The following is a 112,827-nucleotide window of genomic DNA, read 5'->3' on the forward strand; positions in this document are numbered from 1 at the left end:
CCGCACCGCCGACCCGGCCCGCCTGGACAAGGTGGTCAACCTCTGCAAGCGCCGGGGCCTCGTCTTCCCGTCCGGTGAGATCTACGGCGGCACCCGATCGGCCTGGGACTACGGCCCGCTGGGCGTCGAGCTCAAGGAGAACATCAAGAAGCAGTGGTGGCGCACGGTCGTGCAGAGCCGGGACGACGTCGTCGGCCTGGACTCCTCGGTCATCCTGCCGCGGCAGGTGTGGGTCGCGTCCGGTCACGTCGGGGTCTTCACCGACCCGCTGACCGAGTGCCAGAACTGCCACAAGCGGTTCCGCGCCGACCACCTCGAGGAGGCCTACGAGGAGAAGAAGGGCCGGGCGCCGGCGAACGGCCTGGCCGACGTCACCTGCCCCAACTGCGGCGTCACCGGGTCCTGGACCGAGCCGCGGGACTTCAACATGATGCTGAAGACCCACCTCGGCCCCGTCGAGGACGAGTCCGGCCTGCACTACCTGCGCCCGGAGACCGCGCAGGGCATCTTCGTCAGCTTCGCCAACGTGATGGGTGCCTCCCGGAAGAAGCCGCCGTTCGGCATCGGCCAGATCGGCAAGTCCTTTCGCAACGAGATCACCCCCGGGAACTTCATCTTCCGCACGCGTGAGTTCGAGCAGATGGAGATGGAGTTCTTCGTCCAGCCCGGCACGGACGAGGAGTGGCACCAGTACTGGATCGACGAGCGCACTCGCTGGTACACCGACCTGGGCATCTCGGAGGAGAACCTGCGGCACTTCGAGCACCCGAAGGAGAAGCTGTCCCACTACTCGACGCGCACCGTCGACATCGAGTACCGGTTCGGCTTCCAGGGGTCGGAGTGGGGCGAGCTCGAGGGCATCGCCAACCGCACCGACTTCGACCTGAAGACGCACTCGGAGCACTCCGGCACCGACCTGTCCTACTTCGACCAGGCCTCCGGTGAGCGCTGGACGCCGTACGTCATCGAGCCGGCGGCCGGACTCACCCGGTCGCTGATGGCGTTCCTCGTCGAGGCCTACACCGAGGACGAGGCCCCCAACGCCAAGGGCGGCGTCGACACCCGCACGCTGCTCAAGCTCGACCCGCGGCTGTCGCCGGTGAAGGCCGCCGTCCTGCCGCTGTCGCGCAACGCCGACCTCTCGCCCAAGGCCCGGGACCTGGCCGCGGAGCTGCGGAAGAACTGGAACGTCGACTTCGATGACGCCGGTGCCATCGGTCGCCGCTACCGCCGGCAGGACGAGGTCGGCACGCCCTTCTGCCTGACCGTCGACTTCGACACCCTCGACGACGACGCGGTGACCGTGCGGGAGCGGGACTCGATGTCGCAGGAGCGCATCGGGCTCGGCCAGGTCGTCTCCTACCTCGCCGGCCGCCTCCCCGGCTGCTGAGCAGGTCGCTCCAGCGACGCTTGTGCTCTGCTCACCCTGGTGAGCAGAGCACAAGCGTCGTCGAGGTCCCTCACAGCGCGGCGGTGTCGAGCACCCGGACCGTGCCGTCGCCGAGGTTGGTGACGTAGGCCCGCCGGCCGTCGGGGGTGACCGAGACGCTCGACGGGCTGTCGCCGGTCGGGATCCGGGCCGTCACCCGGCCGGTGGCGGTCTCGACGACCTCCACCAGGCCGGCCTCGACGTCGGCGGTGTACAGGTGCACGCCGTCGGGGGCGTAGGTGACGTCCTGCGGGTTGAGGCCGAGGTCGACCGTCCGGACGACGGTGTGCGTGGCGGTGTCGATCATCGACAGCGTGTTGCTGTCGTAGTTGACGACGGAGAGCTGGCTGCCGTCCGGTGACAGCGCCAGGCTGTGCGGGGAGACCCCGACCGGGATGGTCGCCAGCAGGTCGTGGCTGGCGGTGTCGAACGCCGTCACCACCCCCGACTCGTGGTCGGCGGTGTAGAACGTGCCGCCGTCCCGGCTGAAGACCACCCAGTGCGGGTTCGGCGGGGTGGTCAGCCGGTCGACGACCTCGCCGGTGGCGGTGTCGATGACGTCCACCCGGCCCTCGTCGTGGATCGGCACGTAGAGCAGCCGGCCGTCCAGCGTGGTGGCGGGGGCGAACGGCCGCTTCCCGACCGGCACGGTCGTGCGCACCCGGTTGGTCGCGGTGTCGAGGACGACGACCTCGTTGACGGTCCTGTCGTCGGTGTAGACGGTCACGTACGCGGTGCGCCCGTCGGGGGAGAAGGTGACGAACCGCGGCGGACCGGCCTCGATCGGGATCTTCCCGGTCACCTCGTCCAACGTGGTGTCCAGGACCGTCACGACCTGCTCGCCCCGGTCGGCGATGTAGGCGTACCGCCCGTTGGGCGCCACCTGCACGTAGCCGGGTGCCGATCCCACGTCGATCGCCGCGCCGGCCGCCGGGATCGGCACGCTCGGCGACACGACCGGGGCCGTCGGCGTCGGGCTGGGAGCCGCGGACGACGACGGCGGGGTGCTGGCCGCGGCCGTCGCGCCGTCCCGGGGGTCGTCGCCCCGCGAGGTCAGCACCCAGGTGACCGCGAGGAAGACGGCCAGCACCGCCGCGACCGCGCCGGCGACCGCGAGTGCCCGCCCGCGCCCGGGCCGCCCGCCCGCCGCCCCGGCGGGACCTGCGGTGGGCGCCGCAGTCGTCCGTTCCGCGGCCCGGTCCCCGGGACGCGGGTCGGCCGGGATGACCCGGGGGGGTGGGCGGTACGGGCGGCGCCTGCGGCAGCGGCTCGGTGGGCCGCAGCGCCTCGCGGGCCGCGGCGGCCAGCTCGAGCGGCCCGGGGTACCGGTCCTCCCGGTCCTTGGCCAGCCCGCGGGCGACCACGGCGTCCAGCGCCGGCGGGATGCCCGGCACCAGCGTGCTCACCCGGGCCGGTGTCCCGTAGAGGTGGGCGTGCATCAGGGCGGGCAGGTCGTCGCCGCGGAACGGCCGGGTGTCGGTGAGGCACTCGTGCAGCAGGCAGGCCAGCGAGTAGACGTCGGCCCGCGCGTCGACCGGCAGGTTGGTGAACCGCTCCGGGGCCATGTAGTCCAGCGTCCCGACGGTCGCCCCGCTCACCGTCAGAGCCGTGCTGGTCGTGCCGATCTTGCGCGCGATGCCGAAGTCGACGACGTAGACGAAGTCGCTCGGGGTGACCAGCACGTTGGTCGGCTTGACGTCGCGGTGCACCAGACCGTCGGCGTGCGCAGCGGCGAGCGCCTCGGCGACCTGGCCGACCAGGTGGACCGCCCGCGCCGGGGGCAGCGGACCGGTCCGCTCCAGCAGCCTGCCGACGTGCTCGCCGTCGACCAGCCGCATGTCGATGAACAGCCGGCCGTCGATCTCCCCGAAGTCGTGGATCGGGATGACGTGCGGCTCGCGCAGGCGGGCGGCGACCAGCTGCTCGCGGCGGAACCGGGACAGGTACTCCGCGTCGTCGGTGTACAGGTCGGGCAGCAGCTTGAGCGCCACCAGCCGTCCGCGCCGGGTGTCACGCGCGCGGTGGACGTCGCCCATGCCGCCGCGGCCCAGCAGGTCCAGCAGCTCGTACGGCCCGAACATCCGCGGCGCCATGCCGTCTCCCCGTCGTCGGCACATCCGCCGTCGCGCTGCTCCCGGCGCGGGGTCCCCGCAGCGGCCGGGCGAGCGTAGGTCGGGAGCTCCTACGGCGACCACCCCCGCGCCCGCTGACCGGGGAGCGCCACCGCTGACTGCAGTCACCCGGCTCTCCGGCGTCACCGGACCGGGACGGGGCGGGCCGGCCGACGTGAGCCCGGTCGCACAGCCGGGCCACCTACCCTGGATGCGTGACCAGCACCCTCGAGCGCGCGACGGCGCTGCCGCCGCTGCAGCTCGGCGGGCTGACCGTCGACCCGGCCGTCGTCCTCGCGCCGATGGCCGGCATCACCAACCCGGCGTTCCGCACGCTGTGCCGGGAGTTCGGTGCCGGTCTCTACGTCTGCGAGATGATCACGACGCGGGCACTGGTCGAGCGCAACGCCAAGACCCTGCAGATGGTCCAGGCCGCCCCCGGTGAGGCCGACGCGTTCAGCGTGCAGCTCTACGGCGTCGACCCGGCCACGGTCGGGCGCGCGGTGCAGATGCTGGTCGACGAGAACGTGGCGGGCACCCGGCCGGCGCACATCGACCTGAACTTCGGCTGCCCGGTGCCCAAGGTGACCCGCAAGGGCGGCGGGTCGGCGCTGCCGTGGCGCCGGGTGCTGTTCGGCAACATCGTGCGGGCCGCGGTCCGGGCGGCCGGCGACGTCCCGGTGACGGTGAAGACCCGCATCGGCATCGACCCCGAGCACGTCACCTACCTCGACGCCGGCCGGATCGCCCAGGACGAGGGCGCCGCCGCGATCACCCTGCACGGCCGCACCGCCGACCAGCTCTACAGCGGCACCGCCGACTGGGCGCCCATCGCGCGGCTGGTGGACACCGTCGACATCCCGGTCCTCGGCAACGGCGACCTGTGGGAGGCCGACGACGCGCTGCGGATGGTGGCGGAGACCGGCTGCGCGGGCGTCGTCGTCGGCCGGGGCTGCCTGGGCCGCCCGTGGCTGTTCGGCGACCTCGCCGCCGCCTTCGCCGGGTCCCCGCGCCGCACGCTGCCCAGCTTCCGCGAGGTGGCCGCGGTGATGCACCGGCACGCCACCCTGCTGGCCGCCGACCAGGGCGAGCTGCACGGCTGCACCGACTTCCGCAAGCACGTCGCCTGGTACCTCAAGGGCTTCTCGGTCGGCTCGGACGTGCGGCGGGCGCTGGCGATGGTGTCCGGGCTCGACGAGCTCGCCGAGCTGCTGGACCGGATCCCCGACCAGCCCTATCCCGAGGCCGTGCTCGGCGCCCCGCGCGGGCGCACCAGCCCGCCGCGGCCGGTCGCGCTGCCCGAGGGCTGGCTTGCCGACCGCGACGACCCACGCCCGCCGGCGGGTGCCGAGATGCTGGTGGGTGGCGGATGACAGCCGGAGTCGAGCCATGACGCAGGGCCCGTTCCTCTACGACGACGACCCGATGCCGCTGCACACCGGCACCCCGCGGAACCGCAACGGCACGCTGATCGCGCTGCTCAGCGCCACGGTGCTCATCGCGGTGCTGATGGTCGGCGGCATGGTGCTGTTCAAGGGCACCGCCAGCGACCAGGCCGAGGAGGTGGCCGGGGTGTTCACCAAGGCGCTTGCCGCGGACGACATCGAGACCGCCTACGGGCTGATCTGCGACTCCGAGCGCGGCCGGATCACCCCCGACCAGCTCGCGGGTGACTACCTGCACCCCGGCACGCCGACCGTCACCGGCTCCCGCGGGGAGCGCATCGACGACGAGCCGGTGCGCTACGTCCAGGTCCGCTGGGACGACGGCGGGAGCACCACGACGACCGAGCTCACCGTCGTCCCCGAGGGCGGCACCAAGGTCTGTGGCACCACCGCCGGGGGCTGACGGCTCGCCGTCCCCAGGGGCCACACCGGCGTCGGTGCCGCGTGGTACCCATGACGCGTGGCAGTGGGGGCGGGGCGGTTGGTCGTCCGGGTGATCGGGGCAGCGGTGGCCGCGGTGCTGCTGATGACCGTCGCCACGGCACTGGCCATCTGGTGGACGGCGCGGCAGGACTCCCGGCCCTCCTCCGACGCGATCGTGGTGCTCGGGTCGGCGCAGTACAACGGCGTCCCGTCGTCGATCTTCGAAGCCCGGCTCGAGCACGCGTTGGACCTCTACGAGGACGGCGTCGCGCCGGTGATCGTCACCGTCGGCGGCAAGGCGACCGGTGACCAGTTCTCCGAGGCCGAGGCGGGCCGTGAGTACCTGGCCGACGCCGACGTGCCCGAGGACGCACTGCTGGCGGTGCAGGAGGGCGCGGACACCCTGGAGAGCATGCGGGCGGTCGCGACGCAGTTCGACGACCGGGGCTGGGACACCGCCGTCCTGGTCACCGACCCCTGGCACGCGATGCGCGCGGAGCGGATGGCCGAGGACGCCGGCATGGACGCCAGCAGCTCGCCGACCCGGCAGGGCCCCGCGGTGCAGACGCGCACCACACAGTTCAGGTACATCCTGCGGGAGACGGCTGCCTACCTGCTCTACCGCGGAACCGGCGAGAGCGTCGCCGGCGCCCCGGGCATCGGCTGAGGCTGAGGAAGGACATCGTGCTGGAGCTGGGCAAGAGCGGGTCGCAGGGCACCGGGAAGGGCACCATCCCGGTGCTCTCCGACGGTGCCGTCGTGGCCACGTTGCACGCCTCGAACTGGAAGGAGGCGGCCACGGCCGAGGTGGGGGAGCGGTCGTGGGTGTTCCGTCGCCGGGGTGGGCGCGAGCTGACCGGCCGGTGGGCGGCCGACCCTGAGGACGCCGTCCGGCTGCGGGCGCGGCAGACGTCCTCCTGGCGGGGCACCTGGACGATGGAGCTGGACGGCGTCGCCGTCACCGTCACGTGGGCCTCCCGCTGGAAGGGCACCCACAGCTACGTCGTCGACGGCCGGCAGGTGGCCGAGAGCGGCAGACGGTCCACGCGGCCGACGCTGACCACCGATCCGGGGCTCCCGCTCGACCACGCCGTCTTCATGCTGTGGGTCGAGCTCGTCCTCGGTCGGCGCTCGGCCACGGCTGCGGCTGCGGCGGCGGTCTGATGGCCGGGCGGGGACGCATCAGGGCCGCGGACATCGCGCTGGTCCGCGAGCGGTCCAAGATCGACGAGATCATCGGCGAGCACCTGCAGCTCAAGCGCGCCGGCGGCGGCAGCCTCAAGGGGCTGTGCCCGTTCCACGACGAGAAGTCGCCGTCGTTCAACGTCACCCCCTCGCGGAACCTGTTCCACTGCCTCGCGGGCGAGACGGGGGTGCTCACGGAGGACGGGACCGTCCCGATCCGTGAGCTCGCCGGCAAGACGGTGCGGGTGCTCAACGGGGACGGCGGCTGGGTCGAGGCGCCCTTCCGCAGCTACGGCGTCCAGCGCCTGATGCGCATGACGCTGACCCGCAACGGACGGACCAAGGTCGTCCACGCGACGGACGAGCACCGCTGGTTCGTCCCGTCCGGGGCCCTCCGCCAGCACCGCCGGGAGAAGCTGACCAAGGACCTCCAGCCCGGCGACCGGCTATGCCACTCGCTCGTGCCGACCCGAGAGCTCGTCTCGGCTGGTGTGAGCCCGGCCGCCGACACCGCCGGCGCTCACGTCCCGGCGCCCGTCGCTGGCGACCTCGACTGGGTCGTCCAGTCGGTGGAGTGGAGCGACCGGGTCGAGGAGGTCTTTTGCGCGGAGGTCCCGGGGACCCACGCCTTCACGCTCGAGGACAACCTGCTGACCGGCAATTGCTTCGGTTGCGGGGAAGGCGGCGACGTCATCGCCTTCATCCAGAAGATCGACCACCTGTCCTTCACCGAGGCGGTCGAGCTGCTCGCCGGCCGCACCGGGGTGCAGCTCCAGTACGAGGACGACGGCGGCCGCGGCACCGCCGGGCCGAACCGTGCGCAGGCCGGGCAGCGGGCCCGGCTGGTCGCGGCCAACACCGCCGCCGCGGAGTTCTACGCCGCCCAGCTGATGACCCCGGACGCCGCGCCGGCGCGCACGTTCCTCGCCGAGCGTGGCTTCGACCGCCAGGTGGCGCTGGACTTCGGCTGCGGCTACGCCCCCGGCGGTTGGGACACCCTGACCCGGCACCTGCGCGGGCTCGGCTACACCCAGGAGGAACTGGTCACCGGCGGGTTGGCGAAGGAGTCCTCCCGGGGCACCCTCATCGACCGGTTCCACCGCCGGCTGATGTGGCCGATCCGCGACCTGACCGGCGACGTCATCGGGTTCGGCGCCCGCAAGCTGATGGACGACGACCAGGGCCCGAAGTACCTGAACACCCCCGAGACGCCGCTGTACAAGAAGAGCACCGTCCTCTACGGCGTGGAGCGGGCCAAGCGGGACATCGCCCGCAGCCACCAGGCCGTCGTCGTCGAGGGCTACACCGACGTGATGGCCTGCCACGTCGCCGGCGTGACCACCGCGGTCGCCTCCTGCGGGACCGCGTTCGGCGCCGAGCACATCAACGTGCTGCGCCGGCTGCTGATGGACCAGGACGAGTTCCGCGGTGAGGTGATCTACACCTTCGACGGTGACGCGGCCGGTCAGGCGGCGGCGATGAAGTCCTTCAAGGAGGATCAGCGCTTCGTCGCGCAGACCTTCGTGGCGGTCGAGCAGGACGGGCGCGACCCCTGCGAGCTGCGCCAGGCGCACGGCGACGCCGCCGTGCGCGACCTGATCGCCCGGCGGACCCCGCTGATCGAGTTCGTGCTGCGGACGACGCTCGACGGCTACGACCTGGACACCGTCGAGGGCCGGGTCGCCGCCCTGGACAAGACCGCCCCGCTGCTGGCGCAGATCAAGGACCACGCGCTCCGCCCCGCCTACGCCCGCCGGTTGGCCGGCCTGCTCGGCCTGCCCGACGAGGCCGACGTCGTCGCCAAGGTGCGCCAGCTCTCCGGCGAGGGCGGGCAGGAACGGCCGCGCTCCCGCCCGCGGACGCCGCAGCGCTCGCCGGAGGACGCCGCGCTCGAGGTCGAGCGCGAGGCCGTCAAGGCAGCGCTGCAGTGCCCGGAGATCGCCGGACCGGACTTCGACGCCGTCGCGCCGAGCTCGTACACCGACCCGGACTACGCCGCGGTGGCGGCCGCGGTCGCCGGAGCCGGGGGAGCGGCTGGCGCGACGACGTCCGGGCCGGCGTGGCTGGAGGAGGTCTCCGCGCACGTCGACCGGGACTCGGCGAAGGCGATGCTGACCGCGCTGGCGGTGGAGCCGATGCACAGCGTCGGGGAGAACGACCCCGGCTACGTCAACGCGCTGATGGCCCGGCTGCAGCTGATGGCGACCGACCGTGAGGTGGTGGCGGTGAAGGGCAAGCTGCAGCGCACCAACCCGGTCGAGGCCCAGGACGAGTACATGAAGGCCTTCAAGAAGCTCATCGACCTGGAGCAGCTGGCCCGGTCGTTGCGCGCCCGGGCGGCGGGTGGGCTGTGAGCCTGGTCGAGCGGGTCCGTTCCCGGTTCGCCCGGCCGCCGGAGGCGGTCCGGGCGGTCGTCGCGACCAACGTCGACGAGCGGGTGCTCGCCTGGGGGGAGCGGGTCGACGGCGGCTGGACCGTGGCGACGTCGCGAGGGCTGCGCGTCGTCCCGGCCGAGCTGGACCTTAGCGCTGCTGCCGAGGTGCCGGTGCTGCCGTGGCACCAGATCGGCACCGCCCGCTGGAGCGCCGCCGGCAGCGGCGGCACGTTCACCGTGACGCCGTTGACCGAGGTCGAGCCGGGAGTCCAGGCGCGGCTGGCGCCGCAGCGGCACGTGCTGCGCGGGGCCGGAGAGCTCCCGGCGGTGCTGAAGAAGCGGGTGGACCTGACGGTGGTCACCAGCCAGCGGCACCCGCTGCCCACCGGGGGAGCGGTGCTGCTGGTGGCGCGGCGGGTGCCCGGCCAGGCGGCCCGGGAGTGGACCGTCGTGTTCGACGACGACGTGGATCGCGACGACCCGGTCGCCCGCGCGGTCGCGCGGGAGCGGCTGGCCGCGGCGGTCGCCGCCGACGACCCCACCCGCTGAGCGGGCGGGGTCGGTCCTCAGCGGCTGCCGGTCTCGTTCCCGATGCGGTTCTTCACCGAGCTGACGGCGGCGTCGGCCCGGGCCTGGGCCATGCCGGCGGCGCTCTGCAGGCGCGGGTCGTCCTTGGCGTGCTGGTAGGCGCGGCGGATTTGCTCGTAGCGCTCGCGGCCGGCCCGGGCGCCGAGGACGTAACCGGCGCCGAAGCCGGCGATGAAGGACAGCTTGGCCACGAGGGACCTCCTGGGTTCGGGGAGATGATCACGCTACCGGCCGGAGCCGGATCCGACGCGCTGAGAGCCCCCCACCGGGCGCTCTCCGGTGGTGGGGTAACCTCTACGAGCGCGTGGGCCACGGCCCGCCGATCCCCCGTAGCTCAATTGGCAGAGCATGCGACTGTTAATCGCAGGGTTATAGGTTCAAGTCCTATCGGGGGAGCTCTGACCAGGGCTTATAGCTTCGGAGCTTCGAACCAGGCATCATCAACTCATCGGAAACCGATGAGGGGCGGTGCCGCATGGGACGACCGCCGCTGCCGGTGGGCACCTTCGGCAAGATCGGCCTCCTGCTCCTGTCCAGCGGTGAGGTCCAGGCCCGCGCCCGGTTCCGGGACTTCGACGGCCGCACCCGGCTGGTCTCCAAGACCGGCGCTTCCCGCGCTGCCGCTGAGCGGGCGCTGAAGACCGAGCTGGCCGCCCGCCGTGGGCCCGGGGGAGCCGGTGCGATCACTGCGGGTTCCCGGGTGTCGGCGCTCGTCGACGTGTGGCTGGACACCGACCACGGCTGGTCGACCGGCACCGAACGCACCTACCGCTCGGTGATCCGCACCTCGGTGCTGCCCGCCTTCGGCCAGCTGACCCTGCAGGAGGTCACCCCCGGCCTGGTCGGCCGCGCGCTCACCGCGATCGCCAAGACCAGCGGGCCCGGTGCCGCCAAGACCGCCCGCGCCTGCCTGTCGAGCATGTTCTCCCTCGCCATCGACGACGGCGCCCTCACCGCCAACCCCGTGCGCGACGCCACCGTCCGGATCGACACCACCGCCAAGAAGGCACCGCGGGCGCTGACCGTCGAGCAGACCACCCAACTGGTGGAGCTGTTCCGCAACAGCCCGCGGGCGGCCGAACTGGATCTGGCCGACATCGTCGACTGGATGCTGGCCACCGGCGCCCGGATCGGGGAGGCGGTGGCACTGCGGACCGGGGAGACCGCCGGACGGCCACTGCTGGACCTGGACGCCGGCACCTGGGAGGTCAACGCCACCGCGGTGCGGGTGCCCAAGCGGGGGATGGTCGTCCAGCCGCGGACCAAGACCGCCGCCGGCTGGCGGATCATCGCGGTGCCCGAGTTCGCGGTGGAGATGGTGCGCCGTCGATTGGATGCGCCGCTGCGGCCCGACACTGAGCTGGTCTTCCCAGCGCCGTTCGCCGGGACGCTGCGAGACCCGAACAGCGTGTCCGGTGAACTACGCCAGCTGCTGGACTCCTTTGACTGCGACGCCTGCCACGGGACCGGTTTCCAGCCGGCGACGAGCACGTCGGCGGCCGGTCGCCCGGTTCGCTGCACTGAGGGGCCGTGGTCCTGGGTCACCTCGCACACCTTCCGCAAGACCGTCGCCACCCGCCTGGACGAAGCCGGGTTCACCCCGCGGCAGGTGGCCGACCAGCTCGGCCACGCGAACCCGTCGATGACCCTGGACGTCTACTTTGGCCGCCAGGTCGTCAGCGCCGAGGCTGCCCGGGTGCTGGGCAGGTGACCGGTTCGCTCGCTTCGACAACCAGTCGAGAGAGTCGACGCCGACCAGCACCGCGATCGCTGCATTCGCCTCGCCGATCCAGAACGCTCGCGTCCACAAGCTGGACGTCGCCGCGGTCTTCTTTCATCTGCTTAAACCGTGTACACCTGGCGACACGCCAACGACCCCACCGCCCAGGGCGGGACGGTGGGGTCGTTGGGCCGTCCGGACCAAACGGTGGCAACCAGCTAGAGAGTCTTGAGGATTCTGGCCTTCGCTTCGTCGAACTCCTCCTGCGACACGGCGCCCGCGGCTCGGAGCTCGGCGAGCTTGCCCAACTCGTCCATGGCGCTCGGGTAGACCGTGACAGGGTCGACCGAGAGAACGGGCTCGGCGATGAGGGTGACAGCGGCGCCTGCGCCCTCAAGTCTGGCCTTGGCCTTCTCTGCGGCGTCCTTGGCGACGTTCTCCAGGACCACCACGGGCGCGTTGTCGACCAGATCCTTGGCTTCCTTCAGGCCGAGCGAGGTCAATTCGCGCAGCTCCTTAATGACCTGGATCTTCTTGTCGCCGGCTGCCTCGAGGATGACGTCGAACTCGCCCTGCTCGGCGACGGTCCCACGCGGGACGGCCAAGCCAACCGAGGCCGGCTGCGTCAGGCGTTGGTTCGAGGCCTGTTGAGCAGCCTGCTGGCGCAGCAGCTCAGTTTGCTTCTTCGCCTCCTTCATCGCAGCCTTTGTGTAGGCGGCGGTCCGCTCCTTGTCTGACCGAAAGTCGACGACACCCCCACTGGACACCGACATCATCTTGCGAATCAGGCCCATGCCTTCGTTCCCCCATCTGTCGCTGAGACTCGGCGCAGTGGGAGTTCGCCACGGCTGCCGTACGGCTGTAATAGCGGCACCGTATTGCCTCTGGCCTCAAAGGCGCCTCCCCCAGTGGGGTCAATACGGCGCCGACGCAGCTGCCCGACCGCCGGCTACTTCTGCTCAGCGGATGCCGCGCTGCGCCGCCGCGACTTTGCACTCCCACCATCGGTCGCACTCGGCCTCGTCGTAGAGCACCCGACGCCCACCTTGATGCCCGACGGCCCGATGCCGATGTGGCGCCAGTAGCGGACGGTGGCCGGGCTGGTGCGGAACCGCGCCGCGACCTCCTCGGTGGTCAGCAGACGATCAGTCATGACATCTCCTCAGACGACGACGGGGTGGAGTCGGTCGACCGGAGAAGGCGCTGATGCCGTGCGATTGCTGCCAGGTGCGTGGGGATGACGTTGCTTCGGGTGCTTCCGGCAGCGGCCTAGCGAGGTGTCACCCCTTTGTCACCCCGGCTGGTGCGGCTACTCCCGCCGCCCGATGCGTGGGTGGAATCAGCACCCAGGCTGCGCCGCCTTGTAGCCCGGAGGACGTCTTGCGCGGCAGCGGCGATGGCCAGCAGGTGCGCCGCCCGACGATGGCCCGTCTACGCATGGGGATCGCCGACGATCCGGAGGGGGCCGACGCGGTACAGCCAGCCCCACCTGGAGTGAGCCAGCGGTTACGTGCTGCCGCGGTCGGTGCCGAAAACTGTGAGCCATACCCTTGTGCGACTGGGGCCCGGAGAGAACCAGCCTGGCGCCATCGGACTCATGTGCCGTACTCACCCGGATCAAGGAAGCATCGCCAGCCGGCGGGTGTGGTTGATCTTGATGGCCTGGGCCAGGTGCGGCGTTGTCAGGTTCAGGACCGGACGCCGGGCATGGGCAGCGGCTTAAATCCCGGCGGCCCTAGCGGTCGTGATCGCTTCCGCCCGAGTGGACACCTGGAGTTTGGTGAAGATGTTGGAGACGTGGTTGCGCACGGTCTTCTCGCTCAGGCCCAGCTTCGCAGCGATCTCCCCATTGGTTAGCTGCTGGGTGAGGAGGATGAGGATCTCCCGTTCGCGACTGGAAAGCTGGGGAAAGGTCTGCGCCGGCCTGGGCCTGGCGCCCAGCAGGGTGGTGAGCTTCGCGGCGACAGGTGCGCCGATGATGGTTTGGCCGTCGACAACGCCCTGTACGGCCCGCAGGATCTCAGCCTTACGGGCGCCTTTGAGCAGGTAGCCGCGTGCGCCGGCCTGCAGGGCGGCGAAAAGCGCCTCGTCGTCCTCGACCATGGTGAGCACGAGGACGGCAATGTGCGGACAGCGGGCCAGGACCCGTTCCGTCGCCTCCACGCCGCTCATTCCGGGCATGGTGAGGTCCATCAGGACGACATCGGGCTGTAGGGCGAGCGCCGCCGCGATCGCGGCTCGCCCGTCGGGGGCTTCGCCGACGACCTCCACCTCAGTTGTGGTGCTGAGCAGCGCGCGCAGGCCCTCACGGAAGGGGGCGTGGTCATCGCAGATGAGCACTCGGGTTGGAGTCACCGGGCACCCCGGGGCGGCGAAGCGCAGGGCAGGCTGGCGTGCAGCACTGTGCCGCCATCGGCAGCCGATTCAATGTTGCACGCGCTCCGCCGAGTTCGGCGGCTCGGTCTCGCATGGACTGCAGCCCCAGTCCGAGCGGTGGCAGGTCGGGGAACCCGCGGCCGTCGTCGATCACGGTCACGGCCAGATCTTCGCCGTTGATCCGCAACTGCACTGCGCACTGGGTGGCATGTGCGTGCGCGGCGGCGTTGTGGAGTGCCTCCAAGGCGATGCGGTAGGCGGCAACCTCCACCGCCGCGGGAAGCGCGCCCAGCGGTGGGCCGTCCACGGTGATGGCGAGCCCGGCCATCGTGGCGGCGTGGCTGCGCAGTGCGCCGACTAGCCCGAGTGCATCAAGGGCGGGTGGGCGCAATTCGTGGGCGATGCGGCGGACCTCGTGCACAGCGGCGTCGGTCTGCTCGAGCAGGCCGTTGAGCAGGTGCTGGGCGCGATCGTCGTCCACGCCGATGAGGTCGCGCGCTGCCTCGGCGGTCATCGTCAGGCCGGCGAGTTGTGGCCCGAGTCCGTCGTGCAGGTCACGGCCGATGCGACGGCGTTCCTCCTCACGGGCCATGACCAGCCGCTCCCGGGATTGCTGCAGGTCCTCGGACAGCCGTCGGGCCTGCTCGCCCGCCTGGACGGCGTGCAGCGCGATGCCGACCTGACGGGCCAGATCCTGCAGCACCCTGAGATCGCCGGGCGCGAGTTCCAGCCGCCCAGATCGGCCGGCCAGCGTCAGTCGGCCGACCGTCTCCCCGGCGTGCACGAGGGGAACGTAGGTGAGCGAGGCCAGACTGGACGGCGGTCGTCCGTGCGCGGCCGACGTCTCAAAGCCCGTGCTCGTCACCGATTCGACCGCCACGAAAGGAACGTGGAGGGCGTCTGCGACCGCGGCGACGACGGTGGTCAGGGCTGTCGCCGGGGTCAGCGCCGCCTCCAGGCGGCGGCCCAACAGACTGAGGGCCCGATAGGGATCGGCTCGATCCCCGTAGACGAGGCGGTCGACGCCCCGCTGCAGCCATCCCCGGAGGGCCGGCACCACGGCGACGACCAGGACGACGGCGACGACGGTCGACGCCTGGCGGTCGAAGGAGAGCAGCCCGGCGGTGGCGACCACTGCAACGCAAACCAGCAGTACACAGCCGGTTAGAAGCGCATAGAGCAGCGCTCGATCCAGCACGGGTCTCTCATCAAGCAACCGGTGGTGGAGCACTCCGATCGCCACCGCCAGGACAACCGCCGCCAGCGCGAGCTGGACGAAGACGAACACACCGTCGTACGAGTCCGGCGACCCCAGCGCCACAACCACGTCGAGGACGAACGCGAGGGCGGCGACGGCGAACGCGGCCATCAGCAGTGCGATACGCGCTCGGGAATCGGGCGGTGAAGAGCGGAAACGGACTACGAGGCTGCTGGCGGCGAGCAGCACCAGCGCCAGCGTTGCCAGTCCGAGGATGGGGTCAAGCCATTCGGCTCCGGTCAGGAACTCGGCCGCGTACGGGTTCGGCAGGCGCCGGTTACCCACAGGGATGAAGCCCTGGCGGAATGCCTGAGTCAATCCCAACAGCGGGAGAACGAGGAGTGCTGCGCGCACGACCGGACGCCATCGCCTCGAGGGCAGGCGGCCGTCGGGAAAGTACAGCGGTGCCAGCACGAACAACGGGATGAGGGCGACCTGGTAGGTCCACGTCTGCAGCCACACGGCAACCGGTGCACCAGGCAGCCCCAGGAGCACCCACTGCTCACCGGCCAGGCCGGTCAGGAACAGTTCGCCTGAAACGAAGAAAGACCAACCGACCGGGTCTCGCGGCCGGGCGGCGAGCACCACGCTGCCCACCAGGGCTGTCGGCACCATTGGGATCAGCAACAACAGGGACCGACTGGCCCCGGTACGGAAACTCCAGAGCAGGATCAGTACACCGAGGACGCACGTCGCCGCGATCCCGGCCGCCCCCATGAGGCGGCCGGGACCGGAACCGGTACGAAGCCACCGGTTGCTGAGCAGGACCGCAGGCACCGAGAGACCTCCTGCCCGGATACCGAGGCTTGCGATTATGGCCGAGCCAGTGCGGGCTCCGGAGCATCCGCTAACGCCGCGCTCGTTCGCGCGGCGGTTGCCACGCCGAGCCAGATGAGGCCGGCCGCGTAGAACACCAGGACGCCCGGCACGACGTCCTTCAAGCCGAGAGCCGCCAGTAGCCCGAGAACCAGCAGCGCCGCCGCTGGCCGCGGCAGGACCCCCGCGCGCCAGCTCGCCACACCGAACAGCAGCAGCCCTGCGACCCACAGGGTGAAGGAGGTAAGGAAGACGCCGACGGTCGTCGTACCCGGGTCATCCGCGAGTGGGGAGCCGGCAGCCGAGAGCTCGGGCAGCAGGGTCACCTCGGTGAGCGCAGAACCGAACATCAGCGTGCTCCCCACCACGGCGACCAGCGTCGCGATCTGACCGAATGTCCGCATGGCCTGTCGTTGGGCCAGATAGAGCCCCACGACCCCGGGAACCAACAACAGCATCTGCGCCGTATGCAGGCTGGACTCGGCCCGCCCCTCCGGCAGCCCGCCGACGGCAATGTCCCAGGCTGATTGCGCGATCACCAGCACTCCGGAAACGGCAGTCGCCGCACCACCAAACCGGATCATGATGTTGAACATCGCTCCTCCTTGGTCTTGACGGGCCCGATGCCCGCACCGAGGAGCGTCGTCGGCACACTTGTCCCCCGTCATGGGGCATGTCCCGGGCAAACCGGGAGAAATCTCCCGACGCAACCCGTCTGAGTGGGTCGTTCCGGATGCGCAGCCCGCCTCCTGCGCTGCATCGGCGGGGCAACGTCTTGGCCGCGGTTGAGCGCCTCCGCGGGTGGTGTCCCGGGCTGGACGGGTCAGACGCGACTTCAGTGAAGCAGCAGACCAAGTCGGTCACGCTGCTCGGCCGTCAAAGGGGGCGCTCCGTTGACGACTCGGCGAACGTGTTCTTCCAGCTGTTCCCATTTTCCAACTTCGCCCCAGGGGACGCAGGGTTCGGAGTCCACGAACGTCGCCAATGGTCACCGGGTCTCCTGCGGGGCGGCGACGAGGGACGGATGTCCGTCACCGTGACAAGGCGCCCGACTGGGGTGACAACGGGGTAGCGGCGCCGAAAGCGTGGTGGCGCGCTACGTCACCCCGATGTCACCTCCCCCGGCCGCGGGGATCATGAACGTAGGGACGGGCTGCCGCGTCGGTGCACGGCACGGAAAACGTCGTCGAGGGCTGCGGTGAGGGCGAGCAGGTGCCGGTCGTACAGCGCACCTTGCTCGATCTCGGTGACGAGCTCCCGCAGGAGGTCCACCCAGACCACCTGCCGGGGCTTCGGCGCTGACGTCGGCGACCGGGCCGGGACGGTGATCACCCGTTCGACGATTGTGACGGCGCTGCGTCCGGATGCTGCGACGCGGGACTGCTCCCAGGCCCGGTGCCGGCAGGTCGCCGAGCACCACTTCGGGATGGGCCCGTGCGACCGCGGGGTGATTGCGCCGCGGCACCACCCGCACGTCGTGGCCGGCGAGCTGCGCGACCCGAACAGCGTCTCCGGGGATCTGCGCCAGCTGTTGGACTCCTTCGAGTGCGAGGCCTGCGACGGGACCGGCTGCTAGACGCCGACGAGCACGTCGGCGGCCGGCCGCCCGGAACGCTGCGCCGAGGGCCCGAGGTCGTGGGTCACCTCGCACACGTTCCGCAAGACCGTCGCCACCCGCCTGGACGAAGCCGGGTTCACCCCGCGGCAGGTGGCCGACCAGCTCGGCCACGCCAACGCGTCGATGACGCTAGACGTCTACTTCGGCCGCCAGGTGGTCAGCGCCGAAGCCGCGCGTGTACTTGGTCGCTGACCGGGTCACCTGCTTTGACAAGTAGGCAACTTGTCAACGCTCCCTGGGTGCTTCTGAAGTGCCCCAGTTGTGGTCGAACGGACCGAGCGCATGCGCTCAGCGGCGACTGGGCAGGGCTGACTGCCCGCACCTGTCCGCCTCGTTAGCGTGAAGGAGGAGGGCCGGTCTGGTGGATGGAAGCCGAATGCTTCGCAATTAATCAGTGTTCTGGTCGATCAGCTGCGAGGATAGGTTGTATGCGTCCTGTAGCCGCAGGTCGTCCTGATTGCATGTGATTATCGGCAACCGGTTGGCAAAAACATCATCGCACACGAGCGAGAACTCGATCGGCCGAACCGACTGCACATTCCCGCCTTGGTCCACGTAAGCCACATCAATGATGAACCAGTTTTGCGAGTCAGGCTTAACGCGAACGCGCTCGCGCTCGACTCCGCTCCACTGTGACCAGTTCGACTCAAAGTCCGCAAAACCGCGGTCATGCCTCGCGCGCAGGTGATCGGTGAGCATGGTGTCCCATACGGACTTGGGATCATCGAGGACAGTATTGTAGAAGTCGTTGATGAAATCTTCAGCGGCGTCCCTTTGAATGCGCTCACCGCTCTTAGTCTCCTGGACAACCATGAGTAAAACCCCTCCCAACACTGCCGCCATTGCTGCAATAGATAGGTCCCTGATTCCCGGCGTATGAGCCACCCCGACGTCCCCCCGTGCCGCAGCGGTAACACGTGTCATGATGCCAGAGAAGCTTGATCAACAGTGCCTTTGCGAGGTTGATGCGTTGATTGTCAGCGCCGGGAGGGTCACTTTCTCGACGGCGCGGCCGTAACCTCCTGCCTCAGAGCGGGTCGACTAGGTGTGCTGCCCGGAGACGTTGATGCGCCGGAGGTACAAGTAGATGTGATGCTCGGGCGACTGCGGGCAAACAGGCCGGACGTGGTGGAGCGGTCAGACGACCTAGAAGGCGTCGGTCGATTCGGCTGGCCACCGATCCGGAGGGCAACCGGGTTGAGCTATGGCAGCCCAGCTGACAGTGCATTTCGCAGGTGGGGATATGCCGGTGGCGGATCGATCGGCTCAGCGGGCGTCGTGCAGCGACGCCGCGACCTTCGTTTCCCACCATCGGTCGCACTCCGCCTCGTCGTAGAGCACCCGACGGCCGACCTTGATCCCGGAGGGGCCGATGCCCACGTGACGCCAGTAGCGGACGGTGGCCGGGCTGGTGCGGAAACGGGCGGCGACTTCCTCGGTGGTCAGCAGGCGAACAGTCATGGCATCTCCTGAGATGACGACGGCGGGTGAAGCCGGTCATCCCTCAAAAGGCGCTGGTTCCGTTCGATTGCTGCCAGCGGCGTTGGGGTGACACCGCTCCAGGCGCTCCCGGGGCGGCCTGCTGACACGTCACCCCGTTGTCACCCCGACCGGTGCGGTTACTCCCATCGGTTGACGGGCGGGTGAGTGCCCATGCTGCGTCGCTGGGCGGCCCGGAGGACGTCCTGCGCTGCAGCGGCGATGGCCAGCAAGTGCCGGTCGTGAACCGCGCCGCCGTCCAGCTGCCGGGCGAGCACGCGGAGCAGGTTCACCCAGGCGAGCTGGCGGGGGAGCGGGGGAGGCTGCTGGGTCGGCACCGTGACTACTCGCTCGACAATTTCAACTGCGGACCGGCCAGAGGCTGCAGCGCGCTTCTGCTCCCAGGCACGCTTCCGGCAAGTGTTCGAGCACCACTTCGGGATCGGTCCACTCGCCCGCGCTGCGGTGGGACCGCTGCACCAGCCGCAGGCCGCGGCAGCGGACCGCCGCACGCTGCGCTCGCGGGAGTCGTTACCGGCTCCTGGACCGGTGCGCGGTCCTGGCGGGTCACGGCCCGCTCGTGCTGATGACGTCGCTGACGCTCCTGCTCTCGTCGGCGAGCGCGGTAGTCGTCGGTTCGTCGGGTACCCATACAGGCGAGGGTCCGCATCAGGGTGCATGAACTCGTCACAACGAATCGGGCAGACCCTTGGTGCATGAGGTGTGTCGGCTAACGATCTGAAGCCTGTGGGCAAGCGTGCCCTGGAACACTTCGGCGCGGTGGGCCGTCTGCTCGAGGTCACGCAGCCCTTGTATGCGGCGACGGCAGGCGCTGCGATTCGGGTAACGCAGACCAGTGGCGCCGGTGACCCCAACCGCACTGCAGCGGGGGCACGCTGCCGCCAATGGCGGGAGGAACTGAGGTGACATCGGACGGCCGCAGGGTTCGAACTTTGCCTGCCTCCTAGTTGCCGCGGTCCGAATGGACCAGGGTTCCGACCGGATCCCGTGGGACGATGGCGTTGCGGAGTGCTGCCACCGCCTGGGACGCCGTCATGCGCGAGTCGATGCAGTAGCCGACGATTCGGCCTGAGTGGACATCCTTGATCGCACAGACGTGACCTTGTCGTCGGCGGTGTTGTGTTCGGCGATGTGGATGAGTGCACCTTGTCGGGCGCGGTGGTGGTGAACGTCCGGTCGACCAGGTCGTCGGGCACGGGCGGGCCGGACTTCCGGTTCAGGCCTCGCCTCGTGTCGAAGATCAACCAGATGCGCTACTGGAAGCACAGGCGGCCGACTCGGTTCTCACCTGCGGTGTTGCCCTGCTGTCGCAGCCCGTCGGCGATGAACCTTTAGCCGAATGCTGGGTCGTCGCCGTGAATGTCGCGGGCGGCGTTGATTGAGTGCGCGTCGTCCGAGTCGCGTTGGCGGGTTGAATGCTTGCGCCACGCGTAGTAGGCCTGCTTGGAGAAACTAAGCACCCGAGAGGGCACTGCGATGGGGATCAATCGGCGGCGAGCTCGGTCAAGTCCGCTGGGGTGGTGTGTGACGGCTTCCGCGTGATCTTCCTGTCTGGTCAGGCGCTGAGCGCCGGAATGGTCGTCTGTGCGGTCACCTCCTCGGTGGTGCCGGAGGCGGTGTTGTCGCCGGTGACTGGGCGGATGCGGCAGCGGGCGAGGACGTCGAGGCCGAGGTAGCGGCGGCCTTCGGTCCATTCGTCGTGCTGCTCGGCGAGCACGGCGCCGACCAGGCGGATGAGTGAGTCGCGGTCGGGGAAGATGCCGACCACGTCGGTGCGCCGGCGGATCTCCCGGTTGAGCCGCTCGGAGGGGTTGTTGGACCAGATCTGCCGCCACACCTCCTGCGGGAACGCGGTGAAGGCCAGCACGTCAGCGCGGGCGCCCTCGAGGTGCTCGGCGACCTTGGGCAGCTTGTCGGCCAGAGCGTCCAGCACGCGGTCGAACTGGGCGTGCACCGAGCCGGCGTCGGGCTGGTCGTAGACCGAGTGCAGCAGCGCCCGCACCCACGGCCAGCTGCTCTTGGGGCAGACCGCCATCAAGTTCGCGGCGTAGTGCGTGCGGCAGCGCTGCCAGGCGGCACCGGGCAGCGTCGCCCCGATCGCGTCAACCAGCCCGCGGTGCGCATCGGAGGTGACCAGCTGAACTCCGCTGAGGCCGCGGGCGGTCAGATCCCGGAAGAAGCCCAGCCAGCCGGCACCGTCCTCCGCTGAGGCGACCTGCAGGCCGAGGATTTCCCGGTGCCCGTCGGCGTTGACCCCGGTCGCCACCAGGGCATGGACGTTGACCACCCGGCCGCCCTCGCGGACCTTGAGCACGAGGGCGTCGGCGGCCACGAACGTGTAGGGCCCGGCATCCAGCGGGCGGTGCCGGAAGTCTGCGACCTGAGCGTCGAGGTCCTTAGCCATCTCACTGACCTGAGACTTCGACAGCCGGGTGATGCCCAGGGACTCCACCAGCTTCTCCATCCGCCGGGTGCTCACCCCCAGCAGGTAGCAGGTGGCGACCACGGTGGTCAGGGCCCGCTCCGCCCGCCGGCGGCGTTCCAGCAGCCAGTCGGGGAAGTACGAACCGGAACGGAGTTTGGGGATGGCGACGTCCAGGGTGCCGGCGCGGGTGTCGAAGCCCCGGGACCGGTAGCCGTTGCGCACGTTGGTCCGGGCGTCGCTGCGCTGGCCGTAGTCGGCGCCGCAGACCGCGTCGGCCTCAGCCGACATGAGGGTGTTGATGAAGGTGGTCAGCATCTGGCGCAGCAGGTCAGGTGAGGCCTGGGCCAGCTGCTCGTGCAGAAAGTGGGCAGGGTCGATACTGCTCGGAGCGGTCATCGCGTCGTACTCCTGAAGGACTGTGAGAGGTCATCCAGAAGATCACGCGGTGGCCGCCTTCATGTCCTCGGCCCGCTGGTCACCTGGGCCGTCGCACACCACCTTGGTGGACGCCACCGCGAGCTCACGGCCCAGCGGGTACGTCGTTTGGTGAAAACACCCCGGGCTAAGTAGGCCGTCGGCCGCCGCAGAACCTCGTTCTCCTGGTCCAGCAGCTTGTTGCGCTGACGCAGCTCCCGCAACTCCGCGGACTCGTCCTTGATGCCGCCACCGCGCTCACCGCTGGCCGGCGGAGTCAGGCCATCGTCACGGTCAGCGATCCTCAGCCAGCGCAGCAGGCAGGACTCCGGGATACGAAATCTCGGGCGGCCTGGGAAATTGACGCTTCGCCCTTCCGGGGCACGGCGATGACGTCACGATGGAACTCCGGCGGGAACGGCTTGAGCACGATGCTGATTGCTTCCAGCGAGGCCGAAGCCTCACAGCGCAGGAGTCAACCGAACCGGGGCAGTCCCCTACCGTCGAGCGGGGCCCCACGGCGAGCGGTGACGGCTGCGACAGCTATGGCGCACGACGGCGCAATCCAGCTTGCCGCCCACTCGCCCTGGGGCCCCGACGGGGCACACGAAAGCCCGCCGCTCGACGGCGCCTGATCAGTCTGCCGACTCAAGCCCCACCGCCGAACTCGACCACCGCGCTGCCCCCCATGGCCGGACGCCACCGGGCACCGGGCCCGATGATTGCTGCCGACTGCCAGCCTTGGCTCCGGAGGCGAGAGCTAGGACGGCTGCAGAACACCCGAATCGAGGGCGAAGCCTCGCCAGACCGCTTGCTCGATTCCTTGGGACTCTGCGCTCAGCGGCGTCAAAGGGTGCTCCTCCAGTCGGTGCAGGGCACGCGACATGAGCAGCCACACCGGCCAGAACACAAACCAGCAGCGGCTGGCCATGAAGGTCGCGCGGTAGAACTCGCGAAAGGCGCGCGCTGCCAGCAGGCGGAATGCCACCTGCTGGCTGGGGCTGAGGTTGTTCAACGAGCCGCCTGCGTCGAAGCCGTCTTTCGCCATGCTCTTGCCGTGTGCGTGGTCGTGCCGGGCCTGCAGTACGGCGCCTACGAGGTAGGTGACACCGAGGCTCCGACCGTGGGCGATGACACGACCCAACAGATCGTCGAATAGCTGCACTTCGGTGTTGACCATGAGGCCGGGTTCGCGCTCCTCGAGATCCCGGAGGATGGTGCGCACCTCGCTCAACTCAATGATCATGCGGTTGACGGCGAACGACGGGACGACCCAGAAGACGAGATACGCGAGAAGCGCGGCGAGGCCGAGGGTTACGAGGAAGGTCGCTAGCTCCGCTGTCGTCATCGATCCACTCCTCTCATCATCGAGACGCTCTCATGGACCCATCTTCGCCGGTATCACCCGGCAGGGGGAGTGCTTTCGCTCCGGGCGCAGCTGGGGGCCGATCACGTTCCAGTTGTCGAACCTGGCGTCGGAGGGCCCGGTTCTGGCGGACAAGGTGGATCACTGCGCCTCCCACGACGACGTTGATCCCGATGCTGACGTTTAGGCCTGCTGTGAAGTCAAAGGTCGTGCTCTCCCCGGCGATCTCGTGGACCAGCGGCTGGAGAGCCAAGATGCTCCCGACCGTGGTACCCCCGGCGATCAACCACTTGAAGGCCCGCAGGCAGGTCACGACCACGACGACGAACCGGTCTGGCTGCTCCTCGGCCACGCCCTGTCCCCCCGACGACTTGTGTATCGGCACAGTAGAAGGTCGGTGGCACCGCGGCTGGGCGAGGTGCCTTGACGGAGCGCCGCGGTCCATAACCCCGGTATGGGGGCAGGGGGTGCGACGGCCCAGTTCTGCTCGGCAGCAGTCAAGGGAACATCCGGGCGGGGCCTGAACCATGCGCCAGCCACGGTCGGCGCGTCGTTGCGCGGCCAGACGGCGATCCGCTCGGTGTCGTAGACGGTGACGTCCCCGTCTTCTCGCGCCCGCCGCCCATCGCCGTCTCGGCGGACCACGAACGGGAGAAACAGTCGGGCCGGAGCACCGTGAGCTCCCGTTGCCTCAGGTGCATGGCCAGCTCCTCTGGGCGGCCGGCGTGCTTCTCCATCCGGTAGTTGGGGAACAGGTTCCGCGCCAGTTGCAGGTCGCAGGCCGGGGCGTCGACATGGAGCCCACCGAAGTCGATGACGCCGGAGAGCCCGCCGTCGACCACGTGCAGGTTGCCCGGCAGCAGGGGCGCTCGTTGAACGTCCGGAGGCTGTCCGCCTACGGCCGCTGGCAGTCCCAAAAGTCGGCAAGACGTTCGACCGCAGCCGTTCCGGCCCGTCGGTACCCGACGACATAGTCGCTAGTCAGAGCCCTTTTCGAGCATCAGTCACTAAAGATCGAAGACCGCGTCAACGTTCCCCTTCACCGTCTGACGGGCTCTAGACGCCCTGGCCAACCAGTTGATGCAGACAGCGGCACGCTGGGCTGGCCGTCGGATGCGCTCGCGGCCGGTACTCGCACCTCCCCGAGTGACCTGGTTGGCAAGCCGGCGCGATCAGCGTGCTGTCGCCGAGCACGACCCTCGAGAGTTCCAGTCGGTAGGTCAGGGACTTGTCGGCGCTTCCTCAACCTGACACTGCTCAACCCACCTCGCCAGCAAGCTCATGACGGCCAACCGCTCGAGGGCCTCCTGCTCGGGCATCTCGTTGATGGAGTGGGTCGCCGGATTGCGAATAAGCATCTGCACGCCTGGTGCGAAGAAGCGCAGGCCGTCGTTCATGTTCTTGACGTCCTGCTTTGCCATGGGGTCTCCGGGCCAACGAAGGCGAGGCTTCCCGGCCTCGGGCGCCTTGTCCGAGAACGCCTGCTGCCACAGGGCCGTCTCGGCCAAGTCGTAGCGCCCAGTCCGCGCCTTCATCTGAGCGATGAGCGTCTCGGCGGCCGCGGAGATGGCCTGGCGGAAGTGTCTGTCGACCCACAGCGGTCGGGCGGCTCCCCACACCAACGGGTGCATTGATGCCGCACCAATGGTCGGCGGTGCTTCGGCCTCAGCGCGGCGGATCTTGGTGTCTAACCGGCCAAGAATCGAGTCGCATGCACTCAGCACGTTGTCCGGCTCCAGCAGCGGCTTTGGCTCGGTGATCGTCGACCATGCGGCGATCGGATCGATCGGACCGGCGCCAGACACCATGATGTAGGTGTTGGTCAGCCCAACTGCTTCAGTGGCGCGGCCTGCGGCGCGCGCCACTCGGGAGCGTCGCTTGGCAAGCTCTTCATCGCCGGCACCGTCACGAGGGACCACCGGCGGCGCAATCCCGCGGGCAACGTGGACGCCGAAGGGGACGTACAGCTTCAGCAAGTCCTCGAGGGCATCACGAAACGCCTGCACCGCCTCAGCAAGGGCCCTCAGGTAGTCGGGGTTCCGCGAGGCGTCCATGTGGCTGAGGCTAGGTGGCGCTACGACATCAACGGGGATCCGCGACGTTGAGTGACGGCCATGTGCCGTCGGGAAGGGTGGCCATGAACCCTTCGCCGGGGCCAGCGGCGTCCCAGCCGGTTGGGTCCCCGCTGATGGTGCGAGCCTGGCAGACGAGGTCCGGCAACACCTCGACCAGTTGATCGAGCTTGCTCAGTACGGCGGTTCCATGTCGCTGGTCGCCGCCTGTCCGCTTGACGCGGTCCGCAGCATCCTTGTCGGTCACGACCGCATGGCAGTACGGGATGGCCTGACTAAGGGCGTCGATGTCATGCAGATCGTTGGGCTTCCAGACCCTTGCTCCGTTGCGGAGGAGAGCCGTCTTCATGTCCACGGCCAAGCGCATCGAGGGGATACGGTCCGAGAAGGCCATCAGCTTGGGCCTTCCTGACCCTGGCTGGTCGGGGTCGGACTCCAAGGCGCGTTCGAGGTTGAGTCGGTACTCTGCCATCAACTCGTTGAACAGGTCCAGGTACTCGTGGCACAGCTCGCGAGCAGTCACGCGGACACGTAGCTCGTCAGCGTTGACCGGGTCGTCTTGAAGCATGCCGACCAAGAGCTCCTCCCAGGCGAGTCGGCTCGTATGGCCCTCCTGGGTGGCCTCAGGCCGGTATCCGTTCGCCCGCAGAGCCTCGACCTCGTCGTCGGCGGGCCCGGCGACGAGCATCGTCTCAGCCAACTGGGACATCTCGCGGCGCAGCTTGCCAACGCCAGGCAGCGCAGCCTCAGTGGTTTCCAGGCCGGCTGCCTCGTCCAGGACCCGCATGAAGCCCTGCCGGCCGGTGAAGGCCCAGCTCACTCCGAGGCCCAGGGCCTCCGGCGCTGTAGGCCGGAAGGCGGGCCGACCGAAGGTCTCATGCATGGCGTTCAGCATCTGATGGCGGATGAGGACCTGGCCGCCGCGCAGGGTGCGAAAGAACGAGATGGACGCCATGACCCGGGCCAGGTCTTGGCGTTGCTTGGGCCTTTTGATGCTCGACGTCTCGATGTAGTGCGTCCTGGAAAGCGGGAAGGCAACGCCGGCAGCGGCTGCCTCCTGTAAAGTCTGCAGAGCTTTCAAGTCACCCGGCTCACGAGGTCTGCCCTCGACCACGAGGGCGAGGCGTACCCACACCCACTGATCGAGATAGACCGACGGTCGGCTGGTGTGGAGGTCGCCGGAGGTCACGACACGAGGCTAGGACGGACGGCGGACACTTTCGTCCGACTATTGATGCGGCCACGGGGGGGGGGGGTGGCGCGGAGCTCGAAGCGCTGAGTGGCCGACTCAGTGACAGCGATTCTGTCCCGGTAGCCGGAGCGGCCGAGACGCAATGGAGCTTGGCCCCCTGCGGTGTCCGCGGACAGGCTCGTCGCATGTCCCGGTCTGCCCCGGACCCTCAGGTCAGGTTCGCCGGCAAGCGGCGGCCGCCACGGCTCCTCCGTGAGCGAGACAGACGAGCTCGGGTCGAGGGCTAACCCGACTCGGCGTGGAGCCCGAGACCCTCCTGCTTGACGGGCGGCGTGGAAACGAACGACGCTCCCGGGGTAGACGGACACCCGATCAGGCGATTAATTGGCCCGGTCAGGCATCGTTTACTCATCGAAAACCTACTAAGCCGGGCTCATACACCCAACGTTGTCCAACGTCATAATTGCTGGTCAGCGCCAGTTTTCGTAAGCTGCCAATATCGACCAACTAGGTCAAGATCAAATCGCAGGGTTGTAGGTCCAAGTCCCATCGGGGGAGCGAGCCAAGCCAGACCAACATGTCGCTGGCAGGGCTTTCTCTTGCCTTCCTCACAGGCAGTCCGAGCTACTCGGCACCCGTGGCCGGAGCTGTTCTGAGGGCCGTCCGCCGCTGCCGCTGGGCAGCAGCGCACGACGGGCTCGCCGTCCCGCGGGCGCTTACGCTCCCGGCATGGCGTCCAACCGCAAGCCACTGGACGACCTCCGTGAGACCGTCGGCCGGCTGAGCGATCAACTCCCGCGATCCGGTCTGCGTGGCGTGGACGACCTGGTGAGCGACCTCTTCGGCGGCCGCCCCGGCCCGGCCCGGCCGCTCGCGGTGATCCAGGCCGAACTCGACGGGCTCATCGGGCTGGAGGCGGTCAAGGAGCAGGTGCAGGCGCTCGTCGCCTTCCTCCAGGTGCAGGCGCGACGCAAGGCGCACGGTCTGCCTGAGGCGGCGACGTCCCAGCACCTCGTGTTCCTCGGCAACCCAGGCACGGGCAAGACCACGGTGGCGCGGCTCCTGGCGGAGATGTACCGGGCGGTCGGCCTGCTGTCGAAGGGTCACCTGGTGGAGGTAGACCGCGCCGCCCTGGTTGGGCAGTACGTCGGTGCGACCGCGATCAAGACCGACCGCGTGATCCGCCGGGCACTCGACGGCGTCTTGTTCATCGACGAGGCGTACTCGCTGTCCCCGGAGGGCGACGGGCGGCCGGACTTCGGGCCCGAGGCGGTCGAGGTCCTGCTCAAGCGCATGGAGGACCACCGCCACCGCCTCGTGGTGATCGTGGCCGGCTATCCCCGGCTGATGGAGCAGTTCCTGCTCTCCAACCCCGGCCTCCGCTCGCGCTTCGCCCGCGAGATCAAGTTCCCCGACTACTCGACGGATGAACTCGAAGCGATCTTCGCCGGCATCGTGGCCCAGCACGAGTACGTGCTGGCGCCCGGCGCCGAGGTGACGCTCCGCCGCACCCTCGGCGGCCTCACCTCGGACCAGGAGTCCGGCAACGCGCGCTTCGTTCGCACGCTGTTCGAGCAGGCGCTCAACCGCCAGGCGTTGCGGCTGACCCGCGACAAGGGCCGGAGCGTTGATGCGCTCGACCGTGCCGAGGTCACGACGCTCACCGCGAGCGACATCGCCGAGGCCGCTCACGCGCTGGGTGAGTAGCGTGCTCAGGCCGGCGCGGCCGCGGACTCCTCGGACGCCGGGCTCGTCATGGCCGGGTCCACCCACATGACCTGCCAGCCGTGGCCGTCGAGGTCGAAGAAGCTGCGCGTGACCATGAAGCCGAGGTCCTCCAGGCCGTCGGCCTCGACGGCGCCGGCAGCCAGCGCGGCGTCGGCGACCCGGTCGACGTCCTCCCGGGTGGGCACGCTGAAGCAGTAGAGCGCCAGCGCGTGCGTCCGGGGGTCACCCGTCGGCAGCTTCGACAGCTCGGCGAACTGCTCGCGGCTGCCCAGCATGACGGTGGCCTGCTCGCCGACCAGCATGCAGGCGGCTCCCTCGCCGGAGAAGCCTTCGTCGAATCCGAACCCGAGCGCGGCGAAGAACGCCCGGCTGCGCTGGACGTCGGCCACGGGCATGGTCACGAAGAACGCGCGGCCGGGGTGTGCGGGGGTGGTCACGGTCGGTCTCCCGTCGGTGGTGTGAGTGGGTACGCCGGCAAGGACCAGCCCTGCCGGCGGAACTCATCGGTGCCGACCCGGCGCAGGGCTACCCGCCGACGCCGTTGCGCGGAGCGCCGGTCAGGCTGAGGGCATGATCGACGAGGCGGACCCCTACGTCCGAGTCCGGGGCGCGCGCGAGCACAACCTGCGCAACGTCGACGTCGGGGTGCCGCGGGACGCCCTGGTGGTCTTCACCGGCGTCTCCGGTTCCGGGAAGTCCTCGCTGGCCTTCGGCACCATCTACGCCGAGGCGCAACGCCGGTACCTCGAGTCGGTGGCCCCCTACGCCCGGCGGCTCATCCAGCAGGTCGGTGCACCGGTCGTCGACGAAATCAGCGGTCTGCCGCCGGCGGTCGCGCTCCAGCAGAGCCGGGGCGCCCCCAGCAGCCGGTCCACCGTCGGCACCGTGACCACGCTGTCCAACTCGCTGCGGATGCTGTTCTCCCGCGCCGGCAGCTACCCGGACGGTGCCGAGCGGCTCGACTCCGACGCCTTCTCGCCCAACACGGCCGCCGGCGCCTGCCCGGAGTGCTCGGGCCTCGGCCGGGTCCACCTGGTCACCGAGGACACCCTGGTCCCCGACCCGTCGCTGAGCATCCGGGACGGCGCGATCGCCGCCTGGCCGGGCGCCTGGTACGGCAAGAACCTGCGCGACATCCTGGTCGAGCTGGGTCACGACATCGACCGTCCCTGGCGCGACCTCCCGCAGGAGCAGCGCGACTGGATCCTGTTCACCGACGAGCAGCCCGAGGTCACCGTCCACCCCGTACGCGGGCCCGGCCAGGTGCAGCGGGACTACCAGGGCAGGTACACCGGCGCCCGGGCCTACGTGCTGCACACCCTGGCCAACTCCAAGAGCCCGACCATGCGCCAGCGGGTGCTCCGGTTCGTGCAGACCTCCACCTGCCCGGTGTGCTCCGGCAGCCGGCTGCGGCCCGAGTCGCTGGCCGTCACCTTCGCCGGCAAGGACATCGCCGAGCTGGCGGGCCTGCCGCTCACCTCGCTGGTCGAGACGCTCCGGGAGGCAGCGCAGACGGCGGCGTCGGCGGGCTCGAGGGAGTCGACCGACGTCGCGGTGCGCATCGCCGCTGACCTCGTGGCCCGCATCGAGGTGCTGACCGGCCTGGGCCTGGGCTACCTCAGCCTGGACCGGACGACGCCGACCCTCTCCCCGGGCGAGCTGCAGCGGCTGCGGATCGCCACCCAGCTGCGGTCCGGGCTCTTCGGCGTCGTGTACGTCCTGGACGAGCCGTCGGCGGGGCTGCACCCGGCGGACGCCGAACCGCTGCTCGACGTCCTCGACCGGCTCCGGGCCGCGGGCAACTCGCTGTTCGTGATCGAGCACGACATGGCCCTGGCCCGCCGGGCCGACTGGCTCGTCGACGTCGGGCCGCACGCGGGGGAGCGGGGCGGCCGGGTGCTCTACAGCGGGCCGGTCGCCGGCCTGGCCGAGGTCGAGGAGTCGGTGACCCGGCGCTTCCTCTTCGACCGCGAGCGCCCGGTCGACCGCACGCGCCGTCAGCCCACCGGGCACCTGCGGCTGCACGGCATCGACCGGCACAACCTCCGGGACGTCGACGTGCACCTGCCGCTCGGCGTCTTCACCGCCGTCACCGGCGTCTCGGGATCCGGGAAGTCGACGCTGGTCAGCCAGGTGCTCACCGATGTCGTCACCGAGTGGCTCGGCACCCCGAAGACCGACGAGCCCGCGGACGACGAGGCCGACGACGACGCCACCGACGTCCCCGCCACCGACGTGCGCGCCGAGGGACTGGAGGCCGTCGACCGCCTGGTCCGCGTCGACCAGAAGGCGATCGGCCGCACCCCGCGCTCCAACCTGGCCACCTACACCGGTCTCTTCGACGCGGTCCGCAAGGTCTTCGCCGAGACCGAGGAGGCCCGTGCCCGCGGCTACACCGCCGGCCGGTTCTCCTTCAACGTGGCCGAGGGCCGCTGCCCCACCTGCCAGGGCGAGGGCTTCGTCACCGTGGAGCTGCTCTTCCTGCCCGGCACCTACTCGCCCTGCCCGACCTGCTCCGGTGCGCGCTACGACCCGGAGACGCTGGAGGTCACCTACCGCGGCAAGAACATCGCCGAGGTGCTCGACCTGACCGTCGAGGGAGCCGCGGAGTTCCTGGCCGAGCTGCCGGCGGTGGCGAACAGCCTGCGCGTGCTGCAGGAGGTTGGCCTGGGCTACCTGCGGCTGGGGCAGCCGGCGACGGAGCTGTCCGGCGGCGAGGCGCAGCGGGTCAAGCTGGCCAGCGAGCTGCAACGGGCGCGACGCGGGCACACGCTCTACGTCCTCGACGAGCCGACCACCGGACTGCACCCCGCCGACGTGGAGCTGCTGATGCGCCAGCTCCACCAGCTCGTCGACGCCGGCAACACCGTCGTGGTGGTCGAGCACGACATGGACGTCGTCGCCGGCGCCGACTGGGTCATCGACCTGGGCCCGGGAGCCGGGGACCACGGTGGGCGGATCGTGGCGGTTGGCACCCCCGAGCAGGTCGCGACGGTGGCCGAGAGCCAGACGGCCCGATTCCTGGTCTCCCGGCTGCCGGCGTCCTGAGCCGGCCACGCTCGGACGTGGCTCAACGGCGGGGCAGGGTCCGGCCGTCGGGCAGGGCGCGGCCGCCCAGGAGCGCCGCGAGCCGGCCGCTGTCGGCGCGCACGGTGTTCCCCTCGCCCCAGCTCCAGTCGGTGTCGGCGGCCTCCAGGCGGACGCCGGTCAGGTCGATGCCGAACCAGGCGCCCTCGGCCGCGGTGAGCTGGTCGAGGACGGCGACCACGGCGTTCCCCGGCACGACCGCCGGCCGGTGGAGCGCGACGGTGATGTCCAGGGAGTGGATGAGGGCGTGGGTGAGCGCCCCGACGGCGCCGCCACCCGGCGGCTGCCAGGCGTGCAGCGCGGGGGAGCGCAGCGCCTCGAGCTGGTCGGCCAGCGGCAGGGAGGCGTCGCGTGCGGCCACGGTGTTCGACAGCACGCCGAAGTCCCCGCCCGCCGCGGCCATCTCCGCGCCGAACGTCTCAGGCGTCAACCGGACCGGCATCGCCACGTGCGCGACCACGTGCCGGACCTGCCACCCCTGGCACAGCGACGGGGCGTCCCAGGTCTCCGCGGGCGCGGATTCGAGCAGGTCGGCGAGGCCGTCGAAGGTCGGTGCCACCCAGGACTGCAGGTCGGTCATGGTCGGGTACCCCTCGTCGTCGGCCGGCGCGGTCGGCGCGGCCTGTGGAAGCTACCGGTCAGGACCGCGGTCATCGGCGTGGTTCATCGGGACTCCCAGAAGGCCAGGTAGGACCGGTGCAGCCAGGCGTCGACCCAGCCGCGGTCCGGCTCGGCGGGCACAGCCGGGCTCTCGCGCAGCCGGATGAGCCGTTGCTCGGCGTCGTCGATCGCGGTGACGACCTCGGCCAGCGGGACCTCACCGCGGCGGATCGAGCGCAGGTACGTCCGGTCGGGCTCGGGCACCGGCAGCGTGATCCGACCCGTGCTGAGCAGCTCGGTGCCCTGCACCCCCAGGCGGAGGGCGTGCATCGCGAACTTCGTGTCGTAGCCGTGCTCGGCCACCAGCTCCGGCCGGTTGGTGTGCGCGCCGGAGCGCCCGGTCATCGCGTCGCGCTGCGCGGACAGGTAGCCGATGAACCGGTCGGCCGCCAGCCGCGAGACGAACCGGGAGGCGTTCCCGACGAGCTCCGCACCGGCCTCGTCCCGGTGGACGACGTCGGCGTCGGGCACGAACAGCAGCAGCAGGACGGTCGGGTTGCCCGCCAGCGCCAGTCGCGCCCACGTGCGCGCGGAGTAGACGACGACGTCCAGGTCGCCGGCGCCCGACCGGTTGGCCAGCCCGCCGGGGGAGTCCCACACGGTGTGCCGCTGGTACTGCTCGAACTCGACCGTGGCCTCGGCACCGACGCCTGCCGGCACCCGCGCGACACCGGTGACGTACTCGGGCGGCTCGAGGCAGATGCCCATCTCGTCCCGGTCGTCCTGCCCGGCGATCGACGTGCCGTGCACCCCGGAGCCGACCTGGGCACGCAGTATGGTGCCCTGCTCGGCGATGCGTCGGGCCTGCTCGGAGGCGTGCGGATGGGCGAAGCCGGCCGGCAGTGCCCGGGAGCCGAGCACGAGGGGCACCGGGCTGGCAGCGGGTCGGGCGGTCACGGGGTCAGGTTGCCATCGCACCGGGTCCTTGGCAGCGAGTTGATCGAGGGTGAGGGGACGTGCCGGAGGACGGAGTCGGCCTGGTGCAGCTCAGTGGTGCCGCCACGACCGTCCTCGAGGCGATCCGCTCGGCGGGTGGGCGGCCGTACCTGGTCGGCGGCTGTGTCCGGGATGCCCTGCTCGCCCCCGGGCGTCGGCCGAAGGACGTCGACATCGAGGTGTTCGGTCTCGAGCTCGACCGGGTGGCCGCCGCGTTGCGGCGGGTCGGTCCGGTCGACGAGGTCGGCCGCTCGTTCGCGGTGCTCAAGGTCCGTCGCGACGGCGAGGACTTCGACGTCTCCGTGCCGCGCACCGGCGGCGGGGACGACCCGAGCGTAGCTGCGAGCCGCCGCGACTACACGGTCAACGCGCTCATGTTCGACCCGACGACCGAGGTCGTCCTCGACGCCGTCGGCGGTCTGGCCGACCTGCGCGCCGGCGTGCTGCGGCACAGCGGTCCGTCCTTCGGCGAGGACCCGCTGCGGGTGCTGCGGGGCGCCCAGTTGGCTGCGCGCTTCGGCTTCCGGCTGGCGCCCGAGACGGCGCTGCTGTGCCGCAGCCTCGCGCCCGCCTTCGTCGACCTCCCGGGAGAACGCATCTGGGAGGAGTGGCGCAAGATCGGCGAGAAGGGGCGGCACGTCAGCGCCGCGGTGGCGGTGCTGGGTGAGTCGGGCTGGTTGGCCCACCTCCCGCAACTGGCCCGCCTGGCCGGGGTGCCGCAGGACCCCCGCTGGCACCCCGAGGGCGACGTGCTGACCCACTCCGGCCTCGCTGCCGACGCCGCGGCGGTGCTGGCCGACGAGGCCGGGCTGACCGGCGACGACCGCACGGTCGTCGTCCTCGGCGCGCTGCTGCACGACGTGGGCAAGGCGGCGTACACCCAGGTCCGTGCCGACGGGCGGATCACGTCCCACGGTCACGCCGACGGCGGGGTGGCTCCTGCCCGGGAGCTGCTCACCTCGATCGGTGCGCCGTCCGCCGTCATCGGCCGGATCACGCCGATCATCCGGGAGCACATGACCGCGGTGACCGTGGAGGGCCGGCCCAGTGCCGCGGCGGTCCGCCGGCTCGCTCGCCGCCTCGCGCCGGCCGCGATGGCCGAGTGGTCGCTGGTCTGCGGCGCCGACCACGCCGGCCGCGGCTCGGGCTCCGGCCCCAACCCGACCACCGGGTGGCTCGCCGTCGCGGAGGAGTCGGGCGTGGACCGCGGGCCGTCCCGGCTGCTCTTGCGCGGCGACGACCTCATCGCGCTCGGGCACGCTCCCGGACCGCAGTACCGCGCGGTCATGAGCGCCGCCCTCGCCGCCCAGGACGACGGCGAGTTCACCGACCACGCCGGTGCGGTCGCCTGGCTGTCCCGGATCGCCGCCGAGGGGCGGCTGGCGCGCTACCTCGCGGAGGGGTAGGGAGTGCCCGGCTACCGGGTGCGCTGCTGCCTGCGGGCGATCACCACGAGGGCGCCGATGACGACGACCAGGGGCACCCACGACGGCAGCCCGAACGGCCCGAGCAGCAGTGCCGCCACGAACAGCACGAGCCGGAAGCCCAGCCAGAGGGCGACCGCGAACACGGCCCAGAACAGCCAGGGCCGCTCGTACTGCAGCCGGCGCAAGTAGTCCATGACCCCATCCTCCCCGATGTGCGTGCCGCGACCGACACGGTCACCGGACACATCGGCAGCGGGGCCGGACAACGGGAGGTGGACGGTCAGGCACGCAGGGGCCTGCGCCGGCCGAGCCGCCCCAGACGTCCACCACCGGCTCGCCGTCCACGAACACCGCGACCGAGGCGCCCGCGTCCCCCTCGTCCAGCAGGCCGGCCAGCACGGTCGGCACGGCGGTGAACAGCTCGTCGTAGGAGCCCTGGAGATCGGCCATGCCCCGGACCAACGCCCCTGACCAGTGGAGGGCAGACGAATCCGACCGACGACTTCCGGCGACCGGACCGGTCCCAGGGAAGAGGTGCGACCGAGGAAGGACCCGATGGGCACGGTCATCGCGTCGGCGTCGATGTCGCTGGACGGCTACATCGCCAAGGACGACAACACGATCGGCCGGTTGTTCGACTGGCTGCAGAACGGGGAGGTGGAGATCCCGACCGCATCGCCCGGGATCACCTTCCACCTGAGCCCGCAGAGCGCCGAGTACTGGCGTCGGTGGACGTCCGAGCTCGGTGCGATCGTCTGCGGCCGGACGTTGTTCGACGTCACCGACGGGTGGGGCGGGCGGCACACCATGGACGCGCCGGTCGTGGTCGTCACCCACCACGTCCCCACCGAGTGGGTCGACGCCCATCCGGACGCGCCCTTCTCGTTCGTCACCGCCGGCGTCGAGGCGGCCGTCGCGCGGGCACAGGAGCTCGCCGGCGACCGGCTCGTCGCGGTCACCGCCGGGACGATCGCCCGGCAGTGCCTGGAACGGGGGTTGCTCGACGAGGTGGCCGTCGACCTGGTCCCGGTCGTCATGGGGAGGGGGCGCCCGTTCTTCGGTGAGCTCACCCAGGAGGACGTGCCGCTCGGTGATCCGACGGTCTGCGTCCAGGGCGACCGGGTCACGCACCTGGTGTTCCCCGTGGTCCGCTGAGCCGCGCCGGGCGGTCAGCGCAGCGCCGCGGCGAGGACGTCGGCGGCCTCGTCGTACCAGGCACGGACCTGCTCGGCCCGGGTTCCGGCGCCGGCGGCGAGGTACTCGGAGAACCCGGCGTGGCCGTCGGCGGCCGCCGTCCCGATGACGTCGTAGCACCACTCGTGGTTCTCCCGGACGGCGGCGACCAGCCGGCGCCGGTCGGCGTCGCCCAGCCCGTAGCTGTCCACGAACAGCCGCAGGCGCCTGAGCACCTGGCCCCGGCGAGCGTCGTCGATGTGGCGGTCGGGGCGCAGCGGGGTCCACAGCCGAGCGGCGCAGGCGACGTCCCAGACCCGGGAGCCGGGGCTCGCCAGGTCGAAGTCGATCAGCGCGACCGCGCGCTGGCCGCGGAAGACGACGTTGTCCAGGTTGACGTCGTTGTGGCTGACCAGCCCACCCGCGAAGGGTGGAGGGGGTGAGGCCGGCCAGGCGTGCGGCCCGGGGTCGAAGCTGCTGACCGCCCGGTGGTAGTCGCGGAGCAGGTGGGCCACGCTGGTCAGTGCGTCGTCGGTCAGCGCCCAGGCCGGGTACGGCGGCGTGACCGCGGTGCCCCGCACGTAGGAGAGGACCTCGCGCCCCTCGTCGTCCACCCCGAGGTACCGCGGCGCCCCGTCGAACCCCACCGCCGCCAGGTGGTCGAGCAGGGCGGAGGTGGCCGGGCTGGTGGGGCGCAGCGGCCGGCGCACGGTGTCCCCGATCCGGACGACCCGACCGCGGTTCGCGGTCCCGCCGACGAGCAGGACCGGGGATTTCCTCCGCTCGAGCACCGTCGCCTCCAGGCTCTCGTCCGGCCGCGTCCCCGCGAGGACCGTCACGGCTCGTCGAGGACGGCCCTCGCCAGGGTGCTGTGGGTCACGATGCCCGACACCAGGCCGCTGCGGAGGGCGGCGCGCACGGCGGGCGCCTTCCGGGTGCCGTACGGGACGACCACGAGTTCCGGGATGGCCTGCATCTGCTCAGCGCTGAGCGCGATCATCCGCTCGGCCAGCTCGGTCGGCACCGGGGTGCCGTCGCCGGCGACGAACACCCCGGAGATGTCGGCGCACACCCCGAGCTCCCGCAGCTGGCGGCGGTCGTCGTCCGAGGCGGTGTCGTACAGCGTCGACTGGCCGGCCTCCCAGAGCCCCACCCCGGCGACGGCCTTGGTGACCGACGGCAGCTGGTCGAAGGCCCGCGCGATCTCCGGTTGCTGCCGCAGCGCCCGCGCGGTCGCGGCGTCCGGCAGTGTGAGCGGCGCGTAGAACAGGTGCGCGGCCCCGCCCGATCGCCGGGCGACCTCCCGGACGACGTCGACCGACGTGTCGGGGCCCTCGGGCATCGAGAGGGCGCCGGAGAGCTGGACGACGGGTGTCCCCGGCAGCGCGGGGAGAGCCCGGGCCATCGCGCTCACCGCCCGCGCCCAGGCCAGTCCCAGCACGTCCTGCGGGGTGATGATCTCGGCGAGCAGGCGCGCCGCGGCCCGGCCGACGTGCCCGCGCAGGGAGGCGGCGTCGTCGTCCGGCACGTCGATGACGACCGCGTGCTGCAGCCCGAACCGGTCCCGCAGCCGTGCCGACAGGTCGACGTCGATCTCGCCCGGGTGCCGGATCTCGATGCGCACCAGCCCGCTCTCCCGGGCGTCGTCGAGCAGCCGCGCCACCTTGAACCGGCTCATGCCGAACTCCTGGGCGATCTCGACCTTCGACCGACCGTCGAGGTAGTAGCGGCGCGCCACCGAGGCGGTCAGCACGACCTGGGCAGGGCCGCGGAACTGGTCGGCCATCACTCTCACACTCCGCTCATCCGAGCACGACGGGCCTCATCCTCTCAGGTGTCTTGACGCATGAAGCCGGACGAAAGAGACTCACGTCACACAGATGAGGGACAGGCTGCTCATGTGAGCGGCGTCCCTGTGGCCTGTCCGGGGAGAGGTCCATGCCTGCAGCCGAACTCCGTCGTACCCGCCCGCGCACCGGGGGGAGGAGGACGGTCCCGGTCCTCGCGCTCACCGCGGCCCTGACGATGAGCGGGTGCGCCGGCTGGGGCGGCGGACCCGGCGGTGGGGGACCGGACACGATCAACGTGCTCATGGTCAACAACCCGCAGATGATCGACCTGCAGAAGCTGACCGCCGCGAACTTCACCGCCGAGACCGGCATCAACGTCAACTTCACCGTCCTGCCGGAGAACGACGTGCGGGACAAGATCAGCCAGGAGTTCTCCAGCCAGGCCGGCCAGTACGACATCGCCACGGTGAGCAACTTCGAGATCCCGATCTACGCCCGCAGCAAGTGGATCGCCCCGCTGGACGACTACGTCGCCGCCGACCAGGAGTTCGACCAGGCCGACATCCTCGGGCCGCTCACGGCGTCCCTGTCCGGCGACGACGGGAAGCTCTACGGCGAGCCGTTCTACGGCGAGTCCTCCTTCCTCATGTACCGCAAGGACGTGCTGGACGGCGCCGGCATCCAGATGCCGGCCAAGCCGACGTGGCAGGAGGTCGCGGACATCGCGGCGAAGGTCGACGGGATCCAGCCGGGGATGGCCGGGATCTGCCTGCGCGGCCAGCCCGGCTGGGGGCAGGTGTTCGCGCCGCTGACCACGGTGGTCAACACCTTCGGTGGCACCTGGTTCACCGAGGACTGGCAGGCGCAGGTCGATGCACCGGAGTTCCGCAAGGCCACCCAGTTCTACGTCGACCTCGTCCGTGACCACGGCGAGGTCGGCGCCCCCCAGGCCGGCTTCACCGAGTGCTTGAACAACCTCATCCAGGGCAACGCCGCCATGTGGTATGACGCCACGTCGGCCGCCGGGTCGCTCGAGTCCGCGGACTCCCCGGTGAAGGGGAAGATGGGCTACGTCGCCGCGCCGGTGGTCGAGACCGCGAGCTCGGGCTGGCTGTACGCCTGGTCGTGGGGCATCCAGCAGGCGAGCGCCAAGAAGGACGACGCCTGGAAGTTCATCTCCTGGGCCTCCAGCCAGCGGTACGAGGAACTGGTCGGGCAGGAGCTGGGCTGGTCGCGGGTCCCGGCCGGCAAGCGCGCGTCCACGTACACGAACCCCGACTACCTGGCCGAGGCCTCGGCGTTCGCCGAGCCCACGCTGGCCGCCATCCAGGCCGCGGACCCGAACAACCCGGGTGTCCAGCCCCGGCCGGCGCCCGGGATCCAGTTCGTCGACGTCCCCGAGTTCCCCGACCTGGGCACGCAGGTGTCCCAGGACGTCAGCTCGGCGATCGCGGGCCGGATGACCGTGGACGAAGCGCTGGAACGGGGACAGCAGCTGGCCGACGACGTGGCGCAGCGGTACCGCGACCGGGAGGCCAAGTGACCGGGCGGGCAGCACCAGAGCAGAGGAAGGCGGCGCGATGAGCACCACCCTGGAGACCAGCCGCGGACGCGGTGAGCCGCCGGCACCCCCGCCGCCCCCGCCGCCCTCGCAACCGCCGAGCGGAGCACTCCGCCGGTCCGCCGACTGGGCCCGCCGGGCACCGCTGCTCCCGGCGCTGGTCTTCACGATCATCGTGACCCAGCTGCCGTTCGTGGTGACGCTGATCGTCTCGTTCATGGACTGGAACGCCTACTACCCCGACGAGCGCGGCTTCGCCGGGCTGAGCAACTACGCGAGCGTGCTGACCGATGTCAACATGCGCCGCGCGATCTGGGTGACGGTCGTCCTCACGGTGGTCGTCGTCCTGGTCAGCCTGCTGCTGGGGATGGGCATCGCGCTGCTGCTGGACCGGAAGTTCGCCGGCCGCGGCGTGGTGCGGACCATGATGATCACGCCGTTCCTCATCGTCCCGGTGGCCGCGGCGCTGCTCTGGAAGCACGCCCTGTTCAACCCCGAGTACGGCCTGCTCAACGGCACGCTGACCTGGATCTGGTCGCTGTTCGGCTCGGACAACCCGCCGCAGCCGGACTGGATCACCCAGGCGCCGCTGATCTCGGTGGAGATCGCGCTCATCTGGCAGTGGACGCCGTTCATGATGCTGATCCTGCTGGCGGGCCTGCAGAGCCGGCCGCTGGACGTCATCGAGGCCGCGCGCATCGACGGCGCCAGCACCTGGCAGATCTTCCGGTACATGACCTTCCCGCACCTGCGCCGCTACCTGGAGCTGGGTGGCCTGCTCGGTTCGATCTACATCGTGCAGAACTTCGACGCGGTCTTCACGATCACCTCGGGCGGGCTGGGCACGGCGAACCTCCCGTACGTGATCTACCAGACCTTCTACCAGGCGCACGACTACGGCCGGGCGTCCGCGGCGGGCGTCGTCGTCGTGATCGCCACCATCGCCATCGCCACCCTGGCGCTGCGCACGGTGTCCACGCTGTTCCAGGAGGAGAACGCGCGATGAGCTCTCTCACCGACGTGGGCCCGGTGGCCGCCACCCGCACCGACCAGGGCGAGGAGCGGGCCCCCCGCAAGCCGCGCAGCGGTGCGCTGCTCGGGGTGGCCGCGTGGCTGATCGGCTTCCTCTTCGTGGTGCCGGTGCTGTGGATGATCCTCACGTCGTTCCACAGCGAGGAGGACGCCGCCACCAACCCACCCTCGCTCGCCGCGCCGCTGACCCTGAGCGGCTACAAGGAGTTCTTCGGCGTGGGCACCGGGGCCAACCCGTGGCCCTCGCTGCTGAACTCGCTGACGGCCAGCGTCGTCTCGACGATCATCGTGCTGCTGCTGGCCATCCCGGCCGCCTACGCGCTGTCGATCAAGCCGGTGCGCAAGTGGACCGACGTCATGTTCTTCTTCCTGTCCACCCGGATGCTGCCGATCGTGGCCGGGCTGCTGCCCATCTACCTGTTCGCCCAGTGGAGCGGCCTGCTGGACAACATCTGGCTGCTCATCGTCCTGTACACGGCGATGAACCTGCCGATCGCGGTCTGGATGATGCGGTCCTTCCTGGCCGAGGTCCCGGTCGAGATCCTCGAGGCCGCGTCGATGGACGGCGCCGGTCTGATCCTCACGCTGCGCCGGGTGGTGGCGCCCATCGTGCTGCCGGGCATGGCCGCGACCTCGCTGATCTGCTTCATCTTCAGCTGGAACGAGCTGCTGCTCGCCCGGACCCTGACCGGGACCCGGGCAGGGACCGCCCCGGTGTACCTCACCGGCTTCGTCACCAGCCAGGGCCTGTTCCTGGCCCAGGTCTGCGCCGCGGCGTTCGCGGTGTCGCTGCCGGTGCTCATCGCCGGCTTCGCCGCCCAGGACAAGCTGGTGCAGGGCCTCTCCCTCGGCGCGGTCAAGTGAGGGTCTCGGTCCTGCGGGGCGTCGGGGACGTCGCGCTCGTCGAGCGGCCGGAGCCCGAGCCGGGCCCCGGGGAGGTCGTCGTCCGGGTGGCCTCGGTCGGGGTGTGCGGCTCGGACGTGCACTACTACGAGCACGGGCGGATCGGGCAGCACGTGGTGGAGTCCCCGCTGGTGCTCGGCCACGAGGCGGCGGGTGAGGTGACCGCGGTCGGCGCCGGGGTGACGTCGCCGGCCGTCGGCCAGCGGGTGTCGATCGAGCCCGGTGTGCCGGACCTGACCTGCGAGCAGTGCCTGGCCGGCCGGTACAACCTCTGCCCGGCCATGCGCTTCTACGCCACCCCACCGATCGACGGCGCCTTCGCCGAGTACGTGGTGGTGCACGCAGCCTTCGCCCACCCGGTGCCCGACACCGTCAGCGACGACGCAGCCGCGCTGCTGGAACCGCTGTCGGTGGGCATCTGGGCCTGCCGCAAGGGCCGGGTGAGCGCCGGCTCCCGGGTGCTGGTCACCGGGGCCGGGCCGATCGGGCTGGTCAGCGTCCAGGCCGCCCGGGCCTTCGGCGCCACCGACATCGTGGTGTCCGACGTCAACCCCGCCCGGCTGGAGCTCGCCCGGGAGCTCGGCGCCACCGAGGTCGTCGACGCGCGGACGACGGGCCTGGAGGACCTGCCCCGGGCGCCCGGGGTGCTGCTGGAGTGCTCCGGTCACCCGGCGGCCACCGTGGCCGGCATCCGCGCGCTGGCCCCGGCCGGCCGCGCCGTCCTGGTCGGGATGGGCGGCGACGAGCTGCAGCTGCCGCTGTCGGTGGTCCAGGACCGCGAGCTGGAGGTCACCGGCGTCTTCCGCTACGCCGGCACCTGGCCGACGGCGATCGACCTCGTCGCCGCCGGGCGGATCGACCTGGACCGGCTGGTCACCGGGAGCTACGCACTGGCCGAGGCGGAGGACGCGCTGACCGCGGGCCGGCGGGACCCGCAGTCGGTGAAGGTCGTCGTCCACCCGCAGACCTGAGAAGCCCCGCCCCACCCACGCACGAAGCGAGGAGAGCACCCGATGGCCTCTGTCACCTACGACCGGGCGAGCCGCATCTACCCCGGGTCCGAGAAGCCGGCGGTCGACTCGCTCGACCTCCAGATCGCCGACGGCGAGTTCCTCGTCCTGGTCGGCCCCTCCGGCTGCGGCAAGTCCACCAGCCTGCGGATGCTCGCCGGCCTGGAGGACGTCGACCGGGGCGACATCCTCATCGGCGACCGCAAGGTCACCAACCTCAAGTCCAAGGACCGGGACATCGCCATGGTGTTCCAGAGCTATGCCCTCTACCCGCACATGACGGTGGGGGAGAACATGGGCTTCGCGCTGAAGATCGCCGGCAAGGGCAAGGACGAGATCGCCACCCGGGTGGCCGAGGCGGCCAAGATCCTCGACCTCGAGGAGTTCCTCGACCGCAAGCCGAAGGCGCTCTCCGGTGGCCAGCGGCAGCGCGTGGCGATGGGCCGGGCCATCGTCCGCTCGCCGCAGGTCTTCCTGATGGACGAGCCGCTGTCCAACCTGGACGCCAAGCTCCGCGTGCAGACCCGCACCCAGATCGCCGACCTGCAGCGCCGGCTCGGGACGACGACGGTCTACGTCACCCACGACCAGGTCGAGGCGATGACCATGGGCGACCGGGTCGCCGTGCTGCGCAGCGGCCTGCTCGAGCAGTGCGACACCCCGCTGCGGCTCTACCAGCAGCCGGCCAACGTCTTCGTCGCCGGTTTCATCGGCTCGCCCGGGATGAACCTCGCCGAGTTCTCGATCGCCGACGGGCACGCCGTGCTCGGCAGCGCCCGGCTGCCGCTGCGCACCGAGTCGCTCAGCGCGCTGTCCGCCGAGGGGGCGGACCGGGTGGTGGTCGGCTTCCGGCCCGAGGCGCTGGACGTCGTCTCCGAGAACGACCCGGGTTCCTTCCCGGTCGACGTGGTCGTGGTGGAGGAGCTTGGGTCGGACGCCTTCCTGCACGGGACGCTGCCGGAGCTCCCCGAGGGCGCCGACGCCGACGCCCGGCGGGTCATCGCGCGGGTCGACCCGGCCCACCCCCCGGTCAAGGGCGAGCGGCTGCACCTGCGCATCCAGACCGGCAAGGAGCACCTCTTCTCCCCGTCGACCGGTCGGCGCCTGCCGGCCTGACCCCGCACGCCGCCGTCCTGAGGAGGACCCCGTGGCACCGCTCAGCGCGCAGTCGTTGTCGTCCCTCCCCCCGGAGGTGGCCCGGCCGACGTACGACCGGTCGCAGGTCCGGACCGGGATCGTCCACCTGGGGGTGGGCGGCTTCCACCGGGCGCACCAGGCCATGTACCTCGACGGCCTGCTCGAGCGGGGCGCGGCGGGGGACTGGGGCATCTGCGGCGTCGGGGTGCTCCCGTCCGACCGCCGGATGGCCGAGGTCATGGCCGCCCAGGACTGCCTCTACACGCTGGTGGTGAAGCACGCCGACGGGACCTGGGACGCCCGGGTCATCGGGTCGATCGTCGAGTACCTGTTCGCACCGGACGACCCCGAGGCGGTGGTCGAGAAGATGGCGGCGGAGTCGACCCGGATCGTCACGCTGACCGTCACCGAGGGCGGCTACGCCATCGACCCGGTGACCGGGCGGTTCGACGCCGGGGACGCCGGCGTCGTCCACGACCTCCAGGCGGGCGCGGCGCCGACCACGTCGTTCGGGTTCGTCACCGAGGCGCTGGTCCGCCGCCGGGAGCGCGGGCTGCCCCCGTTCACCGTGGTGTCCTGCGACAACATCCAGCACAACGGCGACGTCGCCCGGCGGAGCTTCGCCTCCTTCGCCACGCTGCGCGACCCCGAGCTCGGGGCCTGGGTCGAGCGGGAGGTGTTCTTCCCCAACTGCATGGTCGACCGGATCACCCCGGCGACCACGGACGACGACCGGGCCGAGGTGGCCTCCCGCTTCGGCATCGAGGACGGCTGGCCGGTGGTGTGCGAACCGTTCACCCAGTGGGTCCTCGAGGACCGGTTCCCGCTCGGCCGCCCGCCGCTGGAGGACGTCGGCGTGCAGGTCGTCGACGACGTCGAGCCCTACGAGATGATGAAGCTGCGGCTGCTCAACTCCGGCCACCAGGCGCTGGCCTACCTGGGCCGCCTCGTGGGGTACCGGCTGGTGCACGACGCGGCGCAGGACCCGCTCTTCCAGCAGCTGCTGCTCGGCTACATGGAGGAGGAGGCGACGCCGACCCTGCGGCCGCTGCCCGGGATCGACCTCGACCACTACCGGCGGGACCTGATCGCCCGCTTCTCCAACCCCGCCGTCCGCGACACCCTGGCGCGGCTGGCCTTCGACGGCTCGGAGCGGCTGCCCAAGTGGCTGCTCCCCGTCGTCCGGGACAACCTGGCCGCCGGCGGTGAGGTCCGCCGGTCGGCCGCGGTCGTCGCCGGCTGGGCGCGGTACTCCGAGGGCGTGGACGAGCAGGGGCAGCCCATCGAGATCGCCGACCGCCGGCGGGACGCGCTGCAGGCGCTGGCCGAGCGGCAGCGGGAGGACCCGCTGGCGTTCATCGCCGACCGCGAGCTGTTCGGGGACCTGGTCGACGACGAGCGGTTCACCGTTCCCTACGCCACGACGCTGCGCTCGCTGTACGACCGTGGCGCCCGGGCGACGCTCGAGGCGCTGGTCGCCGAGCTCCGGCCCGGCGGCGTCCCGTCCACGACCGGTGCCGGGACGGCGCCGCCCGACTGAGCCCGATCAGCCCTCGACGAGCCAGACGGCGGTGTCCGGCGGCAGCGCCACGCTGGCCGCCGAGGCCTTCACGTGCGTGGAGGACGCCAGCAGCACCGAGCCCGGGTTGGGCACCAGGACCGTCCCGGTGCCCATGTTGACCACGCACCGCACCGTCTCGTCGTCGCCGACGCTGCGCACGGTGAGCACGTCCCCCTGGGTCTGGACGGTCGCGTCCCCGGAGCCGAGCGCGGAGTGCGCCGCGCGCAGGGCGAGCGCCCGGCGGTAGAGGGTCAGCATCGAGCCGCCATCGCGGGTCTGCCGAGAGACCGCGAACCCCTCCCAGTCCGCCGGGATCGGCAGCCACGGCTCGGCTGCGCCGTCGGGGGAGAAGCCGACGCCGGCCGTCTCGTTCCAGGGCATCGGCACCCGGCAGCCGTCCCGGCCGGCCCGCGCACCGCCGCTGCGCCAGAAGATCGGGTCGAGCTTCGCCTCGTCGGGGACGACGGCCTGCGGCAGCCCGAGCTCGTCACCGGCGTACAGGTACGGCGAGCCGGGCAGCGCCAGCATCATCAGCGCGGCGGCGCGGGCCCGGGACGTGCCGAGCGCGCCGCCGCCGAACCGGGTCACCTGCCGGTCCTTGTCGTGGTTGCCCAGCACCCAGGAGACCGGCGCGCCGACCCGGCGGAACGCGTCGAGCGCGGACTGCACCCCGTCGGCGAAGGCCGCGGTGTCCCACTGCGACTTGAGCAGCCGGAAGGAGAAGGACTGGTGCATCTCGTCGGGCCGCGAGTACAGCGCCACCTGCTCCAGGTCGGCCAGGCAGACCTCGCCGACCAGCATGGTGCCCGGGTACTCGTCGCAGACCGACCGCCAACGGCGCCACACGTCGTGCACCTCGGGCTGGTTCCAGGTCATCGCCTGCTCCGGCCCGTGCCCGAACAGCGTGGGGGAGTAGCTGCCGGGGTTGTCCCGCAGCTCGGCGTCCTTGAACAGCCCGTAGGCGACGTCGACCCGGAAGCCGCTCACGCCGCGGTCCAGCCAGAACCGCAGGGTGCGGTCGAAGTCGGCGGCCACGGCCGGGTCCCGCCAGTTCAGGTCGGGCTGCTCGGGCGCGAACAGGTGCAGGTACCAGCGGCCGTCCGGCGTGCGCGACCAGGCCGGCCCGCCGAAGAGCGACTGCCAGTTGTTCGGCGGCTCGTCCGAGGGCGGCGCGAAGTGGTAGCGGGCGGCCTCGGCGGAGTCCGGGTCGGCGAGGGCGGCCTGGAACCAGGGGTGCCGGTCGGAGGTGTGGTTCGGGACGACGTCGAGGATGACCCGCAGGCCGAGCTGCCGGGCGTCCGCCACGACGGCCTCGAGGTCGGCCACGTCGCCGTAGTCCGGGTCCACCGCCCGGTAGTCGACGATGTCGTAGCCGCCGTCCGCACCGCCCGAGGGGTAGTGCGGGTTGATCCACAGCGCGTCGACCCCGAGCCAGGACAGGTAGGGCAACCGGGAGCGGAGACCGGCCAGGTCGCCGATCCCGTCGCCGTTGCTGTCGGCGAAGGAGCGCAGGTAGACCTGGTAGACCACGGCGGTCCGCCACCAGTCGGCCGGGGCCTGCCCGGACGCGACGGAGTGCTCGGTCGAGGTCCGCACCGTTGCGAGCCGGGATGCCATGGACAGAGCATCGGCAGTCGGTCGGTGCGTCGGCTGTGTCCCAGGTCACCAGAAGATCGCCGGATCGCTGGCGCATCTCGCCAGGCACAGGCTTCGTCCGTCCCGGAACAGTGCAGCTGCCACTTGCGGAACACACCCCCGGGGGGTATTACGGCTGGCATGGAGCACGCGCAGCACACAGAGCACCGGACGTCGGTCAGCTGGGCCATGGCCCGGCAGGCGACGCTGCACTGCCTCACCGGCTGCGCCATCGGTGAGGTCCTCGGGATGGTCGTCGGGACGGCGCTGGGCCTGCCCGACGCCGGCACGGTGGTCCTGTCCATCGCGCTGGCCTTCGTCTTCGGCTACGCGCTGACCATGCGCGGGGTGCTGCGCGCGGGGCTGCCGTTCCGGCAGGCGCTCGGCGTGGCCCTCGCCGCCGACACCGTCTCGATCACCGTCATGGAGGTCATCGACAACACCGTGATGCTCTCCGTGCCCGGTGCGATGGAGGCGGGGATCAGCAGCGCGCTGTTCTGGCTGTCGCTGGCCGGGTCGTTGGCGCTGGCCTTCGTGCTCACCGTCCCGGTCAACCGCTCGCTGATGGGGCGTGGCAAGGGGCACGCCGTCGTCCACCGGCACCACTGACTCAACTGCCCTGCCGCGGGGTCATCCCCATCCGGCTGAGCACGATGCTCTCGACCACCTGCACGAGGTCGTAGAGCACCAGCGACACCGCGGTGACCAGCACCACCGCCAACCAGACCAGCGAGAACTGCACCTGGGAGTAGGCGGTCTGGATGGTCGAGCCGATCCCGTCGCCGGTGGCCAGCCACTCGACCAGCAGCGCACCGGTCAGCGCACCGGGCACCGAGATGCGCACGGCGGCGAAGAAGGACGGGGCCGACGCGGGCAGCGCCACCGTGCGCAGCGCGGTGAGCGAGTTGCCGCCGTGGACGGTGATCACGTCGACCATCTGCGGCGATGCCGAGTGCAGGCCGAAGGCGATGTTCACCAGTGCCGGGAAGAGCACCACGATGCCGGCGACGACCGCGACCGTGGCGACGTCCCGGCCGAACACCAGGATGATCAGCGGTGCCAGGGCGATGAGCGGCACCGAGCGCAGCAGCATCGCGACCGGCATCAGCGCGTGCTCGACGCCCTGGGACAGCCGGAACGCCGTGGCACCCAGCAGCGCGACCACCAGCCCCGCGACGAACCCGATGAACGCGTGGACGAGGCTGACGCCGAGATCATCGCGCAGCAGCGCCAGGTGCTCGCCGGCGTCCTCGTCGGTGACCAGGTACGCCCACACGTCGGCCGGGCCCTTGGCGACGTAGGAGGAGATGCCGAACAGCTCGATGGCGCCGGTCCACAGCACCAGCACGACCACCAGGGTCAGCGCGAAGGTCAGCAGCGAGCGGCCGAGCGCGCGCAGCACCTGCCGGCTGGCCTCCCGGCGGACCTCCCTGCGGCGCGCGGCCGTTCCGCTGGTCACGGCGTCCGGCATCAGCGCCCACCTCCTCTCGACCACGGCGTGATCAGCTGGGCGAGCAGCCCGAAGAACGCGAACCCGAGGATCGCCACCGCGCCGCTGGCCAGCGCGATGCCCCACACGCGGGGGGCGTTGAGGCCCTGCTGGGCCGCGGTCATCGCCGGGCCGATGCCCAGGTCGACCTTGCCGAAGTACTCGCCCAGGACGGCGCCCAGGAAGGCGGCCGGGACGGCGATCTGCAGCGCGTTGAGGATGCCGGGGAGCGCCGCGACCAGGCGCACCTTGCGCAGCTGGGTGAGCCTGGTGCCGCCGTAGACCGACACGACGTCCAGCGCGGCCTGGTCGGCGGCCTTGAGCCCGAGCAGCGCACCGACGACGGTGGTGAAGAAGCAGCTGAGCGCGGCCAGGAAGACCGCCGTCCCGGACGGGTCACCGGGGTCCGGCGCCCCGGCGATGATGAGCACGAGCGGCCCGATCGCCACGATCGGGATGCAGTAGGTGATGGTGGCGACCTGCATGACCAGGCCCTCGCTGCGCGGGACGAGCAGCACGACGGCGGCCAGCAGCAGGGCCAGCGCGTTGCCCCACAGGAAGCCGCGGGCGGCCTCGTCGAGGGTGATGCCGACGTTCCGCCGGTAGAACGACCAGCCGTCGGTGGCCCACTGGCGGACCACCTCCGGCGGGGTGGGGATCGCGTCGGCGTTCCCCGCGCCCACCCCGGAGAACAGGGTGACGGCCAGCAGCCACCACAGCGCGACCAGCACTCCGGTGCCCAGGACGCCGATCGCCCAGGCGGGCAGTCGCAGCCGGGACATCGCGGTCAGCCGTCGGCCGCTGCGCCGCCGGCGCCGAAGAGCAGCTCGGAGGCCTGGTCCACATAGGCGTGGAACTCCGGCGTCCGCTGCATCTGCGGCGTGCGGGGGCGGGGCAGGTCGATGTCGATGACCGCGGAGACCCGGCCGGGCCGCGGGCTCATCACCGCGACCTGGTCGGACAGGAACACGGCCTCGGTGATGCCGTGGGTGACCATCAGCGTGGTCGCCGGCTTCTCCGTCCAGATCCGGAGCAGCTCCAGGTTCAGCCTCTGCCGGGTCATGTCGTCCAGGGCGCCGAAGGGCTCGTCGAGCAGCAGCACCGTGGGCCTGAGGATGAGCGAGCGGGCGATCGAGACCCGCTGCCGCATGCCACCGGACAGCTGGGCGGGCTTGGCGTCCTCGAAGCCCTCGAGACCGACCAGCGCGACCATCTCCCGCAGGTACGCCTCGTCGACCCGCTGACCGGACACCTCGAAGGGCAGCCGGATGTTGGACAGCACGCTGCGCCACGGCAGCAGGGCCGCGTCCTGGAACGCGATGCCCAGCTGGTGGCCGCGGCGCAGTTCCTGCGGGGTCTTGCCGTCGACCCGGATCGAGCCGCTGGTCGGCTCCTCGAGTCCGGCGAGGATGCGCAGGACGGTCGACTTGCCGCAGCCCGACGGCCCGAGCAGCGACAGGAAGGTCCCCTGGGCGGTGTGCAGGTCAGCGTCCTGCAGCGCGGTCACCGACCGGCTGCGCATGCTGAAGACCTTGGTCAGCCCGGAGACCTGCACCCCGGTGCCCCGGGCGGCACCCGGGGCGCCGGCGGTGCTGGCGAGCTCCGTCACGGCCTCAGCCGGCGTAGTCGACGAGGTCGGGGTGCTCCTCGTAGACCTCGTCGAGCAGGGACAGGTCGAACAGGTCGTCGGCGGAGACGTCGATGCCGGCACCGGCCAGGCTCTTCAGGGTCTCCTGCTGCAGCTCGTCGGAGATGGTGAACAGGCCGTCGGCATCGGTGTCGCTGGAGGTGATGAGCTGGTCGTTGGCGACCTGCGCCGACTGGACCTCGTTCTCCTCGACCAGGCCGAGGTCCGAGCCGTAGTCGGCGAGGGCCAGGTCGATGGCGGCGGCCGGGTCCGCGATGGCGTCGGTCCACCCCTTGATCTCGGCGACCAGGAAGTCCTTGAGCATCTCCCGGTCCTCGGCGATCGTCTGGTCGGTGGCGGTGAAGGTCTCGGCCACGAACGGGAGGCCGTTGTCGGCGAAGGGCAGGTTGGTGACCGGCTTGCCCTGCGCCGCGACGGTGATCGACTCGTTGGTCAGATAGGCGACGAAGCCGTCGACCTCGCCGTTGACCAGGACCGAGGGGTCGTACTGCACCGGGACGATGGTCAGCTCGCCCTCGTCGATCCCGTTGGCGGCCAGCAGTGCCTTGAACAGGCTGGTGTTGGAGTCCTGCACGCCGATCTTCTTGCCCACCATGTCCTGCGGCGTGGCGATGTTGCCGCCGTCGGCCAGCGACAGGATGGTGAACGGGTTCTTCTGGTACGTCGTGCCGATGATCTTCACCGGTGCGTCCTCGTTGGCGACCGCGGTGCCGATGGAGACCGCGTCGCTCAGCGCCACCTGCACCGAGCCCTGCACCAGCTCCGCGACGCCGGTCGAGGGGCCGGCGACCAGGTTGACGGCGGAGAACCCGGCGTCGGTGTAGTAGCCGTTGGAGTCGGCCAGGTACTCGCCGGCGAACTCGGCGTTCTTGATCCAGGACAGCTGCAGGCTCAGCTCACCGTGGCCGTCCTCGGCGCCGCCGGAGGAGCTGGCGTCGGCGTCGTCGCTCCCGCAGGCCGCCAGGGCGAGGACGAGGCCGGCGGCGGTGACCGCGGCGGCGGTGCGCCTGGTGTTCCGGCCAGGGGAGGTGGGCAGGCTCATGGAGGTCCTCGCTCGACGTCGTGTTCGGGTGGCACCAGACCCGCCGCCGATCACCGGCGGGGTGCGGGTCGAACTCCAACCGACGCAGATGTCGGTCGAGCGGGCATTGTGTTTCGGCGCCGTGAAGCACGTCGGAGGAAGGTCACAGTTCCGACAAGGCCGGGGTCCCGGGCCAGCCGGAGCGGGCCCGGGGACCCCGGTCAGCGCTGCGCGAGGTAGGCGGCAGCCGTGTCGCGGAGCCGGGCGTGGACGCCGTCGAACGCGGCCGCGCCGGGCAGGTACCGCTTCGCCAGCTTGGCCACCATCGTGTAGTTGGTGTCCACGACGTTGCCAGCCGGCGCCAGCCCGGCCTGGCTGACCAGCTGGTAGGCGTCGAGGGTGTCCCAGCCGGTCAGCTCCGCCGCCCAGCCGACCAGGTCGCGCTGGCTGACCCGGTAGGCGTCCTCCAGCGGGCGCACCGAGCCGGTCGACATCAGGAACTCGTCGCTCTCCAGCCGGGGCCACGCCGGTGCGCCGCCCTTGACAAGGTCGACGACGACGACCGTGCGCATGGCCGCCTCGACCGCGGTGCCGCAGGCCTCGCCCTCGCCCTGCCGGCAGTGCCCGTCGCCGAGCGAGAGCTGCGCGCCGGGCACGTTGACCCCCAGGTAGACCGTGGTGCCGGCCCGCAGCTCAGGGGTGTCCATGTTGCCGCCGTGCGCCGCCGGGGTGATCGACATGAACACCTGGCCGGCGGCCGGGGCCACGCCGAGGGTCCCGTGCATCGGGTCCAGCGGCAGCTCCACCTCCGGGCCGCCGCGGCGCGGCCGGAACAGGCAGGTGCCCCGCTCCCGGTCGACCTCGTAGACCCAGACGACCTCCTCGAGCGGGTCGTGCAGCATCGCCGTCTCGTGGGTGGCGGTCAGCGCCCCGAAGTGCGGGAACGTCGTGGAGACCGCCCAGTCCCGGGCCGGTGCGATGTCCACGACGTGCACCGCCAGGGTGTCGCCTGGCTCGGCGCCCTCCACGTGCACCGGCCCGGTCACCGGGTTGAGGTAGGGGAACTCGCAGACCTGGCTGGGCAGGTCCTCGACCGAGCGCACCCGGCCGCCGAAGCAGTCCTCGGTGGTCAGCTCGACCACCGTGCCGGGGCGGACCCGCAGCAGCGGCTCCGCGCCGCCGAAGACGTAGCGGAGCTGGTCCGGTGCCGGGTCGAGCGGGACGACCTCCAGCTGGGCCGTCACCTCTCCTCCTCGGCCAGCACGGGCTTGCGGCCGGTGACCAGCAGGAAGACCAGCAGCCCGAGGCCGATGGCCAGCCACACGAAGCCGAGCTCCTGGGCGGCCACCTTCGCGTTGTAGATGACGTAGGCCAGGATCGCGAAGCCGATGACGGGCACGACCAGGTGCCGCCACCAGTCCCGGCTCTTCTGCCGGACCACGTAGTGCACGACGACCGAGACGTGCAGCAGCAGGAACGCCGACAGGGCGCCGAAGTTGACCAGCGTGGACAGCAGCGAGATGCCGTCGTCCCGGCTGTTCATGTAGAGGCCCAGCACCAGGCTGACCGCGGCCACCAGCAGCGTGGCGTTGACCGGCACCCGGCGGGTCGGGTGCACCTTCGCCAGGAACGACGGCAGCTGCCGGTCGCGGGCCATCGCGAACAGCAGCCGTGAGGTCGCCGCCTGCGCGACCAGCGAGTTCGCGAAGCCCCAGGCGATCGCGGTGGCGACCGCGGTGACCACGTACAGCCAGTGACCGCTGGCCGCCTCGGCGGCGTCGTAGAACGCTGTGCCGCCGGCGTCACCCTCGGAGATCAGGGTGTCGGGGGCGGGCACCAGCAGGGCGGCGATCCAGGTCTGCACGATGAACAACGTCCCGGCCAGGGCGAGCGCGGCGATCATCGACTTGCCGATCGAGCGGGCCGAGTCGCGGTTCTCCTCGGCCAGCGTCGAGATGCCGTCGAAGCCGAGGAAGCTCAGCACCGCGATCGAGACGGCGCCGAAGACCAGGCTGAAGGAGAACGTGTCGCTGTTGTAGATCGGGGTCAGCGCGTCCAGGCCGTTGCCCTTCCCGGCGGCCAGCGCGATCACGCCGATCACCAGGAACACCGCGAGCACGATGAGCTCGCCGATCAGCATCAGCTTGTTGATCCGCGCGGTGAACTCGATGCCGAGGTAGTTGACGACGGTGTTGAGGACGACGAAGCCGACCAGCCACACCCAGACCGGGATGCCGCTGACGATCGCGTTCATGGCCACGGCGGCGATCAGGTAGAGCAGGCCGGGGACGAGCACGTAGTCCAGCAGGATCATCCAACCGGCCAGGAACCCGACCGGCTGGGCGATGCCGCGGCCGGCGTAGGTGTACACCGAGCCGGCCATCGGGAAGGCCCGGGACATCTGCGAGTACGAGGCCGCGGTGAAGGCCATGGCGAGCCCGCCGACGGCGTAGGCGAGCGCGATCATCCCGCCCGAGGCCTGGAAGACGCTGCCGAAGATGCCGAACGGCGCGATCGGGACCATGAAGACCAGGCCGTAGACCAGCAGGTCGGTGAAGCTCAGCGAGCGCTTCAGCTCCTGGTGGTACCCGAACGCCTCGACGCCCGGGGTGTCCTCGCCGGTGCTGACGGCCGGTGGCCGGGTGGTGCGGGGGTCGGTCACGAGGACTCCTCTCGACTGCCGGCCCTCGGCCGGACGGGTGGAGAGTAGGACGAAGTTGTTTCCAGGTGGAAACTCGTCCTCCGGTGGTCAGCCGGCGGCCACCTCGGTGAAGGACAACCCGTCTGCGCGCGCCAGCCTCGGCGGCGGGGGAGGAGGCGGCGGCTGCGTCCCGCCGCCGGTCGACAGCAGGGCGCAGGCCAGCCGGACGCCGTCGTAGAGCCCGCGGGCGTACGCGCAGACGACCGGGGCGTCGGCCCCGGCACGGCGGGCGTGCCGTTCCTGCAGCGCGAGCTGCCCCTCGTCGCCGGAGGCCGGGGTGGCGGCGAAGGACGGCATCGTGGCGTACAGCTCCCCGGTGGCGTCCCCGCCGAGTGCGTAGAGGCCGTTCTCCTCCAGCGCGCCGGACAGCCGCACCACCCGGCGGTCCAGGCCGGCGCGGGCGAACTCCCGGTGGAACAGCGCGAGGTCCCGACCCACCAGGCTGAGCAGGACGGCGTCCGCGCGGCTGCGCACGACGAGGTCCAGCAGCGGGTTGGGGTCCCCGGGACCGAAGGGCACCAGCGCCTCGCCGACGACCTGGGCGCCGAGCCCGGCCAGCGTCGTGCGGGCGGCACGGTGCACCGCACGCGGCCAGACGTAGTCGGTGCCCAGCAGCACCCAGCGGGTGGCCCGGCGGCGGGTCACCAGCCAGGCCAGCGCGGCGGCGTGCTGGGCGTGCGGGCCGAGACCGGTCCGCCGGACGCCGGGCAGGCTGCGCCCGCCCTCGTGCGGCGGGGTGAAGACGTAGGTGCCGCGGCCGGCCCACGCCCGGGCGACCGAGCGGTGCACGTCGCTGGTGTGGAAGCCGACGAGGCTGTCGAACACGCCGGCCTCCCGCAGCGCGAGCGCCTCGGCGGCGACGACGTCCGGCGCGCGACCGGAGTCCACGGGCACCAGCTCGACCCGCCGCCCGGACGCCCCGCCGGTCTCGGTGCACTCCTCGGCGGCCAGCGCCGCGAGGTCCAGCGCCGAGGGCGCGGTCAGGGCGAGCGGCCCGGACAGCGGCACGGCCAGGCCGATCCGGACGGCGTCGGGTGCGGGACCGGAGACGAGGACGTCCCAGGGGTCCCGCAGCGGAGCCGGGTCGCCACGCACGCAGTTGAGTATCGTCAGCCGCATGCCGGGGCGAGAGGTGGACACCTCCGCCGCTCCGCGCGCGGACCTCGTCGAGCTGCTCACCGCCACGTCGCGGCGGGTCTCCCGGGCGGTCGCCGGGGCGCTCGCGGAGGACGGCGGCACGCTGGACGGCTACCGCGTGCTCCGCCTGCTGGCCGCCTCGCCCGGCCGCACGATGGGCCAGCTGGTCGCCACGCTGCACCTGCCCGGACCCACCGCCACCAGGGTGGTCGACGGTCTCGTGGACTCCGCCCTCGCCTACCGGCTCCCCGACCCCGCCGACCGGCGCCGGGTGGTCGTGCACGCCTCGGCGCTCGGCCGCACCCGGCTGGCGCGGTGGGAGGGGCTGGTCGCCGCGCAGGAGGCCGCGCTGGCCCGGTCGCTGGGCGAGGACCGGGTGGGTGCGCTGGTCGCGGCCCTGGCCGAGTTCGTGGACCGAGGGTGAGCCGGCGGTCCGCTGGCCGGCTCCGGCCAGCATGATTGGGACGATGTGGTGCCGGGCACATCGTCCCCGTGAGCACGTACGCCGTCGGTTTCTCCCGTCCCGATCGTCGGTCGTGGGCTCAGCCGGCGGACCAGGCCATGTCGTGGCACGCGGTGGAGGCCCACCGCCCGGCTGACGAGCTCGACGGCGAGGTCGAGCTGGCCGTGTGCGGCGCGATCGTGCAGATCTGGGGCACGCAGGACTGGGACCGGGTGAGCGCGGGCCGCTCCGCCTGCGCGGAGTGCCGGCAGCGCACCGCCCCGGCCCTCCGCTCCGTGGGCTGACGCGCGGGGTCACTCCCGGGTCACGGCGCGGGCACGACCACCAGTGCGTGTGCATCGCCGCCGCACTCGGTCTGCCGGGGCCCCAGCGGCTCGTAGGTGACGGGGACCCGCCGGTGCGCCACGACGTCGCCGGTGGCAGTCGAGCTGACCACGACGTCCACCTCCGCTGGTCGCAGCACGGTGTAGACGAGCACGCTGCTGGTCGCGGGCGCGCCCACCGGGCCGTCGAGGAAGCCGCACCCGGTGTCGGTGTCCGGCGGACAGCCGACGGTCACCACCAGGTCCTCCAGCGACGTCCACGCCGGATCGAGCCCGACCGAGATGCTCGCGGCGAAGGTGGTGGACGGGCACAGCGGGTGGCCGCAGCCGGCACACGCGGTGACCACTGTCCCCAGGCAGCCCAGGGCCCAGCCCCAGCCGTGGTCCGGCATGCGGGTGGTGGTCGGCACGGCCGTCCTCCCGAGGGGTGGTCGGGCCCCAGGATGACGCCGGGACCGGTGCAGCGGAAGGCGCTGTCCTCCGCGTCGTGGGGACGGGCGCGGAGGGCGGACCCCGGCATCAGCAGGCGGCGCCGACCGTCGCGTTCGCGCAGGTGCCGTCGTAGGCGGGCAGGTCGGGGAAGCCCGGCACGGCTGCCGTGGTGTCGCGGGTCAGCAGCACGACGGCCAGCGTGACGGCGACCGCCACCAGGACCATCGCCATGACGACGGTGAGGGCGCGGTGGGCGCCGGCCCAGCCGGCGCCCGGGACGTGGGTGATCGCGGACATCGGGGTTCCTTCCGGCCGCGGGTGCGGCTCGCTGGACGGGGTGCGGATCCCGGCCTGGCTGACCGGCGCAGCACCAGGCTCCGCATCCGGCCCTCCGCGGGGTATACGCACTCAGGCGTATTCCGCCGGCCGTCGTCCCGGCCTACCGTCGGTCCGTCGGCTGGAGGGGAGCCCATGACGACCAGCGAGCTGCACGCTGCTGACGTCGAGCGGCTGGTGGCGGTGCTCGAGGACGCCCGGTCGGACGACCCCGGACCGGCGATGCCGTGGGCCCTGCTCGAAGGGCTCCTGCACTTGGTGCCGTGCGACCTCGAGGTCAGCTACCAGCACCACGAGTACGCGGCGTACCGCATGCCGCTCCACCAGGTGGTGGAGCCCGGCGGCGTCCGGTCCGGGCCCTTCAGCACGCCGGAGGACCCGGACGACCCCTTCTGGGTCTACTGGTGGCATGGCCCGTGCTCCTGGCCGCAGCGCACCGGTGACCTGCGGCGGGTCACCATGATCCGGGACTTCTTCCCCACCGAACGGGATCGCCTCGCCGACCCGATCAGCGACGTGCTCGGCGCCGAGCTGCACGACTGCATGCTCGTGTCGCTGCCGGCGCCGCCGGGGGAGGCGCGGCGGATCTGCTTCATGCGGGGGAGCGGACCGCCGTTCACCGAACGCGACCGGCAGATCGCCATGCTGCTGCGGCCACACCTGCAGGAGATCTGGCTGGACGCCGAGCGGCGCCGGTCCGGCGTCCCGAAGCTGACGCCCCGGGAGTGGGAGGTGCTGGCCCTGGCCGCGGAGGGCGTGCCCTTCGCGGCCATCGCCGACCAGCTGTTCATCTCGGTGGGCACGGTGCGCAAGCACATGGAGCACGTGCGCGAGCGGCTCGGCGTACACAGCATCCCGGCCGCGGCGGTGAAGGCGATGCCGCACGCCCCGGCGCACCTGCGGCTGCCCCGGCGGCGGCCGCCGGGCTAGATCGACTGCGGGGGCTCCGCCTGCTCCTCCCGCGGCCGGGACGACCGGCGGCCGGTGATCGCCGAGATGCCGGTGATCTCCCGGCCGACGATCAGCGCCTGCACGTGGTCGGTGCCCTCGAAGGTGTAGATCGCCTCGATGTCGGCGTGGTGCCGGGCGATGTGGTGCTCGAGCAGGATGCCGTCGCCACCGAACAGGTCGCGGGCGTCGGCGACGATCGCCCGGGCCTTCTTGCAGTTGTTCATCTTCGCCATCGACGCCATGGCCGCGGTCATCCGGCCCTCGTCGGCCAGCTTCGACAGCCGCCAGGACAGCAGCCGCATGCTGGTGATCTCGGCGAGCATCCGGGCCAGCTTCTCCTGCACCAGCTGGTAACCGGCGATCGGCTGACCGAACTGCTCCCGCCGCAGGGTGTGGGCCAGCGCGAGGTCGTAGGCGGCCTCGGCGATGCCCAGCGCGCGCCAGGCGACGGTGTACCGGGTGCGGTCCAGCACGACCGAGACGTCCTTGAAGGAGGAGCAGTGGGCCAGCTTGTTCTCCGCCGGCACCCGGACGTCCTCGAGGGTGATCTCGGCCTGCCACACCGCCCGCAGCGCCGTCTTGCCGGTCATCCGGGTCGCGGTCCAGCCGATCGACCCCTTTGGGACGACGTAGCCACCGACGTTGCCGTCCTCGCCGCGGGCCCAGATGAGGACCAGGTCGGCGATGGTGCCGTTGCCGATCCACTTCTTGGCGCCGTTGAGGACGTACTCGTCGCCGTCCCGCCGGGCGGAGGTGGACAGCGCCACGGCGTCCGACCCGTGCTCGGGCTCGGTGAGGCCGAAGGCACCGATCTTCTCCATCCGCGCCATCTCCGGCAGCCAGCGCTGGCGCTGCTCCTCGTCCCCCAGCAGCGCGATGGACTGCATGGCCAGGAAGCTGTGCACCCCGTAGAAGGTGCCCAGGCTGCCGTCGGCCCGCGCCCACTCGGCGGCGACCAGGCCGGCGGCCACGGCGCTCATGCCCGGGGAGCCGTAGCCCTCCACGGTGCCGCCGGCGATGCCGAGCTCGGCCATCTTCGGGATGAGCCCTGCTGGGAACTCGGCCCGCTCCCAGAAGTCGTTGATGATCGGCGTCACCTCGCGCTCGCAGAAGTCGCGGACGCGGTCGCGCACCTCGATCTCCGCGGGCTCCAGCAGGTCCTCGAGGGCGTAGAAGTCCGCGGTAGCAGCGTTGCTCACGGTGCCGAAGCTACCTGCGGGTCACCGCCGGTGCCGTGTGCTCAGCGCCGCTCGAGGGAGCCCCGCAGGAGGGCTGCCTGCCCAGCGTGCTGCAGGTCGTCGCCGATGACGCTGAGCAGCCGGACGCCGAGGGTCACCGGAGGGTCCCAGCGCCGGTCGACGACCCGGTCGAGGTCCTCGGCCCCCAGGGTGCCGATGAACGCAGCGGTCCGGCGGTGCACGTCGGCGTGGTAGTCCAGGAGCAGCTGCGGATCGGTGATCTCGGTCCGGCCGACGTCCTCGCTGGAGAAGCCGTAGCCGTGCGCGCTGGGCGGGAAGGGCAGCGCGAAGCGGTCGGCCCAGCCCGCCTCGGTGTAGGCCTGCTCGACCCCGGCCACCTCGGCGACGTGGTCGTCCTGCACCCGGGTCAGGTGCCAGACGAGCCAGGCGATGGTGTTGGCCCCGGGGTCCGGTCGTACGGTGAGCAGTGCGGGGTCGATCCCGTCGAGGGCTCCACGGACGGACTCCTCGACGTTGTCGAAGGCGGTCAGCAACAGGTCCCGGCTCTCCATGCCGGGCCGCTACCCGTCCGCCGCCCTGCGTCAACCCAGGCTGTCGGTCGGACGCCCGGTGACGCCGGGTGGCGCGCAGCGAGTAAGTTGTCGCGGTCAACATGTTCGTACCCGATCGTGCTGCGGACGATGCGTGCAGGTCGGGAACCCGGGGCAGGGGAGGTGGCGTGGCGTACCGAGCAACTGCCAGCGGCCTGGCCCCGCTCGCGGAGGGTGATGCCGACGGGCGGCTGATCGACCGGCTGGTCGACGTGGCCCTGGCCCAGCCCGAGGTCGTGGCGCTCGCCGACGACGGGCGCACGCTGCGCTTCGGCGACCTCGTCGGCGCCGCCGACGTCGTCCGGGCAGCGGTGGCCGGGGCGGCCGGCCCGGGAGCGCCGGTCGCCGTCCTGCGCCGGCCCGGGGTCGGCGCCGTCGTCGCGGTCGTCGGTGTCATCGCGGCCGGCCGGCCGGTCCTCGTGCTGGACCCGACGACGCCGGTCGCCCGGCTGCGCCACTACGTCGAGGCCGCCGGGGCGGCCGTCTGCGTCGCCGACGCCGAGGACGCCGAGGTCGCCGCCGAGGTCTGCGCCACCGTGCTGGTGCCCGAGGACGCCGCCCCGCTGCCGCACACCTGCCCGGAGCAGGCTGCCGACTCGCTGCGCTCGGCCCCCACCGGGCCGGCCGACCCGGTGGCGATCGTCTTCACGTCCGGGTCCACCGGCCGCCCGAAGGGCGTGTTCTCCGACTCCCGGTCGCAGCTGCACGACGCGTGGACCAACTCGGTCGCCACCGGCTGCTACGCGGCCGGGGACGTGGTGGCCAACCTGCTGCCGCTCGGCTTCGACGCGGGCCTCCGGGGCGCGCTCGCCGGGCTGGTCGTCGGGGCCACGCAGCGGCTGTTCGACCCGCGGACCCGGTCGATCACCGAGCTGCCCGGCTGGCTGGACGAGGTGGGCGCCACCGTGTTCCTGGCCAGCCCGGCCATCCTGCGCGGCCTGGTCTCCACGCTGCCGGCCGGCCGGACCCTGGACACCCTGGCGATGGTCACCATGGCCGGGGAGACGGTCCACGGCAGCGAGCTGGCCGCGATCCGCTCGGTCGTCGGCCCGGCGTGCGAGATCCGCAACCGCTACGGCTCCACCGAGACCGGCCTGATCGCCGAGTTCGTCGTGCGCCCGGACGACCCGGCGCCCAGCGGGGCGACACCGGTCGGCTGGCCCGTCGCCGGGCTCCGGTTGCAGGTGCAGGACCAGGACGGCGCCCTGCACGACCACGGCACCGGCCGGCTCGTCGTCTCCTCGCGGTGGCTGTCCGGCGGCTACTGGGGCGAGCAGCAGCTCACCGACGCGGTCTACACCGACGGGGCCGACGGCGTCCGCTCGTACCTGACCAGCGACACCGCGAGCATCGCCGAGGACGGGTGCATGCGCCTGCTCGGCCGGACCGACCACAGCGTCAAGGTCCGCGGGCACCTCGTCGAGCCCGGGGAGATCGACGCGGTGCTGTTCGCGCACCCCGACATCACCGAGGCCGTCGTCGTGGGGGTCACCGCGCCCGCCACCGGCCGGGTGCACCTCGCCGCCTACGTGGTCCCGGCGGCCCCGGGGCTCGACGCCGCCGCCGTCCGGCGGGTGGTGGCCGACGCGCTGCCCACGTTCATGGTCCCGCAGGACGTCGTCCTGCTGCCCGCGTTGCCCCGCACCGAGCGGGGCAAGCTGGACCGCGCCGCGCTCCCGCCGGCACCGGGGCTGACCGTCTCCGCCGCCACACCGCGGTCGGACTGGGAGCGCGTGGTGTCCGGCCTGGTCGCCCGGGTGCTGGAGCTCGACGCCGTCGGGATGGACGACGACTTCTTCGAGCTCGGCGGCGACTCGCTGGCCGCGGAGGCGCTGCTGGCCGCCGTCGCCGAGGAGCTGGGCGTGCCGGGGCGGGAGCTGTCGGCGGACCTGCTGATGGAGTTCCCCACGGTGTCCGCCTTCGCCGCCGCGGTGGACCGACGGCGCTCCGAGCTCCCGCCGCCGCAGCAGACCGCGGCCCGGCCGGACGCGCCCACCGCGCTGGCCTTCCTCGCCGGGGCCGGCGTGGTGGCGCTGGGGCAGTTCCTCCTCCGGCGGCTGCGCCCGACCCGGCGGGTCTCCCGCCCACGCCGCCGGGCGTCGACGCGCTGACCCCGGTCCGGGCGGCCCCCGGGTCCTGAGGTCAGTCCGTGCCCTCGTCGTCGCTGGCCGCCTCGAGCTGCTCGACCTGCTCGGGGGTGGCCTGCTCGAGTGCGATGTCGCGGGGCTGCGGCTCGTCGTGCTCCGGCGTCGTCATGACCTCACCCTGCCCCACCCGCCGGGTCAGGACAGGGTGATCACGCCGGTCACCAGCAGGGCCAGGGTCGCCAGCACCAGGACGACGACCAGCACCAGCAGGACGATCGGGACGACCACCCAGCGGCGCTTGAACCGGAACCGGCGCTGCTTGGCCGCCGCCCGCCGCTCCCGCCGGGGCAGCGGGGGCTCGTGCCGGCGCTCGTTCGCCTCCTTGACCTGCTCGCGGGCGTCCCGGACGGCGGTGCCCAGCACGGCCTTGGACGACGACGCCAGGGAGAGCAGGTCGGCGAGGTCGAAGCGCACGACGTCCCCACCGGCGGGGCTGCGGATGCCCAGCCGCGGGCGGGCGCGACCGGTCCTCCTGGGCTGCGGCCCGGCGGCGACCGCGGCGAGCTGCTCGCGGGCCCGGGCCGCCGAGGTCCGGGCGGCCGGGTCCTTGGTCAGCAGCCCGCGCAGCACCGGCTCGAGCGGGCCGGCAGCGACCATCGGCGCGGGTTGCTCACCGACCACCGCCAGCAGGGTGGCCATCGGGGTGTCCCGGTCGAAGGGGCTGTGCCCCTCGACGGCCGCGTACAGCGTCGCGCCCAGCGACCACAGGTCGACGGCGGGACCGGGGGGCCGACCGTTGGCGCGCTCCGGCGCCATGTAGGCGGGGGAGCCGAGCACCGCGCCGTCGGTGGTGAGCGAGGAGTCCTCGGTGGTGGTGGCGATGCCGAAGTCGGTGAGGCAGGCGTGGCCGTGGTCGTCCACCAGCACGTTGCCCGGCTTGACGTCGCGGTGCAGGACGCCGGCGGCATGGGCCACCTCGATCGCCGACAGGACGTCGAGTCCGATCCGCGCGACCTCGGCGGGGGAGAGCGGCCCGTCCTCCTCGAGGATCCGCTGCAGGCTGCGCGACCGGACGTGCTCCATCACCAGCCAGGGGCGGCCGTCCTCCTCCACGACGTCGTGGATCGCGACGACGTGCGGGTCCTCCAGCCGGGCCGCGGCGCGGGCCTCGCGGAACGTCCGCTCCCGGAGGACGGCGCGCTCGGCGTCGTCGAGGTAGATGGGGTAGCTGATCTCCTTCAGCGCGACCTCGCGCTGCAGCACGCGGTCGTTGGCCAGCCAGACGACGCCCATGCCGCCGCGGCCGAGCTCGCCGGCGATCTCGTACCGCCCGCCGACCACTCGGGCGCCTGCCTCTGGATCGATCACGGGAGTGGTCCTTCCCTGGCCCGGACGCGCGCAAGCACGAGGCCCGCGGCAGCCTCAGCATGCCCGGTCCCCGGCGGTGGGCGGTAGGTTCCCCGGGCGTCCGTCCCGGCAGGAGGCCCGTGTTCTTCTTCCTCTCCCGGCTCACCCGCCTGGTGGGCAGCCGGCTGCACGGCTGGCGGCTGCCGCTGCTGGTCATCGTGCTCGTCTTCCTGACGAGCTGGCTGGCGATGGCGCTGGTGGAGCCGGCCGGCAGCCCGATCGCCGAGCCGGCCACCTACTGGTGGTACTTCGTGGTCACCGCCGCGACGGTGGGCTACGGCGACTTCTTCCCGGTGTCGACGGCAGGCCACCTCGTCGGCACCTACGTCATCGTCGGCGGGATCGTCACGCTGACACTGCTGTTCACCCGGCTCGCCGACTACCTGCAGTCGGCTCGCGGGCGGCGCCGGAGGGGGATGAGTGCACTGCAGTTGACCGACCACGTCGTCGTCCTGGGCTACGTGCCGGGGCGGACCGAGCGGATGCTCACCGAACTGCACGCGGAGAACGCGACGCCGATCGCACTGTGCGCCTGGGACGACGTCCCGGAGAACCCGGTGCCCGAGGACCCGGTCGTCTCCTTCGTGCGCGGCGACCTCGCCCACGCCGACGTCATGGACCGGGCCTGCGTCGGCCGGGCCCGGACGGTCGTCGTCGACGGGCGGGACGACAACGAGACCCTGGCGATCGCCGTCGCGGTGGAGCACGCCAACCCGGGGGTGCACACGGTGGCGGCGCTGCGTGACCTGGGCCGGCGGGACAACCTGCGCTACGTCAACCCGGGGATCGCCTGCGTGCAGTGGCACATGCCCTCCCTGATCACCGAGGAGGCGCTGGACCCGGGCATCACCGAGGTCTACAGCGACCTGATGAGCAGCGGGGGCGGCGGCAACACCTACTCGGTGCGGCTGCCCGCCGGGCACGGGTTCGGCGCGTTCGGGGACTGCCAGCAGCACCTCGGGCGCACGTACGGGGCGACCGTGCTCGCCGTCCGCACGGCCGAGGGCCTCCAGCTCAGCCCGGCCTGGGACACCCCCCTCCCGGAGGGGACGACGCTGTACTACGTCGCCCGCTCGCGGATCGCCGACGACGGGCTGCTCGCGGCCCGGTGAGCCGACGCGTCCGCGGGGAGCATGGTGCTCAGCATCCGGGCGGTCATCTCCACCACCGGCAGGAAGCGGACCAGGGTGCGCGGCTGGGCGCGGACCGAGAGCCCGCAGAGGGTGCCGAACAGGGTGCCCTGGCGGGTGACCAGCGGGACGCCGATGTAGGCGGCGACCCGGTGCGGCAGGCCGGTCTCCAGGTCGCGGTAGGCCGGGGTCGCGGCGGTGACGGTGGCGACCCGCGGACCGTTCCCGCTGACCATGGAGTGGCAGAAGCTGCGGTTCCAGGAGATCGAGGTGCCCGGCGGCAGGACCTCCGCGGGATGGGAGTGCAGCACCACCTGCAACGGCTCCTGGACCTCGGTCACCAGCCAGACGTCGAGCCCGACGGTGCGGTGCAGGAAGGCGAGCGAGGCACGAGCGGCCGACGTCCAGTCCTCGAAGGGGACGACGTCGTCCACGAGGATCGTGCTCATGCACCTGGTTACGTCGGTGTCGTTCCCCCCGTCAATCACTTCGCACGCTGCAGATCCGGTACTGCCGCGATCCACCCTCCCCGTGGTCGGCTCGCCACGGTGCGTGGTCGGCGCGTGGGGCGGGCACCCGGGCCGGCCGAGGGGTCATCGCCGGTCGAACCGGGTCACCCGGTCCGGCTCGGCGGTGAACGGGTTGGCCCACTCCGACGCCGCCCCGGTGATCGGCTGGGCGTCGGTGACCACGGTGAACGGGCTGCCCGGGTAGACGGCCAGCACCCGGGAGCTCGAGGTCAGCTCCACGGTGTGCTCGAGCAGCTCGCCGCGGCGGAGCTGCTGGGTCGTCCGGCGCCCGCGGAGCTCCTCGCCGACCTCCGCCCGCCACTGCGCGCCGTCGTGGGTGAAGTCGATGGCCTGCACCCGGTCGGCGGGTGCGGCCGGATCGCAGCCGGCGAACTCGGCGAGGGCGTCGTAGAGCCGTTCCGCCTGCTCGTCGTCGCTGACCCGGGGGACGAAGAAGGCGACCATGCCGCGATCGTCGCAGCCGGCACCGACAGTCAGCCCAGCCGGCGCCGGAGCAGCTCGTCCTCCCGCCGCAGGACCACCGCGACCAGCTCGGTGACCGCGCCCTCGGCCTGCCGCCCGATGAGCGGTGCGTCGACCTTCGCCTTCCCCGTGACGGTCGACCTGGTGCCGTCCCCGGTCGCGGTCAGCAGCCGCTCGCCGGTGACCCGGACCGTCCGGCCGAAGACCTCGGCCCGCACGTCCAGCGCGCCACGGTGACCCGCGCCGTCCGGCGCCCAGGTGGTGCGCTCGACGACGGAGACGGAGGACCCGACGAACCGGGCGAAGACCGTCGGGATGCCTGCCGTGGGGGCGGCGAGCCGGACGGTGCTGACCGGTCCGGCCACCGTGACCTCCTCGGCCTGCCCGCCGAGGGCCGCGGCCCGGTCGTGGAGGAAGGCCTCGTCGGTGAGCAGGGCGAGCACGGCGTCCGGCGGGGCGGGGTAGGACGCGGAGAAGTCGATGGCCACGCCTCATCCTCGCTGCCCCGGGGCGTCGCCGCGTTCCCAGCCGAGTCCTGACTCAGCCCTCGAGCAGACCGGCCTCGTGGGCGAGGATGGCCGCCTGCGTGCGGTTGCTCAGGTCGAGCTTGGTGAGCAGCCGGGAGACGTAGGTCTTCACGGTCGCCTCGCTGACGAAGAGCTTCTCGGCCAGCGCAGCGTTGGACTTCCCGGTGCCGAGCAGCCGCAGCACCTCGAGCTCACGGTCGGACAGCGCGGCCAGCCGGCGCAACGCGCGGGACCGGCGCGGAGCGGCCTTCTTGTCCACGTAGGACTCGATCAGCGCCGCGGTCACCTTGGGCGACAGGGTGGCGGTGCCGTCGGCGACGGCCCGGACGGCAGCGGCGATCTCCCGCGGTGGGGTGTCCTTGAGCAGGAAGCCCGCAGCTCCCGCGGCGAGCGCTGCGTAGACGTAGTCGTCGACGTGGAATGTGGTCAGGACGGCGACCTGGGGCGGATCGGGTTCGGCGAGGATCTCCCGGGTGGCGGCCAGCCCGTCGAGCACCGGCATGCGGATGTCGATCAGCACGACGTCGGGGCGCAGGTCCCGGGCGGCCCGGACCGCGGCGGCGCCGTCACCGGCCTCGCCGACGACGGTGAAGCCGCCGGCTGCCTCGAGCACCGTGCGCAGGCCGAACCGCACGAGCTCCTCGTCGTCCACCAGCAGCACCCTGATCGGTCCGGTCACGTCGGCAGCACCGCCTCGACGCCGAAGCCGCCGTCCAGCCGCGGCTCCGCGGTCAGCCGGCCGCCCAGCGTGCGCACCCGCTCGGCGAGCCCGACGAGCCCGTAGCCGCCACCGCGCGCCTCGGCGACCCGGGCCTCCCGGGGCGGCCCGTTGACCACCCGGACGACGAGCTCCCCGCCGGCACGGTCGACCCGCACGCACACCGGGGCGCCCGGTGCGTGCCGACCGGCGTTCGTCAGCGCCTCCTGCACGATCCGGTAGACGGCGCGTCCGACCGCGGGATCGACCGGAGCGGCGTCCGGGTCGCCGGCGACGAGGTCCACGGTCATGCCCGCCCTCCGCGCGTCGGTGACCAGCCGCAGGAGGTCGTCGATGCCCGGCTGCGGGCCGAGCGGCGCACCCTCGTCGACGTCACTGCCGCGCAGCACGCCGACCATCTGGCGCAGCTCGTCGAGCGCCTGCCGGCCGGCGGACTGCACGTTGCCGGCCAGCTGCTCGACGCGTCGCTGGTCGGCCGCGGCCATCTCGATGGCGCCGGCCTGCAGCACCATGAGGCTCACCCGGTGACCGACGGTGTCGTGCATCTCGCGCGCGATCCTGGTCCGCTCGCTGAGCACCGCCTCACGGGCCAGCAGCTCGCGCTCGGACTCCGCCCGCTCGGCCCGCTCGGTGAGCGCGGCGAGCAGCTCGGCACGGGTCCGCGCCCACGCGCCCAGCGCGCCCGGCAGGACGACGGCCACCAGGGCGAGGCCCACCGCCCCGATCGTCTCGTTGGCGGTCGGGAGGCCCCAGGGCTGCAGGACGGCGACCGAGCCGAGGACCGCCGCGGCGATCCGGACCGGCCAGCGCCCGTCGTAGCGCCCGACGGCGTAGGCGGTGACCAGCAGCGCGATCGTGACGGGCGGGGAGAGGGCGGTGAGCAGCACGCTGACCGCGAACGGGACCAGCGGTGCCCGCCGGCGGAAGGCGAGGAGCAGGACGACGAGCACCACGGTGCCGGCCACGTCCACGGGGAGGGGCAGGAGGTCCGCGTCGTCGGGGGCGCGGCCGGTGAGGGTGACCGCGACCGCGCTGACCGTGGCGAGCAGCACCTCGAGCCAGACGGCGCGCAGCGGCAACCCCGGCCACAGCCGCGTCCGGATGCCCATGCCGGCGAGCGTAGGGCGCGGCGGGCGGTCGTCGGGTCGTCCGCGAGTGGACGGTCACCGTCAACTTCCGGATGACCCGGGATCGACGTCCGGCCAGCGCATTCGCGGCCTCCGGGTGACGCGGAGACCGACCTCGACGGCGTTACCTCTGCCATCGAGACCGGACGAGCCGGTCGAACGGAGGCCATCATGATCACGGTCAGCGGACTGACCAAGGAGTACGGCGAGCGGACCGTCGTCGACGACGTGTCCTTCACCCTGGAGCCGGGCACCGTCACCGGCTTCCTCGGGCAGAACGGCGCCGGCAAGACGACGACGATGCGGATGATGACCGGCCTGGTGCCGGCGACCGCAGGCACCGCGCTGGTCGACGGCCGCCGCTACACCGATCTGCCCAACCCGGGCGCCGTCGTCGGGGCCCTGCTCGACGCCTCGGCCGTGCACCCGGGACGGACGGGGCGCACCCACCTGCGACTGCTGGCGTCGGCGGTGGGCGTCGGAGCGTCCCGCGTCGACGAGGTGCTCGACCTCGTCGGGCTCGCCGATGCCGGACGCCGGCGGGTGGGCGGCTACTCGCTGGGCATGCGGCAGCGGCTGGGCATCGCCGGAGCGCTGCTCGCGGACCCGCCGGTGCTGGTGTTCGACGAGCCGGCCAACGGGCTGGACCCCGAGGGCATCCGGTGGATGCGCGACCTGCTGCGGAGCCACGCGGCCCGCGGGGGCACGGTCCTGCTGTCGAGCCACCTGCTCGGCGAGGTCGAGCACACGGTGGACCGGCTGCTGGTCATCGGTGCGGGCCGCATCGTGGCCGACGGCCCGGTCGCCTCGCTGCTCGGCCGCGACGGGACGACGGTTCGTGCCCTCGACCCGGCCCCGCTGGCGCGGGACCTGTCGGCGGCCGGCCTGCCCGTCGAGCTCGGTTCGGAGGGTGCGCTGGTCGTCCCGGGCGCCGAGCCGTCCCGCGTCTTCGCCGTCGCGGCTGCCGGCGGCCACGTCCTCACCGAGCTCCGTGCCGACGAGCGCGGCCTCGAGGACCTCTTCTTCCAGCTCACCACCGCGTCATGACCGCCGCGGTGCACCTGACCACCACCCGCACTGCCACGAAGGAGCCTGTGATGACCGACATCCTGACCTCCGCTCCGCGACCGGTCGCCCGCTCGATCGGGGTCTCGGCTGTCCCGCTGGTGGGGCTGGAGATCCGAAAGTCCCTGTCCACGCGGTCGGGCAAGGCCGTGGCGCTCGCCGCGGCCGCCCTCGCCCCAGCGGCCACCGCGATGCTCTCGTCCAGCGGCGACGAGCTCGACGCGGCGAAGGGTCCGATCGGCGCGCTCGGCATGGTGACGGCGCTCGTGCTGTTCCCGCTGGGGGTCCTCGCGACCGCCGGGGAGTGGAGCCACCGCACCGCGCAGACGACGTTCCTGCTCGTGCCGAACCGGACCAGGGTGGTGCTGGCCAAGGCGCTCGCCGTGGCCGTGATGGGTGCGGTGCTGGCGGCGCTCGCCGGTGCGGCGTCCGCGGCCGTGCTGTCGGTTGCCCCCATCGGGAACCCGACGTGGGACGGCGTGGCGCAGGCGCTGGCCGTCTCGGTGGCGGCGGGTGCTGCGTTCGCGGTGGTCGGCGCCGGGGTGGGAGCGGCGCTGGGCAACACCCCGGCGGCGCTGACCAGCCTCTACCTGACGGTGCTCGGCGCGATGCCGGCGCTGCGGCTGGTCCGGCCGGAGGTCGCGGAGCGGCTCGACCCGGCGAACGCGGTGCTCCAGCTGGCGATCGGCAACGGCACCACCGGCCACGTGCTGACGCTCGTCGGCTGGGTGGTCGTGACCACGGCAGCCGGGGTCGTCCTCACCCGCCGACGCCCCGTGTCGTGACCTCAGCGGTCCGAGCGGAGGGTGCCCCGACCACCGTCGGGGCACCCTCCAGCCGCTGTCAGGTCAGGGGTTGAAGCTGACGTGGACGTGGTCCATGTGGTTCGCGGTGGGCGATCCGCGGTCCTCCATGGCCTGCCAGCCGGAGCCGCCGATCATGAAGATCCGCTGCTTCCAGATGACGTAGTCGACCTTGAAGCGGGCGGCGTTGTCGATCACGTACTGCGCGACGGCGTTGCCCTTGGCGCCGTCGCTGTAGACCATGAAGTCGGCGGCGAGCTGCTGGGTCGGGGAGTGGCCGGGCCGGGTGTAGACGGTGGAGACCCCGAACTCGGCGACGACCTCAGCGACCACTGGGCGGACGTGCGGCGCCCAGGCGCTGTAGGCGGTCGAGGTGCTGGTGGGCTTGCCCGTCAAGTCGGCGGCGGGAGCTGCCGCCGGGGCGGCAGCCGGTGCCGGGGCGGCAGCCGGTGCGGCAGCCGGTGCCGGGGCGGGCGCCGGTGCGGGCGCGGGTGCTGGTGCAGGGGCCGCCCCTGCCCAGTTCCCCTGGCTGTGACCGGGCGGACCGTCCCAGTGGCCGTCGGCCTGGGCGACCGACTGGCCTGCGAGGGCGAACGCGAGGGAGAACGCGCAGACGGCCGCTCCCCGCAGCACCCGGGGGCGGACGCCGGCGTGCAGGTCGTGGTCGTGCGGCAGGACGGTGTGCTGGCTGTTCATGCGCATGGAGAGGAGCTCCTGGTGAGGGCTGGGGTCGTCCGTCATCGGTACGACCTCGGTGTGGCGGTGCATCGGTTCGTCGTCCGGGTGGACGGCCGGTTCGGCAGCCGGGCGTGCGGCACCCACCGGAGAGCCCGCGGACCTGGTGAGGTCCGGGCGATCCGGCTCGACGCGGGGAGACCGCGGGAAGGACGGGTGCTGTGGCTGCGCCGGCTCAGGTGCGCGGCGAGGCGTCGCGGTGTCGTGCGCGACGGGTGCTCGCGGGCACTGGACAGGCCCGTGAACGCACCAAGCGGTGGCTCTCCGTTCTCCGAGGGCCGCCTGTCGGGTCCCCGGCTCGCGCCCGCGACGGCGGACGGGACCCGGCGGCATCCGGTCGGGGTCCCCGGGTGGGGAGGTGACGACCGACTGGACGCCCAGACCGTAGGGCCGCTGTGCATCTGCGACAACGGGAGAACGTCGGATCTGGCAGGTTCTGCACGTCCGCCGCGCCGGAGGAATCTGGTAGCTGGACTGGTCACGGCCTTGCGGTGGTCCCTGGGTGGAGGCGCGAAAAAAAATCGGCGCCGCCGTCCATGCGTCAGGAATCGAGAAGCCCGGGCCCGGTCGTCGGTCCTAGCCTCGTCCTCGATCGGCCCCGCCACGTCGGGGCCCGGGAGTGGGAGAGGGAGTGTCGAGATGACCGCGGAGACCATCACGACCGAGGCGGGCGGCTTCAGTGCCGAGGAGCGCGCCGCGATGAAGGCCCGTGCCGAGGAGCTGCGGGCCGAGGGCAGGGGCGGCGCGAAGAAGGCGGACGGGTTGCAGGCGCTCCTCGACGCGATCGCGAAGATGTCGCCGGAGGACCGCGCCCTCGCCGAGCGCGTCCACGTGACCGTCACCGCCGCTGCTCCGGATCTGCTGCCCAAGACCTGGTACGGCATGCCGGCCTACACGAACGCCGACGGCAAGGTCGTCGTCGCGGTCAAGAACGCGGGCAAGTTCGGCCAGCGCTACACGACCATGGAGTTCCAGGACCCGGCCCACCTCGACGACGGCGACATGTGGCCGGTGTCGTTCGCCCTCACGCGGTGGACGTCCGAGGTCGAGGAGAGGATCGCCGACCTGATGCGGGTCGCGGTGTCGTGACGACTCGTCCCGGGCTGGGCGGGTCCGGGCGCAGCCGCGGGGTCAGTCCCCGGCGGCGGTGAACCGCACGGTGCGGGTGGCCGGGTCCGCCGTGATCAACCGGACCCGTGCCCGCTCGCCCGGGGTCGACCGGCCCTCGCAGCGGGCCTGCACGGCCAGGTCGGTGAGCACCACGGTGGACCGCTCCTCCTCCGCGTCGAGCACGACGGCGTCGAAGACCTCGCCGACCCGGTCGGCCAGCATGGTGGCCTCGACCAGGTCGATGACGCAGCGCTCGACCTCGTGCGTGCGCCGGTCGGAGGCGGCCATCAGGCCGGGCAGCTCCGGGAGTGCGGCGCGCAGCTCGGCGGAGGGCTGCGCGCCGGCGGCCAGCGCCAGGCAGACCTCGGTGCCGAACCGGTCCACCAGCCGGCGCAGCGGCGCGGTCACGTGCGCGTAGGGGGCGCCGACGCCACCGTGGCCGGGCTGGGCGGGCGGCGCCCCGTCGAAGGCGGTGTAGGCCGCGCCGCGCAGCAGGGAGGTGGCGGCGTCCAGGAAGGTGGCGTGCCGGGGCCGTGCGGGGTCCAGGCCGGCGATGACGTCACCGGGCCCGGCGCCGTCCGGCCAGTCGACGCCCAGCCCGGGGGCCAGCCGGCGAAGCGCGTCGACCGCGCCCGGGTCGGCCGGCGGCAGCGTGCGCAGCACCCCGACCCCGCCGTCCAGCATCAGCCGGGCCGCGCACCGTCCGGTGAGCAGTGAGATCTGCGCGTTCCAGCCCTCGACGTCGGACTGGCCGCGGAAGGCGATCGTCCAGCCGCCGTCGGGTCCGGGCTCCACCTCCTGGGACGGCGTGCCCAGCTCGATCGCGCCGCGGTCGCGGGCGCGGGCCTGCAGCAGCCGGCCGATCTCGGGCAGCAGCTCCAGCTCGGGGGGCACCTGCCCGCCCACCGACACGTAGTCCAGCTGGGCCCGGCTGCGGACCCGGGCCCGGCGCAGGTCCACAGCGGTGACCTCGGCCTCGGCGTCCAGGTCGATGGTCCACAGCGCGGCCGGGCGGAGCTGGCCGGGCAGCAGGCTGGCCACGCCCTCGGACAACTGCGGCGGGTGCAGCGGCGTCCTGCCGTCGGGGCAGTAGACGGTCTGACCGCGGCGGCGGGCCTCGGTGTCGAGCGCGCTGCCCAACGCGACGAAGGCGCCGACGTCGGCGATCGCGTAGGACACCCGGTAGCCGCCCGCGGTGCGGGTCAGGTGCACGGCCTGGTCCAGGTCGCGGGCACCGGGCGGGTCGATGGTCACCAGCGGCAGGTCGGTCGCGTCGTGCTCGGGCAGCGCGGGGTCGGTGGCCACCCGGTCGGCCTCGGCCAGGACGTCGGCCGGGAACTCGTCGGGGACCCCGGCCTCCTGCCGGACCGCGGCGAAGTCGAGCGGTCCGGACACCTTCAGCACGCGAGCCACGCCGTCACCCTGGCACGGGCTGCGGTCCCGCGCGGCGACCGGACCGGCCGGTGACGCAGGGATCCTGCGTCCACTGCCCCGACCTGCTGAGCTGTCGCCCGCCGCGCCGCCGACGCCGGAGGTCGGTCCTCCGGCGTCAGGCGCGGACTCAGCCGGCGAACGGCGCGGCCACCTGCATGATCGCGCGGCAGACCCGGCAGCGCAGTGAGATCGGCACGTCGCGCCACTGCAGGTCGTGGACCTGGATCAGGTCCTCCGCGTCGACGCGCCCGCACAGCGAGGCGTCGTCGCCGTCCATGACGTGCAGGTGGTCGCCGGACGGCGACGCGGGTCGTCCGACCGACAGAGCGGAGAGGCCCGCCCCCTGGTCGAGGACCCGGACGTCGGACATGGTCATGACACCTCGGTTCGCACGCGTTGTCGCGGCGTCGCCGAGATGCTGGAGCGACCCTGTGTCCGCCGTGGGCAGGAGCGGCAGCCAGATGGCTGTGGCCCCCCGCTACGCCCGGTCGTGGTGCCCGGCCCGACCGGCGTCGGGTCAGGGCCGGAGGCCGAGCGTGACCGCAGCCGTCGCGACGTCCTGCAGTCGGGCGTTGTGGTCGGGCTCCAGGACGAACAGCGGGGCTGCCCGCGGCCGCGCGCCGCCGCACCGGCGTGAGCAGATGGCCACCGCCAGATCGCTCTGCCCCCGACGGAGCGTCAGCTCCCAGCCGATCTCACGCCGCCGAGCCGCTACGGTGAGCTCGCCCGCCCGGCATCCTCCGGGCCGCCCGGTGACCGAACCGAGGAGTGATGGGCATGGCCGGCCCGCTGCTCCAGACCAAGCTGCACATCCCGCGGCGCCGGCACGGCGCGGTCGCCCGCCCCCGCCTGATCGAGCACCTGGACCGCGGAGCCGAGGGGGCCCTGACGCTGGTGTCGGCCCCAGCCGGCTTCGGCAAGACGACGCTGCTGACCGAGTGGCTGGCGCCCGGGGCCGCGACTGGCCAGGCGGTTGCGTGGCTGTCCCTCGATGAGCGGGACAACGACCCGGCGGTGTTCTGGACCTACCTGGTCGCCGCGCTTCGCACCGCGGCGGAGAAGGTCGGCGCCGGTGCCCTGGCTCTGCTGCAGTCGCCGCAGTCCTCGACGGACGCGGTCCTCGCGACGCTGGTCAACGAGCTGTCCGAGATCAACGACGACGTCGTCCTGGTGCTCGACGACTACCACCTGATCCACACGGCCGAGGTGCACCGCGGGTTGACGTTCCTGGTGGAGCACCTGCCCGCGCAGATCCACCTGGTGATCGCCGGCCGCGCCGACCCGGCGCTGCCGCTGGCGCGGTGGCGCGCTCGTGGCGATCTGGTCGAGCTGCGCGCCACCGACCTGCGCTTCACCGCCGAGGAGACCTCGGCCTACCTGACCGAGACCATGCGGCTGCCGCTGACAGCGGGCGATGTCGCGGTGTTGGAGGGCCGCACCGAGGGCTGGATCGCCGCGCTGCAGCTGGCCGCGCTGTCGCTGCAGGGCCGCAGTGACCCGGCCGAGTTCATCGCCGACTTCGCCGGAGACGACCGGTACATCGTCGACTACCTGGTCGAGGAGGTGCTGGCCCGGCAGAGCGACCAGGTCCGCAGCTTCCTGCTGCAGACCTCGGTCCTGACCCGGCTGACCGGCCCGCTGTGCGATGCCGTCACCGGCACAGACGGAGGCAAGGCCATGCTCGAGGCCCTCGACCGGGCGAACCTGTTCCTCGTGCCGCTCGACGACCGCCGCCGCTGGTACCGCTACCACCACCTCTTCGCCGACGTCCTGCAGGCGCACCTGCACGACGAGCAGATCGACGCTGTCGCGGGCCTGCACCGGCGGGCCGGCGACTGGTACGCGGCCCACGGCGAGCGGGCTGACGCGGCGCACCACGCGCTGGCCGGCGGTGACGCCGCGCGCGCAGCAGACCTGATCGAGCTGATGCTGCCGGCGCTGCAGCAGGGCCGGCAGGAAGCCAGCATCCGCCGCTGGCTGGCGGCGCTGCCGGCCGAGGTGCTGCGTGCCCGGCCGGTGCTGAGCATCGGCTATGCCGCGGCCCTCATGGTCAGCGGCGAGACCGAGGGTGTGGAGGCGCACCTGCGGGACGCCGAGCGGTGGGTGACCTCACCTCCGGGCGACGGCCAGGCCGACGGGGCACCGGCGGGGATGGTGGTCGTCGACACCGACGCGTTCCGCCGAGTGCCCAGCGCGATCCCCCTGTACCGCGCCGGGCAGGCCCTGCTCGCCGGCGACACGGCCGGCACCATCACGCACGCCCGGGCGGCACTCGACCTCGCCGGCGCCGACGACCATCTCAGCCGCGGCCCGGCCGCCGGACTGCTCGGGCTCGCCTACTGGGCCGCCGGGGACCTGGAAGCCGGACACCGGTGGTATGCCGACTGCGCCGCCCACCTGGAGCACGCCGGGCACCTGTCCGACGTGGCCGGCTGCACGATCGCGCTCGCCGACATCCGCATCACCCAGGGCCGGCTCCGCGACGCCGTGAGCACGCTCGAACGGGTCCTGCCGCTGCTGACGCCCGAGACCGGCCCGGTGCTGCGCGGAGCAGCGGACCTCCACGTGGCCCTCGCCGGGGTGCTGATCGAACGCGGGGACCTCGAGGCCGCCCGCGGCCACCTCACCACCAGCCGGGAGCTGGGCGAGCACGCCGGCCTACCGCAGACCCCGTACCGCTGGCTGGTCGCGATGGCCAGGATCGCCGAGGCCGAAGGCAACGTCGACGGCGCGCTCGCCCACCTCGACGAGGCGCAGGGCCGATACACCGGCGACTACTTCCCCGACGTGCGGCCGGTGCCGGCGGTGCGGGCTCGGCTGCTCGCCCGGCACGACCGGTGGGCCGGCGCGCTCGCCTGGGCGGCCGAGCGGGGACTGTCGGTCGAGGACGACCCGGAGTACCTGCTCGAGTACGAGCACCTCACGCTGGCCCGGGCGCTGGTGGCCCGGGCGGCTGGCGACGGCGACCGGGGTCCACTCTCCGGCGTCGTGGGGCTGCTGAACCGCGTGCAGCACGCGGCGGAGAGGGGTGGCCGCACCGGCAACGTCCTGGACGTGCTGGTGGTGCGGGCGCTCGCCGAGCAGGTGCGCGGCGACCTGCCCGCAGCCCACACGGCGCTGCAGCGTGCGCTGACGCTGGCCGAGGCGCACGGCCATGTCCGGCTGTTCGCCGACGAGGGCCCCGGCCTGGCGATGCTGCTGAAGGCGGCCGCGGCGAAGGGGACCTCCTCGGGCTACGCCCGACGGCTCCTGGAAGGTCTGGACCCTGGCGGCGGCAGCCGGCCCCGGAGCCGGGGCCCCGCAGCGGTTCAGGCGGGTCTGATCGAGCCGCTGAGCGCTCGCGAGCTGGACGTGCTGCGGCTGCTCGGCACCCACCTCGACGGCCCAGCCATCGCCCGCGAGCTGTACGTCTCGCTGAACACCGTGCGCACGCACACGAAGAACATCTACGCCAAGCTCGGCGTCAACGACCGCGGGGCAGCAGTGCGACGGGCACAGGAGCTGGACGTGATGCCGCGGCCCGGAGGCCGTCAGCCGCGGACGGGCGTCGCTCACCACCGGTGAGCCGCGCCGCCCGGCAGTTGGCCGCTCCTACCCGACTGACGCGGACGGCTCAGCGCACCCGCCGCACGGGCAGGATCGCGGCCGCACCGGCGAACGCGCAGACCCCGGCCACGGCATACAGCGCGCCGTAGCTGCCGCCGCTGACGGCCAGGACGGCGGAGGCGATCGCCGGGGCGATGGAGAACGGCAGAGCGTTGGCGATGTTGAACACGCCGAGGTCCTTGGCGGTGTCGGTCCCCGTGAGCACGTCGGCGACGAGGGCCAGGTCGACGGCCATGTAGAGGCCGAACCCGAGCCCACTGATCGCCATGCCGACCAGGAAGCCGTTGACGTCGGCGGCGACGGCGACGGCGAACATGGCCAGGCCGTACACGATCGAGGCGGTGACCACGAAGATCTTCCGCCGACCGGTCCGATCCGACAGCGGCCCCCCGAGCAGCGACGCGGCGGCGATGAAGAGGGCCTGGACCACGCTGCCGGTGAAGATCAGCCGCGGCACCTCGGACTCGGCGCTGCCGATCTCGTCCAGCAGGTAGAACGCCATGTACGTGACCAGGAACGCGTACGCCGAGACGAACAGGAACCGGCTGGCGAACGCCCAGCTGAAGTCGGGGTTCTTGCGCGGGCTGACGTAGAAGGTCCCGGCGAACTCCCGCCAGGACCAGGCCGGCCGGTCGGCGGCGGCAAGACGGCGGTCGTGCAGCACGCCTGCGAACAGCAGGACGAAGAACCCGCCGATCGCGGACGGTGCCAGGAACATGGCGAGCTGATTGCCGGTGAACAACTGGACCAGGAAGGTGCCGGTCACCGACGCGACGGGCAGGCCGATGCCCAGGACGCCCGAGACCAGGCCGCGCTGGGAGGACGGGACCTGGTCCGGCAGCACCGCCACCATCGCGGCGAGCAGTGCATTGAAGAACAGCTGCGCGATGCACCACCCCAGCAGGACGACCGGGATGGTCGGCGCCACCGCGACGACGAGAAGCCCTCCGAACCCGCTCAGCAGGCCTCCCACGATCCAGGGGCGGCGCATGCCGTACCGCCCGGCCGTGCGGTCGCTCAGCTTGCCGAAGAACGGGTTGGCGAACAGCGCCAGGAAGGCACCGATCCCGGTCACCAGCGCCAGGCTGTTCGGCGCTCGGTCGCTGCCCACCAGGGAGTCGACCTTCAAGGCCAAGGTGACCACCAGGGGCGCGAGCAGCTGCAGGGTCGCGCCCAGGTATGCCGCCGCGAACAGCGCGATGAAGCCCCACCCGGCCCGACGCACGGCGGGCGCGGCCACGACTGGCGCCGCCGCCGCGCTTGCCCCGTAGCCCTCTCCAGTCGCCGGGGGCTGGGGCGGCTCGGCGGCATCCGGTGGCCGGGGGACGTCGGGCATCGGCGCTTCCCTCCGGCTCGAGGCCGACCTGGCCGGCAGACCCGGAACCGGCGGTCGGCCGTGCAGCTGGAGCCCTGGCCTCGGGGGCCGCTCCGTGCCGTCAGCTCACCACATCGATCACCGCATCCATGTGATCCCTGCTCACCACATCGGTTCCTAGCTTGCTGAGCGCACCACCCGGAACGTCCACCGACATCCACGTGCGCGGGGTCGGTCCCGAAGCGCTACGGCCCCGCTGACCTGTGAAGGACACGCCATGACCACCACCGCACCCACCACCGCACCCACCACCGCACCCACCCGACCGTCGCCGGACCTGATGAGGCGGAGAGCCCGCATCGCCGGGATGCTCTACCTGCTCACGTTCGTCTCGATCCCCGCTCTGGGCTTGTACAAGCCGGTGAAGGACGACGTCGGCGCCTTCCTCCTGGGTGCCGGCAGCGACACCGGCGTGATGGTGGGCGCGCTGTCAGAGGTCGTCATCGGCCTGGCCGGCATCAGCACCGCCGTCGTGCTGTTCCCGGTGCTCAAGCGGCAGAACCAGAGCGCAGCGCTGGGGATCGTGACCGCCCGGCTCGTGGAGACCAGCCTGATCTTCGTCGGCGCCGTCAGCATGCTCACGATCGTCACCCTGCGCACCGACGTGGTCGGGACCACCGGCACGGACCCGGCCTCGCTGCTCACGACGGGCCACACCCTGGTCGCCGTCTACACCTGGACGTTCCTGCTCTCCCAGAGCCTGATGCCCGTCTTCGTTGACCTGCTTCTGGGCTACGTGCTGTACCGGTCCGGCCTGGTGCCGCGCCTCCTGCCGCTCATCGCGTTCGTCGGCGCCCCGCTGCTGCTGGCCTCCGACCTCGCGATCTTCTTCGGCGTCTACGAGAACGTGTCCCCGCTGGCCCTGGTCGCCGCGGTCCCGGTCGCGGTGTTCGAGTTGTCCTTCGGCGTCTACCTGATCGTCAAGGGCTTCAAGCCCGGCGCCGTCGCCGCGCTGCAGGCTGGGCAGGCCGTCCGATGAGGGCCGCGGTCTACCGCCGGTTCGGCGGTCCGGACAACGTCCGGGTGGAGGAGCTCCCGCGCCCGCCGGTCGGCCGGGACGACGTCCTGATCCAGGTGCACACGAGCACCGTCAGCGCCGCCGACCACCGGGCCCGCAGCCGCGAGGTGCCCCGCGGGCTGTGGCTGCTCGCAGCCGTCGGCATCGGCGCCTTCCGGCCAAAGCGGCCCGTGCTGGGCATGGACGTCGCCGGCGTCGTCGAGGCCGTCGGCTCCGAAGTCACCCGGTTCGCCCCCGGTGACGAGGTGATCGCGATGCTCGGCGGCGCGTTCGGCGGACATGCCGAGTACGCCCGGGTGCGGCAGGACGGCCCCATCGCGCTCAAGCCCCGGAGCATGACGTTCGAGGACGCCGTGACCTTGGTCTTCGGTGGGCTCACCGCTCGAGGCTTCCTCGGCCAGGCTCACGTCGCACCGGGTGCCACGGTGCTCGTCAACGGGGCGTCGGGCGCCGTGGGCAGCGCGGCGGTGCAGCTCGCCAAGCCCGCCGGCGCGCACGTCACCGGCGTCTGCAGCGGCGGCAATCGCGACCTGGTGACCGAGCTGGGCGCCGACCGGGTGATCGACCACACGGTCGATGACTTCACCGCGGAGGCCGCGACCTACGACGTGATCGTCGACTGCGTCGGCAACGCCTCCTTCGAGCGGGTGCGACATCTCCTGAAGCCGGGTGGTGCGCTGCTCCTGGTGATCACCGACCTGCCCGGGCTGCTGCGGGCGCCGCTACGCAGCCGGCGGACCGACCACGTGGTCACCGCCGGCCCCGGGCAGGGCACCGCCGAGGACCTGGCTGCGCTGGTCGACCTCGCCGAGGCCGGCTCCTTCCGGGCGGTCCGCGACCGGACCTTCGACCTCGGAGACATCGCCGAGGCCCACCGCTACGTCGACACCGGGCGCAAGCGCGGCAACGTCGTCGTCCGCATCGCCCAGGCCCAGCCTGGACGGGCGGCCCCGCTCACCAGGACATCAGGAAGGGCATCGTCATGATCGAGGCACACCAGCTCACCAAGCGCTACGGCGACACGACCGCCGTCGACGACATCAGCTTCACCATCGAACCGGGCTCGGTCACCGGGTTCCTCGGGCCCAACGGCGCCGGCAAGTCCACCACCATGCGGATGATCATGGGCCTGGACCGGCCGACGTCGGGCACCGTCACCGTCAACGGGAAGGCTTACGCCCGCCACCGCGCGCCGCTGCGCGAGGTCGGGGCACTGCTGGACGCCAAGGCGGTGCACACCGGCCGGAGCGCCCGCTCGCACCTGCGCACGATGGCCGCCACGCACAACATCCCGGCCGCGCGGGTCGACGAGGTCATCGAGATGACCGGCCTGGCGACCGTCGCCCGCAAGCGCGTGGGCGGGTTCTCGCTGGGGATGGGGCAGCGCCTGGGGATCGCCTCGGCGATGCTGGGCGACCCGCGGACGCTCATCCTCGACGAGCCGGTCAACGGCCTGGACCCCGAGGGCGTCCAGTGGGTGCGGCGGCTCGTGCGGTCCCTGGCTGATGAGGGACGCACGGTGTTCCTCTCCTCGCACCTGATGAGCGAGATGGCGCAGACGGCCGACCAGCTTCTGGTCATCGGCCGAGGCCGGATCATCGCCGCCGGCCCGGTGCAGCAGGTCATCGACTCGGTGTCGGCGGCGGCGGTCCGGGTGCGGTCCCCACGAGCGACCGAGCTCGCCGCGCTCCTGGAGGCCGACGGCGCCGCCGTCACCTCTTCGGCGCCCAGCGCGCTGGAGCTCCGCGGGATCGACGCCGAGCGCGTCGGTGAGCTCGCCTGCGCCCACGGCATCGCGCTGCACGAGCTCAGCCCGCGCAGCGCCAGCCTCGAGGAGGCCTACATGGCCCTCACCCAGGACGCGGTCGAGTACCGGTCCGACGTCACTGCCACCGCCCCGACCGCCCCGAAGGGGGAAGACCGATGAGCACGGTCACCGCCACTGCCGCCGCCGTCCACCCAACCGTCGCTCGGCCCGCCGTGGGAGCTCGACCGAGCTTTCTCGGCATCCTGCGCGGCGAGTGGCGCAAGCTGCTCTCGCTGCGCTCGACCTGGTGGGTGCTGGGCGCCACCGTCGTCCTGATCACCGGGATCTCCCTGGCCGTCGCGGCGTCCGTGGACGCCATGGCCGCCGACCCGGTCACCGCACCGACGCTCGCCACGACCAACGGTGCTGAGTTCGTCTCCGGCGGCTTCCAGATCGGGATGCTGACCATCGCTGTACTCGGCGCACTGCTCATCACCGGTGAGTACTCCACGGGGATGATCCGCTCGACGTTCGCCGCGGTGCCCACCCGCGTGCCGGTGCTCCTGGCCAAGGCGATCGCGCTCAGCGTCCTCACCGGGGCCGTCGCGGCCCTGAGCATCGCTCTGTCCTACCTCGTGACGATGCCGCAGCTCGCCGAGCACGACCTCGTCCCCGCCCTGGACGACGCCCGGACCTGGCAGGTGTTCGGCGGAACGGTGTACTTCCTGATCGCCGCGGCGCTGTTCTCCCTCGGCGTCGGCACGCTGCTGCGTTCCAGCGCCGGCGCGATCACCGTCGCGCTCACTGTCCTCTTGCTGCTGCCCGGCGTCCTCGCCTTCGTCAGCCTGGACTGGGTGGAGACGATCGCCCGCTACCTGCCGCTGCCGGCCTCGGGTGCGTTCCTCGGCGGCAGTGAGGACTCGCTGTCCTCCGGCGGCGAGCAGCTCACCGCGGCCACTGGCCTGCTCGTGATCGCCGCCTACGCGATCGTCCCGCTGCTTGCCGGGGCCGTGGTGCTCCGACGCCGCGACGCCTGACGAGACGAGCACGTCCGCGTGGCGGGCGGACGGCGCCGCGCGGGAGTGCGCACCGACGCCCGGCCGTCGCCAGCGCCGTCGACCCGCTGCTCGGGGGCATCCGGCCTGCGACCGGTCACCGCACCCAGCTCGACTCCGCACGCGCGGTGCCGGAGCGGCTCCAGGCACCCTCGGCGGTACCGGACAGGGGAATCCCATGACGAAGCAGGCCAGCGTCGGCCCTTCCGAGGCCCGCCGCTACGAGATCCGCCTCGGGACGCACCTCGCACCCCGATGGGCCACCTGGTTCGACGGCATGACGCTCACCCGCGCCTCCGACGGCACGACCGTCCTCACCGGCCCTGTGGCCGACCAGGCAGCACTGCACGGCCTGCTGGCCAAGGTGCGCGACCTGGGCGTGCCTCTGGTCGCGGTCACGCAGCTCGAAGCCGAGCGACCCGATGCGGCTCCCCACCCCACCCGGTGACACGCCGACCAGCCCCAGCAAGCTCCCAGCTGTCCGGGCAGTTGCCGGCTCACGGCGGTCTCGGCGGTAGGCGGTAGGCGGTAGGCGGTGGGCGGTGGCGGTGTTGGTGCCATGGCTGGTCATGACCGAGGTCGAACGGAGACGCGCGCTCGAGCAGACCCATCGGGCAGCGTCGCCGGTGGTCTCGGCGGCGCTGCTAGGCGGTATATGGGATTCGGGTGCCAGACTCGCCGGCGTGATCGACGGATCGACCGACCGATCGACCGTGCTGGTGTTCGGGGCGAGTGGGATGGTCGGGCAGGGGGTGCTGCGGGAGTGCCTGCGCGATGAGCGCGTGGGCGAGGTGCGGGTGGTCGCCCGCCGGGCACTGGACCTCACTCACGCCAAGCTGCACCAGGTGGTGACCGATGACCTCGCGGCGCCGGGGGAGCACCTGGCCGGGGTGGATGCGACCTTCGACAGCGTCGGTGTCTCCTCCAACGGTGTGCGGGAGCCGGAGTACCGCCGGCTGACCTTCGACCTGACCGTGGGCATCGCCGGTGCGGTCGCCGATGCCTCACCCGGGTCGGCGTTCGTGTACGTCTCCGGTCAGGGCACGGACACCAAGAGCCGGTTGATGTGGGCGCGCGTGAAGGGCGAGACCGAGAACGCCGTCGCCGCGCTGCCGTTGCGCAGCTGGCTCTTCCGGCCCGGGGTGGTCCGGCCGCTGCATGGCATCCAGACGAAGACGCGCCTGTACGGCGCGTTCCATGCAGTGCTGCGACCGGTGTTCCCGCTGCTGAACCGGCTGATGCCCAACCAGATCACGAACACCGAGGCAATCGGGCGGGCGATGCTGGCGGCGGTCACCGGCGGGGTCCCGGAGGGGGTGGTGACCACCAGCGACATCAACGCGCTGGCCGCGGCACGCTGACGGCAGCCCGAGCACAGCCTGACCTGCGGGAGCCGCAAGCGCTGCTCTAGACGTCCGCCGGGTCAGTCTTGGATGTCGGCGTGTTCGAGGGCACCCGTCGGGGTGTCCCGCGGGGTGTGCGGTGCCACCCAGGAGCTGAGGATGCGGAGCTTGTCGTAGGAGCTGGAGCCGGGTTCGGCTGACCACAGCACGAGCTGCTGTTCGGGGTCACCGGTGTAGGCGAAGGCGTCCCAGTCAAGGGTGAACTCACCGAGTTCGGGATGGCGGATGGTCTTGGTGCCGAACGACGGGTGGGTGACGTGGCGGGCGGCCCACCACTGCCGGAACTGCGCGCTGACCAGGGACAGCTCACCCACCAGTGCGGCGAGTCGGGGGTCGGTGGGGTTGTCGGCGGCTTGTCGGCGCAGCAGGGCGACGTTGGTGCGGGCCACGGACTCCCAATCGTCGTAGAGGTCCCGCACGCGGGGGTTGGTGAAGACCATCCGCACGAAGTTGCGCTCGTGTGGGGCCATCGCGTCCAGGTCGGCCAGGAGCGCGCCGGCCAAGCTGTTCCAGGCCAGGACGTCCAGGTGTCTGCCCACGATGAAGGCCGGGGTCTGGGTGAGCTGGTCAAGCAGCCGCTGCAGTTGGGGGCGCACGGGCGTGGTGCGGCGGCGGGGAGGGGTGCGCCGGCCGGCTTGCCGGGCCAGGCCTTCGGCGTACTCCCGCTGGTCGGGGGTCAGGTGCAGGGCGTCGGCGATGGCCTGCAGAACCGGCTCAGACGGTGCCAGTCGGCCTTGCTCGATGCGGGTGTAGTAGTCGTGGCTGATCGCCACGCTGTCGGCGACCTCTTCCCGGCGCAGGCCAGCGACGCGGCGGACGGCCGCATCACGCTCGGGCAGCCCGAACGCCTGGGGGGTCACGTCGGCCCGTCGGGCTCGGAGGAACTGCCCGAGTTCGACCAGGTGCGGGTGCTTCGCGGTCACATCACTCACTGCCTCGGTAGACGCGCCGCGCCCGGGACGGGAGTCGTCCCGGGCGCGGTGCTGGTCGTGGATCAGGTTGCCCTTGAGGGGTCAGGCGGCCAGGTGGGTGCGGAAGAACCGGCTGACGTTGGCCACGGCGTTGTCGATCTGGGCCGGGGCGTCGTAGTAGTCGTGGTGGTTCCCGTCGGCCCACACGAGTTCCTTCTCGCCCTGGATGCCCTCGTAGAGCGCCTTGGCCTGGTCGGGGAAGGCCGACTCGTCGAGTGCACGACGATCGTGGGCACGCTGATGGCCGGTGCTTGGCTGACCGGGTCGAACTGCAGGAACTCCGTCAGGCTCATCAGGGCCGTCTCGTTGCGGTAGGCCAGGATGGCTGCCCGCGCCGGGTTCAGGTAGTACTCGAAGGAACCGGCCGGGCCGTAGTTGATCGCGGAGGGGTCGGTTTCGCTGTAGGCCGGCACGACGTCCACCTCGCCGGTCTGCTCGAACTTGCGGCGCGACTCCTGGGCCTGCGCCCGACGGGCGGTGAGGCCTTCGCCGCCGCCGTACATCATCGTGAAGATGGTCGGGCTGGGCAGGAACGCGGCGACCGTGGCCAAGGCGCCCAGCCGCGGCTCGGCCGCCCCGAGGTAGGCGGCGTTGGCGGCGGAGGTGCAGACGCCGACCATGCCGACGCGCTGCACGTACGGCAGGCCGGTGAGGTAGGTGACGGCGGCCTGCAGGTCCTCGGTCTTCTCCGCCGGCGACTCCAGCTGGCGGGGCTCTCCGGCGCTCTGGCCGTAGTGGGCGTAGTCGAACGCGAGGGCGACGAACCCCTGCTCGGAGCACTTCTCCGCGTAGGTGTCGGGCATGAGCTCCTTCACCGAGGAGAACGAGCCCTGCACGATCACGGCCGGGTAGGAGCCGTTCTCGTTGAAGCCCTCCGGGGTGAACAGGTCGCCGACCAGGGTCAGTCCGTCGCGGTCGAACTCGATCGTGCTCTTCATCGTGGCGTCCTCGATCGCTCCAGTAGGTGGTGACCGATGGCCACGAACCGAGGCTGCGCCGCGTCCCACTGGCCGACAATGGGAGGGATCTGTCCTAGGCACCCGCTGCACCCCCCCAGCAGACCTCAGTCCGCACGACGCCGGCACACCGCCGCGAGCCTCCTGGTGGCCAGCGGAGCGAACGTCAAAGCGGTCCAGCGGATGCTCGGGCACGCCTCCGCCGCGATGACCCTGGACGTCTACTCCGGGCTGTTCGACGACGACCCCGGTGGGCTCGCCGACCGCGTGGACGCCGCCCACGAGGCCCACGCTTCTTCGCGAACTGTGGGCGCCGTGTGGGTGCGGGACCCGATCGTCAAGATCGCTGATCTTCCACAAGCCCCTGAAGCTGCACATGTAGCGGTGGGGCGGGTGGGGCTCGAACCCACGACCCAGGGATCATGAGCACTTCCCGCCGGAACGCTGTGCTGACCTGCTCAAACGCAGGTCGCTGGGGAGCGTGCGTCATCCAGTACCCGGCTGTGGAGCAGCCCAGGAGACGGCTCGTACTGGGCTTGATCCCTTGGCTCACGCGGCATCAACGCTATGCCCACCGGGACCAGCACCAGGGCGGCGACGGCGAAGACGAGCCAGGCGAACCAGCGCCTGAGCCGGCCGGTGTCCGGGTGCGCTCCGAGGCGTCCAGTCGCTCCACCCACTGGAGATCGAAGACGGCCGACATCCCCCGGTCCGTCCTGGGGCTCGCGCCTCAGGCCGGAGGCCTGGTCAGCTCCTGGGTTGTCGCCGTCCGTTCACCAGCACGGCGAGCAGGGTGAGGGCGGTCAGGGCGGCGACGATGAGCAGGGCGCGGGGGTAGCCGACGTGGGGGCCGGCCAGTGCCAGTGAGTAGGGAATGACCAGGCCGAGGTAGGTGAGGCTGTAGTAGACGGCAACCAGGCCGCCGAGCTGGTCGGCCGAGGCCAGTCGTTCGACCTCACGGAGTCCGACGACCAGGCAGATGCCGTATCCGCAGCCCAGCAGCAGTCCAGCGAGCGCTCCGGTGCCCAGGCCCGGTCGGGCGGTGGCCAGCGCGGTGGCCAGGTAGCCGCCGGCCACGACGGCCAGTCCCACCACGGCCGGCCGGACGTCCTGCGGGTCGGCGACCGACCCTTGGAGCTGCCGTCCCCAGCGCTGACCGGCGAGTCCGGCCGTCAAGGCCAGGGCGGCGAGAACGCCGGTGGCCGCGACGGCGAGCGTGGGCGGGGGCCGCGTGCCGTGCGCGGGGATCGTGGTGAAGGCGAGGCTGACGCTGCCGAAGACGAACGGGGCCATCGGTGCCACGACTCCGCGGAAGCGGGCCGTCCGGGCAGCGGGCGGCAGGATCTGGAAACGGCCCCCGGGTGAGGGTGGGCGGGTCTCGGGCGCGCGGGGCAGCAGCGCCAGCGCGGTGCCGCCGAGGGCGAGGTGCACCAGGTAGGGCAGAACGGTGGGCAGCGGCGCCCACTGCGCGAGCACACCGGCGACCAGCGGCCCGACTCCGAACCCAGCGGTCAGCGCCACGGCTGCCCGGCGCGCAGCGATCCCACTTCCACCACCGGACAGCTCCTTGACCCAGGCGGTCCCGACGGTGAAGACGGTGCCGGAGACGACGCCGGTGAGCAGCCGTCCGGCGTAGAGCCCGGCCGTTCCGGTGCGCCCAGCGATGAGGACTGTGGTGGCCACCAGTGACAGGGCCGTAAAGGCGATCATGATGCGCCGTCGTCCGTAGCGGTCGCTGGCGGGGCCGCCGACGAGGAACCCGGGGATCAGTCCGAGGGCGTACACCCCGAAGATCGCCGTCGCCTGGGCATCAGACAGAGCCAGGGTGCGGCGGTAGACGGTGAGCAGCGGCACGAAGTGGTTGGCCCCGTACCCCACGGCGAACATGGCCAGCGCCGACCACCGCCACGGGCCGGTGCCGGGCGCCGACCCCCGGTCGGCCCGGTGGATCACCGTCGGATCCATCGGGCCGGCCGGACGTGCATCAGGCGGCTCGGTCCAGGGTCGGGTAGTCGACGTACCCGGGGTCGGTGCCGCCGTAGAAGCTGGATCGGTCGCCGACGTTCAGCCCGGCGCCGATCTGGAGGCGGAGGACCAGGTCGGGCCCGGCCGGCGTCCACCCGGACATTCCACGCCGGCGTCACACCGACGGCCTTCCCGCGGTACCCCGCGTCTGCCCCAGCGGCTGCCAGGCCCGGGCCCGGGTCAGGTCAGGCCACCGTGTTCAGCAGTGCCGAGGCGCGGTCGGATCCGACGGCCACCTCCTCGGTCGACCGGGCCAGCTCCGCGACCGCCGCACCGGCCCCGGCTGGCGCGATGCGCGACTGCAAGGGCGGAGCCACAGGGATGTCCCCTCGTTGCGGGTCAGGTCCTGGGGCGGGTCCGACGTCAGGACCTCGGGCCGCGCTCGGTCCTTCCGTAGCCAGGATCGGCTCGTTCCATTCACGGAGCGGACAGCTCGGTTGCCGGCGCCGGCCACCACGAATGCACGGAAGGTACGTCCGGCCGCCGCCAGGGGTCGTGGTGGTCGGTCCACCGGGACGAAGGGGTGTCCTCTGGGTCGGTCCGGGCATCACTCACCCGCCCGGACGGCCTGACCGGCTGCTCGCAGCAGGTCCCCGCCCGGGCCCCGGCGGGGCCGAGACCGAGCGCCGATGGGGTTGCGGGCGGCTCGGAAACGGTCGGTGGATGGCGAGCCCGAAGCGGCCGGCGGATCGGTTCATGAGCGCTGGTGGCGCGGTTAGCCTCGGGGCCATGGCTGCTGCGGACATCGACTTCTACTTCGACCCGGTCTGTCCCTTCGCCTGGATGACCAGCAAGTGGGTCCGCAGCGTCATGAGGCAGCGGGAGTACACGGTGGACTGGCGGTTCATCTCCCTGCGGATGATCAACGCCGACGTCGACTACGACGCGCAGTTCCCGCCGGAGTACGAGGCTGGCCACACGGCCGGGTTGCGGCTGCTGCGGGTGGTTGCCCGGGCCCGTGCCGAGCATGGCCCGGCCGCGGTCGGCCCGCTGTACGCGGCGTTGGGGCAGCGCATCTTCGACGTCCCCACCGAGACCGAGGACACCCCTGGGGCCCGCGAGCGCCGGGGCACCCGTGGCTTCGTCGAACCGGCGTTGGCCGAGGCCGGTCTTCCCGCCGAGCTCGCCGAGGCTGTGGACGATCCGTCGTTCGACCCGGTGATCCGGGCCGAGACCGACGAGGCGCTGGCACTGACCGGCAAGGACGTCGGCACCCCGATCATCCACTTCCAGCCCCCCACCGGGGTCGCGTTCTTCGGGCCGGTGATCAGCCGGCTGCCCGCCGAGCAGGACGCCGTCCGGCTGTGGGACCACGTCGTGGGCCTGGCCTCGTTCCCCGGGTTCGCGGAACTCAAGCGCAGCCTGCGAGAACGCCCCCAGCTACGCGGCCTCGGCGTGGACGTCGACGAGGTCGGGGTGCAGGAGGACTGGCACGGTGGCAGCCGGCGACTGAAGAAGTAGCCCCAGCATCGGGGCTCGGTGGTCCGCTGGGAGACTGCGCCGGTGAGCCTGACCCGTGCGGAGTCCGTCGCCGTCGGGTGCTCGCCGGATGCGCTGTACGACATGGTGGCGGACGTGACCCGGACCGCGGAGTGGAGTCCGATCTGCAGAGCCTGCTGATGGGACGAGGGCGGGTCCGCGCGCGTGGGCGCTTGGTTTCCCGGGCGCAATCAACTGCCCGAACGCACCCGGGAGACCCGCAGCCAGGTCGTGGTGGCCGACCGCGGCCGCGAGTTCGCCTTCGTGGTCGGCGGTTCCTACGTCCGCTGGGGCTTCACGTTCACCCCCGTCGAGGGCGGCACGGTGGTGACCGAGTCCTGGGAGTTCCTCCCCGACGGGCTCGCGATGTTCCGCGAGCGCTTCGGCGAGGAAGCCGAGCAGCGCATCGCCGACCGCACACGGGAGGCGCACGAGGGCATCCCGGCCACCCTGACCGCGATCAATCGGATCGCGGAAGCACGCTGAGCTGCGGGCTGGACCCAGGCCTGAACTCGGGGCAGTCCCCGACGTTCGCTCACGGCCGGCGCGTCGCTCGACTCCGGTGGCTGCCCTTCCTCTGGTGGCGTCGGTCCATACCGTCGGGGCATGGAGACCCCAGGTACGCCCGATGAGCGGTTCGCCGACCTGCCCGACCTCCCGTGAGCGCCGTGCTACGTCCTGCTCCCGGACGACTCGTACCGGGCCGCCGCTCGCGTCTTTCCCAGGCTCGTGCCGACGAGTCCCGACGATCCAGCCTCGGCAGCCAACCAGGCCGCCAGAGCGAGCTGGGTGGACTCGCGCCCTCGGTGGCGCCCTGACGTTGACCTGGAGCATCGCTGCCCCAGCAGCGCAACGTCTCACTGGGACGAACGGTGGACGCTGGGCCGACTGCACCCAGACAGTCAGCTCAGTTGGCCGGCGAGGTCCGTCAGGCTGGTGGCGTGCATCGTCGGTGGGGTGAGGGACTCGGGGTAGGGAGCACCGGCGCGGTTGATCCAGGCGGTGGTCATGCCGGCCCGGCCCGCTCCGTCGATGTCCCACGGGTGCACTGCGACGAGCAGCATGTCCGACAGTTCGGTGCCGCAGGTGTGGGCTGCGTATTCGTAGGCGCCGCGGGCCGGCTTCCAGATCCCGGCGTCGTCCACGGACAGCAGGGTGTCGAACTGGTCGCGGATCCCCGCGTTGGCGAACAGCGTCTCCGACACCTGGATCGAGCCGTTGGTGAGGGTGACCAGGCGGTGTCCCGACCGCCTGAGGGCATGGATGCCGTCGGTCACGTCGGGATGGACGGTCAGCTCGCTGAATCCGCTCATGACGTGGTCGATGGCGGCCGGTTGGTCGCGGTTGAGGTCCGCGCCGTGCAGCACGGTGCGCAGTGCGTCCGCGCCCAGGTCGGCGAAGGGGCGATGGGCGCCGGCGGCGGCCAGGCCGAAGCCGTCTCGCAGCAGGCTGGCGAACCACAGTGGGGCCAGGTGCGCGGGTGCGCCGATGTCGGTGAACCGCTGCGCCATGGGGCTCATGTCGGACAGGGTCTCGTTGACGTCGAAGACGATCACGGACGCTGCGGTGGGCATCGGAACTCCTCGGAGGTCGGTCGGATCACCAGCTGTAGTGGTCGGCGCGGACGGGCGGTCGGCCTACCAGGCGTTGGTCGCCTGGAGCACGGCCTCCGTGAGCGCTTGCGTGCGCAGCGCCGTGACCTGCTGGTACTGCGGGTCGGCCACCATGCGGCTGAACGCAGCACGCGAGGGATAGCGGACGAGGAGGACCGCGTCCCACTCCTGTCCGGTCTCCGCCACGAGTGCGGTCGAGCCATCACCCGCGTACAGCACGTCGCCGCCGTAACGGGGGAGGAAGGTGGCGCTGAGTGCCTCGGCGTACTGCGCGTAGAGGTCACGTCCCCCGTCCGCGAAGCGGAGCAGGTTCAGCATGACCACGGGCCCACCGGGGTCCTCGTGCAGGAAGCGCGTCAGATCTGAACCTCGTGGGTCGACAGCCATGCGAGCAAGCTACAGAGCCGCGCTTCTCCGTCGCTGCTGCTCGAGGCGGGCCGTCCTGGCACCGGCTCCGCCCTGCCCGGGCGGCCACATCGGCTGCGCGGTCCCTTGCCGGCCCGGCGTCCCGGCTGGCTTGGGCATCAGGGCAGCCGATGGGGTGTGCGAGCTCGGCGCAGCCTGACGCCCTGCGAGATCACCGAGGACGAGGTCGGCTCGTGGAAGTTGGCGGTGGAGCAGGCACTGCTGGGGCCGGCGCACCGGCGCTGAACCGCTGCCGTCTGTCCTGGACCAGCAGCCGGCCGCCGGAGTCGGCCATCGAGGTCCGCAGCGTAGAGAGGACGCCGAGGCCGGCACCGTTGGTGGCCCGCACGTCCGTCAGGTCGAGGACGACCGGCGAGTGGTCCATGCGGCGCCGGCCCTCAACGGTTCCCCGGAGCAGATCGGCGCCCGCCGAGCGGCTGGGCAGGAGAGAACGCCCAGGTGACATCGAGGGCAGCCAACGCCACGTGCGCTGCGGTGGCGTCGTTGCCTACGTCGGCCAGCACGTCGGCGGGGCTGACGCACCTCCAGTCGGCGGTCGTGTCGCGGCCTGCCCACGGGTCCTCGCCGGGGAGGGCGCGGACGATCATCAGCGCCGATCGCCGGTTACCCGCGCTGCAGATCGGCCGGCAACAGATCCAGCTGCTGCTGCACGAGTCCATGGACCCGCCATCGCCACGTGGGGCGGACCAGCTGGGGATCAGGCCACGGCAGAAGCACGGCTGGCACCAGACCGGTCAGGCGCCCCGACCCCGCGACCGCCAGGCGATGTGTCTGCCTTCCTGCCGGAAGTTTCTCGGATCTCGGGCAATCCGGTGTGACGCGTCTTTTCGAATGCACCGTGAACAACGTTCGAGCTCACTTCCATGCCGGGTCACCGGCGACCCTGTTCCAGGAGGACAGCATGAAGAAGTCCCTGTTGCTCGCAGCCCCGTCGATCGCGATGGGCATCGCGGTCATGGCCCTGCCCGGCATCGCGTCGGCGGCCGACACGACCTCGTACCAGGCGCAGCTGGACGCCCTCAACGGGTCCGGGGCCTCCGGCAGCGTCATGCTCCAGCTGAACGGTGATCAGGCGACCGTCACCGAGGAGGTCAGCGGGCTGGCCGGGATGTTCAACGGCTCGCCGTACCCGCACGTCCAGCACATCCACATCGGTGCGAAGGGCGAGTGCCCGACGCCCGCCGCGGACACCGACGGGGACGGCGTCATCAGCACCACCGAGGGCGGCCCGTCCTACGGTGCCATCGGCACCACGCTGAGCACGTCCGGGGACACCAGCCCCGCCGCGGGTACCACGCTGGAGGTCGCACCCTCGGGGGACTCGTACAGCTACGACCGCACGCTCACCCTCGACGCGGCGACCCTCGAGTCGCTGCAGGCGGGCACCGCGGTCGTGGTCGTGCACGGTCTGGATCCGGCGACCCTGCCGGCGGCGGCGCAGAGCAAGCCCAGTGACCTGGTCCCGTCGCTGCCGCTCGCGGCCACCTCGCCGGCCCTGTGCGGCACGCTGACCGCGTCGCAGATGTCGAGCATGCCGTCGGGTTCGGCCGCCACCGGTGGTGGCAGCACGGCTGGGGTGGAGGACCAGGGCCTGCTGGCACTCGGTGGCGGGCTGCTGGCCGCCGGTGCGGTGGCCGGGGGTCTGGCGCTGCGCCGCCGGTCCGCGACGCAGGCCTGACGGGCACGGGTGGCTGACGTCTGATGTCCGGTACCTTGCAGCGCGGCCGACGTGGTCGGCTCCCCGCCGTCGTGCTGGCTGCGCTGCTGGTGCTGGCCGGGGCGCTGGCGCTGGGTGTGGCTCTGCACGCCCAGCAGTCACCGCCCCAGCCGCCGGCGTCGGCGGCAGTCACCCCCCCGGCGGGCGCGCCGAGATCGGCGGCGGTGCCGGCACCGCCGGCCAGCACCACCGTCGCCGATCCCGGCGGGCAGCAGCCCCCCGCCACCCGAGGGCTGCTGCTGCCAGCCGCCGTTCCCACCCACGTGGAGGTGCCGGCGATCGGGGTCTCCTCCGACCTGATGGACCTGGGGCTCAACCCCGACGGCACCGTCGAGGTCCCGCCGCTGGCGGAGAACTCCCAGGCCGGCTGGTTCACCGGCTCACCGACCCCCGGCGCACTCGGGCCCGCGGTGCTCCTGGGTCACGTGGACTCCGCCGAGTACGGCCCCGGGATCTTCTTCGACCTCGGCGACCTGGTGCCTGGTGACGAGATCACCGTCACCCGGGAGGACGGCACCGCCGCCGTCTTCGCCGTCGACCGCGTCGTGTCCTATCCCAAGGACTCGTTCCCGACGCTGGAGGTCTACGGCAACACCGACAACGCCGCCCTGCGGTTGATCACCTGTGGCGGTCAGTTCGACGCCGGCACCCGGAACTACCTGGACAACATCGTCGCCTACGCCTCCCTCGTCTCCAGCCACCCCGCGTGATGCCGGACGGACGGCGGCGCCACGGAAGGAGCCTGTCGTGAGCACCCACCTCTGGCGCACCGGCCTGCTCGTCGTCCCGCTGCTGCTCGCGGGATGCGCGAGCGCCGACGCCGCCCCTGGAGCGGCCGCGGCTGCGCCACCGTCGTCGTCCCCATCGGCCGTCGACCAGGCGCCACCATCAGGCACCGCCGCCATGGTCTGCGGGGCCGACGTCGTCGGCGACGTGAGCCGCGCGCTGGCCCTGAGCATGCCTCCGGTCACCGACTCCACCTGGGCCGACCAGCTCTTCACCTGCGACTACTCCCTGCCGATGGGCCCGCTGGTCCTCTCGGTGAAGGAGTCCCCGGACGCCGCGGCGGCGGCGGAGTACTTCGACGGCCGGCAGGCCGAACTGACGGGCGCCGCGGCCGCCCTCGGTCTCGGGGAGCGCGCGTTCAGCACACCGACCGGGACGGTGGTGGTCGTCAAGGACGCCATGACGCTCACTGTCGACGCCACCGGCCTCCCCGAGGAGTTCGGGGCCAACGGCCAGCGGCGCAGCGCCTTCGCCTACGAGGTCGCCTCGATCGTCCTTGGCTGCTGGACCGGCCACGAATGAACACCGACCCGCTGTCCCCGGCCTGGCCCGGGCCATCCCAGCGCAGGACCCGGACGAGGAGTGCACGAGCCATGACACAGACAAACAGCCACCGGTCCGGCCGACGGCGCGCGGTCCTGCTCGCGCTGTGCGGCGCGGTGCTCGCACTGGTGACCGCGTGCGGTTCGGACTCCGGGTCCAGCAAGTCGGCCGCCGGTGCGACGAGTTCCTCGGCCAGCTCGTCGTCCTCGTCCTCCGGGTCGGCCGCTGGGTCGAGCCCCGGTACGTCGGCCGAGGTCGTGATCCACATCGAGGACTTCGGCTACCAGGTGCCCGAGTCGGTCAGCCCCGGGGCGACGGTCAGCGTCATGAACATGGACGGCGAAGCGCACACCGTCACCGCCGACGAGGGGGACGCCTTCGACGCCCAGGTGACCGGCGACGCGACCGGGACCTTCACCGCGCCCATGACGCCCGGTAGCTACCCGTTCCACTGCACCTACCACTCGAACATGCACGGCGTCCTGGTCGTGCAGTGATGCCTCCCGGTCGCGGCGACCGGGCTCCTCCCTGGCGGGGCCCACCTCGAGGCAACCCAGATGGTCCCGGGCCGCCCCGGCCCGCAGATGGTCCGTACGACGTCCGTTCCAGCCCGCTTCGGCTGAGCGTGTGCTTGGTGGCCAATGCGCAGGCCAGCGCGGAGCGAAAATGGGGGAGTTGTCCGGTGAGCGCGTACGCCCTGCTGGGCCCGCCCGTGTCTGACGAAACTCCGGCGGGAACCGCGTGGGCATGGTGCCGACCTTTCCAGCGAGGCCGCAGCCTCACAGGCTGAGAGTCAACCGAACCGGGGGCAGTCCCTCGGGTGACCCTTGCCCTGCAATGAGCGGTACGCCGGGTGTGTCAGCACTGCCGTGTGAGAAGCCGGAACAGCTCTCCTAGCTGCCGGTCTTGTTGCGGTACATGGTGGTGTCGGCGTGTGCGACGAGCTCGGCCGCCTCGGTGGCGTCGCGGGGGAACAGTGCTGCTCCGGAACTCGTGCTGAGGTGGATGGTGGCGTCACCCAGAGCGAGGGGATGGTGGAGGGCAGCGTGGAGGTGCTCCTGAACCCGACGGAGCGTTTCCTCGGCTCGCTCCCATGCCGGGCCCGACGATCTGGTGCTCGGCGGAAGGCCGCCGAGCACCAGGAGGAACTCGTCGCCGCCGAGGCGTCCGAGCAGGTCACCTGCACGGACCGCCGAACGGAGGCGGCCGGCGGCCCAGGTCAGCGCCCTGTCCCCGGCAGCATGGCCGAATCGGTCGTTGATCTCCTTGAACCGGTCCAGATCCAGCATCAGGACGCCCACGCTTCCACCGCTCCGGCGAGCGCGTCGCAGCTCGAGTCGGAGGTGGTCGAGGATGTGCGCTCGGTTGGGCAGCGCGGTGAGCTCGTCGTGGTTGGCCAGGTACGTCGTCCGTCGCTCCCGCTCCACTCGGCTGGTGACGTCGAGCTGGTTGCCGATGTAGTGGGTGATGTCGCCGGCGGCGTCGGTGACCGGGCTGACGTGCAGCTCGTTCCAGAAGGCTGATCCGTCGCGCCGGTAGTTGAGCAGGACGGTGTGGACGTCGCGGCCGGCGAGGAGCCGGCGATTGATGGGCTGCACTTGAGTCGGGTCGGTGGCCGGGCCCTGCAGGAAGCGGCAGTTGCGCCCGAGCACCTCCTCCGAGGAGTACCCCGTGAGGCGCAGGAACGCCGCGTTGACGTAGACCAGCGGGAGATCCGGCAGAGACGCGTCCGCGATGACGATGCCGTTGCTGGCCGTCGCGATGGCCCGCAGCAGAACTTCCGGGAGGAGGGGCGGGGGCACCCGCGCGGCGTCATGAGCCAGTGCTCTGCCCGCGGCCGACGACCTCCGCCTGGGCAGAGCGCCGGACATCGCGCGCACCTTCCCCAGCACCAGGCCCGCCACGTCGAGGACCCGCTGCCGGTCGTAGGTCAGGACGTAGTCCAGTCGGCGCGTCCGGTGGGTTCGCGGACCGATGGCACGGGCGGGGTCGGCGCCGTCCCCGGCTGATACGTCCCGTGCGACGAGCGCGGCGGCGAAGTGCGGGCTGACGACGGTGATCACCCACTGCTCGGTGAGGGGGTCGTCGGACTCGAGGGCCGTGCCGTGGACGCCGGGGGCGGGCTCGTCGGGCATGCCGGCGCCGGTGACAGCGGTCAGCGCGGAGAGGCTGGCCAGTGACTCATAGCGTCGGCGGGTCGCCGGGGTCATCGCCTCCGCGGTTTGGAAGTTCGCCAGAACAACCGTCTGGTCGTCGAGGAGCAGCGCCTGCCGCTCCAGTTGCCGGGTCATCGAGGCGACCAACGGCACGGTGGCACGTTGTACGGGCGAGGACGCGGTGAGCAGGTCGAACGGCGTGCTTGGCCCCGCCCCGGAACGGCTGTCATCAGCAGATGGGAGCGGCTGGATGGACAAGGCCGACATGCCGACGGTCGGGAACGAGCCGGGACGTCCGAACATCCACCCCTGACCCAGTCGAGCGCCCATCGCCAGTGCGCGTTCGAGATGCTGCTGGCTCTCGATCCCCTCGGCGAGGATGATCGCGCCGGAGCGCTCGGCCTCGGCGCGCACGGCGTTGACCACCGCGGCGGCCTGCAGGGTCGTATGCCCGCGGACCAGGGCCAGATCGAGCTTGATCACATCGGGCCGAAGGAACGGCATGAGCGCCAGGCTCTGCGGGTTGGCGCCGGCGTCATCCAGGGCTACGCCCCATCCCAGGTCCCGAACGGCACTGATCCCGCGGACGAGTTCGGCGGCCCGCTCCAGGAGGTCGCGTTCGGTGACTTCGACGACGACGCGCACATGCTGCGCCGCCAGGTCCCTCAAATCCGCCAGTCGCGGCAGGCTCAGAGCAGACAACGTGACCGCTTCGATGTTGACGAAGAGGGTGACGGGACCTGGACTCTGCCCGGCACCATCCAAGGCAGCCCGCAGACAGGCTTCGTCGAGCTCGACCAGCGTTCCGGAGGCCCGTGCGGCAGCGAAGAGTGCATTCGGCGACTCATGCGGCCCGGGTTCCCCCCGCGACAGAGCCTCGACCGCGACGAGAGTGCCGTCTTGGAGGTCGACGATCGGTTGGTACAACGATCGGATCGTCCACCTGAGAGGGGCGGGCGACGTCACGACCAGCACCTTCCCATGTAGTCACCGCCTACACGAGCAGCCCACACGCGTTTCGCCTGAGCGATCGTCACCGGGCCGGAGATCGGCCATGAGGATCGAGGAGCGTTCGCATCCTCCCGGAACCGCGCCGATTCCTATCGTCGTGAGCGCCCGTGACGAGTCAGCGACGACCGCGGCTCACCACCGGCGGTACGAAACGCGCAGTGTCGAGCAGTCGACGCCTGAGTCGATGGAGCAGTCAGCAAGAACAGGTAGCCAGCCGTGTCACCCGACGTCCTCGCTGAGTACACCCTTCGCGGCCACCGAAGGCTCGACGTCCACGTCCACCCGGCTGGAGTCGCCTGGATCCGCGAACGCTGGAGGGAACCCTCTCATCGAACCGAGCGGCACAGCACACGTCTTCGGCCTGGTGCTGGGCAGTGTGCACAACAGTGGCCGAGTCACCCTCCGAGGCGTCGTCCGCGGTGCCGTTCACACGGTGGCAGACGGGCGTCCGCGACTTCCGCCGTCCGGACAAGTCGCCGGTCGACGGTGAGCAGGGGAGGTGCGGGGACGCGGCAGCCGTCGCACCTCGCCGTTGCACCCGACCACGCCGTGCTCGTGGACAGCGTCGACCAAGACCGTCCGCCAGTAGGTCAACGGATGCGTGGTGATCGTGGTCGGGTGTCCCATCGGTAGAGGTACCAGGCGGCTCAGAGCAGGGCACGGAGGGTGACGATCACGGCGGCCAGGTTGAGGTAGGCGTCGACGCAGTCCCGGCGGCGTTCGGTACAGCGACGGAGCTTGCCGAAGTCGTTGAGCCAGGAGTTGGCGCGCTCGACCACCCACCGTCGGCCCACCTGGATCGGTACCGGTTCGCCGCGGTGGGCGATCTCGCCGGCCATGCCCCGCTGGTGGAGGGCGTCTCGGCAAAGCCGGTAGTCATAGCCTGCGTCCGGGTGGACGGTGACGTCAGCGGGCAGCGGCGCCAAGTCCTTCACCGCGTCCAACGTCGGCCCGAGCAGCGCGTGGTCGACGGTGTTGGCCGGCGCAGACACCGTGGCCATCGGTATCCCGCCGCCGTCGGTGAGCTGGAAGCGCTTCATCCCACCTTTGCCCCGGTCGACCGGACTTCGACCAGCGCACTCTTCGCCGCAGGGCGCCTTGGTGGTGCAGCCGTCGACGGCCAGGTGTGCCAGGTCCAGGCCGATCAGCCGGTCGTAGGCGTCCAGGCAGGCCAGCCGCAGCCGGTCCCAGACACCGAGCCGGATCCACTCGTCGCGGCGACGGCGCATCGTGGTCGCTGAGCACGAGGAGTCCGCTGTCCGCTCGTAGCCGGCGCCGTACACCAGCGCCTCGACGAGCTTGTCGAACACCACGGCGTCAGCGATGCGCGGGCGGTGACAACCCAGCGGATGGTCATCGACAGGGGCGGGCAGTTCGGCGAGGAACTGCTCGCGCAGCGGGTCAAGGATGCACGATGGGAGCGCAGGCACGAGCGGTCCACATCTCACGGAGCGTTAGCACCTTCGCGAGCGTGGCCATCGTGCCTGCCCTCACTTCTCAGCCACGCTGCACCCCACCAAGATCGCGCCTACTGGCGGACGGTCTAAGCCGCGTCGGTGGCCGGGCTGAGCGTCGGTCCTCTCGCCGGAGCGACCCGGACCAGTCGGGCGGAGTGCCCGCCGGTGGGCCGCCGCAGTCGGGGCCCCGCCTGTGGGATGTGTGGCTCCGCTGGTCGTCGACGCAATCTGCCGGCCAGCAGGTCAGCGAGGAGTTCGAGGTGCGGGGGTCTCGTCGTCCCCAAGTGGGGACGTCGCCTGGTGAGGCGTCTGGCTGTTCGCTGACATCGCCCGATCTCTGACCCCGGCGTGCCGGCTCGTGCTCGTCGACAACGGCTCGGCAAGCCGATGGCACGGCGGCTGGGCGGCATCCCGGCAGCGGGTGCACCCGGGCTCAGGGGCCGAGGGAGTTCATGCGGGCAGGTCGGTTCCGGTGGACACGGAAGTCCTCGGGTGGGCGGCTGCAGCGTCGGCAGGACCTCGGTGAACAGGTCCACAGTCTCTCGACGGCGTCGCTCCCGCGGCCTGTCCACCACCTCACAGAACGAGTCAACGCAAGCGGGAGCAGTCCCCGCCTGTCCGAGCGCTGTGCCTTGGCCATCGGTTCGTTGCCACCGCCCGCAACGCCGCCGCCTGGAAGGGCACGAACGGCCAGCAGGGCGGTGACCCGGCCAAGCTCGCGACCGCCCTCCTCGGCCTGGCGACCACGGCGCAGCCGCCGGTGCGCTGGGTCGCCGGCGCCGGCGCCGGGGTCGAGCAGAAGGCCCTCGACCTGCTCGCCCAGGTCGACGCCCACCGCGACCTCTCCAGCGGCCTTGCGCACGACGACGCCTGACATCACCCCGGGCACGCGGACCCTGCCCACACGCCCTCTGTCCCAGTTCCACGAAGAAGGACACCGACCGGGATCAGGGGCGAAGGCGCCCGAGGGACAGGCAGACCGGTCCGAGGTTGATGGTGAGCCGGTCCCCTTCCGCTGGGCGCTCCCAGCTTGCTGAGGACCAGCACCGTGGCGTGATCCTCAGTTCCACTGCGTAGGTCGGTGCCGCAGCAAGGGCAGGGGCGTTCGGTGCGGCTTCCATCGGGAGGGCGACCGAGGGGGGCGTCACCGGCGCAGCGCCGGCGTGGGCAGGGCCTCGACGGAGGTCGTCGAGCAGGTCGTCCTGCAGGCTGCGGGAGGGGGCGCCAGAACGGGGGGCGGTGGTCATGAGAGCATCCTTTCGGCGGTCGAGCAGACTTCGTCGGCGAGAGCTCGGTAGGCGCAAGCGACCGGGCTTGTCGGGGAGGCGAGCACGACCGGCAGCTTGTCCAGGGTGCTGCTGGGCACCCGTCGGGACAGCGGCACCATGGTCCGCATCAGCGGCACGCCGGTTGCCTGCAGCGCCTCCAGCACCTGGCGGGCGGCGCGGCCGCCCCTGTCCCAGGCGGAGCACGCGGCGCCGAGCAGCACCGCGGAGGTGTTCTCGTAGGCGCGCTGCTGCTCGATGAAGCCGGCCACCCGGACCACGCCGAGCGCCGATCCCGGGTCGCTGGTGAAGACGGTGAGGACGGCATCGGCGGCGCACAGCGCGGCGAGCGTGAGGCCACCGAGGTCGCCGCGGGTGTCCAGAACGACGTGGTCGTACTCCGCCATGAGCGGCCGCAGGATGCGCCGCACGCTGGTGATCAGGCCGCCGGAATTCGACAGCTGGAGGGCGACGGCTTCCAGAGAGGGGTGCGAAGGCAGGACATCCAACCGGGGTACGACGTCATGGCGGATGACATCGCGCGCCGATGCGGTCGGGTCCTCCAGGCAGCGGGCGAGGCTGTCGTCGTAGCCCTTGGCCACGACGCCGAACGCCCGGCCGAGGCTGTCCTGAGGATCGGTGTCGACCGCCAGCACCCTGCCACGGCCGGCCAGCGCCACGGCGAGATTGGCCGCTGTCGTCGACTTGCCGACACCGCCCTTGGACGAACAGACAGCCAGTCGCATAGGCACGAAGTGTGAGGGCGCTCATACCCCAAGGGGGGCGGGAAGCGCCGGGCGAGAATGCATCGCTCCACCCCACCTGTCGCAGGCTGCTCGACGTCCCCACCGGCACCGCATCCATGCCGAAGACTTCCCCGCGCGCCTCGTCGCGCTGGGCTCCCGCCCCGGGTGACCGCGGTACGCGGGCGGGGAGCTACGGACGGACGCGGCTGGGCACGCGGAAGGGCCCGTACCCCGAGAACGGGGTACGGGCCCTTCGGCAGGGGGTGTTCGTCAGCTGCTGACGCCCACGGCCTCCTTGGCGAGCGAGGCGAGCTGGGTCTGCGCGGCGCTGGCCACGTTCGCCCGGCTCTTGTGGGCCTCCTCGTAGGAGATGATCACGCGGATGTCGCGCGGCTCCTTCAGGCCCTTGATCGCCTTGATGGCGTCGGCGACCGAGAGGTTGTCGTAGTTCTTGATCGGCAGCTCGTCGGCCGAGACGTCGCCGAGCTCCTCGCGGGCGGACCGGGCAGCCTCGGCGGCGTCCTTGTTGCCCTCGCGGCGGGCGATCTGCTCAGCGCGGCGCAGCGAGGCGCTGCGGCCGGCGGTGAGTGTCTCGCGGACGGCGTCGGTGAGCTGCGCGGCGCGGTCGGTGACGGCGGAGAACCGGTCGGAGGTCTCCTCACCGGCCTGCTTGACGGTGTCCACGGCGTTGTTGACCGTGTACGCCCAGAAGCGGACCGGGGCGTTGACCGTGCGGGCCACGCCGCCGGCGACCTTCTGGACAGGGGTCGCAACGAGCGCGGCGGGGCCACCGAGGGCGTCCTCGGCGAGCACGACGGTCAGCCACTCGACGGTCGCCTGGTGGGCGCCGATGAGCTTCTCGGCCAGCCGGCGCACCTGGGTCTCCCCGGCCTGCTCGGCGAGGACCTTGACGTAGGTGGCGCGGTCTAGCAGCTGGTGCTCGAGCGACAGGTCGGTGAGAAGCGCCTCCTCGAAGGGGGCCGCCTGCTCGAAGGTGGCCTTCAGCGCCGCGGAGAGCCGGCCGAGGGCCGGGGTGACGACGTCCGGGACACCGCCGAGGCCACGGAGGGCCTCGGTGATCTCGATGGTGCGCGCCGCGGCGTTGTCGGCGTTCTGCGTGAGCTCGCGGCGGACGGCGTCGGTCCGGGCCTGCGAGATGCGGGTGCGCGCCACCTGCTCCTCGGTCTTGGTGAGGAGCACGATGGCGCGAAGCTGGTTGACGATCTTGCTGTTGTCGGCCATGTCTTCACTATGCCCCCGAACCGCGCTTGCTAACTCTTGCAAGCACATTGCTAGCAGTGAGTCCGGTCACGCCCGCTCGGCTGGCTGCTGGCCTACCTCGCCGGGGCCATCGGGTCTGGGCTGCACCTCCAGTCCGGCGCAACCTCGGCGCGCCCGCAGACTTCGGTTCCTCGTCTCATGCGGTTACACACTCGCCGACATCGAACGGCAGATGGGACTGCCCCCGGCCCTGCGTGTAGGTGGCCCATCGCGGTGGAGCGAAGCTCCACCAGGCCCCGGCCTCAATCGCGACCAGTCCAGCCTGCACGAGCGCTGTGCCGCACGTTCTGCGCCCGCGCTCTGAGCATCTGACCTGCTAGTGGGGCGGGTGGGGCTCGAACCCACGACCCAGGGATTATGAGCACTTCCACGCCGAACGCTGTGCTGACGTGCGCAAACGCAGGTCGCTGGCGAGCGTGCAGCATCCAGTACCCGGCTGTAACGCGATCCGGCGAAGTTGCCGCTGACGACGATGATCGCTCGGGGCGAGGCCGATGTCCACGACCGCGGGGCACTAAAAGGCCTACGGAGTCAACCAGCCATCGGGGCGACTTAGCCGTAGGGCTGACCACCTCCACTGAACCTGGGGCGGGACAGCTGTCCAACACGATCCCAAGCCGCACGTCGGCTGGGTGCAGCGAGCGCAGGTAGCGGCGGAAGGCCAAGAACTCGATCCGTCCCTTGCGGACCTTGACGTGGCCGTAGAGCCGGTCGGTGGACAGGTGGTAGCCGGCCGGCAGATGCCGCACCCCGTGCGGGCGGATGTAGGTCGCCCGCCGGCGACGGTGCCGTGGCCGGGCCTGCGCGCCCCTGCCGGCTGCGACCAGCGCCCACTGATGCCCGGGGTGGGGCGGGAGCTTCAGCGGCCCGAACTTGTCCATATGGATAACCACGGTCGGATCCCCGGGTATGGGCGCGCTTGCTGTCGGCGATGGCGTAGAGGCCCAGCACCCGGTTCTTCTTGGCCTCGTAGTTAGGATCGGTGCTGGTCTTCCAGGTCTTCACGGCTTGGAAAGGAGACGCCCTCTTCGCGCAGCAGCACTCGCAGGCCCTCGTGGGGGGATGTCGTCGACCACCCCTCGGCGACCAGGAAGTCAGCAACTTCGACAGGCTCCAGGTCGAGAAGGGCAGCCCGTGATCAGCCGGGCGGGCCAACGCGACCTTCCTGATCTCCGCGCGTTGCGCAAGATCGAACTTCGGGGGGTCGTCCGCCGGCATACTTCGGTTTCAGCGAGTCGAACCCGTCGGTGTTGAAGTTGTGCAGCACGTCCCGGACCCGGTCCGGGCTGGTGAACGTCACCGCCGCGATCCCGGCCGGATCCATGCCTTGGGCGAACAGCAGCACAATCTGCGCCCGCCGCCAGGTCACCACCGACCCACTGGACCGCCGGACGATGCGCAACAGCCGATTGCCCTCGTCGCTGCTGATTTTCCGGACCTGCACCCGATGCACCATCTCGCATCTCCTGCGGGGAAGACAAGATTGCACCAGACGAGAGTCCAGCACCCCAGCTCGGACCGCCCGGGCCAACGTTCACGGCCGTGGCACTAGCATTGGCCGCTCCACGGCACCCTGCCTGAGGCTAATTGCGCCTGATGGCCGAACAAGCTGGCGGCCAACGTCGCTGGCGACGCCAGGACGCGTCTCCGCCTTAAAGGAGGTCGGTTGGCACGCGGTGACTGTGTGGCAGCACGACGATCCTGGATCCGCCGCGATATCATTGCTGCTCACGTCGTAGCACGAAGGTGCGAGTGGGTGAACCAAGTCCGAGGACATTGTTCGCAGGGTCCGGGGCCCGACAAGGCACGGCATCCTGATAGGAACACGCATGAGCGATTGGACCTTAGACCGTTGGTTCGGGATGGCGGGGGTCATCGTCGGCCTGTTGGGCATCGGGGTGGCCATCTGGACATGGCGCGCAGGCCGAGACGAAAGCGTGCCACGCTATCGAATCGCCACCCATCGCCTCATAGGGCCTTCAGATCCAACGTCCCCGTTCAGTGCAACGGATGAAAATCTGCACCTAAGCTACGAGTCGATGGCGGTTACCGAAGCATCCAAGGTGTACATCGTCTTTTGGAATGCGGGAAAAAAGATGCTCGACTGGGAAGCGAACGCCTTAACGGAGGAGCCACTGGCCGTGGAACTGCCTCAAGGAAGTTCGATCCTCGGGGAACCTCGGATCCTCAAGCAGACACGACCATCGATACACTTCGACGCCCAAAAGCTGGACGGCTGTCCAAATGTTGCACGATTTACCTTCACGTTTCTAGATCGCGGAGACGGCGCCCTGGTAGAGATGCTTGTCGGTGGGCCGACCCGGGAAATGACGGTGACGGGAGCCTTTAAGGCGTCGAAGCCGTTGAAATCCGACGGTCTGTTGGGTTTGGCGCCAGACATGCCTTTTCGGGAGAGGTTCTTACGGGAGCTTGTCGGGGCGCTTACCTGGGGGAACGGAGTGGCCACCCCCGTGCTCATCGGCATACTGTCGCTTGTGAGTGTCGGGGTCTTTGCCAGCACGAGTCTCCTCGCGGCGGTTATAGCCCTCCCGGTGATTGCAGTATTCTGGATTTGCGTCATGTGCCTTGTGATTCCTGCACTGAATGCTGCAAGTCCCCAAACTGTCGCATATGGCAACGGGGACAGCAAGAAGACGCCGGCACCCCTTAAAAAGCTGCCGTCGCCCCTCCAACGGATTCCCGTACCCTTACCTGCTCGCTCTTCCTCCGGCGGACCCCTGCGCCGTTTTATCGCCGATGTGCGAGAGGATGTTGTGCGTGCACGAAGCCGAGTCCGATAGCACTTCAAGCACCACCGACGGGGGGAAAGCGGCGCGACACCTAGCGGGCTCGGTGAAGGCCGCCGGGGGAAGGGTTCCCAGGGGCCAATGCTAGTGCGCTAGGGAAGTCGGCGTGTTCGAGGCCGACGAAGGTCCTGAGGACGTCGCCGAGGCAGATACGCGAGCGTCTGCATTTCCGGCAAGTGCATCGGCCAGACCTCGTCGACGGAGCCGTCGTTGTTCGCTCCGCATCATCACCAAGAATGAGCTAGTCCGTCTGCAGTCGTGCGGGATCCGAGGAGGGTCGGCTCCAACCTGCCGTCCGTTCTTAGGGTGACCATGTCGCTGACTCGAGTCGTCGTCGGAGCGCGACTGGAAGAACCGGGGAGTGGCCGCGTCATGGACGACGCCCTGCCTCACGGGTTTGCGTCCGATAGGGCTCGGTGGAGGTCTCGTCGGGAACGGACGCCGAGCTTCGCGAACACCTTGCGGAGGTGCCATTCGACGGTTCGGGCGCTGATGAAGAGTCGGGCTCCGATCTCCGTGTTGGTCAGGCCGTCGCTAGCCAGGCGGGCGATCTGCGCTTCCTGGACGGTGAGGTTGTCCCGCGTCTCAGCGGGGCGCGTGCCGACGCTTGCTCCCGTCGCGACCATTGCGTTTCGGGCTCGTTCGGCGAACCCCCCTATGCCCATGGCAGTGAACAACCTGTGCGCGATGCCCGACTCACTGAACGCCTCCGGCTGACGGTTCTTCTCCAGCAGCCACTCGCCGTACAGGAGGTGTGCTCGGGCCAGCTCGGCACGCACCCGAGCTCGAGCCAGGTGCTCGATGGCCTCCCGGTACGCCGCCTCAGCAACGTCTCCGTCCTCGAGCAGGGCGCGCGCCCGAGCCTGCATCCCCAGCGCCCACTCGGTTCCGCTCGCGAGTGCCTTGCTGCTGAGTCGCTGGAACGCGTCTGTCGCCAAGTCCATCCGTCGCGCCCGGGCCGCGGACTCGACGAGTTCGGTGAGCCCCCAGTTGTGGGCCACAAGTTCGCCCGGGTCGACGCACGCGTTGAGCGCTGCCGCGCAGGCCTCGTCGTACTCGCCGGACCCGTTGAGGAGGACGGCCCGCGCGTATTCGCAGACGGCGACCCCGATCCCCTCGCGGCGGGACCTGGCCTCGCGCAGCTTGGCGTGGATCAGTTGTGGGAGCGCGCGAGTGTCACCGCTCCACGCGCCGTAGGTGAGGGCGCCGTAGGCGGTCTCGCTAAGGCCTTCCACCTCTCGCACCAAGCGCGCCTCCTCGACGAGCGCGGCAGCCGCGGTCAGCTCACCGCAGAAGACGAGTATGGGGATGAAGGAGCTGAGGGCGAGTGGCAGTTCGCTGAGTGCCCCTGTCTTGCGGACGGTGCTCAGTTGCTGCTCGGACAGGAGGTAGGCGCCCTCGTCGTCCCATAGTTCCAGCGCCAGGACGCTGCCTTGCCAGAGCAGGTGCAGGCCCTTGCTCGTCACGTCCGCTTCCTGGCGCAGACTGGCCAAGGCGCGCCTGCCCACAGGAACCGCCGCGGCGTAGTCATCGGCGAGGTCAGCAAAGGCTTGGAGCAGCTGATCCCGGGGCCGGAGCACCGCATCCTCTCGTGGCAGCGCCGTTCGTGCTGCCCTTGCCAGCTCCTCCACCGTGACGCCCTCGCTGAGTCGGGCCGCGAACTGGGCTGCCGAGAAGGCGTCCAAGTAGGTCTCGCGCGCCAGCTCCGGATCCAGTGGCTGTAGCCGACGAGCCGCTGCCAGCAGGAGCGGGGCCGCCTCGTTGCCCCGTCTCGAGACGAGAGCCAGCTGAGCGCGCACGACGTCCATCCGCGCATGGTGCGGCTCGTCGAGCGGTCCCTCGCCGGCGACGGCAAGCATTGCTCGCGCGGTGTCGAGGGCGCCCGCTCTCAGCTTGGCGAGGGCCGCATCCAGGGCGCGTCGGGTTCGAGTCGCCGGATCCGGCGTCAGTTCCGTTGCTCGGGTCAGGAAGGCGGCGGCCGCGGCGAGGCCTCCTCGCGCTTGGGCGCGGCCGGCCGAACGCTCGAGCTCGGCGGCCACCTCCTCGTCCGGGCCCAGCGTTCCGCACGCCCGGTGCCAGGCCCGGCGATCCGGGTCGACGTCCGCGTCGGTCACCGCGGCCAGGGCGCGATGGACTCGGAGACGGTCGACGGCGGGAGCGGAACGGTAGGCGGCCGATCGCACTAAGGGATGGGCGAACACGACGGTTCCGCCCATCCGAAGGAGTCCGGCGTCCACCGCCTGCTCTAGTGCTGCCGTGTCGACGCCGAGCTTCGTGGCCGCACGGCGGAGGAGCGCGGGATCACCGAGTGGCTCAGCGGCCGCTGTCAGGACGAGCTGTCGGGTGTCTGGTGGGAGCAGCGCGAGGCGCTGGACGTAGCTCTGCTCGATCTTCCCGGCCACCGGTCGGTCATCGAGCAACCCGAAGCCTCCGGCGAGTTGCGCTGTGGTCCAGGTCCGGGGCAGCTCCAGCAGTGCCAGCGGGTTGCCGTGGCTCTCCGCGACGATCCGATCCGCGACGCCCGGGTCCAACGGCCCGCGAACGCTGGACAACAGGAGCGTTCGGGCGTCGGCGCTGTTCAGCCCGCGGATGCGCATCTCAGGGGCCCCTGCCAGGAAGTCGTCCCCCGCACCCGTCCGGACCGCACACACCAGCGCGACAGGCTCCGCAAAGAGCCGTCGAGCGACGAAGGACAGGACCTGCGCGGAGGCGCGGTCCATCCATTGGGCGTCGTCGACGACGCAGGCCAGGGGTCCTTCTTCAGCGGCCGCCGCAATCAGCGAGAGCGTGGCAAGATCCACCATGAGCCGGTCGGGGGCCGGACTGGAGCTTCGCCCTAGCACCGTCGCGAGCGCATCCCGTTGGCGGACCGGCAGTCCGTCGAGATGCTCGAGCAACGGCCCGCACAGCTGGTGGAGGCCGCTGTAAGGCAGCTCCATCTCGGACTCGACGCCTGCCGCCCTGACGACACGCATACCCGCCATCTGGTCGGACAGGTAGGCCAACATCGCGCTCTTGCCCACCCCGGGAGCGCCCCGCAGGACCAGGACCCGGCTCTCACCGACGAGCACGTCCTTCACGAGGCGGTTCAAAACCTGATGTTCGCTGCGGCGTCCCAGCAACGCCGAGGGATGGACGTGGCGTCCTCCAGTCGGCGACGAGGAGCTCACCGGACCGCCCTTCCACGACGTGTCGAAGCACTGGCGGGATGGCGGGGGAGTCGCTCACCGTTATGCGCTGACGTCTTCACGCCGCAGCTCCCCAGCGATGCAGGCCCTGCTGGACGCTCGACAGGTTAGGACTGTCACCTGGGTGACGTCGCGGCTGGCGCCGCGGCGACTCCGACCTGGCGTCCCGTCGCTCCTCGCAGTAAGGGGGCACCGACGGCAGGGTGGGGGAGCGGCTGAGGCGACGCGGTGCAGGCGGGCATGAGCGGACTCCCGGACGCCACAACTCGATCAACGACCTGGCTGACGGCAGACGACGCACACCCGGGGCCTCAGCGAGGTCTCCAGCGATGTCGGCGCGTGGTGAGGCGCCAGGTGCCGCAGTGAAGGCCAGTCCAGTCCGCGCCCGGATCGCCGTCGCCCGGGCCCTGCGCCGCGGTGTTCGGCTGGGTTTCCCAGGCTGGCGGGTCGGTGCGCTCAAGGTGCTGACGGATTGCCGCGACGCTGAGCGCCAGGCCCTCGAGTGCCTCGACGGCGCGCGTGGCGAGTGCAGAGGTCAGGTTCTCGCGCTGCTGGCGGCGAGTGGGCTCGCGGTGGCCCTGTGCGGCGTCAGTCTGGCCGCGCGGGCGAGGCGTGGACTCGGCCCACGCCTCGCCGCCGCTTCGCAGATCGACGAACAGCTCGCGCCTCGGCTGCGCCTGTTCGAAGAATTCACCCGAGGGTCAGGCCGGGTTGGTCGACATCCGTGTCCCTCTCCGCTCATCCGCGGCATCACGGCGACCGCAGATGGCCGATCCGCGGGCGATCGCCGCAATTCGGCCAACGAGCCCGCTCGGCAGGTGGTGGCCGAGAGCGGTCAACCGACCGGTGGGGCCGACAGCAACTGCACGCCGGTCATCTCAAGCCGCCGCCCGGAGTCGTCGGACGCGCAGCGCATGACCACCTGCATGCAGCCCGGGCAGCGCAGCACCATGGCGGGGGCGTCGGCATAAACCAGGTGGGCGCCCAGCGCCGTCCGGCTATGGCAGTGCGCGCAGGTGAGCATGGCCGTGGTCGGGTCCATGGTCATCACCTCGGCGAGCACGCCAGCCGCCGCGTTGCCGTCCAGTCGGCGGTCGCGCTCCTCCGTCGGGTCGCTCATCGTTTCCTCCCTTCCCCGCGCCTTCCGGTGCGGGTGTCCACATGTTGGGTCGGGTTCACGCCGGGCTCTCGGCGCCGCCGAAGCGCTCCAGCCGGACGCTCGACGGGTCGTGACCGAGTTCGACCAGGGTGGTCGCGACAGTCTCCACGAACACGGTCGGGCCGCACACGAAGATCCTCGGCCGCTCCGCCGGGCCGAAGGCCCGCTCTTGCAGCAGGGCTGCGTCGATGCGACCGGTGGGACCGGTCCAGTCCGCCGGTGCCCCGCGGGTCAGGGTGACCGTCGTCTCCGTCCCGAGCAGGTCGCTCCCCAGGACGTCGCCGGCGGTGCGGGCGGAGTAGAGCAACCGGACCGGCGTGGGGCTGCCCGCCCTGCGGGAGTGGTCCAGCATCGCGAGCAACGGGGAGACACCGGCGCCTCCGCCCACGAGCTGCACCGGTCGCCGTTGCTCCGCCGGAGTGGTCCGGTCGGCGTCCGCGGACCAGATGAAGTAGCCGCCGATCGGCCCACGCAGCTCCAGGGCGTCCCCCGCCTGCATCTCCGCGGTGAGGTACCCCGACACCTCGCCGCCGGGGAGGTGCTCGACGAGCAGGTGCAGCCCGGGCTGCTCGGGTGGTGAGGCGATCGAGTAGCTGCGCTGCGTCCGGTAGCCGTCCTGGGCCGTGAGCCGCACGTCGACGTGCTGACCAGGCAAGTGTCCGGTCCAACCGGGCACGTCGAACACCAGCCGCCGGACCCGATCTCCCTCGGGCCGGCTGTCGGTGAGCCGGGCCAGCAGCCAGGTCAGTCGCCGCTGTACCGCTGCTCTAGCCACGGGTCACCGCGGTCGTGATACCCGAAGGTCTCCCAGAACCCTGGTTCGTTCGCTCTCGTCAGCTCCAGCCCACGGACCCACTTCGCGCTCTTCCAAAAGTAGAGGTGAGGAACGAGCAACCGCGCCGGGCCACCGTGCTCGGGGGCAAGGGGCGCCCCGTCATAGGTGTCCACCACCCAGGCCCGGCCGTTGGTCACGTCCTGCAGCTGCAGGTTGGTGGTGTAACCGCCGTCGGAGAAGGCCTGGAGGTGGGCGCCTTGGGTGCCGACGTCGGCGAGCAGGGTGTCGACCGCGACGCCCTCCCACCGGGTGCCGAACTTCGACCACTTGGTCACGCAGTGGATGTCAACGGAGATCGCCTCGCGTGGCAGCTGCCGGAACTCCTCCGAGGTCCAGGTGCGCGGCGCGTCCACCACGCCTCGTACCGAGAAGTCCCACGCCGTCGGCGGTGTCCGGGGCGTGGGGCCGGCGGACAGCACGGGGAAATGATCCCCGACGTCGTACTGGCCAGGTGGCAGACGGTCGGTCGTGGTGGTCGAGCTGCGGCGATGGAACCCTCGGGAGACCAGGGACATGACATCTTCCTCCTTGTCAGACCATCCAGCGGGACGCATCGGGTCCGTGAACGATTTCGGCGGGTCAGCCGAAGGTGAACGCGTAGACACCCACGCCGGGGCCGGTGAACTCGATGTCGACGGTCCGGGTATCCACCGAGCCGTGCTGTCGGACGAGCTGGTGCAGGCGAGGGTCGCGGATCTCGCCGTCGCCCGAGCAAGCGACGTCGATCCCGGCGTCGGCACCAGGAGGTCGGCCGTCCACGAGCAGACGGAAGCGCACGACCTTCCCGGCCGGCGGCGCGACGACCAGATGGAGGTCACGTGCGTGGAAGCGGCAGGTCAGCCGCCCGCCGGGTGCCTCCGCGACCGATGCCTCGCGACCGATCCGCCAAGTGCCCGAGAGCGCCCAGTGCCCGGTCCGCAGGTGCGCCGGCATCGTGTACTCGCGGGGCTGGTCCGGAGCTACGTGGCCGGGGGAAGCGAACCCGGCGGTCCGGTCGTAGCCGAGGTAGGTCTCAGCCGAGCGCAGCGAGTTCCAGTCGGCGGGGGCCTCGACGCCGCGGGCTTCGACCGGTACCGGCTCGGGACCGAGGTCGCCGGCCCCGGCCTCCATGAGCAACTCTCGCAGGATCGTTTCGGTCTCCTCGTAGCCACCCTCGCCGACGGTGTGGTGGCGAAACCGTCCACGGGCGTCAACCAGGTACAGAGCCGGCCAGAAGTGGTTGTGAAAGGAACGCCACACGGCGAAGTCGTCGTCGATGGCGACGGGATAGCCGATGCACCGGTCCTGTATCGCACGGCGGACGTTGTCGATGTCGCGCTCAAAGGCGAACTCCGGGGAGTGCACGCCCACCACGACCAGCCCGGAGCCGCCCCAGGCCGCTTCCCAGGCGCGCAGGTGGGGTAGCTGGCGCAGCCAGTTGATGCAGGTGGAGGTCCAGAAGTTGACCGCGACGACCCGGCCCCTCAGGTCGGCGCCGGTGAGCGGTGGCGAGTTGAGCCAGGCGGTGGCCCCATCAAGGGAGAACGCATCCTCGGCCGGCCAGAGGGCGGCAGCGCCGTCGGCGGCCCCGCGGTCCTCGGCCCGGACGTCGTCGTGGTGGAGCAGTCCTCCGTGCCGGTTGGCGGCGAGATATAAGAAGTCGGGGGTCATGGCTGACGGTCCTCTCAGAGAGTCGCAGCGGTCGCGGTTAGGGCCGAGGCGGTTGTGCCGATGTGAGCCTCGGCCGTCGCCCTGTTCGCTCGCGCCCGTGAAGTGCCCGGCGTCGTCCCGGGTCTCCCGGGCCGAGTGCGTGCCTATCAGGCAGACACCAGGGCGCTTTCCGGCCCTAAGAGACGGGCCGTCCGATGCGGGCGGCCCGCCCCTCCGCGAGCAGAGCCGGATTTCGTCGTTGAGCATGTGGTGAGCGCGTGTCGTCGCACGCGCCTAACGAACGTCCTGGGCGGTGCGGCTAGCCCACGGCTAGCCCTGTGGTCCGAAGACGGCGCCCCAGACCTGCCTCGCCGGCAGCGTCTTGTCGCCGGAGCGGTACTGCAGGTGCCGGAGCTGCATCTGCAGCTCCGGATCACCGCTCGTGACCTCGTTGCGTGGCAGGTGCATCGCGAACGGACGGCAGAAGTCGGTGGTCCCGGCGTTGACGATGGCGAAGTACGGCGCTGTTTCGGCCGTGGGGTAGACAATCCACACCGTTGTGCCCGGAACGTCACACGGCTGCAAGGTGAGGTCTTCGCCCTGTGCCACGCGCGCCACCCCCACGCACAGGCCGGTCTCGACCCCGAGCGGCGCGTACTTCTGCTGCACGGCGTTCAGGTCACCGTAGTGGCTGTTCGCTTCCGCGGACACCATCCCGTCCGCATAGAAGTCGGAGACCTTGCCCCCGTTCGTGGCCCCGCCGGGCCTGAAGTCTTCCGACGGGTCCGTGCCGCTGACCGGCTTCAGGCCGACCGGCTGCCCCACTTGGGCGCCTCCTCCGTCGAGAACGGCCTCAACGAAGTTGACGTCGGCGAAGGTGCCGAGTTCGCTACTGAAGACCGAGATGCAGCCTGGGCCGCATTCTGGAGTAGCCGCGTATGCGGGAGCAATTGCCGCCGCGCTGATGCTGGCGGCCATTGTCAGAGTTGCCGCGCAGGCCAGCACCTTCTCTCGGGTCGACAGCACCTGGGTGGACGATCGGGTCATGACGGACTCCTCTCAGGAGCTTGAAGCGTGTTGTGGTGAATGACGCGAAGTGCTCGGAAAATCGCGCGACGTGTCTCCGGCCCGATGACCGTGACGGAGCTCCCCCGTGATCGCCTCGGGGAGACACCCCGGCCGATTCACTGGTTCTGATCCCTCGCCTGGGCCGGCGGTCGTCGACAGGAGACATGGAGATTCGACGCTCGGCTGCCACGGAACCGACCGGAGCACACCTTCGGCGTGCTGCCATCGCAAGAGACCTCCGAGGAGGCGAATCTGCGGCCGTCCCTAGCGCCGGCCAGGAAAGGGGCCAGGGTCACTCCCTGACGCGAACAGCATCAGCGCGACGCCACGGTGGACCGGGCGGCGTCGATCGATGCCCGCCGAGGACATCGGAGGCTCACATGACAACCGTTACGACGGCCGGGGACAGAGCGGGCATCGGCATTCCTGGGTCGACCGAGACCATCCGTGCGACGCCGAACCATTCAGCGGTCGCCAGGCGAGTGCGGGAAGCATCGACTTACCCCGTCCCGGCAATCGCCACTGGGCCCGCGATCGGGCATGACGGGTACGCCATCGAGGAGCTGGGCGACAGGGTCTTCTGGCTGAGCGACGGGGCGTACCAGAGCATGTTCGTCGTCACCGACGAGGATGTGATCGCGGTGGACGCCCCGCCCACCCTGGGACACGACATCGTCCGGGCGATCGCCAAGGTCTCGAGGAAGCCGGTCACCGGCGTCGTCTACAGCCATCAGCACTCCGACCACGTCGGCGCCATGTCGATCTTCCCTCACGATGTGCCGTACGACGCCCAGCGCGCCACTGCCCAACGCCTGGTTGCCCCAGCCGACCCGCACAGGCCGCTGGCAACTCACGTCTTCGACGACACCCTGACGATCGAGGCCGGCGACCGGGTCCATGGCAACGAGGGCGTGGCCATGCTGGCCGCCCTCGACCGGCCGGAAACTCTCGGCTGGGCCTGCCGCGGCCCGGGCGCTGCGACCAACGGGCCAGCGTGAGTCCACCGGGCCAGCGGGAGTCCACCGGGCCTAGCGGGGCGGCCGCATCGCCTTGAGGTCCACCGGCAAAACTCACTGCTGCGCCCCGACGTGAACGGCGAAGGAACCATGCGTTCCCAACGGCCGGGCGACTCTGGCAGATACCACGGGACACGCGACCTGGCGGCGGCCAGCTCTCGCGGGCCTCTCGGCGCCAAACGTGCGCACGTGTCGACCACCACGAGCGTTAGCCGACCGTCACCTGGCAGGCCGGGGAGCCGACTAGGGCCTTGACGGGTGCCACGTCCTTAGGCCTCGATCACGCTTGCTGGGCACGGACCGATTTCAGGTCATTGCGCTCACAGGAGGTTTCGATGTCGACACAGACCACTGATCTTTTTCTCCTCGAGGACCTCAAGGAGAACGGCAGGACGGCGGACCTCGCGGAACGCGACCGAAGTGCGCTCAACGCCGTCGCGGACTGGATCAAGGCCTTCATCGTCAGGCCCCACGCCGAGCTCGGCCGCCCCGGGGCCGTCTGCCCCTTCGTGCCCACGTCGCTCGAACGGCAAAGGCTCTGGCTCGCTCCTGAGCACGTCGGCGACGGGGGCGTCGCGGACGTCATCGACGTGATCAACGCCTACAAGCGACGGCTCCTCAACGCCAAGGCGGAGCCTGTTCACGGTGACGACACCAACTACGACGTCATCGTCGTCGTCTTCACGGACCTGCCGGCTGGACGAGCGCAAGCCGTGTTCGGCGACGTGATGGAGCAGATCGCCGTGCCGTCATATGCCGAGGATGGGATCGTCTTCGGGCCGTTCTACGACGGCAACCAGGGGACGGCGATCTACAACAGGGGCTTCCGTCCCTTCCAGTCACCCGTGCCCTTCATGTTCGTGCGGTACGGCGTGGTCAGCGACTGGAAATTCTTCCTGGATCAGCCGGAGTTTCTGGCCCTCTGGGCGCGGCGGTACGGCGAATCGGCGACCCACGCGCTCGCTGCGGAACTCCGCCGACTGCCGTGGAACGCCCGTCAGGACTGACGGTCCCCTCGACTCGGCCCGTCCCGCGACTGCCTGGCAGCCAATGCGGTCGCGGCCGCCGGAGACGGCCCATCTGTCGCGTGAGGCGACCGCGACAGGTGGAAT

The 112,827-nt window shown here is 71.5% G+C and carries 107 protein-coding genes, 1 tRNA gene and 4 pseudogenes; 47 read left to right on the top strand and 65 right to left on the bottom strand.

Translation table 11 applies throughout. The features are described 5' to 3' along the window. The coding region (locus FHL80_RS00005; protein ID WP_439331081.1) for a glycine--tRNA ligase at positions 1-1,390 on the top strand (1,390 nt) is incomplete at its 5' end. Between the two features lie 70 nt (positions 1,391-1,460). Here the strand turns inward: FHL80_RS00005 and FHL80_RS00010 are convergent. Next, positions 1,461-2,519: a YncE family protein gene (locus FHL80_RS00010; protein ID WP_138731445.1), complete on the bottom strand. Its 1,059-nt coding sequence runs from the start codon at positions 2,517-2,519 to the stop codon at positions 1,461-1,463. Between the two features lie 409 nt (positions 2,520-2,928). After that, a pseudogene (locus FHL80_RS26965) lies at positions 2,929-3,546 on the bottom strand (serine/threonine-protein kinase); the annotation flags it as partial. A gap of 209 nt (positions 3,547-3,755) precedes the next feature. Here FHL80_RS26965 and dusB point away from each other — a divergent pair. The 6 genes from dusB to FHL80_RS00045 are packed head-to-tail and all read left to right on the top strand — an operon-like array spanning position 3,756 to position 9,516. Beyond that, positions 3,756-4,913 (top strand): tRNA dihydrouridine synthase DusB, encoded by a 1,158-nt coding sequence (dusB, locus tag FHL80_RS00020; protein WP_138731446.1) that lies wholly within the window; start codon positions 3,756-3,758, stop codon positions 4,911-4,913. 16 nt (positions 4,914-4,929) lie between these two features. After that, complete coding sequence (locus FHL80_RS00025; protein WP_138731447.1) at positions 4,930-5,388, top strand: Rv0361 family membrane protein; 459 nt, start codon at positions 4,930-4,932, stop codon at positions 5,386-5,388. Between the two features lie 57 nt (positions 5,389-5,445). Further along, the gene (locus tag FHL80_RS00030; protein ID WP_246078352.1) at positions 5,446-6,075 is read left to right on the top strand and encodes a YdcF family protein; all 630 of its coding nucleotides are present in this window, start codon (positions 5,446-5,448) and stop codon (positions 6,073-6,075) included. A gap of 17 nt (positions 6,076-6,092) precedes the next feature. After that, positions 6,093-6,572 carry a hypothetical protein gene (locus tag FHL80_RS00035; RefSeq protein WP_138731448.1) on the top strand — a complete coding sequence of 160 codons (480 nt, stop codon included), beginning with the start codon at positions 6,093-6,095 and terminating at the stop codon, positions 6,570-6,572. Further along, complete coding sequence (gene dnaG, locus FHL80_RS00040; RefSeq protein ID WP_138731449.1) at positions 6,572-8,947, top strand: DNA primase; 2,376 nt, start codon at positions 6,572-6,574, stop codon at positions 8,945-8,947. The genes FHL80_RS00035 and dnaG overlap by 1 nt, the downstream gene beginning before the upstream one ends. Then, positions 8,944-9,516, top strand: a complete 573-nt coding sequence (locus tag FHL80_RS00045) for a hypothetical protein (protein ID WP_138731450.1) — start codon at positions 8,944-8,946, stop codon at positions 9,514-9,516. Before dnaG ends, FHL80_RS00045 begins: the two co-directional genes overlap by 4 nt. Before the next feature lie 17 nt (positions 9,517-9,533). Here FHL80_RS00045 and FHL80_RS00050 read toward each other — a convergent pair whose 3' ends face one another. Then, positions 9,534-9,746, bottom strand: coding sequence for a hypothetical protein (locus FHL80_RS00050; protein ID WP_026846132.1), 213 nt, complete (start codon positions 9,744-9,746; stop codon positions 9,534-9,536). 132 nt (positions 9,747-9,878) lie between these two features. On the opposite strand from FHL80_RS00050, the gene FHL80_RS00055 reads away from it, so the two are divergent. Continuing rightward, positions 9,879-9,951: transfer RNA gene (locus tag FHL80_RS00055), tRNA-Asn, on the top strand. Positions 9,952-10,030: 79 nt separating this feature from the next. After that, on the top strand, positions 10,031-11,266 hold the full coding sequence (locus tag FHL80_RS00060; RefSeq protein ID WP_138731451.1) for a site-specific integrase: 1,236 nt from the start codon (positions 10,031-10,033) through the stop codon (positions 11,264-11,266). A gap of 227 nt (positions 11,267-11,493) precedes the next feature. Here FHL80_RS00060 and rplL read toward each other — a convergent pair whose 3' ends face one another. From rplL to FHL80_RS00085, 5 genes are all read right to left on the bottom strand, one after another. Then, complete coding sequence (gene rplL, locus FHL80_RS27165; protein ID WP_138731452.1) at positions 11,494-12,069, bottom strand: 50S ribosomal protein L7/L12; 576 nt, start codon at positions 12,067-12,069, stop codon at positions 11,494-11,496. A 155-nt stretch (positions 12,070-12,224) separates the two neighbouring features. Beyond that, entirely contained in the window at positions 12,225-12,428 is a 204-nt protein-coding gene (locus tag FHL80_RS00070; RefSeq protein WP_216870287.1) for a helix-turn-helix transcriptional regulator, read from the bottom strand. A 566-nt stretch (positions 12,429-12,994) separates the two neighbouring features. Further along, the gene (locus tag FHL80_RS00075) at positions 12,995-13,630 is read right to left on the bottom strand and encodes a response regulator transcription factor (protein WP_138731453.1); all 636 of its coding nucleotides are present in this window, start codon (positions 13,628-13,630) and stop codon (positions 12,995-12,997) included. Next, a complete protein-coding gene (locus tag FHL80_RS00080) occupies positions 13,599-15,686 on the bottom strand; it encodes a GAF domain-containing sensor histidine kinase (RefSeq protein ID WP_138731454.1) in 2,088 nt (695 codons plus the stop codon). The genes FHL80_RS00075 and FHL80_RS00080 overlap by 32 nt, the downstream gene beginning before the upstream one ends. A gap of 35 nt (positions 15,687-15,721) precedes the next feature. Continuing rightward, positions 15,722-16,321, bottom strand: coding sequence for a hypothetical protein (locus tag FHL80_RS00085; RefSeq protein WP_138731455.1), 600 nt, complete (start codon positions 16,319-16,321; stop codon positions 15,722-15,724). A gap of 650 nt (positions 16,322-16,971) precedes the next feature. On the opposite strand from FHL80_RS00085, the gene FHL80_RS00090 reads away from it, so the two are divergent. Both FHL80_RS00090 and FHL80_RS26605 read left to right on the top strand, forming a co-directional pair. Further along, on the top strand, positions 16,972-17,301 hold the full coding sequence (locus FHL80_RS00090) for a hypothetical protein (RefSeq protein WP_138731456.1): 330 nt from the start codon (positions 16,972-16,974) through the stop codon (positions 17,299-17,301). Between the two features lie 75 nt (positions 17,302-17,376). Then, positions 17,377-17,535, top strand: a pseudogene (locus FHL80_RS26605) (tyrosine-type recombinase/integrase); the annotation flags it as partial. A 195-nt stretch (positions 17,536-17,730) separates the two neighbouring features. Here FHL80_RS26605 and FHL80_RS00100 read toward each other — a convergent pair. From FHL80_RS00100 to FHL80_RS00145, 10 genes and pseudogenes are all read right to left on the bottom strand, one after another. Then, the gene (locus FHL80_RS00100) at positions 17,731-18,186 is read right to left on the bottom strand and encodes a hypothetical protein (RefSeq protein ID WP_138731458.1); all 456 of its coding nucleotides are present in this window, start codon (positions 18,184-18,186) and stop codon (positions 17,731-17,733) included. Positions 18,187-18,609: 423 nt separating this feature from the next. Continuing rightward, positions 18,610-18,804 (bottom strand): helix-turn-helix transcriptional regulator, encoded by a 195-nt coding sequence (locus tag FHL80_RS00110; RefSeq protein ID WP_138731459.1) that lies wholly within the window; start codon positions 18,802-18,804, stop codon positions 18,610-18,612. A 158-nt stretch (positions 18,805-18,962) separates the two neighbouring features. After that, positions 18,963-19,160, bottom strand: a complete 198-nt coding sequence (locus FHL80_RS00115; protein WP_138731460.1) for a hypothetical protein — start codon at positions 19,158-19,160, stop codon at positions 18,963-18,965. A 629-nt stretch (positions 19,161-19,789) separates the two neighbouring features. Continuing rightward, positions 19,790-20,315: pseudogene (locus tag FHL80_RS25950) on the bottom strand (DDE-type integrase/transposase/recombinase); the annotation flags it as partial. A gap of 83 nt (positions 20,316-20,398) precedes the next feature. Next, entirely contained in the window at positions 20,399-21,664 is a 1,266-nt protein-coding gene (locus FHL80_RS00125) for an IS256 family transposase (protein WP_138731461.1), read from the bottom strand. A 778-nt stretch (positions 21,665-22,442) separates the two neighbouring features. Next, positions 22,443-23,030 (bottom strand): hypothetical protein, encoded by a 588-nt coding sequence (locus FHL80_RS00130; protein ID WP_138731462.1) that lies wholly within the window; start codon positions 23,028-23,030, stop codon positions 22,443-22,445. A gap of 16 nt (positions 23,031-23,046) precedes the next feature. Beyond that, positions 23,047-23,400: a hypothetical protein gene (locus FHL80_RS00135; protein ID WP_138731463.1), complete on the bottom strand. Its 354-nt coding sequence runs from the start codon at positions 23,398-23,400 to the stop codon at positions 23,047-23,049. Between the two features lie 145 nt (positions 23,401-23,545). Continuing rightward, positions 23,546-23,890, bottom strand: a complete 345-nt coding sequence (locus FHL80_RS25110) for a hypothetical protein (protein WP_216870289.1) — start codon at positions 23,888-23,890, stop codon at positions 23,546-23,548. A 378-nt stretch (positions 23,891-24,268) separates the two neighbouring features. Continuing rightward, positions 24,269-25,102 carry a TIGR02391 family protein gene (locus tag FHL80_RS00140; protein WP_138731464.1) on the bottom strand — a complete coding sequence of 278 codons (834 nt, stop codon included), beginning with the start codon at positions 25,100-25,102 and terminating at the stop codon, positions 24,269-24,271. A gap of 28 nt (positions 25,103-25,130) precedes the next feature. Further along, positions 25,131-26,309 (bottom strand): hypothetical protein, encoded by a 1,179-nt coding sequence (locus FHL80_RS00145; protein WP_138731465.1) that lies wholly within the window; start codon positions 26,307-26,309, stop codon positions 25,131-25,133. Between the two features lie 732 nt (positions 26,310-27,041). Between FHL80_RS00145 and FHL80_RS00150 the strand changes: the two genes are divergently transcribed. Beyond that, positions 27,042-28,019, top strand: a complete 978-nt coding sequence (locus tag FHL80_RS00150) for an AAA family ATPase (protein WP_138731466.1) — start codon at positions 27,042-27,044, stop codon at positions 28,017-28,019. Between the two features lie 5 nt (positions 28,020-28,024). Here the strand turns inward: FHL80_RS00150 and FHL80_RS00155 are convergent, their stop codons facing one another. Continuing rightward, entirely contained in the window at positions 28,025-28,477 is a 453-nt protein-coding gene (locus FHL80_RS00155; RefSeq protein WP_216870290.1) for a VOC family protein, read from the bottom strand. Positions 28,478-28,610: 133 nt separating this feature from the next. Here FHL80_RS00155 and uvrA point away from each other — a divergent pair, with 133 nt between their 5' ends. Then, positions 28,611-31,088, top strand: coding sequence for an excinuclease ABC subunit UvrA (uvrA, locus tag FHL80_RS00160; RefSeq protein ID WP_138731467.1), 2,478 nt, complete (start codon positions 28,611-28,613; stop codon positions 31,086-31,088). A 22-nt stretch (positions 31,089-31,110) separates the two neighbouring features. Here uvrA and FHL80_RS00165 read toward each other — a convergent pair whose 3' ends face one another. Beyond that, positions 31,111-31,707 (bottom strand): maleylpyruvate isomerase family mycothiol-dependent enzyme, encoded by a 597-nt coding sequence (locus FHL80_RS00165; protein ID WP_138731468.1) that lies wholly within the window; start codon positions 31,705-31,707, stop codon positions 31,111-31,113. A gap of 83 nt (positions 31,708-31,790) precedes the next feature. Beyond that, complete coding sequence (locus tag FHL80_RS00170) at positions 31,791-32,684, bottom strand: DNA polymerase beta superfamily protein (protein WP_216870291.1); 894 nt, start codon at positions 32,682-32,684, stop codon at positions 31,791-31,793. Between the two features lie 59 nt (positions 32,685-32,743). Between FHL80_RS00170 and FHL80_RS00175 the strand changes: the two genes are divergently transcribed. Then, positions 32,744-34,129 carry a CCA tRNA nucleotidyltransferase gene (locus tag FHL80_RS00175; RefSeq protein WP_138731469.1) on the top strand — a complete coding sequence of 462 codons (1,386 nt, stop codon included), beginning with the start codon at positions 32,744-32,746 and terminating at the stop codon, positions 34,127-34,129. Between the two features lie 11 nt (positions 34,130-34,140). On the opposite strand, the gene FHL80_RS00180 is transcribed toward FHL80_RS00175, so the two are convergent. Together FHL80_RS00180 and FHL80_RS00185 are read right to left on the bottom strand one after the other, a co-directional pair. Then, on the bottom strand, positions 34,141-34,344 hold the full coding sequence (locus tag FHL80_RS00180; protein WP_138731470.1) for a hypothetical protein: 204 nt from the start codon (positions 34,342-34,344) through the stop codon (positions 34,141-34,143). 40 nt (positions 34,345-34,384) lie between these two features. Then, the gene (locus tag FHL80_RS00185; RefSeq protein WP_216870292.1) at positions 34,385-34,600 is read right to left on the bottom strand and encodes a hypothetical protein; all 216 of its coding nucleotides are present in this window, start codon (positions 34,598-34,600) and stop codon (positions 34,385-34,387) included. A 105-nt stretch (positions 34,601-34,705) separates the two neighbouring features. Here FHL80_RS00185 and FHL80_RS00190 point away from each other — a divergent pair, with 105 nt between their 5' ends. Beyond that, complete coding sequence (locus FHL80_RS00190; RefSeq protein WP_138731471.1) at positions 34,706-35,305, top strand: dihydrofolate reductase family protein; 600 nt, start codon at positions 34,706-34,708, stop codon at positions 35,303-35,305. Between the two features lie 14 nt (positions 35,306-35,319). Here the strand turns inward: FHL80_RS00190 and FHL80_RS00195 are convergent, their stop codons facing one another. Further along, complete coding sequence (locus FHL80_RS00195) at positions 35,320-36,162, bottom strand: phosphotransferase (RefSeq protein ID WP_246078353.1); 843 nt, start codon at positions 36,160-36,162, stop codon at positions 35,320-35,322. Continuing rightward, entirely contained in the window at positions 36,159-37,109 is a 951-nt protein-coding gene (locus tag FHL80_RS00200) for a sugar-binding transcriptional regulator (protein WP_138731472.1), read from the bottom strand. Before FHL80_RS00200 ends, FHL80_RS00195 begins: the two co-directional genes overlap by 4 nt. A gap of 152 nt (positions 37,110-37,261) precedes the next feature. On the opposite strand from FHL80_RS00200, the gene FHL80_RS00205 reads away from it, so the two are divergent. The 6 genes from FHL80_RS00205 to FHL80_RS00230 are packed head-to-tail and all read left to right on the top strand — an operon-like array spanning position 37,262 to position 44,296. Further along, complete coding sequence (locus FHL80_RS00205; RefSeq protein ID WP_138731473.1) at positions 37,262-38,656, top strand: ABC transporter substrate-binding protein; 1,395 nt, start codon at positions 37,262-37,264, stop codon at positions 38,654-38,656. Positions 38,657-38,693: 37 nt separating this feature from the next. Continuing rightward, a complete protein-coding gene (locus FHL80_RS00210) occupies positions 38,694-39,680 on the top strand; it encodes a carbohydrate ABC transporter permease (protein WP_138731474.1) in 987 nt (328 codons plus the stop codon). After that, positions 39,677-40,570 carry a carbohydrate ABC transporter permease gene (locus FHL80_RS00215; RefSeq protein WP_216870293.1) on the top strand — a complete coding sequence of 298 codons (894 nt, stop codon included), beginning with the start codon at positions 39,677-39,679 and terminating at the stop codon, positions 40,568-40,570. Before FHL80_RS00210 ends, FHL80_RS00215 begins: the two co-directional genes overlap by 4 nt. Next, entirely contained in the window at positions 40,567-41,580 is a 1,014-nt protein-coding gene (locus FHL80_RS00220; protein WP_138731475.1) for an NAD(P)-dependent alcohol dehydrogenase, read from the top strand. The genes FHL80_RS00215 and FHL80_RS00220 overlap by 4 nt, the downstream gene beginning before the upstream one ends. 42 nt (positions 41,581-41,622) lie before the next feature. Next, positions 41,623-42,735 (top strand): ABC transporter ATP-binding protein, encoded by a 1,113-nt coding sequence (locus FHL80_RS00225; protein ID WP_138731476.1) that lies wholly within the window; start codon positions 41,623-41,625, stop codon positions 42,733-42,735. A gap of 31 nt (positions 42,736-42,766) precedes the next feature. Next, positions 42,767-44,296, top strand: a complete 1,530-nt coding sequence (locus tag FHL80_RS00230; RefSeq protein WP_138731477.1) for a mannitol dehydrogenase family protein — start codon at positions 42,767-42,769, stop codon at positions 44,294-44,296. A 6-nt stretch (positions 44,297-44,302) separates the two neighbouring features. Here the strand turns inward: FHL80_RS00230 and FHL80_RS00235 are convergent, their stop codons facing one another. After that, positions 44,303-45,934 carry a glycoside hydrolase family 13 protein gene (locus tag FHL80_RS00235; RefSeq protein ID WP_138731478.1) on the bottom strand — a complete coding sequence of 544 codons (1,632 nt, stop codon included), beginning with the start codon at positions 45,932-45,934 and terminating at the stop codon, positions 44,303-44,305. A gap of 159 nt (positions 45,935-46,093) precedes the next feature. On the opposite strand from FHL80_RS00235, the gene FHL80_RS00240 reads away from it, so the two are divergent. After that, on the top strand, positions 46,094-46,561 hold the full coding sequence (locus tag FHL80_RS00240; protein WP_138731479.1) for a DUF4396 domain-containing protein: 468 nt from the start codon (positions 46,094-46,096) through the stop codon (positions 46,559-46,561). A gap of 1 nt (position 46,562) precedes the next feature. Here FHL80_RS00240 and FHL80_RS00245 read toward each other — a convergent pair whose 3' ends face one another. From FHL80_RS00245 to FHL80_RS00275, 7 genes are all read right to left on the bottom strand, one after another. Further along, the gene (locus FHL80_RS00245) at positions 46,563-47,423 is read right to left on the bottom strand and encodes an ABC transporter permease (RefSeq protein WP_138731480.1); all 861 of its coding nucleotides are present in this window, start codon (positions 47,421-47,423) and stop codon (positions 46,563-46,565) included. Continuing rightward, a complete protein-coding gene (locus FHL80_RS00250) occupies positions 47,423-48,223 on the bottom strand; it encodes an ABC transporter permease (protein WP_138731481.1) in 801 nt (266 codons plus the stop codon). Before FHL80_RS00250 ends, FHL80_RS00245 begins: the two co-directional genes overlap by 1 nt. A 5-nt stretch (positions 48,224-48,228) precedes the next feature. Continuing rightward, entirely contained in the window at positions 48,229-49,050 is an 822-nt protein-coding gene (locus FHL80_RS00255; RefSeq protein WP_216870294.1) for an ABC transporter ATP-binding protein, read from the bottom strand. A gap of 4 nt (positions 49,051-49,054) precedes the next feature. Continuing rightward, positions 49,055-50,131: an ABC transporter substrate-binding protein gene (locus FHL80_RS00260; RefSeq protein ID WP_138731482.1), complete on the bottom strand. Its 1,077-nt coding sequence runs from the start codon at positions 50,129-50,131 to the stop codon at positions 49,055-49,057. Positions 50,132-50,331: 200 nt separating this feature from the next. Further along, entirely contained in the window at positions 50,332-51,354 is a 1,023-nt protein-coding gene (locus FHL80_RS00265) for an acetamidase/formamidase family protein (RefSeq protein WP_138731483.1), read from the bottom strand. Then, complete coding sequence (locus FHL80_RS00270; RefSeq protein WP_216870295.1) at positions 51,351-52,772, bottom strand: APC family permease; 1,422 nt, start codon at positions 52,770-52,772, stop codon at positions 51,351-51,353. Before FHL80_RS00270 ends, FHL80_RS00265 begins: the two co-directional genes overlap by 4 nt. 87 nt (positions 52,773-52,859) lie before the next feature. After that, positions 52,860-53,906, bottom strand: a complete 1,047-nt coding sequence (locus FHL80_RS00275; protein WP_216870296.1) for an ABC transporter substrate-binding protein — start codon at positions 53,904-53,906, stop codon at positions 52,860-52,862. Between the two features lie 22 nt (positions 53,907-53,928). On the opposite strand from FHL80_RS00275, the gene FHL80_RS00280 reads away from it, so the two are divergent. Both FHL80_RS00280 and FHL80_RS00285 read left to right on the top strand, forming a co-directional pair. Then, positions 53,929-54,372 (top strand): MarR family winged helix-turn-helix transcriptional regulator, encoded by a 444-nt coding sequence (locus tag FHL80_RS00280; protein WP_138731485.1) that lies wholly within the window; start codon positions 53,929-53,931, stop codon positions 54,370-54,372. 137 nt (positions 54,373-54,509) lie between these two features. After that, a complete protein-coding gene (locus tag FHL80_RS00285) occupies positions 54,510-54,695 on the top strand; it encodes a hypothetical protein (protein WP_246078354.1) in 186 nt (61 codons plus the stop codon). Positions 54,696-54,715: 20 nt separating this feature from the next. Here the strand turns inward: FHL80_RS00285 and FHL80_RS00290 are convergent, their stop codons facing one another. Together FHL80_RS00290 and FHL80_RS00295 are read right to left on the bottom strand one after the other, a co-directional pair. Continuing rightward, positions 54,716-55,144: a hypothetical protein gene (locus FHL80_RS00290; protein WP_138731487.1), complete on the bottom strand. Its 429-nt coding sequence runs from the start codon at positions 55,142-55,144 to the stop codon at positions 54,716-54,718. A gap of 109 nt (positions 55,145-55,253) precedes the next feature. Beyond that, on the bottom strand, positions 55,254-55,463 hold the full coding sequence (locus tag FHL80_RS00295; RefSeq protein ID WP_138731488.1) for a hypothetical protein: 210 nt from the start codon (positions 55,461-55,463) through the stop codon (positions 55,254-55,256). A 174-nt stretch (positions 55,464-55,637) separates the two neighbouring features. On the opposite strand from FHL80_RS00295, the gene FHL80_RS00300 reads away from it, so the two are divergent. Next, positions 55,638-56,432, top strand: a complete 795-nt coding sequence (locus tag FHL80_RS00300; protein WP_138731489.1) for a helix-turn-helix transcriptional regulator — start codon at positions 55,638-55,640, stop codon at positions 56,430-56,432. Here the strand turns inward: FHL80_RS00300 and FHL80_RS00305 are convergent. Beyond that, positions 56,429-57,652 (bottom strand): acyl-CoA dehydrogenase family protein, encoded by a 1,224-nt coding sequence (locus FHL80_RS00305; RefSeq protein ID WP_138731490.1) that lies wholly within the window; start codon positions 57,650-57,652, stop codon positions 56,429-56,431. The genes FHL80_RS00300 and FHL80_RS00305 overlap by 4 nt on opposite strands. A 41-nt stretch (positions 57,653-57,693) precedes the next feature. Continuing rightward, positions 57,694-58,203, bottom strand: a complete 510-nt coding sequence (locus tag FHL80_RS00310) for a mycothiol transferase (protein ID WP_138731491.1) — start codon at positions 58,201-58,203, stop codon at positions 57,694-57,696. 167 nt (positions 58,204-58,370) lie between these two features. Here FHL80_RS00310 and FHL80_RS00315 point away from each other — a divergent pair, with 167 nt between their 5' ends. Continuing rightward, a complete protein-coding gene (locus FHL80_RS00315; protein WP_216870297.1) occupies positions 58,371-60,353 on the top strand; it encodes a non-ribosomal peptide synthetase in 1,983 nt (660 codons plus the stop codon). Positions 60,354-60,524: 171 nt separating this feature from the next. Here FHL80_RS00315 and FHL80_RS00320 read toward each other — a convergent pair whose 3' ends face one another. After that, positions 60,525-61,697: a serine/threonine-protein kinase gene (locus tag FHL80_RS00320; RefSeq protein ID WP_246078355.1), complete on the bottom strand. Its 1,173-nt coding sequence runs from the start codon at positions 61,695-61,697 to the stop codon at positions 60,525-60,527. A 119-nt stretch (positions 61,698-61,816) separates the two neighbouring features. On the opposite strand from FHL80_RS00320, the gene FHL80_RS00325 reads away from it, so the two are divergent. Further along, entirely contained in the window at positions 61,817-62,848 is a 1,032-nt protein-coding gene (locus tag FHL80_RS00325; protein WP_138731493.1) for an ion channel, read from the top strand. Here FHL80_RS00325 and FHL80_RS00330 read toward each other — a convergent pair. The 5 genes from FHL80_RS00330 to FHL80_RS00350 form a co-directional block, all read right to left on the bottom strand. Next, positions 62,797-63,315 carry a GAF domain-containing protein gene (locus tag FHL80_RS00330; RefSeq protein ID WP_138731494.1) on the bottom strand — a complete coding sequence of 173 codons (519 nt, stop codon included), beginning with the start codon at positions 63,313-63,315 and terminating at the stop codon, positions 62,797-62,799. The genes FHL80_RS00325 and FHL80_RS00330 overlap by 52 nt on opposite strands. Before the next feature lie 144 nt (positions 63,316-63,459). Then, entirely contained in the window at positions 63,460-63,840 is a 381-nt protein-coding gene (locus FHL80_RS00335; RefSeq protein ID WP_138731495.1) for a hypothetical protein, read from the bottom strand. Between the two features lie 29 nt (positions 63,841-63,869). Next, positions 63,870-64,346: a DUF2505 domain-containing protein gene (locus FHL80_RS00340; protein ID WP_138731496.1), complete on the bottom strand. Its 477-nt coding sequence runs from the start codon at positions 64,344-64,346 to the stop codon at positions 63,870-63,872. A 52-nt stretch (positions 64,347-64,398) separates the two neighbouring features. Beyond that, entirely contained in the window at positions 64,399-65,064 is a 666-nt protein-coding gene (locus tag FHL80_RS00345; RefSeq protein WP_216870298.1) for a response regulator transcription factor, read from the bottom strand. Beyond that, positions 65,061-66,212, bottom strand: a complete 1,152-nt coding sequence (locus FHL80_RS00350) for a sensor histidine kinase (RefSeq protein WP_138731497.1) — start codon at positions 66,210-66,212, stop codon at positions 65,061-65,063. The genes FHL80_RS00345 and FHL80_RS00350 overlap by 4 nt, the downstream gene beginning before the upstream one ends. Positions 66,213-66,401: 189 nt before the next feature. Between FHL80_RS00350 and FHL80_RS00355 the strand changes: the two genes are divergently transcribed. After that, on the top strand, positions 66,402-67,277 hold the full coding sequence (locus tag FHL80_RS00355) for an ABC transporter ATP-binding protein (protein ID WP_138731498.1): 876 nt from the start codon (positions 66,402-66,404) through the stop codon (positions 67,275-67,277). A gap of 50 nt (positions 67,278-67,327) precedes the next feature. Continuing rightward, a complete protein-coding gene (locus FHL80_RS00360; RefSeq protein ID WP_138731499.1) occupies positions 67,328-68,080 on the top strand; it encodes a hypothetical protein in 753 nt (250 codons plus the stop codon). Positions 68,081-68,143: 63 nt separating this feature from the next. Here the strand turns inward: FHL80_RS00360 and FHL80_RS25115 are convergent, their stop codons facing one another. After that, positions 68,144-68,839 carry a VldE C-terminal domain-containing protein gene (locus FHL80_RS25115; protein WP_216870326.1) on the bottom strand — a complete coding sequence of 232 codons (696 nt, stop codon included), beginning with the start codon at positions 68,837-68,839 and terminating at the stop codon, positions 68,144-68,146. A gap of 633 nt (positions 68,840-69,472) precedes the next feature. On the opposite strand from FHL80_RS25115, the gene FHL80_RS00375 reads away from it, so the two are divergent. Continuing rightward, positions 69,473-69,922: an iron chaperone gene (locus FHL80_RS00375; RefSeq protein WP_138731501.1), complete on the top strand. Its 450-nt coding sequence runs from the start codon at positions 69,473-69,475 to the stop codon at positions 69,920-69,922. A gap of 42 nt (positions 69,923-69,964) precedes the next feature. Here the strand turns inward: FHL80_RS00375 and FHL80_RS00380 are convergent, their stop codons facing one another. Together FHL80_RS00380 and FHL80_RS00385 are read right to left on the bottom strand one after the other, a co-directional pair. Further along, the gene (locus FHL80_RS00380) at positions 69,965-71,356 is read right to left on the bottom strand and encodes an RNB domain-containing ribonuclease (RefSeq protein WP_138731502.1); all 1,392 of its coding nucleotides are present in this window, start codon (positions 71,354-71,356) and stop codon (positions 69,965-69,967) included. 148 nt (positions 71,357-71,504) lie between these two features. Beyond that, the gene (locus tag FHL80_RS00385) at positions 71,505-71,753 is read right to left on the bottom strand and encodes a hypothetical protein (protein ID WP_138731503.1); all 249 of its coding nucleotides are present in this window, start codon (positions 71,751-71,753) and stop codon (positions 71,505-71,507) included. A 401-nt stretch (positions 71,754-72,154) separates the two neighbouring features. Here FHL80_RS00385 and FHL80_RS00390 point away from each other — a divergent pair, with 401 nt between their 5' ends. After that, positions 72,155-74,941, top strand: a complete 2,787-nt coding sequence (locus FHL80_RS00390; RefSeq protein ID WP_138731504.1) for a winged helix-turn-helix domain-containing protein — start codon at positions 72,155-72,157, stop codon at positions 74,939-74,941. 49 nt (positions 74,942-74,990) lie between these two features. On the opposite strand, the gene FHL80_RS00395 is transcribed toward FHL80_RS00390, so the two are convergent. Next, on the bottom strand, positions 74,991-76,223 hold the full coding sequence (locus FHL80_RS00395) for an MFS transporter (RefSeq protein WP_246078356.1): 1,233 nt from the start codon (positions 76,221-76,223) through the stop codon (positions 74,991-74,993). Between the two features lie 352 nt (positions 76,224-76,575). Here FHL80_RS00395 and FHL80_RS00400 point away from each other — a divergent pair, with 352 nt between their 5' ends. The 6 genes from FHL80_RS00400 to FHL80_RS00425 all read left to right on the top strand — a co-directional run bounded on the left by FHL80_RS00400 (position 76,576) and on the right by FHL80_RS00425 (position 81,539). Continuing rightward, complete coding sequence (locus FHL80_RS00400; RefSeq protein WP_138731506.1) at positions 76,576-77,337, top strand: DUF4386 domain-containing protein; 762 nt, start codon at positions 76,576-76,578, stop codon at positions 77,335-77,337. Next, positions 77,334-78,362: an NAD(P)-dependent alcohol dehydrogenase gene (locus FHL80_RS00405; protein ID WP_138731507.1), complete on the top strand. Its 1,029-nt coding sequence runs from the start codon at positions 77,334-77,336 to the stop codon at positions 78,360-78,362. The genes FHL80_RS00400 and FHL80_RS00405 overlap by 4 nt, the downstream gene beginning before the upstream one ends. Further along, complete coding sequence (locus FHL80_RS00410) at positions 78,359-79,303, top strand: ABC transporter ATP-binding protein (RefSeq protein WP_138731508.1); 945 nt, start codon at positions 78,359-78,361, stop codon at positions 79,301-79,303. Before FHL80_RS00405 ends, FHL80_RS00410 begins: the two co-directional genes overlap by 4 nt. Next, on the top strand, positions 79,300-80,160 hold the full coding sequence (locus FHL80_RS00415) for an ABC transporter permease subunit (RefSeq protein WP_138731509.1): 861 nt from the start codon (positions 79,300-79,302) through the stop codon (positions 80,158-80,160). Before FHL80_RS00410 ends, FHL80_RS00415 begins: the two co-directional genes overlap by 4 nt. 196 nt (positions 80,161-80,356) lie before the next feature. Next, a complete protein-coding gene (locus FHL80_RS00420) occupies positions 80,357-80,626 on the top strand; it encodes a DUF8691 family protein (protein ID WP_138731510.1) in 270 nt (89 codons plus the stop codon). 235 nt (positions 80,627-80,861) lie between these two features. Further along, the gene (locus tag FHL80_RS00425; protein ID WP_216870299.1) at positions 80,862-81,539 is read left to right on the top strand and encodes a Rossmann-fold NAD(P)-binding domain-containing protein; all 678 of its coding nucleotides are present in this window, start codon (positions 80,862-80,864) and stop codon (positions 81,537-81,539) included. A gap of 62 nt (positions 81,540-81,601) precedes the next feature. Here the strand turns inward: FHL80_RS00425 and FHL80_RS00430 are convergent, their stop codons facing one another. Beyond that, a complete protein-coding gene (locus FHL80_RS00430; RefSeq protein WP_216870300.1) occupies positions 81,602-82,513 on the bottom strand; it encodes a helix-turn-helix domain-containing protein in 912 nt (303 codons plus the stop codon). A 62-nt stretch (positions 82,514-82,575) separates the two neighbouring features. Continuing rightward, a complete protein-coding gene (locus tag FHL80_RS00435) occupies positions 82,576-83,490 on the bottom strand; it encodes an alpha/beta hydrolase (RefSeq protein WP_216870301.1) in 915 nt (304 codons plus the stop codon). A gap of 121 nt (positions 83,491-83,611) precedes the next feature. Between FHL80_RS00435 and FHL80_RS27265 the strand changes: the two are divergent. Next, positions 83,612-83,811, top strand: a pseudogene (locus FHL80_RS27265) (tyrosine-type recombinase/integrase); the annotation flags it as partial. 444 nt (positions 83,812-84,255) lie between these two features. Here FHL80_RS27265 and FHL80_RS00450 read toward each other — a convergent pair. From FHL80_RS00450 to FHL80_RS26610, 3 genes are all read right to left on the bottom strand, one after another. After that, entirely contained in the window at positions 84,256-85,461 is a 1,206-nt protein-coding gene (locus FHL80_RS00450; RefSeq protein ID WP_216870302.1) for an MFS transporter, read from the bottom strand. Positions 85,462-85,492: 31 nt separating this feature from the next. Then, positions 85,493-85,636 carry a hypothetical protein gene (locus tag FHL80_RS25120; RefSeq protein ID WP_216870303.1) on the bottom strand — a complete coding sequence of 48 codons (144 nt, stop codon included), beginning with the start codon at positions 85,634-85,636 and terminating at the stop codon, positions 85,493-85,495. Positions 85,637-85,718: 82 nt separating this feature from the next. Beyond that, on the bottom strand, positions 85,719-85,850 hold the full coding sequence (locus FHL80_RS26610) for a hypothetical protein (protein ID WP_281283412.1): 132 nt from the start codon (positions 85,848-85,850) through the stop codon (positions 85,719-85,721). A gap of 412 nt (positions 85,851-86,262) precedes the next feature. Between FHL80_RS26610 and FHL80_RS00455 the strand changes: the two genes are divergently transcribed. Together FHL80_RS00455 and FHL80_RS00460 are read left to right on the top strand one after the other, a co-directional pair. Then, positions 86,263-86,994: a mycothiol-dependent nitroreductase Rv2466c family protein gene (locus FHL80_RS00455; RefSeq protein ID WP_138731513.1), complete on the top strand. Its 732-nt coding sequence runs from the start codon at positions 86,263-86,265 to the stop codon at positions 86,992-86,994. A 183-nt stretch (positions 86,995-87,177) separates the two neighbouring features. Beyond that, positions 87,178-87,498 carry a hypothetical protein gene (locus tag FHL80_RS00460; protein WP_216870304.1) on the top strand — a complete coding sequence of 107 codons (321 nt, stop codon included), beginning with the start codon at positions 87,178-87,180 and terminating at the stop codon, positions 87,496-87,498. A 416-nt stretch (positions 87,499-87,914) separates the two neighbouring features. On the opposite strand, the gene FHL80_RS00465 is transcribed toward FHL80_RS00460, so the two are convergent. Continuing rightward, the gene (locus tag FHL80_RS00465; RefSeq protein WP_138731514.1) at positions 87,915-88,586 is read right to left on the bottom strand and encodes a haloacid dehalogenase type II; all 672 of its coding nucleotides are present in this window, start codon (positions 88,584-88,586) and stop codon (positions 87,915-87,917) included. Positions 88,587-88,649: 63 nt separating this feature from the next. After that, the gene (locus tag FHL80_RS00470; RefSeq protein WP_138731515.1) at positions 88,650-89,012 is read right to left on the bottom strand and encodes a DUF1330 domain-containing protein; all 363 of its coding nucleotides are present in this window, start codon (positions 89,010-89,012) and stop codon (positions 88,650-88,652) included. Positions 89,013-89,952: 940 nt separating this feature from the next. Between FHL80_RS00470 and FHL80_RS00475 the strand changes: the two genes are divergently transcribed. From FHL80_RS00475 to FHL80_RS25125, 4 genes are all read left to right on the top strand, one after another. Continuing rightward, on the top strand, positions 89,953-90,729 hold the full coding sequence (locus tag FHL80_RS00475; RefSeq protein WP_138731516.1) for a hypothetical protein: 777 nt from the start codon (positions 89,953-89,955) through the stop codon (positions 90,727-90,729). Positions 90,730-90,752: 23 nt separating this feature from the next. Further along, the gene (locus FHL80_RS00480) at positions 90,753-91,478 is read left to right on the top strand and encodes a class F sortase (protein WP_138731517.1); all 726 of its coding nucleotides are present in this window, start codon (positions 90,753-90,755) and stop codon (positions 91,476-91,478) included. A gap of 37 nt (positions 91,479-91,515) precedes the next feature. Beyond that, positions 91,516-92,076, top strand: coding sequence for a hypothetical protein (locus FHL80_RS00485; protein ID WP_138731518.1), 561 nt, complete (start codon positions 91,516-91,518; stop codon positions 92,074-92,076). Between the two features lie 71 nt (positions 92,077-92,147). Further along, positions 92,148-92,594, top strand: a complete 447-nt coding sequence (locus FHL80_RS25125; RefSeq protein WP_216870305.1) for a cupredoxin domain-containing protein — start codon at positions 92,148-92,150, stop codon at positions 92,592-92,594. Positions 92,595-92,990: 396 nt separating this feature from the next. Here the strand turns inward: FHL80_RS25125 and FHL80_RS00495 are convergent, their stop codons facing one another. From FHL80_RS00495 to FHL80_RS00520, 5 genes are all read right to left on the bottom strand, one after another. Continuing rightward, positions 92,991-95,180 (bottom strand): diguanylate cyclase domain-containing protein, encoded by a 2,190-nt coding sequence (locus tag FHL80_RS00495; protein ID WP_216870306.1) that lies wholly within the window; start codon positions 95,178-95,180, stop codon positions 92,991-92,993. 731 nt (positions 95,181-95,911) lie between these two features. Then, the gene (locus tag FHL80_RS00500) at positions 95,912-96,694 is read right to left on the bottom strand and encodes an IS5 family transposase (RefSeq protein ID WP_138731520.1); all 783 of its coding nucleotides are present in this window, start codon (positions 96,692-96,694) and stop codon (positions 95,912-95,914) included. A 1,270-nt stretch (positions 96,695-97,964) separates the two neighbouring features. Continuing rightward, a complete protein-coding gene (locus tag FHL80_RS00510) occupies positions 97,965-98,732 on the bottom strand; it encodes a ParA family protein (RefSeq protein WP_138731521.1) in 768 nt (255 codons plus the stop codon). A 270-nt stretch (positions 98,733-99,002) separates the two neighbouring features. After that, positions 99,003-99,974 carry a ferritin-like domain-containing protein gene (locus FHL80_RS00515; protein WP_138731522.1) on the bottom strand — a complete coding sequence of 324 codons (972 nt, stop codon included), beginning with the start codon at positions 99,972-99,974 and terminating at the stop codon, positions 99,003-99,005. Between the two features lie 1,177 nt (positions 99,975-101,151). Further along, positions 101,152-101,469, bottom strand: coding sequence for a helix-turn-helix domain-containing protein (locus FHL80_RS00520; protein ID WP_216870307.1), 318 nt, complete (start codon positions 101,467-101,469; stop codon positions 101,152-101,154). A 373-nt stretch (positions 101,470-101,842) separates the two neighbouring features. On the opposite strand from FHL80_RS00520, the gene FHL80_RS00525 reads away from it, so the two are divergent. Further along, the gene (locus FHL80_RS00525; RefSeq protein WP_138731523.1) at positions 101,843-102,814 is read left to right on the top strand and encodes a hypothetical protein; all 972 of its coding nucleotides are present in this window, start codon (positions 101,843-101,845) and stop codon (positions 102,812-102,814) included. Positions 102,815-103,209: 395 nt separating this feature from the next. Here the strand turns inward: FHL80_RS00525 and FHL80_RS00530 are convergent, their stop codons facing one another. From FHL80_RS00530 to FHL80_RS00560, 6 genes are all read right to left on the bottom strand, one after another. Continuing rightward, entirely contained in the window at positions 103,210-105,990 is a 2,781-nt protein-coding gene (locus FHL80_RS00530; RefSeq protein ID WP_281283413.1) for an ATP-binding protein, read from the bottom strand. Positions 105,991-106,843: 853 nt separating this feature from the next. Then, complete coding sequence (locus tag FHL80_RS00540; protein WP_138731525.1) at positions 106,844-107,128, bottom strand: DUF6510 family protein; 285 nt, start codon at positions 107,126-107,128, stop codon at positions 106,844-106,846. A 55-nt stretch (positions 107,129-107,183) separates the two neighbouring features. Further along, positions 107,184-107,942: a ferredoxin reductase gene (locus FHL80_RS00545; protein WP_138731526.1), complete on the bottom strand. Its 759-nt coding sequence runs from the start codon at positions 107,940-107,942 to the stop codon at positions 107,184-107,186. Then, a complete protein-coding gene (locus FHL80_RS00550) occupies positions 107,912-108,517 on the bottom strand; it encodes a molybdopterin-dependent oxidoreductase (RefSeq protein ID WP_138731527.1) in 606 nt (201 codons plus the stop codon). The genes FHL80_RS00545 and FHL80_RS00550 overlap by 31 nt, the downstream gene beginning before the upstream one ends. Before the next feature lie 64 nt (positions 108,518-108,581). Further along, positions 108,582-109,652 (bottom strand): redoxin domain-containing protein, encoded by a 1,071-nt coding sequence (locus tag FHL80_RS00555; protein WP_216870308.1) that lies wholly within the window; start codon positions 109,650-109,652, stop codon positions 108,582-108,584. Between the two features lie 309 nt (positions 109,653-109,961). Further along, complete coding sequence (locus tag FHL80_RS00560; RefSeq protein ID WP_138731529.1) at positions 109,962-110,678, bottom strand: hypothetical protein; 717 nt, start codon at positions 110,676-110,678, stop codon at positions 109,962-109,964. A gap of 401 nt (positions 110,679-111,079) precedes the next feature. On the opposite strand from FHL80_RS00560, the gene FHL80_RS00565 reads away from it, so the two are divergent. Next, positions 111,080-111,697 (top strand): MBL fold metallo-hydrolase, encoded by a 618-nt coding sequence (locus FHL80_RS00565; protein ID WP_216870309.1) that lies wholly within the window; start codon positions 111,080-111,082, stop codon positions 111,695-111,697. A gap of 353 nt (positions 111,698-112,050) precedes the next feature. Further along, positions 112,051-112,722, top strand: a complete 672-nt coding sequence (locus FHL80_RS00570) for a DUF6875 domain-containing protein (protein WP_138731531.1) — start codon at positions 112,051-112,053, stop codon at positions 112,720-112,722. The last annotated feature ends 105 nt before the right edge of the window (positions 112,723-112,827 follow it).

Source organism: Modestobacter excelsi, from assembly GCF_005930495.1.
Classification (GTDB): Bacteria; Actinomycetota; Actinomycetes; order Mycobacteriales; family Geodermatophilaceae; genus Modestobacter; species Modestobacter excelsi.

What these genes read in the sequence shown, in the direction of transcription:
- FHL80_RS00025 (WP_138731447.1), top strand. Translation starts at nt 4,930, where the DNA reads ATGACGCAGGGCCCGTTCCTCTACGACGACGACCCGATGCCGCTGCAC.
- dnaG (WP_138731449.1), top strand. Translation starts at nt 6,572, where the DNA reads ATGGCCGGGCGGGGACGCATCAGGGCCGCGGACATCGCGCTGGTCCGC.
- FHL80_RS00060 (WP_138731451.1), top strand. Translation starts at nt 10,031, where the DNA reads ATGGGACGACCGCCGCTGCCGGTGGGCACCTTCGGCAAGATCGGCCTC.
- rplL (WP_138731452.1), bottom strand. Translation starts at nt 12,069, where the DNA reads ATGGGCCTGATTCGCAAGATGATGTCGGTGTCCAGTGGGGGTGTCGTC.
- FHL80_RS00070 (WP_216870287.1), bottom strand. Translation starts at nt 12,428, where the DNA reads ATGACTGATCGTCTGCTGACCACCGAGGAGGTCGCGGCGCGGTTCCGC.
- FHL80_RS00085 (WP_138731455.1), bottom strand. Translation starts at nt 16,321, where the DNA reads ATGTTCAACATCATGATCCGGTTTGGTGGTGCGGCGACTGCCGTTTCC.
- FHL80_RS00100 (WP_138731458.1), bottom strand. Translation starts at nt 18,186, where the DNA reads ATGGCGGCAGTGTTGGGAGGGGTTTTACTCATGGTTGTCCAGGAGACT.
- FHL80_RS00110 (WP_138731459.1), bottom strand. Translation starts at nt 18,804, where the DNA reads ATGACTGTTCGCCTGCTGACCACCGAGGAAGTCGCCGCCCGTTTCCGC.
- FHL80_RS00125 (WP_138731461.1), bottom strand. Translation starts at nt 21,664, where the DNA reads ATGACCGCTCCGAGCAGTATCGACCCTGCCCACTTTCTGCACGAGCAG.
- FHL80_RS00130 (WP_138731462.1), bottom strand. Translation starts at nt 23,030, where the DNA reads ATGACGACAGCGGAGCTAGCGACCTTCCTCGTAACCCTCGGCCTCGCC.
- FHL80_RS00140 (WP_138731464.1), bottom strand. Translation starts at nt 25,102, where the DNA reads ATGGACGCCTCGCGGAACCCCGACTACCTGAGGGCCCTTGCTGAGGCG.
- FHL80_RS00150 (WP_138731466.1), top strand. Translation starts at nt 27,042, where the DNA reads ATGGCGTCCAACCGCAAGCCACTGGACGACCTCCGTGAGACCGTCGGC.
- uvrA (WP_138731467.1), top strand. Translation starts at nt 28,611, where the DNA reads ATGATCGACGAGGCGGACCCCTACGTCCGAGTCCGGGGCGCGCGCGAG.
- FHL80_RS00165 (WP_138731468.1), bottom strand. Translation starts at nt 31,707, where the DNA reads ATGACCGACCTGCAGTCCTGGGTGGCACCGACCTTCGACGGCCTCGCC.
- FHL80_RS00180 (WP_138731470.1), bottom strand. Translation starts at nt 34,344, where the DNA reads ATGGACTACTTGCGCCGGCTGCAGTACGAGCGGCCCTGGCTGTTCTGG.
- FHL80_RS00185 (WP_216870292.1), bottom strand. Translation starts at nt 34,600, where the DNA reads ATGGCCGATCTCCAGGGCTCCTACGACGAGCTGTTCACCGCCGTGCCG.
- FHL80_RS00190 (WP_138731471.1), top strand. Translation starts at nt 34,706, where the DNA reads ATGGGCACGGTCATCGCGTCGGCGTCGATGTCGCTGGACGGCTACATC.
- FHL80_RS00200 (WP_138731472.1), bottom strand. Translation starts at nt 37,109, where the DNA reads ATGGCCGACCAGTTCCGCGGCCCTGCCCAGGTCGTGCTGACCGCCTCG.
- FHL80_RS00205 (WP_138731473.1), top strand. Translation starts at nt 37,262, where the DNA reads ATGCCTGCAGCCGAACTCCGTCGTACCCGCCCGCGCACCGGGGGGAGG.
- FHL80_RS00210 (WP_138731474.1), top strand. Translation starts at nt 38,694, where the DNA reads ATGAGCACCACCCTGGAGACCAGCCGCGGACGCGGTGAGCCGCCGGCA.
- FHL80_RS00215 (WP_216870293.1), top strand. Translation starts at nt 39,677, where the DNA reads ATGAGCTCTCTCACCGACGTGGGCCCGGTGGCCGCCACCCGCACCGAC.
- FHL80_RS00225 (WP_138731476.1), top strand. Translation starts at nt 41,623, where the DNA reads ATGGCCTCTGTCACCTACGACCGGGCGAGCCGCATCTACCCCGGGTCC.
- FHL80_RS00235 (WP_138731478.1), bottom strand. Translation starts at nt 45,934, where the DNA reads ATGGCATCCCGGCTCGCAACGGTGCGGACCTCGACCGAGCACTCCGTC.
- FHL80_RS00240 (WP_138731479.1), top strand. Translation starts at nt 46,094, where the DNA reads ATGGAGCACGCGCAGCACACAGAGCACCGGACGTCGGTCAGCTGGGCC.
- FHL80_RS00245 (WP_138731480.1), bottom strand. Translation starts at nt 47,423, where the DNA reads ATGCCGGACGCCGTGACCAGCGGAACGGCCGCGCGCCGCAGGGAGGTC.
- FHL80_RS00250 (WP_138731481.1), bottom strand. Translation starts at nt 48,223, where the DNA reads ATGTCCCGGCTGCGACTGCCCGCCTGGGCGATCGGCGTCCTGGGCACC.
- FHL80_RS00260 (WP_138731482.1), bottom strand. Translation starts at nt 50,131, where the DNA reads ATGAGCCTGCCCACCTCCCCTGGCCGGAACACCAGGCGCACCGCCGCC.
- FHL80_RS00280 (WP_138731485.1), top strand. Translation starts at nt 53,929, where the DNA reads ATGCCGGGGCGAGAGGTGGACACCTCCGCCGCTCCGCGCGCGGACCTC.
- FHL80_RS00285 (WP_246078354.1), top strand. Translation starts at nt 54,510, where the DNA reads ATGTCGTGGCACGCGGTGGAGGCCCACCGCCCGGCTGACGAGCTCGAC.
- FHL80_RS00295 (WP_138731488.1), bottom strand. Translation starts at nt 55,463, where the DNA reads ATGTCCGCGATCACCCACGTCCCGGGCGCCGGCTGGGCCGGCGCCCAC.
- FHL80_RS00300 (WP_138731489.1), top strand. Translation starts at nt 55,638, where the DNA reads ATGACGACCAGCGAGCTGCACGCTGCTGACGTCGAGCGGCTGGTGGCG.
- FHL80_RS00310 (WP_138731491.1), bottom strand. Translation starts at nt 58,203, where the DNA reads ATGGAGAGCCGGGACCTGTTGCTGACCGCCTTCGACAACGTCGAGGAG.
- FHL80_RS00330 (WP_138731494.1), bottom strand. Translation starts at nt 63,315, where the DNA reads ATGAGCACGATCCTCGTGGACGACGTCGTCCCCTTCGAGGACTGGACG.
- FHL80_RS00335 (WP_138731495.1), bottom strand. Translation starts at nt 63,840, where the DNA reads ATGGTCGCCTTCTTCGTCCCCCGGGTCAGCGACGACGAGCAGGCGGAA.
- FHL80_RS00350 (WP_138731497.1), bottom strand. Translation starts at nt 66,212, where the DNA reads ATGGGCATCCGGACGCGGCTGTGGCCGGGGTTGCCGCTGCGCGCCGTC.
- FHL80_RS00355 (WP_138731498.1), top strand. Translation starts at nt 66,402, where the DNA reads ATGATCACGGTCAGCGGACTGACCAAGGAGTACGGCGAGCGGACCGTC.
- FHL80_RS00360 (WP_138731499.1), top strand. Translation starts at nt 67,328, where the DNA reads ATGACCGACATCCTGACCTCCGCTCCGCGACCGGTCGCCCGCTCGATC.
- FHL80_RS25115 (WP_216870326.1), bottom strand. Translation starts at nt 68,839, where the DNA reads ATGACGGACGACCCCAGCCCTCACCAGGAGCTCCTCTCCATGCGCATG.
- FHL80_RS00375 (WP_138731501.1), top strand. Translation starts at nt 69,473, where the DNA reads ATGACCGCGGAGACCATCACGACCGAGGCGGGCGGCTTCAGTGCCGAG.
- FHL80_RS00385 (WP_138731503.1), bottom strand. Translation starts at nt 71,753, where the DNA reads ATGACCATGTCCGACGTCCGGGTCCTCGACCAGGGGGCGGGCCTCTCC.
- FHL80_RS00390 (WP_138731504.1), top strand. Translation starts at nt 72,155, where the DNA reads ATGGCCGGCCCGCTGCTCCAGACCAAGCTGCACATCCCGCGGCGCCGG.
- FHL80_RS00400 (WP_138731506.1), top strand. Translation starts at nt 76,576, where the DNA reads ATGACCACCACCGCACCCACCACCGCACCCACCACCGCACCCACCCGA.
- FHL80_RS00405 (WP_138731507.1), top strand. Translation starts at nt 77,334, where the DNA reads ATGAGGGCCGCGGTCTACCGCCGGTTCGGCGGTCCGGACAACGTCCGG.
- FHL80_RS00410 (WP_138731508.1), top strand. Translation starts at nt 78,359, where the DNA reads ATGATCGAGGCACACCAGCTCACCAAGCGCTACGGCGACACGACCGCC.
- FHL80_RS00415 (WP_138731509.1), top strand. Translation starts at nt 79,300, where the DNA reads ATGAGCACGGTCACCGCCACTGCCGCCGCCGTCCACCCAACCGTCGCT.
- FHL80_RS00420 (WP_138731510.1), top strand. Translation starts at nt 80,357, where the DNA reads ATGACGAAGCAGGCCAGCGTCGGCCCTTCCGAGGCCCGCCGCTACGAG.
- FHL80_RS00435 (WP_216870301.1), bottom strand. Translation starts at nt 83,490, where the DNA reads ATGAAGAGCACGATCGAGTTCGACCGCGACGGACTGACCCTGGTCGGC.
- FHL80_RS25120 (WP_216870303.1), bottom strand. Translation starts at nt 85,636, where the DNA reads ATGTCCGGGTGGACGCCGGCCGGGCCCGACCTGGTCCTCCGCCTCCAG.
- FHL80_RS00455 (WP_138731513.1), top strand. Translation starts at nt 86,263, where the DNA reads ATGGCTGCTGCGGACATCGACTTCTACTTCGACCCGGTCTGTCCCTTC.
- FHL80_RS00465 (WP_138731514.1), bottom strand. Translation starts at nt 88,586, where the DNA reads ATGCCCACCGCAGCGTCCGTGATCGTCTTCGACGTCAACGAGACCCTG.
- FHL80_RS00470 (WP_138731515.1), bottom strand. Translation starts at nt 89,012, where the DNA reads ATGGCTGTCGACCCACGAGGTTCAGATCTGACGCGCTTCCTGCACGAG.
- FHL80_RS00475 (WP_138731516.1), top strand. Translation starts at nt 89,953, where the DNA reads ATGAAGAAGTCCCTGTTGCTCGCAGCCCCGTCGATCGCGATGGGCATC.
- FHL80_RS00480 (WP_138731517.1), top strand. Translation starts at nt 90,753, where the DNA reads ATGTCCGGTACCTTGCAGCGCGGCCGACGTGGTCGGCTCCCCGCCGTC.
- FHL80_RS25125 (WP_216870305.1), top strand. Translation starts at nt 92,148, where the DNA reads ATGACACAGACAAACAGCCACCGGTCCGGCCGACGGCGCGCGGTCCTG.
- FHL80_RS00510 (WP_138731521.1), bottom strand. Translation starts at nt 98,732, where the DNA reads ATGCGACTGGCTGTCTGTTCGTCCAAGGGCGGTGTCGGCAAGTCGACG.
- FHL80_RS00515 (WP_138731522.1), bottom strand. Translation starts at nt 99,974, where the DNA reads ATGGCCGACAACAGCAAGATCGTCAACCAGCTTCGCGCCATCGTGCTC.
- FHL80_RS00520 (WP_216870307.1), bottom strand. Translation starts at nt 101,469, where the DNA reads ATGGTGCATCGGGTGCAGGTCCGGAAAATCAGCAGCGACGAGGGCAAT.
- FHL80_RS00525 (WP_138731523.1), top strand. Translation starts at nt 101,843, where the DNA reads ATGAGCGATTGGACCTTAGACCGTTGGTTCGGGATGGCGGGGGTCATC.
- FHL80_RS00540 (WP_138731525.1), bottom strand. Translation starts at nt 107,128, where the DNA reads ATGAGCGACCCGACGGAGGAGCGCGACCGCCGACTGGACGGCAACGCG.
- FHL80_RS00550 (WP_138731527.1), bottom strand. Translation starts at nt 108,517, where the DNA reads ATGTCCCTGGTCTCCCGAGGGTTCCATCGCCGCAGCTCGACCACCACG.
- FHL80_RS00555 (WP_216870308.1), bottom strand. Translation starts at nt 109,652, where the DNA reads ATGACCCCCGACTTCTTATATCTCGCCGCCAACCGGCACGGAGGACTG.
- FHL80_RS00560 (WP_138731529.1), bottom strand. Translation starts at nt 110,678, where the DNA reads ATGACCCGATCGTCCACCCAGGTGCTGTCGACCCGAGAGAAGGTGCTG.
- FHL80_RS00565 (WP_216870309.1), top strand. Translation starts at nt 111,080, where the DNA reads ATGACAACCGTTACGACGGCCGGGGACAGAGCGGGCATCGGCATTCCT.
- FHL80_RS00570 (WP_138731531.1), top strand. Translation starts at nt 112,051, where the DNA reads ATGTCGACACAGACCACTGATCTTTTTCTCCTCGAGGACCTCAAGGAG.